Source organism: Sulfurimonas sp. (assembly GCF_041563495.1).
Taxonomy (GTDB): domain Bacteria; phylum Campylobacterota; class Campylobacteria; order Campylobacterales; family Sulfurimonadaceae; genus Sulfurimonas.
Genome location: NZ_JBFFMZ010000003.1, coordinates 1 through 115,343, shown reverse-complemented (window position 1 = coordinate 115,343; position 115,343 = coordinate 1). Strand labels below are relative to the sequence as shown.

Here is a 115,343-nt window from a genome sequence, read left to right as displayed (position 1 = left end):
TATCAAAGCCGCATATGTTTTACTTGCTTATATAGGTTTTTATCTTTTCTTGTCACTTTTGTCAAATATATTTTTACTGCCAATGCCAAGCATTAATTACTATATTATTTACTATATAGTAATCGAGTTTTTTATAGTGAGCATATTATGAAAATTAAATTTATTCTTGCCATATTTATCTCTATCTGGCTGGCTCTTATTGTAAGAGTGTTTTTTTTATCTGTTGAATCAAATACTTACTATAAAAGACTTTCGCATTTAAACACCATAAAGACAGAAAAGATAGCCCCTGTAAGAGGTGAAATTGTAGACAGGAACAATAAACCTGTTGCCATAAACAAACTCGGCTTTAAAGTGCAGCTGCGTCCTCACTTGCGTCTGAAAAAAAACATAGATGCTTTTAATGAAGAGATAGACATAATAATAAATGCTCTTCCAAATTTGGATAGAAATAAACTAATTAGAAATTATATAAAAAAAGACTCCTATTATAACCACAACTATATAGACATCCTCCCTTTTATCTCCTATGAAGAGATTATGCCTGTGTATTCTGTTTTGAGTTTAAGAGAAAGTATAAATATAGTACCCGCACCAAAAAGATACTATCCATATGAAGAAATTGGTGCACATGCCATAGGTTATGTATCGCGTGCAAATAAAAAAGACATAAAAGATGATAAATTATTAGAGCTTATAGGCTATACAGGTAAAACAGGAATTGAAAAATACTACAACGATTATTTACAGGGTGAGGCGGGAGAAAGAGAAATAAAGGTTAATGCCAATAATCAGGAAATAGAAGAGTTGTCACATATAAGTGCCGATGAAGACAGAAAACTGACCCTTAATATCGATATAGAATTTCAAAAATATGTATCCTCACTTTTTGATAAAAAAGCAGGCGCGGTTATTGTAATGGGAGTTGATGGAGCTATCCTCTCTGCGAGTAGTTTTCCCGAGTATAGTCTAAACACTTTTGTCTCGGGCATATCTTATAAAATGTGGAATAAACTTTCTAAAAGCCTTGATAAACCATTTACAAATAAATTGGTAAATGGTCTTTATCCTCCTGGTTCTACTATAAAGACAGGTTTGGGCTTGATTTATATAACAACGGATATTGATAGCTCTTGGAGTGTCGATTGCAGGTCTTCTCTACCTTTAGGCAAACGTATCTTTAGATGCTGGAAGAAACAGGGACATAGGCAAACAGGCATTAAAAAAGCCATTAGAGAAAGCTGCGATGATTATTTCTACAAAGCCAGTCTGCAAGTCGGTATAAAAAAGATGAGTGAAGGATTGACGAGATACGGTCTTGGTAAAAAAACCGGGGTTGATTTGCCAAATGAGTTTATAGGTGTAGTTCCGTCTCGTGCGTGGAAACGAAAAAAATACAATAGACCATGGTATGTGGGAGAGACGGTAAATACTTCTATCGGTCAAGGAAATTTCCTTGTTACGCCAATGCAGATTGCGCAATTTACTGCTCTTATGGCGACATCTAAACTGCCGACACCGCACTTTGCCAAGTTAATCGGTAATAAGCCGTACAATCCTTTGCCAAGAGATGTAATGAATGAAGATGAGTTAAAAAAATTACCTCTTATACAACAAGCTATGTATGAAGTTTGTAACTACCCAAAAGGAACTGCTACTCATTATCTGAGTTCTAAGGTAAAGATAGCAGGAAAAACGGGAACAGCACAAGTTGTAGGTATTTTACAAGATATAAAAGACCGTACTTTAGAGCATGATATGACGTATTATAGCCGTTCTCATGCTTGGTTCACATCTTATGGACCATATAAAAATCCTCAGTATGTCGTCTTGGTAATGGTTGAGCATGGTGGACACGGTGGAGCTGCAGCCGGTGAGATTGTTTCAAAGATATACAATAAGCTCCTAGAACTTAAGTATATCAAGTAGTAGTTTTTCTTTGAAGAAACTTATTGCTACACAACTGCGTTTTGAATAAACAGAGCTAGAATAATCAGTAAAAAGATTGCTCCTGCTTTGTTGTAAAGTTTGTTGGCAAGAATAAAAAGAAGAGCAATAGAAGCAGCTATCATAATAAGCATGTCAAATTTTGTAGCAACTAAATCTACGGTTAAAGGGTTTACAAGAGAAGCCGCCCCTAAGACCATTGAAAAGTTGGCAACGTTTGAACCTATGATATTTCCTATGCTCATCTCAGCGTGACCTTTTTTCACGGCCACAAGTGAAACTACAAGCTCAGGAAGTGATGTTCCGAGTGAAATTAAAAATATACCTATTATCCATTCACTGACTCCAAAGATTCTTGCTATATTTGTACCGCTGTCTATAACAAAATTTGCACCGCCGATTGTTAAAGCAAAACCAACCGCGAGCAACAAAATAGTTTTACCCCAATTAAACTTCTCTTTAATAAGCTCCTCATCTATTTCTTCGCCTAAATCCTCTTTGGACTCGGTAAAAAGAAATACAAGGTATGAAACCATTAACAGTAGGTATAAAAGACCGTCAATCCTGCTTATAACGCCGTCTTGCACCATTATAAAGAATATAACAAGAGGAATGATTACCCAGGCACTGTCTTGGGCAAACAGGTTTCGCTGCGGATGCATTTTTTTACTTATAAAAAATACTGCTCCAAGGACCATGGTGATGTTAAAGATTACACTACCGACAACGTTTGCAACTGCCATATCACTTTTACCTTGCCCTGCAGCCATCATAGAAGCAGCCATTTCAGGTAATGATGTACCGAATGCCACAAGTGTGGCACCGATTACAAAGTGAGATATGTCAAAATGGAGAGCTATTCTTTCTGATTCTCTTATTATAAAGTCTGCTCCAAATATCAGTGCTGACATGGCAGCTATAAAAATTATAAAATCCATTATTATCCTTGCGTTCTTATTATTAAACTTTTTGGTAAGTTAAACTCTTCTATGAGTTTTGCTTCCTCTTCTCGCATCTCTCCGTTGTCAACTTCATGGTCAAAGCCTAACAGATGCAAGAGCCCGTGTATGAAGAGCAGGGCAAGCTCATCATTTTCAGTATGACCGAGCTCTTTTGAGAGTTCTTTTACATGCCAAGATGATACAACAATGCTCCCCAACGGACTCATCGGCATATCTTCATATGGAAAACTTAAAACATCAGTCGGAGCATCTATATCTCTATGCTCTTTGTTTATATCTTTTATTTCATCTTTAGATGTAATTATTAGTTCTATCTCTTTGTCTGTAAGTGTTAATGCGATTTTGTTTAAAAACTGCTCGTCTACATCAAGAGAGGTTCTGTTATCTAGTTCAATCATAAGTGGGATTATATCTAACGAGGCTTATATTTTGTAAAACAGGTGCAAAAAAAGCACCCACTTCACATCTACGAAGGAAATTAACCGGTAATGTTTAAGTTTTTCCCAACACCGGTCTTCTGAGCTGCAACTTCTTTTGACTGTTCATTTGCACTTTCAAGAATTTTTAAAACTTGCTGTTCCTGAACTTCCAAAGCTTTTTTCATCGGGTCTTTTCCAGTTTCAACTGGAGCGCTTGTTGAAGATGACACATCCATAATATCTCCTTTATATGCTAATGTTGTCATTATATACCTAGTTTGTTTTAATCTTTATTAAAAAGATATGTTAAAATTCCCTCATGGATAAACAAACTAAAAAAGCATTGTGTGTTATGAGCGGAGGTATGGATTCAACTCTTAGCGCATACATGATGAAAAATAGCGGTTATGAGATAATAGCCCTGCATTTTAACTACGATCAAAGAACACAGACAAAAGAGTTAGAATGCTTTCATAAAATATGTAAAGAGTTAAATGTAATAGAAAAATATATACTTGATCTGGACTTCTTTAAGCAGATAGGTGCATCAGCTTTGACAGACAAAAGCATAGAAGTTCCAACAGGCGGTATAGAAGAGGGTGTTCCTGTAACGTATGTGCCTTTTAGAAATGGTATTTTTTTAAGTATGGCGGCAGCTATAGCCGAAAAAGAGGGTGCTCGTGTTATTAGCATCGGTGTTGTCGAAGAAGACAGCAGCGGATATCCCGACTGTAGAGAGGCATATATAAAAAGTATGGAGCAATCTATAAACCTAGGTACAAAAGACGAGACAAACATAGAGATAAAAATGCCTCTTGTGCATCTGCAAAAATCTCAAATAGTTCAAAAGGCTCTAGAGCTGAATGTTCCTCTGTCTCTTACTTGGAGCTGTTACAAGAGCGAAAAGAAAGCCTGTGGAGTCTGTGATAGCTGCAGGCTCAGACTAAATGGATTTAAACTTGCCGGAGTAACAGACCCAATTGAATACGAGTGAAATAAGATTTAAAGATTTAAATATCATCCATATCACTAAACCAAATTTAAAAAACAGCTATATAAGCGTTAATGAAGATTCTAAAGTAGTCCTAAAGACATCAAGAGTCTCTCAAAGATATATAGAAGGTTTACTCAATGAAAAAGAGATTTGGATAAGAAAACAGCTTTTTAAAAGGGAACAGAATCCGCCTATAAAGGTAAACTTGGAAGATGAAGTCTTACTCTTTGGAGATATTTACAGCGTAGATGCCGATGAAGCTTCAGAGTTGCGTATTTTACTCAACAGACTAAGAAAACCAACTCAAAAAAACATACTCAGATGCTATGATGGTTATTATAAGACATACGCTCTTTCTTATCTAACCTCGCGAGTAAAACACTATTCAGACATCATGAACTTAGACTATGAAGATATAAAACTAAAGAAAATGCGCGGTAGATGGGGAAGTTGCAGTTCTACCCGAGTTATAACACTCAATACTCAGTTGATGAAACTCAAAAAAGAACAAATTGATTATGTCGTAGTCCATGAACTTGCCCATTTAGTTCATATGAACCATTCAAAAAGCTTTCACTCTTTAGTCGAAAGGTACTTTCCTGATTCACAAAAAATAAGAAAAGAACTAAAAAATACGCAGATGCCTATTTGATTCCGATTGCTTGGAGTTGAGTAACAACTTTTTCAAAGTGGTATTGTTTAGTAGAACGAATAATCTGATAGATATTTCTATTGTATGCTTTTGGCCATTTTTTATGACGCAACTCTTCCGTAATAGAAATTATTTCAACAATATGTTTTCGCTTTACGGCTTTGAGAAGTTTTGATAAATCATTGATTATCTCACCGCTAAACATATCATCTTGAGAATATTTCATATCTGTCGCGTTTTCTATCAGATTTATAAATTTTTCCATTGCTTTGTTATATTTTTGAAGCTGTTTTTGCAATAAGGAAAGTTCTTTTCTTATAAAAGCATACTCAAGTGCCTTGCTCTCTTTAAAAATTGTTTTTGCACCTATATTGGAAGCTGCAACTCTTATGTCATGTGTGTACTGTGCTCCGAGACTAAAATTATTATCCTTTATGTATAGTGCTATCTTTTGAGCAGAATCTTTGTATTGCATAATAAAATCAACGATGAGAGAATTATACATGCATGCATCATTACCCATCCGTCTCAAAGTGCTTTTGTAGTTGAGTTCAGGCACTTCGCAAAGACGATAAGCTTCTGTGTGACAATCACTATTTGAATCTATCTCATCTATGGTCTCTTTTTTATTATCAAGATATTTAAACATTATGTTACAAAGAGATGAAATATCGATAGGTTTTGGTAAATGGTCTTGCATTCCGTTGTCTTTTGCTTTTTGAATCTCTTCAGGCATTACCTCTGCAGTCATAGCTATTATAGGTATAGAATCATATTCACTGTTTTTACGAATCTCTCTTGTAGCTTCATGTCCATCCATTACCGGCATTTGTACATCCATAAGTACCATGTCAAATCTCTCTGTTTTTATCATCTCAACAGCTTCTTGACCATCATTTGCTAAAACAAGTTCCAGCTCTGTTTTAGCTAAAACTCCCTGCATCACACGCTGATTTATCTTGTTATCTTCCGCAAGCAGGATACGTTTTTTTCCTAAAGCTTTTAAATCATCTTTCTTATAACTCTTCTTTTGCTCAAGAACTGTTTCGTTGTCGTAATTATAAAGACGAAGAATCGCATTGAAAACCATTTGCTGATTGAACGGTTTTGTAAGGTAAGTATCTATTTTTGCGCTTCCAAAGTTATTCATATGTGATTGATAGATTCTTTCTTGAACTAAAACAATCTTTGGCGTAGGTTCTTTCGTAAATATCTCAACATTACTCTCTATGTTTGATTTTTCATCTATAAAGACTATATCAAATGTACTGTCTAGTAAAAGCACTTTTGCCTCCTCAATAGAGTTCACATATTGAACAGGCATATGATAATATTCAAGCATATGACTTAAAGAAATTGCAGATTTTACACGCGAATCAATAATTAATACTCGTTTTTTCATAAGTTCTTTTGATGGAAGATGATAAGTTCTGCGCTGGTCATGCTCGCAAACATCCAGAGTTATTCTAACATAGAAAGTAGTACCTTTTGTATATTCGCTTTTTACCCAGATACGTCCGTTCATAAGTTCTACAAGCTGTTTTGTAATCATCAGACCAAGTCCCGTACCCCCATATTTTCTGCTTATTGATTCCTCGGCTTGAGAGTAGTGCTGAAAAAGTCTTTTCATCTGCTCCTCTTTTAAACCGATACCGGTATCACTTACTTTAAACTCAATAGTATTTTTTTTAGCATCATCATTTTTAGATACTTTTAATGTAATGCTTCCCTTGTCTGTAAACTTAACGGCATTGCTTAATAGATTTATCAATACTTGAGAGATGCGAAGCGGATCACCGAAAAAATGTGACCCGACATTGTAGTCTATGTCAAACACCAAATCTAAACCTTTTTCTTGTGCTTTTAATCCAATCATATCAGCAACATGGTCTAAAACCATATTTATATCAAACTCTATATTCTCTAGTTTAAGTTTTCCTGCTTCAATTTTTGAGTAATCCAAGATATCATTGATAATGCTAAGCAGCATCTTCGAAGAACGGTTTATTTTGCCGGTATAATCAAGCTGCTGAGACGATAGTTCATGCTCGTTGAGCATTATTTCGCTAAACCCTATGATTGCATTCATAGGTGTCCTTATCTCATGACTCATGCTTGCAAGAAAAGTGCCTTTTTCTTCAAGTTCAGACTTCATGTCAGCTAATTTTTTATCATACTCAGCTGCCAATAAATCTTTTTCTTTTTTTAGTGTTTTGTAATCTGATACATATTTTTTCAGTAAATTATCCTGTTGCCTTTGTCTCGACATATCATAAATATTTTCACTAAGAGAAGGTGCGGAAATAGGTTTGGAAGTAAAGTTTGTTACTCCAGCTTCGATAAAACCGGATAAATTATCTGTTGTATACTCTTTTGCACTAAGGATTATTTTTTGATTTGGATTTATCTTTAAAATATAATTGCATAGTTCTACACCGACAAAAAAGTCTAAAATCACAACATCTACATAATTACCGTACTGCTCTTTGTAGCTGATATAAATCTTAAGATCGTTTGCTCTGTCTGAGCTTTCTATGACTTCTTTAAAAAAGCTCTGAAGTACATCGCTTGATTTGGTGTCTTTGTCGGTACAGAAGTATAATGAAGAAAGGTTTTTGCTGTATTTTAAAACTGCATCGGTATCAAGCACTATACTCTCCTGTAATCAAGATTGTTATAGTAGTTAGTATAACATATTTAAACACAAGAGAAAACTTTATTCTTTAGCATCCTCAAAATATTCTTCATGATACTTACTAGAAGGTGACCACAGCATCCAGCCACTTGCATTTGCGTCATCAGACGCTCTTATTTGCTCATTTACTTCAAATTTTTTATAATGATTTTTTGTATGTGCATAATCTTTAAAATACTGCAACCATGGTCTTACGCGATTTGAATCTATAATAGGCTTTATATGTTTAATGCTTCTGTATATGACTTCATAAGGATGTTCAGAGGGATATTTAAAGAAAAATGATCCGCTTGCAAATCCCGAAGGATAAAGCATTGGAGATATATAGTCACTGTATTTAGCAAGTGATTCGATTGTTTGACCGATGCCGATATCACCTTTCTCCCAGCAAATATTTCCATATGTATCTACTGAGATAAAAACACCATACTTTTTAAGTCTTTTTTGTGCAAGTTGCAAAAAACCTTCTATAGCCTCTATACGGTTTTCTTGAGTATTTTTTTTTGTGAGTTTAAGTCCAGTCTTTGCAGGAAACCTGATATAGTCAAAGTTTATCTCATCAAAACCGACTTTAGCCGCTTCTTCTGCAATGCCGACAGTATATTTATGGCTTCTTTTGTCAAACGGGTCTACCCATGCCATGTCATCATGGTTTCTCCAGATAGTGCCGTCTTCTTTTTTAATGGCATAATCTTCGTTATTTGAAGCCTGAAGTTCATCTTTAAAAACAACTATTCTGGCAATCATATATATGTTTTTAGATTTCATAACTTCCATGAAGTTCTTTATGTCACCGATTGTTCTTTTTTTGTATGCGCCGTATCTGTTTGCTTGATCAAATGAAGTCCTGAATGAAGTAGAACCGTATTCGTTTTTTACATCAACAACGATTGTATTTATTTTTGTGTTTTCGATGATATCCAAGATTCGCTTTGTAGTTTTAGAGTATATATTTGCACCCCAAAAAGTAAGATACAAAGCTTTGATTTTTATAGGCTCTATACCGATTACTGATGTATTTGCATCAGAACTAAATGAATATGGTCTACATCCATAAGCTTTTACATGATATGTTTTTTCTTCGCTTTTTATCGAGAATGAACCGTTTTCATCTGATTTGACACTTTTTGTTGAGTCGCTGATTGTCGCTTTTTCTATAGGCACTAGAGTGTTTTTATCTACTATAGTGCCACTAAAAGAGGCAAATAGCAGTGATTGAAGCAGCGCAGGTATAATTAAGAGTTTGTTCAAGTATATTCTCATTTTTATAAATTTAAATTAAAAACGGATTATACTTCATCTCTCATTTAGAAAGTAACGCAAGCTTGCATCACTCCACTCTTTGGATAGTTTTAGATAATCATCTATAGAAGCATATACTCTTTTAAAATCCTTATTTTGAGAGCTTAGTTCAGTTATGACTTCTTTGAGTGCTTTTTTACCCTCAGCAATAACATCACTTGGATACTGATGAATATCTATATTTAATTCTTTTAGTTTTGCAAGCGCTTTAATGTTTTGTGCATGAAAATCATAGGTCATATTTGAGTTCATCTCGCTGGATGCAACTTCAATGATAGATTGGTGCTCAAAAGCAAGTTTCTCCCAAGAATGCTTGTTGAAGGTAAGTTCTAAAATAGAACCGGGTTCATGCCATCCTGAGTAGTAAAATGGAGCAACCTTGTAAAATCCCATCTTGATATCAAGCGCAGGTCCAACCCATTCCGTAGCATCTATAACACCGCGTTCGAGTGATGTGTATATCTCTCCCGCAGGGAGTAAAACAGGATTGACTCCCATTTTTGAGAAGACTTCACCGCCAAGTCCGGGCATACGCATCTTAAGACCTTGCATGTCTGCAAGAGAGTTTATTGGTTTTCTGTACCAGCCACCCATCTGAATATTTGTATTTCCGCCCATGAAAGGGTAGAGGTTGTATTTTGCATACTGCTCACGCCAAAGTTCCATTCCTCCGCCAAAGAGCATCCATGAGTTGATCTCCTCTGCTGTAAAACCAAACGGAACACCGCTAAACAATGAAAATGAAGAGTTCTTACCCTTCCAATAGTACGGTCCTGAGTGAAAAGCATCTATCTGTCCGCTGCTAGCCGCATCAAAGACCGCAAGAGCAGGGACTAGAGTGTTTTTTGGGTATAGTTTTATCTCTAAAGAACCGCCGCTTACATCCTTGACTCTTTGCACAAACTTCTCTACTCCAGTTCCCATAATAGGAAAATGAGCAGGCCAGCTTGTAGCAAGCTTTATAACAGTTTTTTTATTTCTGTTAATATTTATGCTTTTTGTATCGCATTCTTGCTTCTTTGGGTGCTTTGAGTAGTCAATGGCTTGACGATTGCTCTCGTTGCATCCGCCAAGGGCGAGTGTTGCAGATGCTGCTGTGGCGGTTGTTAAAAAGTCTCTGCGATTCATGCGATTGCCTTAGCTTCTAATAATCATCATCTTCTTCGCTATCGTATATAGCAAACTTCAGAGCTTCACAAGATGCATAGACTGTTTCTGTTTTTAAAGCGTCAAGGTCAATTTCTTTTTCTTCTATGTAAGTTTTTAATTCTTCTGTAGTATCTAGGTTGAAACATTTTAAAACTGCTTCATCTTCTTGGTGCATCTGTTCGTATTTTTCTAAATAAGTCTCTAAATCTTCACACTCCAAAAGTGAGTTCATGTTTTTTTCAAAGGGTTCGTATTTTTCTTTTACTTCTTCTATAGCATCTTCGTCTGTCTCTCTAAGCAGTCGTTGTATTTCTTCATTTATTTCTTTTATAGTAGTCAATTTTTTCCCTTTTTTTTGTTTTTATACTATTTTTTCGTGCGTAACTATCACACCGTCTCTGTCTGCGTAAACATAATCCCCATTTTTAAAGCCTATGCCGCCAAAAGATAGATGCACGCCTCTTTCACCTTCTGTAACAGGTATGTATTTTCTAGGGCAGGTTCCCAATGCGTATAGAGCTACTGGTATGTCTCTTATCTGAAAAGTATCTCTTATGTAACCGTTTACTATGATTCCTGCGTAGTTGTTTTTGTGTGCAAACTTCATAAGGTTTTCACCTACAACGGCAAAATACTCTTCTCTGGCATCCACAACAACGATTTTCCCTGTTCCATCTTCGTCACGAAGGAGTGTTATCAAGTCTGAATTATTTTTATCTAGTTTTAGTGTTACTACTTCGCCTTGGCACTTATGCAAACCGCCGTAATTTTTGTACTCCGGGTCAAGCACAAACACTTTGTCGCTATGTTCATCACAAATATCTGCTGTAAAAAAGTCCATTTTTCTTCCTAAAAATCTTTATTGCCCGTATTATAACCTTATTTTTACTTAGAGTATGTCAAACTTTTTGCAAAAAAACAAAGGTTTAAAATGTCAGAAGTGTTGGAACTCAATGATTCTAATTATGCGGAGTTTATAGCGAAGACGGATTCGGTTGTATTTATAGACTTTTACTCCACTACATGCGCTCCTTGTCAAACACTCTTGTCATACCTGCCAAAGATAGCAGAGCACTACGAAGAAGAAAAAGTAATCGTAGCAAAAGTAAACACCGAGAAAAATCCAAAACTAACGGCCAAGTTCATGGTAAGAAGTGTCCCTCTGACAGTTGTAATAGGGGAAGACAAGATGGTAAAAAAAGCAGATGTAGGACTACTTGCAATAGACAAATACATAAAGACCATAGACAAAGCCCTCGGCAAAGACGTAGGACTTTTTGCTAGGTTGTTTGGGTGACACCTGAGATAGTTTTGTAAATTATGCCTATTATCTATTACAGAATGTGAGCGATAGAAAGTGGAAACTCATTCACTGGGGTGTAATTTGTAATTTTTTATACAACGCTTATGTAGAGCGAATATGTTTTGTTATGTGTTTCTCATGCATATTTAAAAGTCTGAGGTAACAGAAATTATTACGTGTGGCTCGGAACTCTCAGATTTTTCAAATTTTAAAGAAGGCTGAGTATCTGGCATATGAATCTTTGTTGCCTCAGAAAGACTAATATCCTCAATGTCAAAAATACGAAACATATAACCTTCTGCTTGAATATTCTCATCTTCAGTATAGCAGATAACATCAGCATTTGGTGGGAGTGATTGAAGTTTTGTAATTAGTTCAGTAACTTTCATATGAAATCCTTTTTACAATTATGTACATAACTATTTATTCAAGAAACATTTTATCTTAATTAATTAGAAAATCACAAATTAAATCAACACCGTAAATGTACCTTATGTCGAAGTATATTTTACAATCCCATATAACCAAACTTTTACAAGATTTTCGATATCCTTGCAACAATAATAATAAATAGGCATAAAAACATATGAAAGTAGTAACAGGCGTAGTCGGGAACGACATACATGTTGTAGCAAACAGATTGATAGAGCTCTCTTTAAACGCAAGAGGGTTTGAAGTATTTAACTTAGGCGTAAATACTTACTTGGAAGAGTTCTTTGATGCAGCGGTTGAGACTGGTGCAGATATCCTTCTTATCTCTTCACTTAACGGTGAAGCAGAAGGGTGGGCAAGAGAGGTAAAACTTCTTAAGTCAAAGTACAAGACACTCGATGATTTAGTGATGGTCATAGGCGGAAACTTGGTAGTAGGTACGGCAGATGCAGACACCATAGTTCCAAAGTACAAAAAGTACGGATTTGATTTAGTATTTCACCAAGTAGACTTAAATACAGGTCTTGATACTTTAGAAGAGTTTATAAAAGAGAGAAAAGCTTCATGAGTTTACTACAAGAAGAACGTGAAATAATCCTCTCAAACGAACACGTAGACAACTTTGACTTTGCAGAGGTTGAAGAGTTTGTAAAAAACGCATCTAAAGAGCTTTTTATATCTCACCATTTTGCGCAAAAGAAAAAGATGCTGGTACAGCCCCGCGGTGGATTCCCGACATATAAAAAACAGTTTGCACTAAATGAGTTTTTCGTAAATGCAAATGTAGATGTACTTCCGCTTACAATTGACTCTAATACTAGACTAAACGACTACGCTACTGCTAAGAAAATGCTGCGTCTCAGTGAAGAAAACGAAGTAGATATGCTAAACGGTTATCCGCTTGTAAATCACGGTTACCGAACGACCAGAAAGATGGTTACTCACTTTAACAAGCCTGTCAGTCTTCGTCACGGTACTCCGGATGCAAGACTGCTTATAGAGACTGCCATAGCGTCCGGTATCTTTGAGATAGAGGGTGGACCTATTACCTACCTACTGCCGTACTCAAAGAACTTCCCTCTTGATAAAGCGTTTCTTTACTGGAAGTATGTTGAAAAGGTATGTGCGAACTACTCAAAACTAAACCTGCCTATAAACCGTGAATCTTTTGGACCGCTTACGGCTACACTTGTTCCGCCTGCTATTACCATCGTTATTCAGCTACTGGAGATGCTGCTCTCACTTGAAGAGGGTGTTAAGTCTTTCTCTGTCTCTTTTTCACAGACTGGTTCTATGAACCAAGATATAGTCATGGGTCATGTCATCAAAAAGATGGCTAAACACTACGCAGAGCAGATAAACTGCTCAGATGCAACTATAAACTTAGTATATCACCAGTGGATGGGAGCGTTTCCTACCAACAAAGATTTTGCTGAACAACTAATCAACATGTCAACGGTTATTGCTTCTATGGTAGGAGCTGATAAAATCATCACTAAAACACGTGAAGAAGCTTCTGGTATCCCTACAAAAGAGGCAAATGCAAAAACAGTTGCAAACACTCAGTACACTCTTGGCATCTTAAACGGTCTTCCAAACATCGTAGATGAGGAAGAAGAAGAGATTTTAACTCTTGAAGTACATGCTATCATGGAAGCCGTGTTTAACGACCCTGCGGATACTCTTTGGAGAAAAGTGTTTAACTCCATCAAAAACGGGACTATTGACGTGCCTTTCTCTCCGCATATCATAAACCACAATGAAATGATAACCATACGCGATGCAAACAAAAACATCCGCATCATCAAACGTGGGAATGTGCCTATTCCCGATAGATGCTTTGAGTATGAAAAATCAAAATGTGATTTAACAAAAGATACTACAAGTATTGTTAATGATATTATCCACGATATAGGGATTATGCAATGAGTCAGAATAAACTTTTAATAGATATAGGGAGTACATATTTTAAAGTAGCGACTCCTACAAGTATTGAACAGCATTTTCGTGATTTTAACAAAGATATACATGATGACTTAACTCATAAATGCGGTGATGTCATAAAAGACTTTGATAAAGAAAACGTATATATCTGTTCATCTGCAAACGGTGGGTTAAGCACACTCATCATCGGTCTTACAGAGTCATACTCACTAAAATACGCTAAAAATATCGCTTTTAATTCCGGTATAAATATTATTGAGACAGTTATGTATCAAAATATAGAGGAGTATTCTGTTCCGAGTGATTTAATAGATGTAGTTATTATTGTCGGCGGAATAGACTCAAAAGAAAATATTTTTGGTACATCTCTTTTTAACTACTTAAATTCTCTTAACTACTCAAACATTGTTTATGTTGGAAGTGAAAAAGAGGCAGGTAATTTAGAGGAAAATATAGAAAATCTAATCGTATTGCCAAATATCATAGATAATAAACTCCATATAATCGAAGAACATCTAAAAGAGTATCTTACAAACCTTTATCAGGCTGATATAGAAGGTAAAGAGGATATAAAATCTCTTTATGACATTACTGCTAACCAGATATACTCGACTCCATACATAGTAAATAAAACTCTGCCTCTTATAGATGCAAACTTCTCGGTGGTCGATCCGTTTATCCTAATAGATATCGGCGGGGCTACTACGGATATCCACTACTCAAAAGACTTGGTAGATGAAAACATAGTTACTGAGAACGAGTACGACAGACTTGTATTTAAAAAGCTAGGTGTATATAAATCAAAAGAGTCTCTGATTTTTGCAGCTAAAAACAACGAGTTTACGTATGAGCTTTTAACGCATCTGAAAGTAACTGAAAACATCTTTGAAGAGTCGAGCGAAAAAGCACTGAAAGTTTTAATGCAGTTAGCTATCTTCTTGGTGCTTACAAAGATGAGTCACTACAAACAAGCCTATGTAAACCTAAAACTGCTCTCTATTAACTCAATAGTACTTACGGGCGGTATCACAAAGGTTTTATCATCTGAGGAGATAGAAGACATTATCTCATTCTTTTATAAAAAAATACTAAACTCAGAACACAATCCCGTTACCGTACTAGATGCTAACTACGATATCTGGACTCTTGGAGCAAAAGGAAACTAACATGTCGATAAACTGTATAAGAACGTTAATAGAATATGCGAACAAAACTCATAGTGACAAAACAGCATTGGTTTTTAATGAAAAGAGCATAACTTACTCCGAGCTCTTTACAAAAGTAAATCAGGTAGCTTATTACTTAAACGAACTAGACCTTCCAAAAGACTCAAGAATCGGCATCTACTCAAACAAGGGGATAGAGCAGGTTATTGCAATTTTGGCTATATTATCTACTGATTACATTCTTGTTCCTCTTACAAAGCTTTTAAAACCGGAGCAGGTTGAGTACATAATCAACGATTGTGACACCAAGTGTATCATCACTGACAAACTTAAACTTGAGAGCATAGAAGAGATTGATTTTAACGGTCATATTATTTCATATGAAACGGCTTCCAGGGACATTGCCTCTTTTGAAGAAATCTTCAAATATTACAATAAACCATATGTTTGCGACATAAGCGGACACAGCAATGCTCTTATAACTTACTCTTTTGGAATGAGCGGAACACCAAAAGGAATCGTTATTTCTCACAGAAACCTTATTGACTCTGCTCGTGTTGTGACTCAGTACATAAACCTTCAAGAAGATGATGTGATTTCCGGTCTTCTTATCTTTAACCTTGACTATGGACTAAACCAAATCTTCTGTTCTCTTTACAAAAGAGCGACTTTGGCTATACACAGATTTATACTGCCCGAAGACTTCTTTAACCACCTGATTGACGATAATGTAACAGTTATACCTCTTATGCCTGTCAATATAACTCAGATGTTCGATGAGAATATGAGCAGAATCCCTAATCCTGAACTATTTGACGGTGTAAAAACCATCACTTCATCAGGCGGTAATGTAACTGCCAAGATGATAAACGAGTGCAAAAAGACTTTTAAAAATGCTGCGTTTTACTCGATGCACGGTCTCACGGAAGCCTTCCGTTCAACCTACTTAGACCCGAGTCAGATTGCAATTAGACCTGATTCTATAGGTAAAGCTATTCCTGATGTTGAACTTTATGTTATCAACAAAGATGGAAAAGAGTGCGGAGTACGTGAAGTAGGGGAGTTGATTCATAGAGGCGGTTATATCTACAAAGGTTTCTGGAATGCACCTGAACAAAACGCTGAGAGATTCAAGTCTATTCAAATACTAAAAGATGTCATCAACTTAGAAGGGCAACTTGTAGATGAGATTGTCGTGGCATCTGGGGATTATGTATACAAAGACGAAGAGGGATATTTCTACTTTGTTTCAAGACAGGACAATATGATAAAAACAAGAGGTTTCAGAGTCTCTCCGTATGAGATAGAGTCTGTAGTGTCTAGATGCCTGCCTCAAATAAAACAGTGCGCAGTTTTCTCCATAGAGAATGAGCTTATAGAGGAGGAGATAATCCTTGTCTACTCTGCACCGAGCGAGATGGCACCAAAAGAGATAATCTTTGAGCTTAAAAAACATCTGGCATCTTACATGCTTCCAAGCAGAGTGATTTACAAAAAATCACTTCCGTTAGTTCAAAGTGATAAAAATCAGATTAACAAAGATGAGTTAAAAAGAGAACTTGCAGGAAGTTAATAAAAATATGGCATAATTGATCCCGTATGATGTTTAAATATATTTACAAAGGATTAAATTATGGCAACACGCGGTATATCAATACTTAAAGGTATCGAAGCAAAAGAAGTAACAGAGTTGCTTAATAAAGCATATTGTGATGAGTGGCTTGCATATTACCAATATTTTATAGAGTCTAAAGTGGTCAAGGGTATCATGAAAGATGCAGCAATTGCCGAACTTAATCAACATGCCGCTGATGAACTTCGTCATGCAAACATGGTTGCAGACCGTATTTTACAGCTTGGCGGGACTCCGGCCTTGCATCCAAAAGATTGGATGACTTATTCAAACTGCGGTTATGATGCGCCTGAAGATCCAAATGTTCTTTCAATACTTGAACAGTCAATCAAGGGAGAACAGTGTGCTATTAGCACATACTCTGCTCTTGCTGACATTACAAGAGGTAAAGACATAGTTACATATGATATTGTTTCACAGATTCTTGCGGATGAAGTAGAGCATGAGGAAGATTTACAAGCTCTTTACGATGATATTCATGAATTTATTGCCGAGATTAAGAAAAATATACAATAAAGCTTAATATTAAAAAAGTGTCGGTTGAGTTTGATAAGATGCGGTTCTGCTGAGGATTGACTTATCGACTCCGACTATTAGAGCAAAGTGAAAATTGTTCTCTTTTAGTATAGGGATTATCTCTTTTTGATTCTTGTAGCTATATAGATTCTCATCTTCTGACTGTTGAGAAGAAGATGGAACAAGGCAGATTATCTTTGCCCAAGGTGCGCGGGAATGCAAAAAAGTTATCTCGCTCTCTATAAGACTTGTGTTTTGTTCAAATATAAGCACCTTATCGCTGGTTCCAAACTCTTTAATCTCAAAATTCTTGTTTGTAAATACCGCTTCAAAGTGCTCTATAGGCGTAAATTTTCTCAGTCTAAAGTCTATTTTTAAACTTTTAAACAGATGCAGCAATTCTGCGAGGTACGGTATAAAAAACGGAGAGATAAGTTGTCTCTCGTAAAATACATTATCATATATAAAAGATGTCTCAAAAAGTGTTTGCTCCATAATCTCTATGGGTTCAATAGCTATTTTAGGAAGTGTCTTTATATTTGCAAACATATCTTTTGAGTTTAGAGCAGGGCAAAATAGAACAGTGCTTCTGTCTTCTACTTCCCAAAGAGACTTGAAAACACTTCTTATATCTCCATGAACAACCACAAAATTTGTTTGGGTAATAACCTGAAGAGCAAGCTTTAAAATGATTTCATTGCACTCATAAGCAACTACTTCTTTTTCAATCATCTTAAAACGAAGCAGTCTTTTCACTGCTTCTTCAATGTCATTGACTTTTATCCAAGCGATTTCTTGATCGCTTACTTGTACAGGTTTATCAAAAACTATACCGTATGCACCGTTTGAGACTGCTAAAGCAATATCTTCTTCTTCATAGGCAAAGAATATATCACCTCTTTTTACTTTGTGAGCCTCAAAGACAGTATTTTCAAAACTGTTTACACAAGGCTCGTTTTCAAGCTTACCGTGTGTAAGTGCGAGGAAGTTTTCAAGTCTCATCCAATAGGGGTTCCTGCTTTTTTAGGTTTTTCAGGTCTTACTAGGCATAGACCGTCTTCATCCTTAGCAGCAAGAAGCATTCCCTCAGACATCATTCCCATAAGTTTTGCAGGTTTCAGGTTGGCAACAACGCACACTTGTGTATTTAACAGTGACTCAGCAGAGTAGAATTCTTTGATTCCGGCAACAACTTGACGGTTTTTCCCTTCGCCTAAATCAACTTGAAGTTTCAGAAGTTTTTTACTTTTTGGAACTTCCTCGGCTTCTACTACAACACCGACTTTTAAAGATGTTTCAAAGAACTGTCCGATTTCAATAAGATTGTCTTTTTCAGCTTCTTCTTTTTTTGCTGCCATTTCCTCTTTCATTACATCGTTTGGATTGTCATCAGGCATAGCCTCCGGTGCTTCTTCTATTAGAGGCTCTTCAACACGAGGAAAAAGAGGCGGAACCTTCTTGATATTAAATAATTTCAATAGCTTTTTATCGATAATCATCTCATTGTAGCTGGCATTATCTATAGTGAAGCTAAGTGCATCCGCAACAGTTGCAGATGTTTTAGGCATAACAGGACTAAGCATGATAGATGCTTTTGCTAAGATGTTTGCAACTAAGGCAACAGTGGCGAGTGCTTCATCTTTTTTATCTTCTTTCATCTTAGTCCATGGAGCATGCTCTTCAATAGCTTTATTCCCAATAGTAAACAGCTTCCAAAGCTCTTCAAGATATCTGTGAGTCTGCATATTTTGCATAAACCCATCGAGATTGGATAAAGCTTCATTCATAGCTTCAAGCTCTTTAGTGTGATATTTTTCTACGTCTTTGCTGTCTATCTCAAAATCAGAGTATTTTCCACTCATACCTATGATGCGGTTTAGAAGATTACCTAGGTCATTGCTGAGTTCTGAGTTGATTCTGTCTATAAATGCTCTTTGAGAAAAGTCACCGTCTTGACCGAAAGGAACTTCTCTAAGCATAAAGTATCTGAGATTTTCAACACCGTAAGCATCGGAGACTTCTTTAGGAGATATAACGTTACCCTTAGACTTACTCATCTTCTCACCGTCTCTCGTCCACCAACCATGTACACCTATGTGTTTAGGAAGAGGGAGGTCAAGACTCATAAGAAATGCCGGCCAGTAGATAGCATGAAAACGAAGAATATCTTTACCTACAAGCTGCATTGTCGCAGGCCAGTAGTTCATTTTCGCTTCATCCGTACCGTAGCCTAAAGCCGTAACGTAATTCATAAGAGCATCTAGCCAAACATACATAACATGTTTATCGTCATTCATAGATTCAGGAAGCTTAACACCCCAAGTAAAAGATGTACGAGTGACGGAAAGATCTCTTAATCCTCCTTTTACAAAGTTTATAACTTCATTTGCGCGAGAACGAGGAAGTATGAAATCAGGATTTTCTTCGTAGTGTTTGAGTAGAGCATCTTCATATTTTGAAAGTCTGAAAAAGTAACTCTCTTCTTTTACAGTGCTTGTAGTTCTACCGCAATCAGGGCAGAACTCACCGTCTACAAGCTGAGTCTCAGGAAAAAATGTCTCACAACTTACACAGTAGTGACCTTCATAAAAGTCTTTATAGATATCACCTTTAGCGTACATAACCTCAAAAGCTTTTTGAACACCAAGTTTATGATCAGCATCTGTAGTTCTAATAAACTTGTCATAAGAGATCTCAAACTCATCCCATAGATTTTTAAATGAAGCACTTATCTCATCTGCAAACTGTTGAGTAGGCTTGTTGTTTTTAGCTGCTGATTCTTCTATCTTTTGTCCATGCTCATCAGTGCCCGTTAAAAAGTACGTATCGTTACCTTTTAGTTTCTCATATCTTGTCATAGTGTCAGCTATAAAAGTAGTATATGCGTGCCCAATGTGTGCTTCGCCGTTAACGTAATAGATAGGTGTTGTTATATATTTACTCAAAATGTTTTCTCCATTAAAATTCAAATCCGCCTGTCTCGCCTTTGGACATGCTGTTGTAAACTGATTTTACATAATCAGCTCTAAGTTCGCAAGCTATGTAGTGCTCGCATACACTACAAGATGCTAAGTTTTTCTCTTTTTGACAAGCTTGTACTTTGATTATCATCTCATCAAGATGAAGTTCAAACTTATCTTTTTCTTGACTATGCATTGGCTGCATAAACTTCTTTTACTCTCGCTATTTCATATTTAGAGCCGAAAAAACATGCAGATGTGTCATGTATATGAGCGCATCCAAGCTCCATCAAGTCGACTTTACCGTCAATCGCTTCACCGCCTGCAGTCTTATAAGCAAAGGCAAAAGGAAAGACTTCAAAAAGCTTGCGAAGTTTTCCATCAGGCTTATCACTTGTCCCTGGATATGAAAACAATCCGCCTCCTTTAAGAAGAATCTGGTGAAGGTCAGGAACCATTCCGCCTGAATATCTAAGACGATAACCCTCTTTAAAGAAGCCGTCAACCATCTCTTTATGGTAAGGTGCCCAGTTTTGCTGAGTACCTCCCGGAGCGTTTAGATTGCCTTTTTCTTTTAGGCGTATCTCTTTTACAAATTCAAACTCATCACCTTGAAGCAGGTGCAGTTTTGTTTTGTTATGAGCAAATACCATCTCAACACGAGGACCGAAAACAACATAACATGATGCAACCATTTTATCTGCCGCAAATTCACCTTCATAGATGCCAAATATGGAACCGACACTTAAGTTTACATCCACTAAAGATGAACCGTCAAGTGGGTCATAGGCAATGAAGTACTTTCCAGCTTCATTGAGCAGCATCGCATTTTCTTTTTCTTCGCTTGCAATAGTATGAATAGATGGAACTTGAGAAAACTCTTCTTCGATGATCATGTCACACTGGATGTCTAACTGAAGTTGAGTCTCACCAGAACTGTTTGATTGTTGAGAATAGCCTATATCTTTAACATCTATAGCTTTTTTGATTCTCTTTGCCGTACGCTGAATCGCGTCAAATATATCCGTCATTTATTATACTTCCTTCGCATTTTTAAGTATCCAAGATATTACATCTTCACAGTCATTTAAGTCCAATATATCCACATCACTCGGTACATCATAATCTGCCGTGTTTATAGTCTCATCAATCGCCAAAGCATTCATAAACGGAAAATAATCACTATCGAGTGTCTCTCTGAATATGCTTATGCGCGGCAGTGGCAAGTTTTTTAAACCCTCAACAAGAAGAATATCAAAATCATTAAAGAGTCTGATCATCTCATCTAAATCTTTGTTTTGTTTTGAGAAGTAAGTTGTTCTGGTAGGAGAGGTTACTATAACCTCTGCACCGGTATCGGAAAACTTGTAACTGTCTTTACCCTCAACGTCAAAACGAGCCTTATCGCTTGGATCGTGTTTTATTATTGCAACTCTTTTACCATGTTCGTGTATTAGTTTTCTTGCTACTTTTAATATAAGAGTAGTCTTTCCGCTATTTGATGGACCCGTAAATGCAACTGCTAATCTTTTATTCACTTTATATCTTTATATTTATTTGTCTAAAATTTTAAGTGATTATACAAAATAGTCTTTAAAAGCTTGTTTAATAAGATATAATTCTTTCTCAAATCAGAGGAATAATCATGAAATATATATTAACAATTTTAACTTTTTGGATTCTATTTGTCGGTTGTGCAGACAAAAATGCTTTTAGCAAGTTCAATATGCAGCCAGATCAGGAACTAAGTGCAGCAAACCTGCAGGGAAGTAAGATAAAAATGGGTGAAAAGGTAGAAGGAATCTTCACAGCCATCTACCTGAATAAAGTCTATCCACATAGATATAATATGAACGAATATTTTTATGTTTATCTTTACTTAAAAGATGAAAAAAAGATGTACGATCCAAACACACTCGAAGATATTAAGCTTACTATGAAACTAAACGGCAAACTGCCTGTAAAAATCAAACAATTGGATGCTAAGAACAGATTTTCGCATCTGGCATCTGTTCAAAGCGAGTGGAATAAGTATTTTCTTGTAGCCTTTGAAAAGGTAGACGAGGGCGAAATCAGCCTTGTTCTCGAAACCGATCGGTCATCTTCGGATGCGTTAATTTATCGAAAAGATGAACAATAGAGACATCTTCGCCCATTATTTTTTTATACATAATGTAATTTGCTAAAACTTTTTTCCCATACTCTCTACTTTGAGAGTTAGCCATAAGCTCCATGCTTAAAAATGGTTCATATTTGCCACTGTTAAAAGTGCCTTTTTGAAGATATCTTTTTAAAAAACCCATTCCGCCATTGTAAGCATAAGCCATAAAAAGAGGGTGGTATAGAGATTTTTTCATCCACTCCAGATGCTTTAGTGCATAAGTTATGTTGTTTTTTGGAATAAACATCTCATCGTAACTTTTTACCGGATTTTCTACCTGCTTGCTAATAGCATCTGCAACAAACGGCATAAGCTGCATCAATCCCAATGCATAAGAGCGAGACAGAGCAGATGGTATAAGTTTGCTCTCTTGGCGCATAATTGCATAAACCAAAGCTTTCTCATCTGTTGAAATATTTTTTAAGTATTTATTATAAGGCATTACATAGCCATGCATCTTATGCTTATATGCTTTTTCAAGGATAAGGGTTTGAACAGGAATCATATCTTTTTGTGTGTACTCTTTAGATAGTTCATAAAGCTCATCTTGTGACGAGGCACTGTTTATATCTTCTATTATGTTATTCCACTCAAAAGGATCTTGAATATTTTTGTCTGCATTATCGTCACTGACTTCCACTGCACTGAAGTAGTTGTCAAATTTTTTATTTTGTATCTCATGAGCATATATAGTATATATGTTTATATCTTTGCTACCAAGCAGTTTGTTTAAATAGTTTTGATTCTCCGTAATTTTATACATCCAAAAGTAATTTTTATCTACATCTATTCTCTTTTTTGCTTTTAAAAGAGAGAGGTTAAAGTAACGCAGGGCTTCTGTGTTGTTTAGGTGTTTAAGATGGTTAATAGCCAGATAAAAATTAGTTTTGGAGTTAAGGTTTTCTCCATTTAGTTTTAAAAGAGCTAACTGCAGTTTATCTAGCTTTTCATCATGTACGACTATTTTTACAAGTTGAGATATCTTCCAAGATGACGAGAGCCTGTTAATGAACTCTTCATTCAGATGGATATTGAGATTTTCTCTCCTATGTCTTCTTGTTGTACTTACAAACAGCGATAATATGGTATGTGCTTCATACTTTTCATAAGCTTGTTGAGTATATGGTTCATTCTGAATTTTAAGCAGTTCTTCTTTAGCTTTTGTGCTAATTTTCTTTAATAGTTTTTCTCTTTGTTTCTTTGTAAGAGCAAGGGTTTTATATGGAGAAAAAGCAAGTTCCAAGCAAGTTTCATCTTTTATAGACAGTAAATCTCTTTCTTTCATGCATGAGATTTTTCTTTTTACTTCTATATCATTGGTCTTTTTAGCATAGAGTTTAAATATCTTATTGTTTTTGCCTTTTACTTGAGAATAAGCTTTGTCCGCTTCTTCGGGTGTAATATCTTGTTTTAGATATTGCCATATCATAAAGTTTTTGGCATGACTTGGCGGTTTTGATTCTATATCTTGAAGTGTTATGCTTGCATCTAAAGAGACAAGCATAAAAAAAAGCGGTATAAAAATCTTAATCATAATTAAAAAGAGTGAAGCAGGGCACTCAATAAAACTATAATAACCTGCAATGCAATAATAATCACAAGCGGCGCTAAGTCAAGTCCATTGAAATCTGTTTTCATATATCTTCTTACAAGCTTGTATGCAGGCTGTGTAATTCTATGCAAAAATTGTACTACAGGATTATACGGATCCGGATTTACAAAACTTAAAAGCGCCGTGATTATAATAACCCAGACATAAATATTTATAAGACTCAATACAATAGAACCAAGCCCTTGAATTATTTCCATTAACATACTCATTTAATAATCTCTCCTATATAGTTTTTTAAATATTTATATATTTCAGCAACATCCGGACCATGTTTTGTACCCGTTAGTAAAAAACGCAGTGATTTTAAGAACTCTTCATCTTTAAGACCTGATTCTTTCATGATGTAATTTTTAAAATCATTATATTCCTCAAAATACGGTGCACTTTTAATAGCTTCAATCATTGTTTTAGCCGCTTCACTAAGCTCTTGTGGAATCTCTTTAGCTGCAAAAACAGGCTCTATTTTAGATTTTAGCTCTTTAGTCGTAGATGCTTCTTCCAAGTAAACTTTTGCAAGCTCGCCGATGCTAGCATCTGCAAAGCCCACATATCTTGAAAGCTCTGTTGCATCCATGTTTTTTAGATGCTCCTTGTTTATATCTCTTAGATCCTCAAGGCTAAAGCGAGCAGGGGACTTAGAGAGTGCTTCTAAAGTAAACCACTCTATAGCATCTGTAGTATCAAAGATCCCTTGAGGAGTGTTGTTTCCGATTGATATTAAATAATTTGAAATAGCACTTGGCAGAAAACCTTCCTCTAAAAGCCATTTAACACTAAAAGTGTCATTTAAAATAACAGGTAAGTGAGCATACTCTACTTTTTTCTCATAGCCTAAAGATTTTCTAACATGCTCTTGTTTAGGAGTATCGTCCATATGGTCTTCACCACGAATAACTAAAGATATATCACTTAACATATCATCTACTGCGCATGCAAAATTGTATGTAGGTGTCTTGTTTTGCTTCATGATGACAAAACTATCAATGGTATCAGACTTAAAACTTACTTCACCTTTTATAAGGTCATTTATAACGATTGCTTCATCAGGTCTGCTTAGTCTGATAGTAAAAGGGTTCATATTGTCTATTACAAGCTCATGAGGCAGGTTTCTACAAGCATCATCATAACTATACTCTTTTTTATTATCTCTTGCTTCTTCACGCTTCTTTTCTAACCATTCTTTGGAACAAAAACAGCTAAACGCTTTCTTTTCATGAACCAGTTGCAGAGCCATAGCCGAGTGATATCGAACATTTTCACTTTGATAAATAACCTGAGTATATTCAATACCAAAAAGAGATAGTAATGCTAAGATCTCTTCATCTTTGCCTTCTACATTTTTCTCTTTATCCATATCTTCTATACGAACGATTAAATCTTCGTTTCTCTGTTTTGACACAATATAGTTAAATAAGGCAACTCTTAAATTACCTATGTGCATGTCTCCAGTTGGACTAGATGCAAATCTTAGCATTAACATTCCTAAAATAATATTTTTGTGATTTTAACAAGTTTTTGATTAATTATAAGAAGCATGATGATATAAGCTCTAATAGGGTAAAATACAAACCTTATAAAAGTTTCAAAATCAAAAGGTTTAATAATAATGAGTGAGAGTAAAGATTTTTTACGTACAATAGTTGAAAAAGACTTAAAAGCAGGCAAGTATAAAGAGATTATTACAAGATTTCCTCCTGAGCCAAACGGGTTTCCTCACATTGGACACGCTAAATCTATCGCTATAAATTTCGGTATTGCACGTGATTATCATGGTCACTGTAACCTTAGAATGGATGATACAAACCCGACTACAGAAGACACAAAATATGTTGAGGCTCTCAAAGATGCCGTACATTGGCTTGGATTTGAGTGGGATAACGGTGTACGTTACACATCTGATTATTTTCCAAAACTATACGATTACGCAATAGAGCTTATTAAAATGGGTAAAGCATATGTTGACTCAGTTAACGAAGAGGAGATGCGTGAATATCGAGGTACTGTTACAGAGCCTGGACGTCGCAGTAAGTATGCAGAGCGTTCTGTTGAAGAGAATCTAGACCTTTTAGAAAGAATGAAAAAAGGTGAGTTTAAAGACGGCGAACATGTGCTTCGTGCAAAAATAGACATGTCTGCGGCAAATATGAAAATGCGTGACCCAATTTTATACCGCATCAGACATGCTCATCACTATAGAGCCGGAGACGAATGGGCAATTTACCCTATGTATGACTTTGGTCACTGTCTATCTGATTATATTGAAGGTGTTACTCATTCCATTTGTACATTAGAGTTTGAGAACAACCGTGATATCTATGATTGGGTGCTAGACACACTTGGACTTAAATCACCAAGACCTTATCAGCATGAGTTTGCAAGACTTGGGATTAACTACACTGTTATGAGCAAAAGAAAGCTTTTAGAATTGGTTGAAGGCGGACAAGTCAGCGGCTGGGATGACCCTCGTATGCCTACGATTGCCGGATATAGAAGAAGGGGTTATACTCGTGAGTCTATTTTAAATTTCTGCGATCAAATAGGTATAGCAAAAGCAAACTCAACGGTCGATGTTGCACAACTTGAGTTTTGCATAAGAGATGATTTAAACATGAAAGTGCCGCGTGTTATGTGTGTGCTAGACCCGCTAAAAGTAACGATTGAGAATTATGAGGGTGAAGAAAAACTTGATGCGCCGTACTACCCGGATGATGTACCAAAAGACGGTTCAAGAAAACTACCGTTTTCTAAGGAGATTTACATTGAGCGTGAAGACTTTAACGAAAATCCTCCAAAAGGTTACTTCCGTCTTACACCTGAACAACCTGTACGTCTTAAACACGCTTATATCATTACATGTAAAGAAATCATAAAAGATGCAAACGGCAATATTACGGAGATAATTGCGGAGTATAATCCAGAGTCTAAAAGTGGCTCAGATACCAGCGGCATTAAAGTTAAAAGCGCTATTCAATGGGTAGATGCTGCGAGTGCTAAGAAAGTTGAAGTAAGACTATATGATAGACTCTTCAAAGATGAAGCGCCTGAAGGTTTGGAAGATATAAACCCGGACTCTTTAAAAATTATTAAAAATGCTCTTATTGAGAGTGCTGTAATAACAGACAAACCTGATGAGAGATTCCAGTTTGAAAGACAGGGATATTTTTACGCTGACCCAATTGACTACACTGATGAAAATCCTGTATTTAATAAAATCGTCGGTCTTAAAGACTCTTATGCTAAAAAGAAAAAAACAAAAGAGGAAACACCTACGCCTCAAGTTAAAAAAGTGCAAGTAGACGGTGAAGTAACACCTATGAATGAGAATGAGCAAGCACGCTTTGATAAATATACCGGTGAATTTGGGCTAAACGGCGAAGTGGCTAATACTCTAGCTCGCGATGAGAACCTTTCGTCATTCTACGAAGAGTCTCTCTCTGTGCTTAACAGTCCCGTATCTCTTGCAAACATTGTTGCAAATGAAGTAGCCAGAGAACTAAAGCAGATGCAGGCAGACGAACTTAAATTTAATGCAAATCAAATAGCAGAGCTTATCAAGATGGTTGACGATGGGACTATTTCAAATAAAATTGCCAAACAAGTATTTGAAGATATGGTCAAATCCGGTGAAAATCCAACGCAGATAGTTGAATCTAAAGGACTTTTACAGATAAGTGACCCTGAGAAAATTTCACCTATAATTGATGAGATAATTGAAAAAAATCCGGATAACGTTGCTAAGTTTAAAGCAGGTAACACCAATCTATTAGGCTTCTTTGTAGGCCAAGTCCTAAAAACCACAGGTGGCAAAGCAAATCCAAAAGTGGTAAATGAACTTGTCGCACAAAAGTTAAAATAAAAAACTAACAAAAAAGGCCAGTTAACTTACCGGCCTTTGTTTATTCCATAAACGACTTTATTAGACATAGTTTTTCATTATAATTTCAAGTTATGAATAATAATTCATTTGTAATTAATTTTTATTTCATTACCATGATGTTAGTGAAGGGTTTAATATGTCCAATAATAAAAGCATAAAAGCAATTTTTGTATTAAACTATATAATTTTATTCTCGGGAATTGCATTTAGTCTTTATTCTGCAAGTAATCTATTTATTGATTTACAGGAAGAGTCTACGAAACAAAATCTTCTTACCATCAATAAGCTTGGCGCAAAAGATGTTAACACACATCTGCAATATGTGTCAAATAGTATAATAGCACTTGGTAACAGCTACAAAAAACTTTATAAAGAAGAATACGAATATATTAAGAGCAAACCGATATATCAGCATAAATATTCAAAAAACAATAGAATAACTTTTTATAAAGATACTGCAGGAAGTTCAGATTATGCATTTCAGTCTGAGCATGTTTCTATGATTCTCTCAAACTTGAACCAAGATAAAGAACTAATCAGTAAAGAGTTAAATGTTTTTCATCAAATAACTCCTGCTTTGGAATCGATTCATAACTCTTTTAATTTTTCATGGGTTTACATCACCACAGTAAATGACTTTATGCTTATTTATCCTTATGTTCCATATATAAATGCAAATGATATTTACAAACCAACTCAGCAACACTTTTACAATGCTGCAAACTTCAAAGAGAAGTCTGTAGGTTGGGAAGAACCTTACTACGATCTTGCCGGAGATGGAGTCCTAATAACCGCTTCATATCCTATTTATGATAGCAATAATGAGCTTCTTGGAGTAGCATCTCACGATATAACAGTTGACAAGGTTGCAACATCTATCTTAAAAGAAACGGTTATATATGAAGGAAGTGTCTCTTTCTTGCTTTCAAAAAACGGTAAGCTTATTTCATCGACTGATCTAAAATATATGCAAGAATTGGAGAAAAAAAGCAAACAGGAATATAGAGGCAATTTTTACTATCGTACAATTAAAAGTGCCAATAAAAGCGGATTAAATGGTATTTCTATTTCATCAAACGAATATTTAAACAGATTGGGAGATGAAATTATCTCAAGAATAAAACCTGTTAAATACGTAAATACTCAAATCTGGAATAGTTCGATAAAGTTTTTTGAAGATAAGCTTCTATTTGTTTCACAGATACCATCAACCGGCTGGATGCTGGTATCTTACGTTCCTAAAGCTAGCATTATAAATGAAAGTAGGTCAATTTTTTACCAAACTCTATTGATACTGGCTATATTCATTACTACTCTCTTCATCATCAGCGGTATTTTAACCATGAGACATCTCATAGCGCCGTTAGACATAATAAATAAAGCTTCACAAAAATTCGGTGATGGTTTTAGAGATGTAAAAGTTCAGTATTCAAATATGAATCTTTTAGCAACACTTTTTGAAACTTTTAATACTATGATTGAAAAAGTAAAGTTTAATCAACACCTACTTGAAGAAAAAGTTTATGAAAGAACTACAAAACTGCAAAAAGAAATCAACAGAAGAAAAAAAGTAGAAGAAGAACTTCGTCACATTTCACGTATCGATGCACTAACTGGCATCTGGAACAGGGGTTATTTCTTTGAGATGCTTGAAAGAGAAATAGACCGCTCACAGCGTTTTAATATAGATATGGCTCTTTTAATGATAGATATCGATTATTTTAAAAATATAAATGACACATATGGGCATCATATAGGAGATAAAGCCCTTAAACATGTTGTAAATCAAATAAATTCAAGTATACGTAAAGAGAACATCTTTGGCCGTCTTGGCGGAGAGGAATTCGGTATCATTTTAATCCAGACACTAGAGCAGGGTACACCGGTAAATATTGCAGAGCGAATTCGCAAAAACATAGAGCAAAATCCATTAATAATAGACAACAATTTTATAAAAATTACGATAAGTATCGGTATATCAAATTTAAAAGATAACGACAATGCAAATAGCTTATATATCAATTCTGATAAAGCTCTTTATGCAGCAAAAGAAAATGGTCGTAATTGTATAAAAGAAAGTTAGTATTTTTTGATTTATTTAAAATATTTTGTGTGAGAATTGTTCGTATGAATGGTGACCCCGAGGAGAATCGAACTCCTGTAACATGGATGAAAACCATGGATCCTGACCGCTAGACGACGGGGCCATTCAAGACAGCTTGTTTAACTGAGCCGAAATTATATAGATCCATGTCTTAATAGATCCTTAAACTATAAAAACTCAGTTAAATTTACTATATGTTACTCGTAAAAACCTCTAAGAGCTCTAATAATAACAGCATTTTTAGAGATGCTCTCAGCCTTTGCATTGTCATTTACTAAATCATAAAGATCTAAAGGAAGAGAGATAGAGAATGTTTTAGTCTCAATTTTTCTTTTTTTAGAAATCATAGCAGTAACACTAGTTAAAAGCTCAATGATCTTTTTAGTGTCAATAGGTTTTTGAATAAAACTGTTTACACCAACTTCAATAGATTCAGATATTTTCTCAATATCATTACTTGCTGAAATCACAATAATAATTTGCGTAGGATTAATCTCACGAAGCTTGCGAGATAATTCAATGCCATCCATGCCTGCCATTACAATATCAACAAAAACAACGTCTGGTTTAACTCTGTTATATGTATTTAACGCTTCATCACCATTAAAACAAGAGTAAACATCAGCGAAAAAGTTTTTAAACGTAGAACTTAAAAGCTCGTTTGTTACTTTTTCATCTTCAACTATCATTGCTGTTAATTTTTTAGTCTGCCCAGTTAACTGAACTAAATCAATATTTGCCATATTAATTCCTTTTGTATTTAGTATTGATGTCATTATACAGATATTTCAGTAACAAATGAAGTATTTTTAGAATCTAAAAAAACATAAAAACTCCATAAGCACTTAAAATAGGTATTTCGAGGGCTTTAAAAAATTGTTGTAAAATATTATTTTTGCTCTGTTATCCAGATAACAACTAACTAAATATCATATTTTTTAAATTTCTCAAGCCACTGACTATCTGCTTCTTTGGATTCTTCCTTTTGATTCAATAAAGAATCTATAATACTTATGAGTGTTTTTTCATCCATAAATTCTAATAAATCGGGGTTGATTGATGTAGTATTTTCATCGTCATACGAATTTAGAAGATTTTGTATATCTTCAATAAGCTGTTCTTTTGTTGAATTCATATATTACTCCAGGCGCTATCAAAATTCATAGCTTTAAATTGCATATCATTCATCAGTTTAACAAGTCCTGCTTTTTTCATAATCAGTTTAGCTTTCTTTGGCCATGTCTCTCTGTAGTTAAAAGAATGCGGATGTCCACCAATTTTTGCTATAAACTTATTATTGACATCTTTAGTGAATAGTATTTTTGTTCCATGCTTATCAACCAGGTTATCTAACCAAATCCTAGCTTCTTTAAAAACTTTAACTTTAGAGGTACTTGTTATCCACCTGGTGGCAAAATCATTTAAACATGCGTTATTAGATTTATGTTTTAAAGTTTTATCGTAATTAAGCAATTCAAGCTTTTTTGTTGTTCCTGCGTATAGGGCAGGTCTATAATCTCTTTTTAGACTTTTTGGCCTTTTTTTCCACACCAAATCTTCTTTTGAGCATCTATTTATTTCATTTTGGTCAAAAATAACCATTTTTTTTGATTTAGAATAGGGCAGATACAATCTTGGAAGTTCTTTATCTCCTTTAAACGCACCTAAACTGAGTATGTTTCCGGTTATTTGAGCAACATAACCTCTACCGTATCCAGACTCAAGACCTGCAATGGCTAAAAGAGCGGCAGGCGGAATGTTATATTGTTCAGCCAGCTTTATTGCTTCTTTGGAATTGGCTTTATAAAATTCTTTTACATGTGTATATTTTCTAAAGGTAAATTCGCTTGAATACAAAGTAGTAAAGCACAAAATAAACATTAGACTTATGAGTAACTTTTTAAATAACATATTATTTTGTATTCCTGCTACTTGGAGATATCTTGGTTAACATAATGTAAATTCTCTTGAAATTAACATTCTCTACTCTACTTAATAAGTGGAGACTTTGAAACTGCTGTTTTAATCTCTTCTATATCAAGATCGCCTTCTATGTCAAGTTCTACATTACCGTCTTGACCGGTTATGCTCATATCTTTAATTTTCTTTTTTGATTCATCGCTCATACAGTCACACTTTCCTGTTTGGCATCTCTGAACCATCTCAACTACATTTTTCTTTTCTACTGCACCGCTAAATGTAATCTTTACTCCGTTATGTTGTGCTGTAACATCTGCTTTTTTCATAATTTATTCCATATATATCATTAATATTAATTAGTATCTTCAGTTAAATAGGCACAGCGTAAGCCGAGTTTTGTTTTGATAGCATTAATCTACTACACTATTTACATAGTATCTCTAGCGAAACAGTAGCATTATAAGACGCTGACCACCTGTTTCTTGCTGCCATGTTGGGTTTACAAGCTCTCTATGTTGCCATAAAGACTGGTGGTCTCTTACACCACCCTTTCACCGTTACTGCATTGCTGCAGCAGTCTACTCTCTGTTGCACTTTCCCTCGTATTGCTACGGCCATTAGTTAAATGGAACACTGTCTTATAGCAGCTCGGACTTTCCTCTTGCGATTAAGCAAGTCACTATCTGCTGTACCTGTGAAATAGTACTAAACTCTTCCTTTAAATCAGTTTTTTCAATACAAGAACATTTGTTCATTAAGTTATCTGTAAACATGAACAATTGTTCTTATTGCAGTAAGCTTATATTAACAATCGTTCATATATAATACTTTTAAAGTTAACATACGTTCACTAAACTAAAAAGGTTGAAAATGCCCGAAAATACGACATCTTATAAAAGAACAGGAACAAAACAAAAGATACTAAAAGTATCAACCACCCTATTTTCTGAGCTTGGATATAAAGGTACAAGTGTAAGAAAAATAGCTAAAGAAGTAGGAATTAGAGAGAGTGCTATATACAATCACTACAAGAGTAAAGAAGAAATTTTTCTAGAAGTTGCAAAGGGTATTTTCAGTTCACCCTTTTCCAAAAATGAACCTGATATAAAAGAATCTGCACTTAAGGGAAAAGCTTTTTTACAAAATTTTACAATGCAGTATAAGCTTCTTACTTTTGATAAGAGCAACGAGAATATGTTTAGACTGCTAATGATAGAGCTTTTTCAAAATAAAGAGCTTAGAGAGCAGTTTATGAGTGAATTTCACGATAAGAATGTAAAGATGCTCTCAGAAGCATTCTTTATAATGATGCAAAACTCACTTATTCGTTCTCAAGATCCTATGATGATTTCTTATGAATTTTTATCTACCCTATTCTATATGAGGCTGCAAATAACACTTATGAGGTTTGATAATGATTCAACAACGGCTCTATCTACTCAATTTGAAAAGCATGTTGAATTTTTTTGGGAAAGTATTCGAATCTAATACTAATTAATATTAGATATAAATATAAAAAAAAGGCAACTAATAACAAGTTGCCTTTTAAGATTGCTAGTTAAGCCATAGCTTCTTTAGCGTATTTTTCACCAAGTTCGTAAGCTTTTTTATTGACTTCATGAACTTTTGCAGGTACTTTTGAAAGCATAGTATCGATAAGAGTATTTTTATCAATAGCATTCATCATAGTATTTGCAATTGCTAATGCTACAACCGATTGAGTAATAACGTTACCTACTTCTTCTTTTGCAATAGTAATAATAGGAATCTCATAGATCTTCCATTTTTTTCTATCTTCATCGGTTGGATGAACAAGATTTGGATCAACAACTATTGTCCCGCCCTCTTGTACACCATCTTTAAATAGAATATAGCTTTTCTGAGCAACTGAAAGCATAAAACCTATTTCACCGTCATTTGCATACGGATAGTAGATTTCTTCATCATCAAGCTGAATATCAACAACAGTAGGTCCACCACGAACTTGTGATGTATATGTTGCAGTTTTTAGTCCATGACCGCCAGTTTTAATTTTTGCAGCTGCAAAAATCTCACCAGCAAGAAGAACACCTTGTCCACCAACGCCTGTAAATCTCATTAATGTTTTACTCATTGTGTCTCCTTATATTTTTTTTGCAAAGTCATCTTGAGTGATTACTTTTCTTTCACCCTGATGTACTTTTTGAATTTCTGCATACATGTCACAATACTCATCTGCCTCAGTATCTTGATGTAAAATACCTGTTGGTAATAAGTTTAATTGCTCTTCAGGAGTCATCGCATCGTATTTTTTCTTAGGAGTAGTAATACTATCTATCCACTCTAAGTTTTCCATTGCTGAAAGCATTTTATTTTTTCTACCAAGGTTAATATGACAGTTAGAAAGAACTTCCATCATAGAGAAACCTTTATGTTCTATAGCTTTAATTATTGCTTTTTCTAATTTTTTAGGATCAAGCATTGACTCACGAGCAACAAATGAAGCTCCAGCAGCCATTGCTAATTTACACGTATCAAATGTTGGATCAATGTTACCCGCTTTTTGAGAAACTGTCCACATACCTTTTGGTGTAGTTGGAGAAGTTTGTGAATTAGTTAAACCATAGATAAAGTTGTTAATAATAATCATTGTTAAATCAATGTTTCTTCTACAACCGTGAATAGTATGATTACCACCGATAGCAAGTGCATCACCGTCACCTGCAACACAGATAACATGCTTGCTTGGGTTCGCTAATTTAATACCCGTTGCATAAGCTATTGTTCTACCGTGAGTAGTATGAACAGTGTTAAAATCAACATAAGATGAAAATCTTCCTGAACAACCAATACCAGAAACAACACAAATGTCATCTTGGTTTAGTCCCATTTTATCAATTGCTCTGACGAACGCTTTAAGAATTACACCATCGCCACAACCCCAACACCATAGTGTCGGCATTTTTTCAAGTCTTAAATATTTATCATAATTAAATGCCATCTTATAACTCCTTTACTTTACTTACAATCTCATGTGGAGAAAGTGGTCTACCGTTAACTTTAAACAGACCGTCAATATCAAGTCTTGCAGCTGCACGTTGAACTTCACTATGGTATTGACCAATATTAAGCTCTACAACTAAAACTTTTTCAATCTTATCAGTATGCTCTTTAATTTTTTCTGCAGGAGAAGGCCAAATAGTGATTGGTCTAAATAGACCGGCTTTGATACCCTCTTTTCTTAAATGTCTAATAGATTCTTTAGCTGCCAGTGAAACAGAACCATAAGCAACGATCATTACTTCAGCATCATCCATCATAAATTCTTCATAAGACTCAACTTCATCTTTATGAAGCTCTACTTTGTCTTCTAATCTTTGGATTAGTTTTCTACAAGTTTCAATTTCCTCAGTCGGGTAACCGTTTTTATCATGGTGAAGACCTGTAAAGTGATATCTGTAACCTTCATACATTGGATTAAGAACCGCCGGCTCATCATGCTCAACACCATATGGAAAATACTCTTCAGCAGGTCCGTCAAATCTTTTTCTCGGTACGATACCAGCTTCAACATCTTCAGCAGTCGGGATATCAGCTTTACCGTGCATGTGACCGATAGTCTCATCCAGTAACACGATTACCGGCTGCATAAATCTATCTGCAATATTAAATGCTCTTACAACTTCTGTATAACACTCAGCCAGTGAACCTGCACATAATGTGATTGATTTATAATCACCGTGTGAAGGGTTTTTAGATTGAAGGATATCACCTTGAGATACACGAGTAGGAAGACCAGTTGATGGTCCACCACGCATAACATTTACACATACTAAAGGTACTTCTGCCATTTGAGCAAGACCTAATTGTTCAGCCTTAAGCGACATACCAGGACCTGAAGTCGCAGTTAATGCACGCTGACCAACCATAGCTGCACCGATAACTGCACAGATACCACCTATTTCATCTTCCATTTGAATCGCTACACCGCCTTTTTTTGGTAAAAGGTCAGAGATAACATGCATAACTTCACTTGATGGTGTTAATGGATAGCCACCAAAAAACATACAGCCTGCATCAACAGCCGCTCTAGCAGCTAGTTCATTACCTGTAGATATTACTTCTCTAGTTGCCATTATTTAACTCCTTGTTCACTAAGTGACATATAATTATTCGCTATAACAGCTGCCTGACGCTCTTTAGATTCGTCAGTAAGTTTAGCAAAACTAAACCCAGCTGCTTTATATTCTTGTTTATCTGCTACATAAATAGCAAAGTCTGGACATGTAAGTTCACACTCATTACACCCTATACAAGCTTCAGGATGCTGTATTGAAATCATCGCACCCAACGTCGAAGTTGATTCATATTTCATACCAAGTACACCGGCTGGACATACAGATACACAAATATCACATGCTTTACAGTTACTAGTATTAACCCATACAGGTTGATTACCAGGGTTTTCAGTTCTAAAAGTTCCCATTTATTCTCCTATTATTAAAGTACAAATTTAATTTATACATTACTCTTTATCAGCAAAGAGTAGCTAAGTTTCTATAACTTTATTCTAAATTGTGCTGGTTGCGCTCCGTAATATAACTTTTTGTTACATTACGAGGCTCACACAAGAGAAAATTACTTAGCTAAAACCTCTGCAACAGCTTTACCGATTTCAGCCGGTGAAACAACTACTTTTACACCAGCAGCTTCAAGTGCTTCCATCTTCTCTTTTGCAGTACCGGCTCCGCCACTGATAATAGCACCGGCATGACCCATTCTTTTACCTGCAGGAGCAGTTTGTCCAGCAATAAAAGCAACAACAGGTTTAGTAATATGCTCTTTAATATATGCTGCTGCCTGAATTTCAAGGTCTCCACCGATCTCACCGATCATAACGATTGCTTCAGTCTCTGGGTCCGCTTCAAACATTGGAAGAAGTTGTTTGTATGAAAGGCCGATAATAGGGTCTCCACCAATACCTACCGCCGTAGTAATACCAAAACCTTCATTGCATACTTGATTTGCACCTTCGTATGTCAATGTACCAGATTTTGAGATAAGACCAACATTACCTTTTTTGAAAATCATACCTGGCATGATTCCGATTTTACACTCTTCGGCAGTGATGATACCAGGACAGTTTGGCCCGATCGTCATCATACCGTGCTTAACGGCATGGGCTTTTGCCTTTTGCATATCACGAACAGGTGCACCTTCTGTAATGATTACAGCAAGTTCTATCCCAGCTTCAGCAGCTTCCATTACGGCATCCGCAACAAAAACAGGCGGAACGAAAATCATAGATACAGTAGCACCGGTTGCTTCAACTGCTTCTGAAACAGTATTGAAAACAGGCTGACCTAAGTGCTCTTGACCACCTTTGTTCGGTGTAACACCGCCAACAATTTTTGAACCGTAAGCTAAACACTGCTCTGCATGAAAAGTTCCCTCTTTACCGGTGAAACCTTGAACGATTATTTTTGTATCTTTATTTACTAAAATTGACATAAATTATTCTCCTTTCGCCGCAGCAACTGCTTTTGCAGCACCATCACCCAAGTCATTACCAACAATGATATTAGGAATGTTTGCATTTTTAAGAATTTCTGCCGCTTCTGGAGCATTTGTACCATCTAAACGAACAATAACAGGAACATTAACATCAGTTATTTTTGTTGCTTCTAAAATACCGTTAGCAATACGGTCACAACGAACGATTCCACCAAAAATATTTACAAAAATTGCCTTAACATTTGGATTTTTAAGAATGATCTCAAAACCTTTAGCAACAGTTTCAGCATTTGCACTACCACCAACATCCAAGAAGTTAGCAGGAGTTCCACCCATATAATTAATGGTATCCATAGTACCCATCGCAAGACCTGCACCGTTTACCATACAACCTATTTCTCCATCAAGAGAAATATATGAAAGACCATATTGAGAAGCTTCACGCTCATCAGCGTCTTCTTCAGAGATATCTCTCATATCTTCGATGTCTTGGTGACGTCCAAGTGCTGAATCATCAAATCCCATCTTTCCATCAAGTGCTAAAAATTCACCTGATCCAGTCTTGATTAAAGGGTTGATTTCAATCATCTCTGCATCGTTTTCTAAATAAAGATTATAAAGTGCGGAAGCGAATTTGATAAATTTACTCTGCTCTGCTTTATCAGTAATACCAAGACCAAAGACTAATTCACGACCATGAAAACCTTGAAAGCCTATAGCCGGGTCAACTGCAACTTTAATGATTTTTTCAGGTGACTCTTCAGCAACCTTTTCAATCTCCATACCACCTTCAGTTGAAGCCATAATAACAGGCATCTCTTTGGCACGGTCTAAAACAACACCAAGGTAAAGCTCATCTACAATATCAGCACCCTCTTCTATGTAAACTTTTTGTACAAGTTTACCTTCTGGTCCTGTTTGGTGAGTAACAAGCTGCATTCCAAGAATTTCATTTGCTAATTCTTTAACTTCATCTTTACTTCTAGCAAGCTTGACACCCCCGCCTAGACCGCGTCCACCTGCGTGAATTTGAGCTTTTACCACCCAAACATTTCCACCAAGTTCTTCTGCATTACGAGCAGCTTGTTCTGGTGTATTTGCGATAATACCGCGAGGTGTTGGAACACCATATTTGGCAAAAATTTGTTTTGCCTGATATTCATGTATATTCATTTATTCTCCTTATTTTAAAATGGAAGTTATTTAACTTCGTATTGTGCACGGCCAATTTTATATAAGTCCGCACCGTGTGTGTCATTAACTACAGTTACCGGAAAGTCAACTACTTCAAGTTTTCTTACCGCCTCAGGACCAAGTTCCTCATAAGCGATAACTTCTGCACTCTTAATCTGCTTGCCTAAAAGTGCACCTGCACCACCGGTAGCACCGAAGTAAACAGCCTTGTATTCTTCACAAGCTTCTGTAACATCTTTATTTCTTTTACCCTTACCTATCATTCCTTTTAAACCCTCAGCAATAAGCCTTGGAGAATAAGAGTCCATGCGATAAGATGTAGTAGGACCGGCACTTCCTATCGGATCACCCGGTTTTGGCGGAGTCGGTCCGACAAAATATATTACTGCACCTTTTATATCAAAAGGAAGTTCTTTGCCTTCATCAAGCAGATCAACCAATCTTTTGTGTGCTGCGTCTCTTGCAGTATAAATAGTACCGCTTAAATATACAATATCACCACTGTGTAACTCTGAAACAGTTTCATCACTTAGTGGAGTTGTCAAATGATATGTTTTACTCATCGTTTTCCTTTATATAGTGATATGTGTATGACGTGAACTATGGCACTGAACATTCACTGAAACAGGTAAAGATGCAATATGACAAGGATTTGCCTCTATGTGAACCGCTAAGACAGTCTCTGTTCCGCCCATACCCATAGTACCAATACCAAGTTTGTTAAGCTCTAATTTTATAGTATCTTCTAATTCAGCCATTTCAGGATCTTCATTTACAGAGCCTATGTTACGAAACAACGCATGTTTTGAGCTGATTACAGCTTTCTCAAACGTTCCACCGATTCCAACACCTACAGTAAGAGGAGGACAAGGGTTTGGTCCGGCATCTGAGATACACTCTCTAACATAATCGATTACACCCTGCTTTCCGGCAGCCGGGGGAAAGACTCTTGCACGAGATACATTCTCGCTACCACCGCCCTTTGCAGCATATTCTATATCTATCTTGTCACCTTCAACTATATCAAGGTGGATAATTGCAGGCAGGTTGTATCCGACAGTGTCTTTTAAATTAGCACGAGAAAAAGGCTCACATGTAGAAGCTCTTAAGTAACCCTCAATATACCCTTTTTCAGTGCCTTCATTGATAGCATCTTTTAAAAGACCGCCAACAACTTTCACATCAGCACCGATTTTTACAAAGAAAACGGCGAGTCCAGTATCTTGACAAAGAGGACGAGCTTCACTGCTTGCAATATCAGCATTTTTTAAAAGCTGTTTTAAAACTTCTTTACTTACGGGGCTTTTTTCATTCTCGTAGGCTTCTTTCATAGCATTTAAAGCATCTTCTGGTAAATTTGAAGCAGAATATACGATTATATCTCTAACATTTTTTACTATTTCTTCATACGCTATTTCACGCATTCGCAATCCCTCTTTTAATAAATATATATACTAAAGTATTTTGAAACATAGTTTAGCATGCTTTTTACAATACTGTATATTATAGATATTTATTTTTTAACATATGAGAAAGTGTGTAAATATTACACACTTAAGAATTGTCTTTTTAGTCAAAAGGTGTAGATTCTACTCAAAAAAATTATTTTCTTTCAAGATGTCTATTCCATCTTGAATTGAATCAACAGAGATTTTAAACTTAGCCTTTGTATCTTCGTCTAAATCGAGTTCTATTATTTTTTCAACTCCATTAGCACCAAGAACAACAGGAACGCCAACTGTTATATCCTTATAGCCATATTCACCATCAAGCATAACTGAAGACGGCATAACAATTCTACTGTCATCAAGCATAGCTTCAACCATAACTGAAATAGCACGACCTGGAGCATAATAGGCAGAAGTTCCAAGATACTTGACTATTTCAGCTCCACCATCTTTTGTTCTTGCAATAATATCTTCCATGTCTTTTTTACTTACTATCTGATCCAAAGGAACACCGCCAACAGCAGAAATTTCAGGAAGGGGAATCATATTCTGACCGTGATCACCAATCAGCATTGCTCTTGTTTGACCTGATCCATATCCGACTTTTTGATTTATTTGGTATGCCATTCTGGCACCATCCAGTGCTCCTGCCATACCAATGATTCTGTTTCTGTTCCAACCTGTCATTTTATGAATAACGTAAGTCATTATATCAAGCGGATTAGATACACAAAGTATTATCGCATTTGGAGAGTATTTCATAACATTGCCAACTACATCTTTCATGATTTTTGCATTAATCATCAACAAATCAGCCCTGGTCATATCGCTTTTACGAGGCACACCTGCTGTTATAACAACAATATCGCAATCTTTTAAATCACTTGCATCTTTTGCTGCTGTTACAATAGTACCCTTTGGAGCGTAACTTGTTGATTGACCTATATCTAAAGCTTTTCCAATTGCAACATCGGTATTTATATCATACAAAATAACTTCGTGACAAGTACCCTTTATTGCTAAACTATATGCTGCCGTTGCACCGACAAATCCGGCTCCGACTATTCCTACTTTTCTACCTACCATACATACTTCCTTTTATTTTATTTTTTAACTTCTATACCGAATGTAAATCCGCTATTCACTTTTTCTATAAGTTCGGGCAAAATATCTTCATATTCGCCTACTATTCCAAAATCGGCATTGGAAAATATTGTCTCTTTTGCATGAGAGTTGATTGCTATAATAGTTTCTGATTCTTTCATCCCTGCGATATGCTGAACCGCTCCGCTGATACCTACCGCAATGTAGACTTTAGGCCGTACAGTCTTACCAGTTTGTCCGATCTGTCTTGCATATTCAGCCAAGCCTTCATCAACCACGGGACGGCTTACAGCCCACTCAGCATTAACACCTTGTTTTTTAAGTGCCTCTGCCAAATCTTTGACTAGATTCATATCATCACTGACTGCACCTCTGCCGCCAGTCACTATAATATCAGCTTCAAACAAGTTTTGTAATCCACCCTCACCTCTTACCGTCTCAATAATCTCTGTTACAAAATCATCATCACTCAATACCGGAGTAAAATTTGTAACACTGCCCTCTCTTGTAGCATCCGGAGTCGGAACTGCAAATGTACCTGCGCGTGCAGTTGAAATCTGAGGACATACAAAACCCAAAATAGTTGCAAGTTTTGACTCACCGTAAGTCGGTCTTCTTGATTCCAGTATAGGAGCAAATATTTTTTTATTCTTTCTATCGATGTGTTCACCGATTTCAAGAGCCGTACAATCAGCAGTAACCCCGCCATGAGTCTTAACACCTATTCTAGGGGCAAGTTCACGGCCTGCTGTTGTTGCCGCAAAAAGCGCTATCTCCGGATTTTTATCTTTAATTACCTGTGCAAAGATAGATGCAAAAGGCAGTATTCTATACTCTTCTAACCTCTCATCATTTACAACAATTACTTCATCACTTCCGCACGATATCAACTCTTTAGCTAAATCATCGATATCTTTACCGATTAAAAGAGTTATAACTTTAGTGTCATTTCCAAGAGAAGAAGCAAGACTTCGCGCAGGAGTCAAAAGTTCTAATGATGGTCTGGATATTTTCCCATTTACAACTTCCGCCCATGTTAGTATTCCTGAAGCTCCGTTTCTAAAGTCTACTTCTTCGTAGCCCTCAGGTCTTTTTTTAGCTTTAGCTTCTTTTTTCTCTTTTACATCAACACTGTTTTTACCTGATTTCATATTTTCTATCAAGCTAGCCACTAACTCAGCTTCGTTGTGACCTTCACTCATTTTTATCTGTGCACGTTCACTTACAATATTTGCAACTTTTGCAACAATTGTAGGGGAGCCGCTAAGTCCGATGTTTTTATCGCTTAAGTTAATATCGTCAATATTTAATACCGTAACCTCTGTATTTCTGGCTTTTACTGCACCACTAAGAGCCGGTCGTCTCGGACTTATACCTGTAGGAGTAAAAGAGAGAGTACAAGGAAGAGGCAAACTCATCATCTGATAACCGCCTTCAATTATTCTTTTAGCTTCTATATGTTTATCTTTAAGAGAAGCAACTTCTATAAATGTAGCTTGTGGTATTGACAAGTTTTCAGCTACTTGAGATGGTACATGAGCGGTATCTCCGTCACTTGTCTGACGACCTGCCACGATTATGAAGTCTTCATTTAATCCTTTTCCAAAACCCAGATGCTTGAGCATAGTAGAAATAGCCAGACCTGTTGCATAGGTGTCTGATCCGCCCAATCTTCTGTCACTTAAAAGATATGCCTCATCATAGCCCATAGAGATTGCTTTTTTCAGAGAGGTTTCAAAAGACGGTGGTCCCATTGAGCAGACTATAAGTTTCGCATCCGGATTATCAATCTTCATTTGAAGCCCGGCTTCAAGCGCATATCCGCAATCTACATTGATAATAGATTTTGCTTTGGTTCTATCCATCAGACCGTCGTCACCCATTCTCATCTCGGACGGCAGTGGAACTTGTTTCATTAAACTGATTATTGTTAAAGCCATATTATATTTCCCCCAAATCTACATCATGTTATAGTCTGGACCGTCACCGCCATAAGGCGTAGTCCAAGTAATTCCACTGTTTGGTGATTTAATATCACAAGTTTTACAGTGAACGCAGTTTTCAGCATGCAACCTAAGTGATTTCTCACCACTTTTTTTATCTATGTGCAGTTCATAGACTTCAGCAGGACACATAGAAGCTTCTGCCAAGCCGAATTCATTTATATTTGATGATTTAAATTGCTCTTCATTGTTTACAACTAGATGCGGTACTTGATTTTCATCATGCATTGCTTTTGAGTAATAGACAGTCGTTACCTTGTCAAAAGTGAGTTTTTTATCGTAATCTAACTTGCCTGCGAATCTATCTTTAAATGGTTCTGCAGAAAACGCTCTTATTGTTTTGGTTGTAAGATAGTCGGCTTCAACTTTTGGAACCATTAAGCAGGCACCGCCGGTTATAAGCTGTAGACTCATTTTAAGACCACCGATTAGCATTCCATCTTGCATAACAGCTCTCATATTTCTGACCGGATATAACTCTTTATAAATAGAACTTCCATTGACCAATTCTTCATACTTGGACAATGAAGCTTTACTTGTATCACCGTTAACCAGAGCCTCAGATGCTGCAGTCGCTGCACAAATACCGGATCTAACAGCTAAATGAACACCTTTTAATCTCGGTGTACTTAGAAAACCTGCACTGTCACCGACAATCATCATATTATCTGCATAATATTTCACCACGGAATTCCAGCCGCCTTCAGGCAGTGTTTTTGCACCGGCTTCTATTACATGACCGCCTTCGAGTATTTTTGATATATACGGATGAGTTTTCCATACCTGCATAGCGGCATGAACATCAAAAGACGGATCTTGATAGTCAAGCCCGACAACAAGCCCTAGAGCTACTCTGTTTTCACTCAGTCCATAAATAAAACCACCGCCAAACTCTTCTTTGTCTCTTAAAGGATAACCAAATGTATGCTTAACCGAACCGGCTTCAACCCTGCCATCCGGAACTTTCCATATCTCTTTTACCCCAAGAGAATATACTTGCGGGTTTTTGCCTGCGTCTAGATTTAACTTCTCGACAACCGTTTTAACGGCAGAACCCCTAGTCCCTTCAGCAAAAACCGTTATGGCAGCTTCTACTGTTGTACCTTCTTGAAAGTTTTTTTGCTTAACACCGTGATGGTCAACGCCTGTATCTTTGGTTTTTACACCGATGACTTTATTGTCGCTGTCATAAACTACAGAATCAACAGAGAATCCTGTGTAAATTTCTACACCTCTTTCCTCTGCCAATGTAGCCAAATATTTACAGACTTGACTTAGAGATGCAACATAATTTCCATAATTTGACATATACGGAGGATGAAAGGGAAGCACTGTTTCACTTCCGTTATCATTAAGCTTTAAAGTAACATCATCTCCTACTTTTGAATCAAATGGGATTCCATCAAACTCTCCGGTTGTGAGAAGATGCTTGAACACTTCAGGTCTAATAACAGCCCCTGAGAGGATATGCGAGCCGATAGAACTGCCCTTTTCTATTAGCATTATCTTTTTATTTTCACCTCTTTGCTTTAGTTTATCTGCTAAAGCAATTGCTGTTGAAAGACCGGCAGGTCCTCCTCCTACAATAAGTACATCTGTTGAAATATTATCCATTTAGCACTCCATTAATTTAATTAATTTTAATAATCACCTTAAGTAATAATATAAGGTAACAGATTAAAAGTAAACTTAAGTCTCACTCTTCAGTATAAATTAAAATAGATTTTATGATGTTACATATCGAAACTGATGAAAATGATTTTAAAGTTACATAATGAAACAGGTACAAGAGGTGATGTCTGTGGGATAGAGCTACTAAAAGTAACTCTATATATTATTTGGCATAAAAGTCGTTTTCATAAAGTGCATCAATGAGTTCTTTTACACTTCCTATAGATTTAGCAAATTTTCTGTCTTGGTCATCGTTTAAGTTAGCTTCAATGACTTTTTCAACACCGCGAGCTCCTATCATAACAGGAACACCGCTTACAACATTGCTATATCCATACTCACCATCAAGCATAACAGCACACGGATAAATCTGCTTCATATCAGTAAGTACAGCTTCTACCATAAGAGCTGTCGCTTTAGCCGGTGCATAGTAGGCACTACCATCTTTAAGCAATCCAACTATTTCAGCCCCACCCTTTTTAGTTTTTTCAACTATTTCATTTATTTCATCCCAAGTTAATAAGTCAGTCAACGGAACACCGGCAACAGTAGAAAACCTTGGTAATGGAACCATATCATCACCGTGTCCTCCCATTACAGAACATCTAATCTGCCCTGCACCGTAACCTAGTTTTTCATACACGAAGTGAGCCATTCTAGCACTATCTAAGATGCCAGCCATACCAAGGACTCTACTTCTGTCCCAACCAGTCTCTTTTAGAGCAACATAGACCATAGCATCTAGCGGATTTGACACAGGAATAATAACAGCATTCGGTGATGAAGTTTTAATAACACTAACGACATCTTTCATAATCTTAGCATTTTTAATCAGTAAATCATCTCTACTCATACCAGGAAGTCTTGGACTACCTGCTGTAATTACAACAACATCACAATCTCTTACATCTTCTAGTGTTTCTGCAACAGTAATAACAGTGTGTTTTCTTGCAGCTTGTGCAGCTTGCGATAAATCTAGCGCTTTACCTTTTGCTTTGTCAACATCATTAGCTCTTAAAATAACTTCATGACAAGACCCACTCATCGCCAAAGAATATGCTACTGACGAGCCGACATTACCTACGCCTACAATTCCTACTCTTTTACCTTTCATGGTACCCCTTTGATTATGTTATTTTTATAGTAAACAATTAAAGATTGTATTATATCTTTAATCTTTAAATGTTTGCTATGAGAGAGTTGAAAAATTCAACTCTCCATAGTAATTTTTAACTATATTGCGTCAATAATAGCGTTTAAAGTTGCAGACGGTCTCATCGCAGCTTCTGCTTTTGCATCATCTGGATGGAAGTAACCACCGATATCCTTTGGACTTCCTTCAGAAGCTAAAAGCTCAGCGATAATTTTATCTTCATTTTCAGTTAAAGCTTTTGCAACTGGAGCAAATTTAGCAGCTAACGCAGCATTATCGCCTTCAGCTAATGCTTTAGCCCAGTATTGAGCTACATAAAAGTGAGAAGCTTTATTGTCCGGCTCTCCACATTTACGTGATGGCTCTTTAGAGTTATCTAGGTAAGCGTCATTTGCAAAGTCAAGCCCAGCTGTAACAGCTTCTAGCTCAGCAGAATTATGTTTTCTAGCTAAAAATCTTAAAGACTCTGCAAGTGCTAAGAATTCACCCAATGAATCCCATCTTAAGTGACCCTCTTTTAAGAATTGTTCAACATGTTTAGGAGCAGATCCACCAGCACCAGTTTCATACAATCCACCACCAGCTAATAATGGTACGATAGAAAGCATTTTTGCAGATGTTCCAAGCTCTAAGATTGGGTACATATCTGTTAAGTGGTCACGTAAAACATTACCTGTTACAGCAATTGTATTTTTACCTTCTCTTACTCTAGCATTAGTAAATCTAGTAGCAGATGTAACATCCATAATTTGGATATCTAAACCATCTGTATTAAGATCTTTAAGATAAGTATTTACTTTCTTAATCATCTCTGCATCGTGTGCTCTGTTTTCATCTAACCAGAAGATAACAGGAACTTGTTCGATTTGACCACGTTCTACTGCTAATCTAACCCAGTCTTTGATTGGGATATCTTTAGCTCTTGACATTCTCCAAATATCACCAGCTTCACATTCAAAGCTCATTAATACTGTACCGTCTTCTGCCGTTACTGTAACAGTTCCGGCTTCAGCTAATTCAAATGTAGTCGGGTGTGAACCATACTCTTCAGCTTTTTGAGCCATAAGACCAACATTAGCCATAGAACCCATAGTTGCTACATCGTACTGACCGTTTTTAACACAATCAGCTACCATTTCTGCATGAAACATAGCATAAGTACTATCAGGGATTACAGCAACACACTCTACTGCATCACCGTTTCTATCCCACTGCTTACCACCTTCACGTACAACTACAGGCATAGAAGCATCGATAATAACATCGTTTGAAGCATTAAAGTTTGTAGTACCTTTATCTGAATCAACCATAGCTATTTTTGGACTATCAGAATCAACTACCGCTTTAAATGCAGCTTTTATTTCAGCTTCTTGTGCATGTCCTGCAATTTTTTTCTCAATATCAGAAATACCAAGGTTAGCATTTACCTTTAACTCTTTAAATGTAGTTGCATATTTTTCAAATACCGGTGCAAAAAATACTTCTAATGCATGACCAAACATAATTGGGTCAGAAATTTTCATCATTGTTGCTTTTAGGTGAATTGACCATAAAACACCGTTTGCTTTTGCATCATCAATTGTTTTTTGAATAAACGCTCTTAATTTAGATGCTGACATAAATGTACCATCTAAAATCTCTTTATCAAGAGCATCTATTGTTGCTAATTCTTTACCGTTTAAAGCAATAGTAACTTTTTGCGCTTTATCCATAGTAACAGATTTTTCATTACCGTAAAAATCACCATCTCCGGCCATATGTGCAACATAAGCTTTTGAGTTTTCAGAAAATGCCTTTAATCTATGTGGATTTTTTTGAGCAAATCTCTTAACAGGTTTTGCAGCACGTCTATCAGAGTTACCTTCACGAAGAACAGGGTTAACAGCAGAGCCAAGACAAGTATTATATTTTGCTCTAATTGCTTCTTCTTCAGCATTTGCAGGGTTTTCAGGAAAGTCAGGTATATCATACCCTTGTCCTTGAAGCTCAGCTATACAATCTTTAAGTTGACCAATAGAAGCAGACACATTAGGAAGTTTAATGATGTTTCCATCTTCTTGTAAAACAACTTCACCTAGTTTTGATAATTCATCTTCAGCTAAACCCATTGCAGCCAAAGTTCTACCTGCTAGTGAAATATCACTAGTAACTACATCTACACCTGCTGCTTTAGTAAAAGCATTTACAATCGGTAGTAATGAATAAGTTGCTAAAGCTGGTGCTTCATCGATTTTAGACCAAATAATTTTTGACATCTTCTGTCCTTAGGTTAATATTTGTCAATGTGATAGTTTGATAACTCCACAAAAACTTTCAGGACAATCATAACACTAAGATAAATAATATATAATCATCATCACTGAATAAAGAAGGTATATTAAGAATTAGTTTCGTTTGGTAACACGCTTTATGTTGCTTAAATGTGTAGAATAGTTACATGAAAAATCATGACCTCCACTCTTAGATTTCATAAAATACAAATAATTTGTCTTTGCAGGAAATACTGCTGCCCTAATTGCTTCAAAGCTTACGTTGCATACAGGAATCCTTGGTACACCCCTGTTTTTGTAGGTATTGTATAGTGTATTATCTTCTCTTATTCTTTTAGAAGTGATTTTCTGATGCGAATATTTTCCATAATTTAGAGTGCCGTCCATTTGCAATTTCATGCCTTTATTAATTCTATTGTAGATTACTGAACTAACTAGCGGCATCTCTTCAATATTAGCCGATTCTTTCTGAATAACAGATGCAATTGCTACAAAATGAAACCATTTTTTTTCATTATATGTTCCAAAAAGTTTTATTGACAACTCTTTCATCTGCTTATATGAATGTGATAAGAGGATTTTAATAAGTTCTTTTTCCGTTATGCCTACCGGAAGCCTGTAAGTATTTGGAACAAAGGCACCTTCTTCTTGTTTAGTTTGTAAATAATATTCATTCTGAAGCTTTTCCCTGTTGAGATTTAATTTTACAGAGAGCTGATCCAGAAATATATATGTTGTTTCGCCAGGTATTAGTGTTACATTTTGAAGCGCTGCTTTAGCATGAGTCAATTTATATAAGAAGTCAGCTCTAGTACAATTAGTAGCGCCAATATCTATCCAACCTTTTTGAGGAGAACCCATAACTCTTAATATCAATGAATCTAATTTGCTTACATTGTAATTTTTCTCACGTAATTGTGTTATAATCTGGTTTATAGAACCCTTTGCTACAAATAGCACTCTATGGGTTTGCATTGGCTGATTTAGGTAATATATGAATGATAAAATAATTATTAGTGCTATTCTAAAACTCCATTTTACTATTGTTAGTGCTTTATCATTCATTTTTTTTACACTTTCTCTTTTATTTATATTATTGCAAAACGGCTTATATATACAAAATATATCACTGCCAAACATACAAGTCCAGAAATTATACATTAAATGGAATGAAAAATTAAACATTAGCATCCAAGAAATCAAAATAGTTAAAAACTCCAAAAGAACAAAAAACAGATTTAGCATTAAAGAAGTAGACAAGTTCTTTAATGCTCTGCTTCTTTTTGATAATTGGTTTGAAAAAATCGAGATAAATAAAATAAGCTTCAATGATATTAAAGGCTCTTTCAAATACATAGACGGTAAAGACGGCTTTTTAGTAGCCTCATCAAAAAACTTCTCTTTTAAAAGCTCTCTTTTCTTTGAATCGCACCTTTTCAACGTTAAAATAGAAGAATTTTATGACTATAAACGCAATATAAAGATCAATGGAAATATAATATTTGACGGATATAGAAATTTAGAACTGATTTCATCTCTAAATATAAATATAAATAATGATGTAAAACTAAACGCTTATTTAGTCTCAAATAGCACTAAGGCATCTTACAAAATAGATTCCAATGAAAAAATAAAAAGTCTTAAACACACTATAGAAATGTTTGGTATGCCAAAAGAAGTCAAATATTGGGCTTATGATGCTATTAAAACATCAGATGTAGAGCTTACAAGTGTTCATGGCTGGTTGGAGTACAATAATCTCTCTGATGCGTATAAAAACATATATGTAAAAGCTGTTGCAAACAATCTTTCATATACCTATAATAAAAAACTTGAACCAGTTACCACAAACAATACTAAGTTAGAATTTAAAAACGGCGTTCTTTTTATCAGACCTAAAGACGCTTATCAATATGGTTTCAATCTAAATAAAAGCTGGCTAAAGATTGATTTTACAAAAAAAGAGGAATTGTTAACCCTATTTTTACTTTTTAATGGAAAAGTCACCAAAGATTTGATCTATCTTTTAAATACATACCAGATTAAACTTCCATTTTTGCAAAATAGCGGAAATGTAGATACTAACTTAAAAATAGAAGTCGGTCTGCGAAACATTGACGTAAGGGCAAAAGGAGACTTCTTTACTAAAAAAGCAAACTTTAACTACCTTGGGCTTGATTTGGACATATATAATGCGCATGTATTTTTAGATAACTATGATGTTTCAATAAAAAATATGCACTCAAAATATAAAGACATCGCAACAGCAGATGTTGATGTAGAGTTCAATGCAAAAAAAAGTGAAGGGACAATAGACTTTAGAGTACAACAAGTTGATTTTAAAGATATAGGATTAAGGCTTAAAAAAAGTGATACACCGCTAAATATTAGTTATAAAATTTCAAACGCACAAGACACCATTAATGCCGAGCGTTCTACATGGCTGTTTAAAGATAAAGATGTCAATGTTGAAAAAGTAACGATACCTTTTGATTTAAAAACACTTGAAGCGCAAATACCTACTACTTCCATTGACATAGATAATATTGCATCAGCTTATGTTTCAGGAACATTTGCACTCAAGCCTATAAGAGCAGACCTTGATGTGGATATCTTAAACTTTATGCTTCATGATGTAAGAATGGATCAATCAAGTGCATCGCTTAAAGTAAACTACAGTGAAAAGTTTATTCTAACTTCAAATGACAAAATAAGACTTAATGCCAACAATCTTGATTATATACTCGATCATATAGCTATAGAGATGCAAGAAGATGAATTTAGAATCTTAAACAGTGATATAGAAATCAAGGATTTTGCGAATGCCAAGCTTAGTGCTAAATACTTCTTTAATGATAGCAACGGAACGATTAAACTGAAAAAATTAAAGTTTAAAAATAAAGATTTTGGCGATATTTTCTCTTCCGACGATGCAATAAATCTGGATGTTGAATCAAATCAAAAGAAAACTGAGATAAAAGCTAAGGATTACAATGCTCAATTGACTTTAAAAGATAAAGAGTGGATACTAAAATTTAATTCCATTGCAGATATAGCAAAAAAATCAAAACTTTTACAAGACAACAACATAACAAATGGTGATTTTACCTTATATAAAAACCAAAACAATACAAATATACAATTTTTATCAAACATCAAATATCCATACAAAATATTGACTTCACAAAACACTCCGACAGACAACTATGTACTTAAAGGAGAGATAAAGAACACAAGTAAAGATATCTCACTTAATATAAACGGTTCCGTTGACGTAGATATAGGCAAAGAAATAAGGATCTCTGCAAATAACACAGGAATAAGTATAGATGAAGTATTAAACTATTTTAATGATAGGAATTCCAGTGCAGCTGGCGCTAAAAATGTTATTTTTAACGCTAATAACTGCTATTTATACATAAGCAAAAACAGACATGTTGTCTCAGATAATATAAATTTACAATATTTTAACAACATTGTAAGTGCTCAATTAAAATATAAAGAAGGCAGCGCCGGTTTTGAGCTAAAAGATGGTAAGTTTTATCTTTACGGTGATAATTTTAGTGATAAATTTATGGATAACCTGTTTGCACTTTCAAAGTTTAAAGGAGGAAATCTTTCCTTTTCTATGACAGGTACAACTCAAGAATACAGTGGTCTTATGTACATAAAAGACACAACAGTCATTGATTATAAAGTTTTAAATAATATATTGGCTTTTGTAAACACAATACCATCATTAGTTACATTCTCTGTTCCAGGGTACAGTAAAAATGGACTTGAAGTTAGCAGTGCATATATGAATTTTCACACAAAAGATGATATTTTTAATATTACAGACATATCTCTTGATTCAAAAGAGATGGATATTTTGGGAAGAGGAACTGCAAGTTATAAAAACAATAGTATTGATGTTGAGTTAAACTTAAAAACAGACTTAGGTAGTAGCGTATCAAAAATACCTGTAGTTGGTTATATACTACTTGGCGAAGACTCGATATCTACTTCAATGAAAATAAGCGGTAAGTTAAATGACCCAAAAGTCCAAAGTTTAATTGCAAAAGATATTGCTGTAGCACCGCTGAATATTATAAAAAGAACACTTCTCCTGCCGTTTCATCTATTTGAAGATGACAAAGACAAGAAAAAAGATTAGTTACGACTTACTCGTTTCTCAAAACAGTTAAAATATCTACTTCACTTGCTTTTTTTGCAGGATAATATGATGAAGCAATAACAATAACGAATGCTCCCGTAACAATAAGCATAAAGTCTTTCATGCTTAAATCCAATGGGAGTGTAGTCGTAGGATAAACATCCTTCGGAAGTGAGACAATATCAAAAGTGCTTAAAACCCATAAACCGCTCATACCAAAAACGATTCCAGCTAAAATTCCACTTACCCCGATTACTATTCCAAGATACAAAAATACTTTTTTAATCTCACTGGTTGTAGCTCCAAGAGAGAGTAAAAGAGCTATTTCACTTCTTCTATTCATGACAGTCATCAAAAGTGAAGATATTATATTAATCGCTGCGATTAATATAATAAGCATTAAAACAATAAACAGAGATGCTTTTTCCAACTCAAGAGCGGCAAAAAAGTTAACATTATCTTCCCACCACCCTTTTACGGTAACACTAATAGGAAGTATCTTTTTTATTTTTAATATATCTTTATGAGGGTTATTTGAAAAGATATGTATTCCATCATATTGATTGGAAGGAATAGAAAGTATTGACTGCATTGAAGATAGAGTTGTATAACTGTATGCTTTGTCATAAGCACTAAGTCCTGAATCAAAAACACTTCTTACATTAAAGCGTTTTATCTTCGGAGTAATTGAGAGTCCACCAGGTTCTACATGAGTGAAGATATACATTAACTTGTCATCAACATATAGATTGAACTCATCTTTTAAACTTTTTCCTATTAATATATCAAATTTTGAAAATTTATTATTTTGTATTGCTTTGTCTAAAACACTGTTTACTTTCGCTTCATCCTCAAAATTTACACCGAAGATGTAACCGCCTTCTAGCTTTGTACCGCTTCTAGCCATAACCGATGATTGGACATAAGGGCTAAAATGAAGTTCAGGAAACTTTGCTTCTAAATCCAAAAGAAGATCTTCATTGACTGCACCGTAGAATTTTGGTATGACAGTTAAAGGATAGTTCATTATTGTAAGTTTTTTCTGAAATTCTTTATCAAAACCATTCATAAGAGCCATAGCTATCAAAAGTACCATAACACCGAGAGTGATACCTAAAAAAGCAAGTAAGGCTGAAAGGAATATAAATGGCTGCTCATTGTCAAAGCGTAAAAAACGCTTTACTAGATAGGGAACTATTGATGTTTTCAAGAAGCAAAGATACCTTTTTTAGGACCGCTTTTTCCGCAGCACTGTTTGTATTTTTTTCCACTACCGCAAGGACAAGGCTCATTTCTAGCTACTTTTTTTACAGATGCTTCATCATCTTCTATCATATGATTAAATTGTCTGGCTGCTTCATCAAATTTTCTTTGTAGCTCAAGCTGCTCGGCTACTTTTGCAGCTTCTTCTTCAGGAGATTCCATTTTAAATTGGATGATTTGAAGAGTTTTAATAGTGTTAAATTTAATATCTTTTATAAGTTCAGTAAAAAGGTTAAAACTCTCTTTTTTATACTCGACTAACGGATCTTTTTGATTATATGCACGAAGTCTGATACCTGTTTTCATATTATCCATAGCGTACAAGTGCTCTCTCCAAGCACTATCTAGCTCTTTTAGATAAAGTTCTCTTTCTATTTCATGCTGAACGTCCTCGTCTAAAACATTCATTTTATCACTGTATGATTTTTTGATTGCTTCAGTAAGAGCTTCATGTAATTCTTCAAACTCAAAGGAGGAGTAATCTTCCATATTTAGATCAAGATTTATCTCTTCTTTTATCATTTCAGATAATTTTTTGAGATTAAAATCTTCTTTTGCTCCACCATCAAAAATATCGCTGTTATTTAAAATATTATATACATATTCAATTCTAATTTCATCGATTTTCGATCCTATGTCGTATTCAGTATCAAGAAGTTGATTTCTGAATTTATAAACGATTTTTCTCTGCTCATTTGCCACATCATCATACTCAACGATCTGCTTTCTACCTTCGTAGTGCATATTCTCAACTTTCATTTGAGCTTTTTCTACTGCACGAGTCACCATTTTAGATTCAATATATTCACCGTCTTCAACGCCAAGTCTCTCCATAATAGACTTGATTTTATCAGAACCGAAAATACGCAGCAGATTATCTTCTAGAGATAGATAAAACTGTGTTGTACCTGCATCACCCTGGCGACCACTCCTACCGCGAAGCTGATTATCAATACGACGATTCTCATGTCTTTCAGTACCGATAATATAAAGACCGCCAAGAGCTTTAACTTCATCACTTACTTTAATATCAACACCACGACCAGCCATATTTGTAGCAATCGTGACTGCCCCTTTGGCACCGGCATGTTTAATTATTTCACCTTCTTGTGCGTGATTCTTAGCGTTTAAGACAGTATGAGCAATTTTTTCTTTTTTAAGAACCTCATGTAAGACTTCAGATTTCTCAATTGAAGCTGTACCTATTAAAACAGGTTGTCCAGTTTTAGAGAGTTCTTTAACTGTATTTATAACTGCTTCAAACTTTTCTGCTTCTGTCTTATATATTAGATCGTTTAAATCTTTTCTTGTAATAGGAATATTTGTAGGAATAGATACAACGTCAAGTGAATAAATCTGAGAGAACTCTGTTGCTTCAGTTTCTGCCGTACCGGTCATTCCTGCTAATTTATCATACATTCTAAAGTAATTTTGAAATGTAATGTCTGCCAAGGTCTGTGTTTCTTCTTTAATCTCAACTCTTTCTTTTGCTTCAAGTGCTTGGTGAAGACCTTCACTAAAACGACGACCTTCACTCAGTCTACCCGTAAACTCATCAACAATTACGACTTCACCGTCATTTACAACATAATCAACATCTTTTTCAAAAAGATAGTTTGCTTTAAGTGCTTGATCTAGTGCATGAGGAAGAGAAGAGTTTTCTACACTGTAAAGATTTTCAACTCCAAAAAGTTCTTCTGCTTTAGTAATACCCTCTTCTGTAACAAGGATTATCTTATCTTTTTCATCTACCGTAAAATGCTCATCTTTAACCAACTTCATAGCTATACCGTCAGCGACCAAATAATCATCAAGTGCTCTGTTGGTCGGGCCGGAGATAATAAGCGGTGTTCTAGCTTCATCAATCAAAATACTGTCAACTTCATCCACAATAACAAAATTATGATTTCTTTGAGCCATCTGATCTTTAGAATAACTCATATTGTCTCTTAAATAGTCAAATCCAAACTCATTATTTGTACCATAGGTTATATCACAATTATATGCATCAATTTTTTCTTGCGGTTCATTATTACTTTCTAAAACTGTTCCGACTGAGAACCCTAAGAAATTATATAGAGCGCCCATTTCTGTTGCATCTCTGGATGCAAGGTAGTCATTCACTGTTACTAGATGTACACCTTTGCCTGTCATGGCATTAAGAACAATGGCAAGTGTTGCAACAAGTGTTTTACCCTCACCTGTCTTCATCTCAGCTATTCTACCTTCATGCAGAGCCATACCGCCTATCAGCTGAACATCAAAGTGCCTCATGTTTAAAACTCTTTTACTAGCTTCTCTAGTTATAGCAAATGAATCTTCTAAAACATCGGTTAAAGTTTTTTCTTCATTTAAAACACTCTTTCTTAACTCTGCAAACGCCTCTTTTAATTCATCATCACTTAGAACTTCATACTTAGACTCTAAATCATTGATTTTTCTAACTCTTTTAGCATATTTTTTTAATTCACGATCATTTGAAGTACCAAAAATCTTACCCATTAATGCCTGTAGCATTCTCAACCTTGTTATAGACTACTATATAGTTTACTATATAATAGTCACTGAAATTGCACTAATTTTAGCATAGTAATAGTAATAATTTGCATAAATTTAAAATGATTTCATTTTTAAACTCATATTAGATAATATGTAAACAGTCACTTCGATATAATTTCTCAAATAAGGAACTTCATGAAACATGCACTGACACTATTATTATCTTATACCCTGAGTTTTGCTTCATTCGATGCAATAAATACATTTCAGGCTGATTTCACACAAAGCGTAACAGACGATAAAGACAAATCTTTAGTATATGAAGGTCATGTGGTCGCTTCTAAGCCCCAAAATGCTGTATGGAACTACACTAAGCCCATAAAAAAAGATGTTTATATAAACAGATATAACGTAACGGTTGTTGAACCTGAAATTGAACAAGTGATCGTTAGAAGAATAGAATCTAATTTTGATTTTTTCAATATGATACAAAATGCAAAAAAAATTGAAAAAGATGTGTACGAAGCTCGTTACAAAGAATCAAAGTTTACGATAACTACAAAAAACAGACTTATAGAGAGCATTTCATATATAGATGAGTTTGAGAACAAAGTAAAGATACTGTTTGAAAATCAAAAACAAAATGAAGATGTAAATGTAGAACTTTTTATTCCTAAATACCCTTTGGAATTCGATATTGTAAGAGATTAAAGTTAATCTTTTTTTTAATATAAAATAAAAAAAGTGATGTAGTTACAAGACGCACTCCGAGGAAGCATACTTTAGTATGTGACGAAGAGAGCAACGCAATAAATGCGTTGCTACTTTAATTTTTAAGCTAGTTTGTAGTCTTTGATTAGGTTGAAGTTAAGATATTTATAAATCTCATTCTCTTTACCAACAATTTTCTGAGTCTTAGCTAGATACTCTTCTTTTGTCGGAAGACGACCAAGCATAGCTGCAACTGCTGCAAGTTCTGCAGAACCCAAGTATACCTGTGCACCTTTACCTAAACGGTTATCGAAGTTACGAGTCGATGTTGAGAACACAACTGCATTATCGGCAACACGCGCTTGGTTACCCATGCAAAGTGAACATCCAGGAATTTCAGTACGAGCACCTGCCGCACCAAACACAGCATAGTAACCGTCTTCAGTAAGTTGTTTTTCATCCATCTTAGTAGGAGGACAAACCCATAGTCTAGTAGGAACAGTGCCCTCACCTCTTAAAACTTCACCAAGAGCACGGTAGTGACCGATATTTGTCATACATGAACCAACGAATACTTCATCAATCTTGTGTGGACGATCAGATGCTAAAATCTCAGTAAGAGTAGCAACATCATCTGGATCGTTAGGACAAGCTAAGATAGGCTCTGTAATTTCATTAAGATCGATATTGATTACCGCTGCATACTCTGCATCAGCATCCGGTTTCATAAGTGACGGATTAGCCAACCAGTCATTCATCTTATCAATTCTTCTTTGAAGTGTACGCTTGTCTTCATAACCGGCTTCAATCATAGACTCTAAAAGAACAACGTTTGATTTAAGGTATTCGATTACAGGTTCGTTGTTTAAAAGAACCGTACAAGCGGCAGCTGAACGCTCAGCAGATGCATCTGAAAGCTCAAACGCTTGCTCAGCTTTAAGATCAGGCAGACCTTCAATCTCTAAAATACGTCCTGCAAAGATATTTTTCTTACCTTTTTTCTCAACCGTAAGAAGACCTTCTTTAATCGCTTTGTGAGGAATAGCATTTACAAGGTCACGAAGAGTGATACCAGGTTGCATCTCACCAGAGAAACGAACTAGAACTGATTCCGGCATCGTAAGAGGCATAGAACCTGTAACACCAGCGAATGCAACGATACCTGAACCACCAGGGAAAGAGATACCTATAGGGAAACGTGTGTGACTATCAGCACCTGTACCTACAGTATCTGGAAGAACCATTCTGTTTAACCATGAGTGAATAACTCCATCACCAGGACGAAGAGCAACACCTGAACGGTTAGAGATAAAATCAGGAAGCGTGTGATGCATAGTTACATCAGACGGCTTTGGATATGCCGCTGTGTGACAAAATGATTGCATTACCAAATCAGCTGAGAAGCCTAGTGCTGCAAGCTCTTTGATCTCATCACGAGTCATTGGACCGGTTGTATCTTGGGAACCGACAGTTGAAGTTTCAGGCTCTACATACATACCAGGTTTAACACCTTCAAGACCACATGCCTTACCTACCATTTTTTGTGCTAATGTATAACCTTTACCGTTATCAGCAGGTTGCTCAGCAGTTAAAAAGACATCTGTTGCACCCATACCTAAAACTCCACGAGCTTTAGAAGTCAGACCGCGACCGATGATTAATGGAATACGGCCACCTGCACGAACTTCATCAGTAATAGTGTTAGGATTAAGTTTAAATGTAGCTATACACTCACCGTTTTTATGAGCTTCACCTTTATACGGATAAATAGTAACAACGTCACCAGTCTCCATTTGTGAAACATCAAGTTCTAACGGTAACGCACCTGAATCTTCACAAGTTGCAAAGAAGATCGGAGCAATAATATTACCCAGTACAACACCGCCTGTACGCTTGTTTGGAACACCTGGAATGTCTTCACCCATGTGCCATTGAACTGAGTTAACACCAGATTTACGGCTTGAACCTGTACCAACAACATCACCAACGTAAGCAATAGGATTACCCATCTCTTTTAATTTGTTAATAGTATTGATAGGATCATCCATCTTAGCAACTAGCATAGAGTTAGCGTGAAGAGGAATATCCGAACGAGTAAATGCCTCAGATGCCGGAGAAAGGTCATCTGTATTTGTCTCGCCAGGAACTTTATATACTGTAACAGTGATTTCACTCGCCAATTCAGGTTTAGAAGTAAACCACTCAGCATTTGCCCATGAAGTCATAACTTCAGTAGCGTGAGTGTTACCTGCTTTGTGTAATTCTTCTACATCATTAAATGCATCGTATACAAGCAGAGTATGTTTAAGAGCTTCTTTTGCCTCTTCGACAACTTCACTGATTGATGATGATAAACAATCAACTATAGGCTTAACATTGTAACCGCCAAGCATCATACCCAGCATTTTAACTGCGTGAGCAGGAGAAATTGCGTCAACAGTTACTTTCTCAGATGCTACATCATTTAAAAATGCTGCTTTAACGTATGCTGCATCGTCAACACCCGGAGATACACGATTTGTAAGAAGGTCTAATAACTCATCCGTACAGTTACTTTTAATCAATTCAATTACTTCTGCCGTCTGCTCAGCTGAAAGTGGAAGCGCTGGTACACCGAGAGTCTCTCTCTCAGCTACATGTGCTTTATAGTCTTCTAAAAATGCCATAGTCATTCCTGTATTTTAATTTAAAAAGATTATAACCTAATATATAAACTCAAAATAAACAGTGTTACTATAATACACATATTTATTGTCTAATTTTCAGATAATGTTTACTTTTGTAACATCTTTTGTGCTGGCATATAATTATCAACTATTCATCCAATGAGATTTTTTGTTATACTCTTTTCTTTATACTCTGCTATAAGGATATTATTATGAAAACATTTAGGACAGAGAGTGATTCATTTGGTGAGCTGCAAATACCATCTGACATGTATTATGGAGCACAATCTGCTCGTTCATTGATTAACTTCCCCATTGGTATAGAAACAATGCCAAAGCCTCTAATACGAGCTTTAGGCATTGTTAAACGCTCCGCCGCACAAGTAAATATGAGCTTCGATGTACTAGATGCAACTATAGGCAAAGCAATTATGCAAGCTGCAGATGAAGTCATAGACGGCAAGTTTAATGATCATTTTCCTCTATCGGTATGGCAGACAGGTTCCGGTACACAAAGTAACATGAATACAAATGAGGTAATATCCAATCGTGCCATAGAAATACTTGGCGGTACAATCGGCTCAAAAATGCCGGTTCACCCAAACGATCATTGTAATATGGGGCAATCATCAAATGATGTATTTCCAACAGCTATGCATATAGCTTCAGCTCAGGAAATAGTACATAAATTACTGCCCTCTTTAAAACATATGTATGAAGAGCTTGATAAAAAATCCCATGACTTCAACCACTTAGTAAAGATAGGAAGAACTCACACACAAGATGCAACTCCAATAACTCTAGGTCAGGAGTTCTCAGGCTATGCAGCACAGATGCACAACTCTATTCGCAGAGCAGAAGCCGTACTGCCTGCGCTATATAAGTTAGCACAAGGCGGGACTGCCGTTGGAACAGGAATGAACTCTATAAAAGGTTTTGACAAGTCATTTGCATCTGAAGTGGCAAATGTTACAAAACTGCCATTTATAACCGCAGAAAACAAATTTGAAGCATTAGCCGCTCATGATGCCCTAGTTGAAGCCAGCGGAGCGCTTAACACGATAGCCGTCAGTCTTATGAAAATAGCAAATGACATTCGTTTTTTGGCATCAGGACCAAGATGCGGGATTGGGGAAATAAGTCTTCCTGAGAATGAACCGGGTTCATCTATTATGCCGGGCAAAGTAAATCCAACACAGAGTGAAGCTCTAACAATGATATCTGCACAGGTAATGGGTAACCATACAACCATATCTATAGCAGGTTCCAACGGGCATTTTGAGTTAAATGTATTTAAACCTGTCATGATTTACAATCTGTTACAGTCTATTCGTTTATTAAGTGATGGATGCCAAAGCTTTACGGACAGATGCATAGTGGGTATTACTGCAAATGAAGAGCGTATAGCAAAACTAAGAGATGAATCGCTCATGCTTGTAACGGCTCTGAATCCTCATATCGGATACGATAATGCCACAAAAATAGCAAAAAAAGCTCACAAAGACGGTTCAACCTTACTTGAAGCAGCTCTCGCTCTTGAGCTTTTAACAGAAGATGATTTTAAAAAGTGGGTAGACCCACAGAAGATGATAGGTCCAAAGGAGTTATAGATTTCTTTTCTTTAACTCTGCATCTACAAATTCTCTCTCATAACCTCTGTAGTTTGCTTTGAGCCAGAGCATATATGAATCAGTAAGGTCACTGTATTGCATCCCTTTGTACTGCCCAAAACCGACTCTTGGCTGAGATGTTTTTTCTATGATGTTTTCTTCACAATAAGCATCTATATTTATGCTTTTTAGTAAAAAAACAAATTCATTAAATTCCAATTTTTTGTAAATAGTGAATTTGTATGTATTAAAGTCAAAAAGACCGTTTCTAACAGCTACAAAGGCTTCTAAAGCCTTTATTTCAGGTACTGTTAGTTGTTCCAGATTTTTTATGTGTACAGTGTAAGAGTTGGCATGTTTTGTAAAAACTAAGTGTGCTCTAGCCATTATAATATTTCACGGACACCTTTAGAGTTTGGAGAGGATAAAACACCTTCTCCTTCTAACTGCTCTATTACCCTTGCAGAGCGGTTATAACCTATTTGCAGTTTTCTCTGCAGATAAGATATAGAAGTCTTTCTATCAGTTAAAATAACATTTCTTGCTTCTTCATAAAGCGGATCCAGCTCTTCGTATGATTCATTTGAAGAGCTGCTGCTTTCACTCTCTTCAATAAGAAAACTCTTATCGTAATTAGGTTCTCTTTGTGATTTTATAAAATCAACGATTTTTTCTATTTCACTCTCCGTACTCCATGGAGCATGAAGGCGAACAAGTCCGGTAGATCCAGGAGGAGTAAAGAGCATATCACCTTTGCCTAAAAGAGACTCTGCACCTTGCTGGTCAAGGATGATTTTAGAATCTATTCTTTGCCCTACTCTGTACGATATGCGAGATGGCAGATTTGCTTTAATGAGACCTGTTACGACATCCACAGACGGTCTTTGAGTTGCTACAACAAGATGTATACCGGATGCTCTTGCCATTTGTGCAAGTCTTGCGATAGAGTGTTCAACATCTTTTCCGCTTGTCATCATCAAGTCGGCAAGCTCATCTATAATTACAACAATATAAGGAAAATGTTCACCACCCTCTTTCTTTACTTTTTCATTGTAGCTTTCAATATTTTTTGTTCTGGTATCACTCATAAGCTCATAACGGCGTTCCATCTCTGAGACCATGTTATTTAATGCGACTATAGCCTGTTTAGCTTTGGTTATAACAGGAGTAAGCAGATGCGGGATATCATTGTATATAGAAAATTCCAGCATCTTAGGGTCAATCATAAGAAGTCTAAGCTGATCAGGCGAGTTTTTATATAAAAGAGAGAGTATCATCGCATTGATACCGACACTTTTACCGCTTCCCGTAGTCCCTGCTATAAGAAGATGAGGAAGTTTTTTAAGGTCTGTAATAAACGGTTTACCCACTATATCTTTACCAAGGACTATAGTCAATGGTGATGATGACTCTTTAAATAACTTGGAGTCAAGCAATTCTCTTAAGTAAATAGTATCGACCGTTTCATTAGGTATCTCTATACCGACAACATCTTTTCCTGGAATAGGCGCTTGAATACGTATGGTTTCTGCACTCAAAGCCATCGCCAAATCATCTTGAAGATTTAAAATCTTTGATACTTTGACATTTGCCGCAGGCTTAAACTCAAAAGTAGATACGACAGGACCGGCATAAGTTCTTACAACGTCGCCGTCTATTTTAAAGTGAGCCAGCTTTTCTATAAGATAGCGGATTTTATCATCTACTTCACTCTCATCTACAGTATGTCCCGTTTTATCAGGTTTTTGTAAAAAGTTTATACTAGGTAGTGTGAAGTTTTTAGGCTTTTCTACCATTCCTTTTTCTATAGTCTCCAAAAGTTTGGTATTTTCTTCAAGTTCGTCAACTATTAAAGCATTCTTTTGCTCTTTAACTTTTGAAGCTATGTCAAGTATTGTATGTGACTCTTTTTCTTCTTTGATGTTAACAGATAAGTTTTCATCTGTGCTGTGTGAAGTTTGCGGAGTCGATTCCACTTCCCAAACATCTTCTTCTTGAACTTTTAAAAATTCAGTGTCATCGTTTTTTCTTAAGTACGAAGGCTCATCATATGTTGTATCAATATTTTCTTTAATATATTCGAAACCATCATTTTTGTCAAAATCGACTTTAGCCTTTTGCTTAGGCATGGTATTTTTAATCATACCCGTAAAAGCAGACGTAAGTTCATGCATATTTTTGTCCAAAAGCATAACCATAGACACAGAGGTGATAATAAACCAAAAAACCCAAAGCCCGAACAGTCCGATATATGGAACTAAAAAATCAACAAAATCTGCACCAAGCTTTCCTCTAAGTTTATCATCTATAATAATAGCCTGTGCCAAAAGAGTGGATGCAAAAAGTAAAAATGAAGCTAGACTGATTTCAAGTTTACGAAGAGTAAATGAGCTGTTTTTATATAAAAAGTACAAAGGTATTAAAAAAGATATAAGATAAGCGTAAGATACATAACCGAAATATTTATGATTATACGATGCAAAAACAGCTCCGTAACTTCCTATAAGACCGCTGTCACCAAAAATAGTTGCAAAACCAAGATAGATTAAAACTCCAAATGTTACGATAAATAAGGTCTCTTTCAAATCACTTTGCCTTTAAAATATAATTAACTGTTTTATTATTGAAGTATAGCCAAAAATGTTCCACTAAGGAATTTTTTTGGCAATTTGCAATCCAAAGTTCATAAAAAAAGTTTTATAAATAGTTTACAAGACTTAATTTCGAAATTTTTCCAACAGTAGAAAGCAGCGATTCGTAGTTAAGAGACAACTTAGTTAAAGTAAGTGAAGCTTCCGCCAAATCTGTATCTATTACCGATGATCTAAGAGTCATCGTACTTATTTCCAAAAGCTCTACTCTCTCTTTAGACATAGTCAAAGCATTTGACTGAGCACCGACCATGGAATGTGAACGGATTACATGGTCTTGAAGAGCGTCCAGCTTATCTATTGCATTTTCAATACCCAGATTTCTCACAGTACCACTTGAAGCATCGGGATAAACCTTATGGTCTTCAACGGCAGTAATCATCTCGTTTATTTCTTTAAAAAAGTCAGTTTTAGGGTCTACTATGGTTACTGCATTGTTTGTATTAAAGGACATAACAGATGCTGAGGCTCCAACAGTAAAATCATTACTGTTTACATCATACAATGAAATTGAAGCATTTGTGTCACTTGCTCCTATCTCTTGGAATTGAATTTTTCCATCATAGCTTAAAAATGTTTGTCCATTAAAATCAGATGCTTTAATAGCAGCATCATAATCAGTATCAACATTTGTGGTTGCCGGATAATTGTCCGTGACAACCATATTTACAACATCCATAAGTTGTTGATAAGTCATATCATCGGCTGCAACTGCCGCTCTTGGAGAGCCCATATCAAAGATATCATATGTACCGGCACTTGCTATTGGAGTAGTCACGGTAAAAGTAGATCCTGCACTCGCAAGATCTATCTGAACATTATAAGCAGCTCCCGTTACATTCGTTCCGGAGAGTTGAAGCTGTGTACCGTCAAGAGAACCGACATTTGGAAGCTGCGATATATCAGCAACTTCAGACAGCTTAGTAGAAGGAGATGCAAAGGAGTTGTCTGCACTTAGTATTTGAGAGAAGTTAGATGATAGCTTAGAACCGTCTTTTGTAAACTGCGTTCTATCGTATACTAAACCTTCAATATTTGTAGCAGCTCCTGTAGCAGATGTAAGTCCTGATTTTATAAACTCTTTTACATACAAACCCGGTGTTCCGCCTCCAGCCAATGTAAGCATAATATCTGAAAATTCATTTTCCCCACCGTCTAAAAGATCCACATCGGTTACATCAGCAACATCTGCACCTGCCGTATCAAAATCTACGGCACCGACCATATGAAAATCAAGCTTACTGGATCCTTTGATTTTATCTTCTACTACTATTTGCCCTGATTTATTGATAGTAACATTAACTACAGTTAAATTCGGGGTATTGCCATACGCATTCCCGATTTGAATCAAAAGTTCATTAACTTTATCATCATCTTTTAAATCTATTTTTGTTTTAATTGCTGTACCATTACTTGAAGTACCTCTAACATAAAAATGATGCTTAGCAGTTACTGTATCGACTACGCCGTCCGTATCACCCATCAAATCTCTGATAGTATTATCCGCAGTTATCGGAGCAGGTATAGTCCCATAATCTTCTCCTGATGTAAAATCATATTTTGTAGTCATATCACTTTGGACAACATTAGTTGTTATTTTTCTTTTAGTAAGGACTTCTTCACCAAAAAACAGCTGATCCCCGGATATATTGTATGCCTGTTGAGACCTTGAACCCAAAAAAGAGTTTAAAGACCCGTCATTGCCGTTATATGTTCCATCAGGAGAAATTGGTCTAATATCGACTGCTGTTCCTGAAAAAAGAAATTGTCCGTTAATAGATGTATTTGCCAGATTTTTAAGATGCTCTTCAACGATTCTAAGTTCATTTGCTATTGCATCTAAAGAGGTGTCACTATGTGAACCACCTGCAGCTTGCACGAGCAGAACCCTCATTCTATCCATCGTCGTACCAAATTCATTTAATACAACATCCGTTTGATTTGAAACTTTGTAACCGCTTTCTGTACTTTTTTTAACCTGTCCCAAGGTAGAAAGTTCATTGTCAAGTCTCATAGTTTCAGCAAATGTTCTAGCGTCATCCTTTGCATATTGTATTTTAAGTCCAGACGCTATCTGTTTGTTTACATCAAAAAGCCTGTCACTCAATTTAGAGTTATTTGATCCATACATAGTCTTATAATACATACTAGATGTTATTCTCATAACGCACCTCCGTTTGCTGTTACAGCATTATATCTTTTATATACTAGCAATAAAAGTTCCATGCCGTCATATCGTCTCAATATTATTTACTTTTAAGTAATAAGTCACTATCATTCCACATAAGTTGCCAGAGTGGTGGAACGGTATACACGGCGGATTCAAAATCCGCTGCCTTCGGGCTTAGGGGTTCAAATCCCCTCTCTGGTACCACTTATTATTATAATATGTTAGAATATACAAAAAGTATTAATATGTTAACTAAACTTATCTCTTTTATCCTCTTACTGTCCTCGTTACTTTTTGCCGACACTACTCTAAAAAGCACTTACTATGTACAATCAGATGACATTTATATATCTGCTATGATAAAAAATGCTCCAAGAAACAAACTGCTTTATAAAATTGAACCCGGTAAATACACAAAAAGAGTAAAATCAAAAGAGTTGATTAAAACATTAAAAGAGCACGGTTACAGAGAAATATCTCCCAGCAGCAGATATGTAAAGTTTGTGAAGAAAAGCCCTATTGATACATCAAAAATAGCATTATATATTAAAAACTACTACTTAAATCATTATAATGAAATGGATATAAAAGAGATTAAAGTTGAACCAAGAGGTTATATAACATCTTTGCCAAAAAAATACACTGTTGAAATTCAAAGAAAAAATTACCTATCAAGAAGTGGTGTCGTTAATATTAAAACTTATCAAAACAAAAAAATATTTTTCAACTATGACATTGTCGCAAATATTCGTATTAATTTATCAAGAAAAAAAATTAAAAGAGATGTCGAACTTACAAATCTAAACACTATAAAAAAGAATATAATTTTTGATAGATTTATGGCGAAACCTGTGCAAAATATAGATTCAAATGCTCTTCAAGCCAAACATCATATAAAAAAAGATAAAATCATAACGACAAGAGATGTCGAAACTCTTAATGTTGTAAAAAAAGATTCTTTTATAAATGTTGTTTTGGACAACAAAAATATGTCTATCACCTTTAGTGCAAAAGCCCTGCAAAGTGGAAAACCAGGTGATATAATAACAATTGAAAAATCAAACGGAAAAAGACTCAAAGTAAGAGTCAGTGGCAAAAACAAGGCGGAAATAAGATGATAAAAAAAATAATAATTGCCACAAGCGGAGCAAGCGGTGTCAATCTGGGAATAAAAACTCTAAAACTGCTTCCAAAAGAGATAGATAAGCATTTCATTATGACAAAAAACTCTAAAACCGTCTTAGATAAAGAAACAAATCTCACAACACATGACAACGAAGACATATCGGCAAGCATCGCTTCTGGATCATTTGGTACAGATGCAATGATAATTGCACCGTGCAGCATGAATACATTGGCTAAAATTGCTTGTGGCATCTCTGACAACCTTGTGACTAGATGTGCCAGTGTAATGATAAAAGAACAAAAAAAGCTTATACTTGCTCCAAGAGAGATGCCGTTTTCAGCCATAGCATTGGAGAACATGCAAAAATTAGCAACACTTGGAGTAATAATCGCTCCTCCTGTAATGGCTTACTATTCAGAACAACAGACTCTTGATGAGATGGAAAACTTTATCATCGGTAAGTGGTTTGACTTACTTGGAATAGAGAATAATTTATATAAAAGATGGGAATAAAATTGATCAGAATTCAAAGTGGAAAGTGCCATTGGTTAGCACTTCTGAAAATTCAATGTAGGGAGGCACTAAATGCCGACTCGTAAAAAGATTGCACTCTACCCCGGTACTTTTGACCCTATTACAAATGGTCATTATGACATTATAGAAAGAGCTTTAGGACTTTTTGATGAACTAATAATCGCAGTTGCTATCTCACAGGATAAAAAGCCTATGTTCACGCTTGATGAACGTATAGAAATGACTAAAAAAGCCACAGAACATTTGGATAATGTAACCGTTCTAGGATTTGACAACTTAACGGTTGAACTTGCAAAAACCCATGGAGCAACCATCCTTATTCGTGGTCTTAGAGCTGTGAGCGATTTTGAGTATGAACTACAACTTGGATATCTAAACAACTCTCTGGATGACTCCATAGAAACTGTTTATTTAATGCCAAAACTAAAACATGCTTTTATAAGCTCTTCGAGTGTAAGAAATCTACTAAAATTCAATGCTAAGACACAACATCTGATACCTGCAGAAGTACAAAAGATTATAGGGAGTATGAATTCATGTACATTACAATAGAAGGTATTGATACGGCAGGTAAAAGCACACAGATACAAAAGCTCCAAGAAAATTTTCCAGATGCCATCATTACCAAAGAACCTGGAGCCACGGCTATTGGCAAAGAGATAAGAGAGATGGTTCTTAGTGCCAAAGCACAAAGTAAAAAAGCCGAATTTCTACTATTTTTGGCAGACCGTGCCGAACATATAAAAGAAGTCATTGAACCAAACTTGGACAAGATGGTTATCTCTGACAGAAGTGTTGTAAGCGGCGTAGCTTACGCTTTGATCCAAGGTGAGATAAGTGAAACGGCAATCTTGCACTTAAACAGATTTGCTACAAACGGGATTTATCCCCAAAAAGTTTTTTTACTTAAACTTACAAAAGAAGAACTTGAGTTTAGACTCTCTCAGAAAAAACTAGACGGCATCGAGTTAAGAGGTTCAGAGTACCTCCTAGGCATACAAGAAGCTCTCATAAAAGCTACAGAACTCCTAGGTTTAGAACTTGTGACCATAGATGCTACAAAGAACATTGAAGAGATAACTAAAGAGATAGTTGAAAATATTTAGTAAATATTTTACTTAACTTGTTACTCTATCTCCGTTTTGCAAGTCATCTAATATTTGACAAAATGGATCATGAATATCATTACACGGTTCTGTTCCTATAAACGTGTCATTGTCTGTTTTGTTAAAAGCCTCTCCTGCAAAATTCCAATTAATATGATCCCAAAATTCTTCCAAATATTTTGGACGTAAATTTCTAAAATCAATATAATAGGCATGTTCCCATACATCACATACAAAGATCGGCACAAGATGTGAGCTTAGAGGAGTATGGGCATTTTCAGTTTTTTTAAGCATCAACTGTCCCTTTGGTTCTCTAACAAGCCAAACCCAACCTGAACCAAACAAAGTTGTCCCCGCTTTAATAAACTCTTCTTTTAAAGCTTCCAATGAACCAAAATCATTGTTTATCTTTGTCAAAAGTTTTCCGCTGGGGTCTTTTTTTACAGGACTAAGACTATTCCAATAAAAAGTGTGATTAAAAACTTGAGCTGCATTATTAAACATTGCTCCTTCTGAATCACGTATTATTGACGATAAAGAGAGTTCATCATATTTTGTATCTTTTATAAGTTCATTTAACTTATTTACATAAGTAGCATGATGCTTATAATAATGATATTTTATTGTCTCCTCCGAGATAAAAGGTTCAAGTGCATTATCTGCAAACGGTAGTTTTGGTAATTCAATCATAACGTATCCTTTTCTAGTCTAAAATATATCACTCTCAAACAATTATAAGATTTTTCTATTAAACTTTATTTAACAAAAACATCTACTTTTTACATAAAATAATAAATAGTAACTATAAGTAAATATTCAACTACATTTGTTTACAAAAACAACAGCTTCGATAAACCTTATATAAGTAAAAAATGGTATCCTTTCATATTAATATTTATCACTTAACTAAGGATACAAATGATCAAGTCACTAAGAGGTATGAACGACATATTAAGTGAAGATTATGAGAGATTTACTCACTTCATTGACACTGCTACGGAGATAGCAAAAAAGTATGGTTATCATTTTATAGAAACACCTCTGCTAGAAGAAACTGCTCTTTTTAAGCGCTCAGTCGGTGAGAGTAGTGATATTGTCGGCAAAGAGATGTATCAGTTTATCGACAAAGGTGATAATGACGTTTGTTTACGTCCTGAAGGAACTGCCGGTGTCGTACGTGCTTTTATACAAAAAAAGCTTGACAAAGCAGGAGGTGTTCACAGATTTTTTTACCACGGTCCTATGTTTCGTTATGAGAGACCTCAAAAAGGAAGACTAAGAGAGTTTCATCAGTTTGGTGTTGAGAGCTTTGGAGTAGAGAGTGTCTATGAAGATGCAACTATGATTATGATGGTCAGTGATATTCTAAAAAAACTCGGCATCGGCTACAGACTTCAGCTAAATTCACTCGGTGACAACAACTGCATGCCTGATTATAGAAACAAACTTGTTAAATTTGTACAAGAATGCGGCGAGGGCATCTGTGAAGATTGTGTTAGAAGATTAGACACAAACCCAATCAGGGTTCTTGATTGTAAAAACGGCTCTTGTCAAACTCTTTACGAAGGTGCACCAAAACTAATTAACTCTCTATGCCAAAACTGTGATGATGATTTTGAATCTCTTAAAAAGATTTTAGATAACAACGGAGTAGCATATGAGATAGACACTAATCTTGTTCGCGGACTGGACTACTATTCTAAAACTGCCTTTGAGTTTGTAAGCGATAATATAGGCTCACAAAGTGCAATTGCCGGTGGTGGGAGATATGACAGACTTGTAGAGTTTTTAGATGGAAAACCCACTCCTGCCGTTGGCTTTGCTATGGGAATAGAAAGACTTATGGAGCTAATTGTAATGCCTGATATAACAAGAGATGGCTATTATATCGGTGCAATGGATGATGAAGCTATTGACTTAGTCATCAAGCTTACACAAGATAAAAGAAAAACTGACAAGACTACAGTTGACTATAAAGCAAAAAATTTACAAAAGCATCTAAAAGCAGCGGATAAAGTAAATGCAAAATTTTGCTGCGTAATAGGTTCAAATGAAATAAAAAACGGCACTATTTGGGTGAAAAACCTGGAAGAAAAAACTGAAGAAGTTATTGATATGAAGGAATTCTAAATGAATCTACTACATTCAATATGGGCTTTATTTATAGACTTTATTGAATTTTTCTTACTGGCTATTGTAACAATAACAGCACTTTTGTACGTGTATGACAAATACGTGCAAAGAAAACATGCATTACTTATAAACTATCCTGTAATCGGTCGTTTTAGATATTTTTTTGAAGCTTTAAGAGAGCCTCTTCGCCAATATTTTGCAGAAGAGACATTTTATGATTCAAAAGATAAAGTTGACTGGGTATATACAGCGGCAAAAGACAGACCAAACTATAAATCATTTTCTGTTTCTCAGCCATTTTCCGGTTCAAGGTTTATCATAAAACATGCTACAAATGTTTTAAACGAGGATGAAGTTGATGATGACACATCAATTATCTTTGGTAAAGATAGAGAAATACCATTTATTTCGCAAACTCCTATTATACGTTCTGCTATGAGTGACGGAGCAATTTCTCCTGAAGCTGTTAGAGCATTTTCTATTGCCGGAGTTAAAACAGACTTAACTATAAATACAGGAGAAGGTTCCTTAACTTCAAACCATCTTTTTACCCATAAACCGGATTTAAATAATGCCGGTTACCTTGAGATTGTAAAAAGCACTCCGTTTGCAGAGTTTCTTTTTAAAGTCGGTGATCTTTTTTTTAATAGACTAGTAGCTTTAAAATGGTACAGAACAGCTTTACTGCATAAAAAAACACAAAACACTTATATATATGATACCACTTCGCACGTCCTGTTTCGTGTCAATTGGAACGCTCCTTTAGAATCATTTCCCAAAGAGGTTCCAAATGACATACCAAACACTATTTTTCAAATGAGTTCAGGACTCTACGGTGTTCGAGATGAAAATGGCAAGTTTGATGAGTTGAAATATAAAAAAGTAATGAAATTTTGCCGTATGACTGAGATAAAAATTGCACAAGGGGCAAAACAGACAGGTGGGAAACTCGCCGCTGCAAAAGTTACTGCCGATATATCATATTACAGAGGTGTTCCTGAAGGGCAGAATGTATTTTCTCCAAACAGATTTCCGTTTGCAGACACTACTTCTCACCTTTTGGACTTTGTTGAGAAATTACAAAACCTTTCTAAGAAACCAGTCGGTTTTAAAATAGTTATCTCAGATGCTAAAGCTGTTGATGATATGGCGCAAGAGATAGCAAAAAGAAAATCAGAAGGTAGAAGCATACCGGACTTTATAACCATAGACAGCGGTGAAGGTGGAAGTGCTACGGCACCTCTTGAGTTAATGGAATCAGTAGGATTAACAACGAACAATGCCTTATATGTGCTGGATGCAATGCTGAAAAAACATGAAATCCGTCAAGATATAAAAATCATAGCAAGCGGTAAAATTCTAACTCCAGATGATGCGATAATAACTTTGTGCATGGGCGCGGACGCCGTTGGTATTGCCAGAGGTTTTATGATGAGCGGCGGTTGTATACGTGCCAGAATGTGTTCGGGTTTTGGCTCTCACGTCTGCCCTGTCGGACTGGCGACTCAAGATGAAAAGAAAAGAGCTTCTTACTTGGTTATCAAAGAGGGTAAAGAAATAGGAAACTATCATACAAACCTTATTAAAGGTATGAAAGTTGTTTGTGCAGTCATGGGTGTGAAGAATATAAATGACGTTAACAAATCACACTTAACTTTTAAAAATCAAAACGGTGAAATATATTTTGATATAGATAAATATTTTCACCATAAACTACATATATAGAGAGAATTAAAAAATGAATGATTTTGGTTTAGAAATATGGTCTAATAAAAATTTTGTAATTGAAGACGGTTTAATAAAGTTAAACTATAAAAGCATGCCTTCTCTTTTGGAAATCACCGAGAAAATTCGTCAAAACAATGTTAAAGGACCTATGCTACTTAGATTTCCACATCTTATAAAAAGACAAATACGAACTCTTTATTCTTACTTTGACAAAGCAATACAAAAAAACAATTATCAGGGTAGTTTTAATGCTGTCTTTCCCTTAAAAGTAAATCAATTTCCGCATGCCATAGAAGCTGTAACATCACAAGGTGCAGAATTTGGTTATGGCTTGGAAGCAGGAAGTAAAGCAGAATTGATATTGGCTATGGGAAAAACTCCCAATGGAGCAAATATCACTGTCAACGGCTTTAAAGATAAAGAGATGATTACACTGGGCTTTATAGCCGCTCAAAGTGGACATAATATAACAATCACAATAGAAGGTTTAGGTGAACTAGAGACCATTATCGAAGTGGCTAATGAGTGTAATCTAAAAATACCAAATATCGGCATAAGAGTGAGACTTCACAGTGCGGGCAGTGGCATCTGGGCAAAAAGTGGAGGAATGGATGCAAAATTTGGACTGACTTCAACAGAGATTATTGAAGCTATAACACTTCTTACTCAAGAAAATATGTTAGATAATCTGACAATGATTCACTTTCATATAGGTTCTCAGATGTCTGATATTGCACCCCTAAAACGAGCTCTTCGTGAAGCAGGAAACATATATGCAGAACTGAGAAAAATGGGAGCAAAAGAGTTAAACAGCATAAATATCGGTGGCGGCTTGGCAGTGGAATATGACCAACATACATACTCAACTTCGAGAAACTACTCTATTGATGAGTTTTCAAGTTCTGTTGTATTTTTACTTGGTGAGATTATGAATGCAAAAAGTGTTAAGCATCCAAACATTTTCACAGAATCAGGAAGATTTATAGTGGCATCTCATGCTGTATTAATCACACCTGTTTTAGAACTTTTTTCACACGATTATCAAGAGAAGCTATTAAACTTTAAACCCGTAAATCCTCCTATCTTAGAAGAATTAAGAGAACTCAACAATCTTCTTAGCAACCAAAATTGTATAGAATACCTGCATGATGCACTAGATCACATGGAATCACTGTTAACTCTTTTTGATTTAGGTTATATAGACTTGCAAGATAGATCCAATGCTGAGATTTTAGTTCACAACATTATTAAAAAAGCTCTCTATTTAAAATCTGCAAATCCTACTGATGAACTAGAACAGTTGCAGGTAAAACTGCAAGAAAGGTATCTTATAAATGCATCTATATTTCAAAGTTTACCTGACTATTGGGGGTTGAATCAACATTTTCCGGTTATGCCCTTACATCATCTAAATACGACACCTCTAAGAGCCGCATCTCTTTGGGATATTACATGTGACAGTGATGGAGAGATAGGATTCAATCCTGATAAACCACTCTATCTCCATGATGTGAACCTTGATGAAGAAGATTACTTTTTGGGCTTTTTCAATGTGGGTGCATATCAGGAAACTTTAGGAATGAATCATAATCTTTTTACACATCCAAATGAATACACAGTAAAAATTGATGATGAAGGTTATAATATTATTAATGAGGTAGAATCAAAAAGCATCTTAAATATCTTAGAATCTATCGGCTATGATAAAGTAGAAATTTTAGAAAAGCTTAAAAATGACTTGATAATGAGTGATTTTATTACAGAAAAAGAAAAAGATGATACACTTGCAAAACTTGAAACTTTTGTAGAGCAAAATGGCTATCTACGAACAACAAACTAGGGGTAATTATGGGACTATTTGCAGATATTAAAGAAGACTTTTCTAATGCTTATAAAAATGACCCTGCCCTGAATTCAAGAATTGATTTTCTTTTCAATTATCCTGGTGTTTGGGCTATTGCATGGTATAGATTAGCTCACAAATTACATAAAGCAAACTTCAAAAGATTAGCAAGAATTATTATGGGATTTACTCAAATAACAACGCATATAGATATACACCCTGCTGCGACAATCGGTAAAAGAGTATTTATAGATCATGGGACAGGTGTTGTTATAGGTGAGACAAGTGTAATAGAAGATGATGTACTAATTTATCAGGGGGTAACTCTTGGCGGTGTATCTTTAACTCACGGAAAACGTCACCCAACAATAAAACAAGGTGCGGTTATAGGTGCCGGTGCTAAGGTTCTTGGTAATATTACAATCGGAGAGTACGCTAAAATCGGTGCTAACTCAGTTGTTGTAAAAGAAGTTCCTGATTGCTCAACTGCTATAGGAATTCCTGCACATGTCATTGAAAAAGGAAGATGTAAAGATCCATTTATGCATAATATGCTTCCTGACATTAACAAAGAGATGTTTGAATACCTGTTAAAAAGGGTTGCCGTACTAGAGCATATACTGGTAGAAGACAACAAAGATCTACTAGAGCAAGATTTAGAACTAGAGACTATCTACGAATCTTTTATCAAAGCTATGAAAAGTTAAAAAAAATCACAAAAATACTTATATATAATATTATTTTAGTATAATACGCGCAATATTTTATTGGAGAATTGTTATAAATTTTTTGAGATTTACTCAAATACAATATAACAATCACCAAGCTAAAGGAATGCACTTATGCTAACTAACCGCGTTAACACACTTTCTGAATCAATCACGATCGCTATTACTACTCTGGCACAAGAGCTAAAAGCTCAAGGAAAAGATATACTTAGTTTTTCTGCCGGTGAACCTGACTTTGGAACACCTCAGGTTATTAATGATGCTGCTATTAAAGCAATCAACGAAGGCTTTAGTAAATATACTGCTGTTGATGGAATAATTGAGCTAAGAACCGCTATAGCTGCAAAACTAAAAAAAGACAATGGTCTAACTTATGCTCCAAACCAGATAATTGCAAACAATGGTGCTAAACATTCACTGTTTAATCTTTTTTCAGCAACTATCGAAAACGGTGCTGAAGTAATCATTCCTTCTCCTTACTGGGTTACTTATCCTGAATTGGTAAACTATTGTGGCGGTAAAGTTGTTGAGATAGAAACGAGTGATGAGACTTCATTTAAAATTACTCCAGAGCAATTAAAAGCTGCAATTACGCCTAAAACTAGAATACTGATTTTAACAACTCCTTCTAACCCTACAGGCTCTATATACTCAAAAGAAGAGCTAATTGAACTTGGAAAAGTTTTAGAAGGAACTGATATTATTGTTGCGAGTGACGAGATGTATGAAAAACTAACTTATGAAGGCACATTCACTTCATGTGCTGCAGTTAGTGATGATATGTTTAAAAGAACTGTTACTATTAATGGACTTAGCAAATCAGTAGCAATGACCGGCTGGAGATTTGGCTATATGGCAGCAGCAGATACTGAACTTATAAAAGCTACAAAAAAACTGCAAAGTCAAAGTACTTCAAATATCAATTCAATCACTCAAAAAGCTGCTATTGCAGGTCTTGACGGCAGCGCAGACGCTGATATAGCAATGATGAGAGAAGCCTTTATAGAGCGTAGAGACGAAGCTGTAAAACTTATTAATGAGATAGACGGACTTAGTGTTGTAAAACCTGACGGAGCTTTTTACCTCTTCGTAAATATAAAAGAAGTAAGTTCCGATTCGCTTACATTCGCAAAAGAATTATTGGATAAAAAACTTGTTGCCGTAGTTCCTGGCGTTGCTTTTGGCAGTGAAGGTTACTTTAGAATGAGCTTCGCTACAGATATCAATACTATTCGCACAGGTATTGCCAGAATCGCAGAATTTGTAGCTGAGCTAAAAAAATAAATTTAAGTTTAAAGTAGGTCTACCCTACTTTAAAGCTTTTAATGCCTCAATAACTTCATCTAAGTTTTCAAGAGGAAGATGGACTTTCCACTCAGGAGCGTCTACATTCCCGGATAATGAAATACCTATGCTAGCTACGGTACCACTATCTTTTCCATACGGTTCTACTAACTTAGCAATCGAAATAACACCTTTTTTCGTTCCGCTTAATGCAATTGTCTTTGACATTATATATTCCTTTATAAGTTATTTTAATAGTCTAGCTATTTTAACCTGAAGCTTCAACCATAATTTATGATCCATTAAAGGAAAACCAGCAAAAGTCAAGCCGCTCTCAGTGATACTTTTAGTAATACCGCTTCTTGCTGCAAATGTAGAAAAGGGTGCTATCTCTAAGTGTCCTGCAAATGCAGCCTGTCCACCAACAACGACATTTCGTCCCAGTTTAGTTGAACCTGCACTTCCTGATTGTGCTACAAATACTGAATATTCACCTATCTCACAGTTGTGTCCTATTTGGACAAGGTTGTCTATGCGGACACCTTTTTTTATAAGAGTAGTCCCAAATACTGCACGGTCAACACTAACATTACTTCCAATTTCAACATCATCTTCTATAACAACATTTCCATTTTGGTAGATTTTTTTATGTTCGCCAAGCTTATTTGTGGCAAAACCAAAACCGTCTGCACCTATAGCCGTGTTTGAGTGAATAATACAATCACTTCCAATGACGCAATCTCTATATACGGTTACACTTGGATAAATTATAGTGTTATCACCAATCACAGCCTCGGCACCTATGTAAACGTGTGCCAAAATTGTACAGTTTTTACCTATTTTCGCACCATTAGCAATTTCTGCTTTAGGAGAGACTTTTGTGCCCTCTCCTATTTGTGCTTTTGGCAAATCATCATTCTCAATCACAGGGGCGAAATATTTTGATAGAATTGCCATGGACCAATAAGAGTTTTCTACGACTAAAGCAACACAACCCTCAGGTAAATGTTCTACAAAAGAAGCCGGAACTATTACAGCAGCGGCATTTGTAGTTTGTATATCTTTGATATATTTTGAGTTAGCCACAAAAGAGACTTCACTTGAAGTCGCATCTTTAAGAGCATTCATGCCGCTTATTTCTATATCAGCACCGCTAAATTCAGTCTCGAGTATGATTGCTATAGAGCTTAACGTCATTAACTTATCTCTCAAGTGCAACAGCACCGCTTCTAACAACCTCTTTAGGATTATATCTCTTAATAATTTTTAAAAAGTTTTCTATGCGTTTTGGCTCATCTGAGACCATAGCAATAATCACATTCTCTCCAACATTAACAATCTTACCGTTGTAAGCTTCACAAAGAGTACTGATATCCGTAATATTTTCAGTTACCGGAAACTTCATCAATGCCATTTCTTTTTCAACTAAATCAGCATGCTCATAAACTCTTAAAACCGGTATAAGTTTATGAAGCTGTTTAGTAATCTGTTCTATCACTCTAACTGAACCTGAAGTCACTATGGTGAGTCTTGAATATTTGCTATCAGGGATAGGAGCAACAGTCAATGATGTTATATTATACCCACGACCAGAGAAAAGATCTGTAATGCGAGACAAAACACTCGCTTCATTAACTACAATAACTGAAATAACTCTTCTTTCACTAATCTCAGTCATTACTTCTCCTTTTTCTCTAATAACATCATATTAAATAGGCTTCCGCCTGCAGGTACCATCGGCATAACATTTTCCATTCTCTCTACTATTACTTCAATAAAAGCAACAACATCTTTCTCAACTGCATCTTTCAAGGCAGCATCAAACTCTTCTTTAGTATTGACTCTGTAACCTATTCCGCCAAAAGCTTCTGCAAGCTTTACAAAATCAGGTTGAACAGAAAGGTCTGTCTCACTATGACGTTTGTCATAAAAAAGTGTTTGCCATTGGCGGACCATACCTAAGAAATTATTATTTAAAATAATATTAATGACAGGCAGTTTTTTCTCAACTGCCGTCATCAATTCCTGACAGTTCATTAAAATCGAACCGTCTCCCGTAAAGTTAATACTCGTTTTTTCAGGAGATGCAGCTTTTACACCCATCGCAGCCGGAAAGCCAAATCCCATAGTACCAAGTCCGCCTGAGCTGATAAATTGTCTCGGACGAGAAAATGGATAGAACTGTGCTGACCACATCTGGTGTTGTCCAACATCTGTAGAGATATTTGCATCATCTCCCAATAACTCGCCAACTCTTTGTATTACCCATTGTGGCTTAAGTCTGTCTGTGTCTTCATGATAAGCCAATGGATGAAGTTCATCAAAGTTCTTAACGGTCTCTCTCCAAGACTCATATTTTTCAGGTCTAATATGTGATGTAAGCTCTAACATCTCATTTACAACATTTTTAACATCACCAACTATCGGATAATCTGCATTTACAAGTTTTGATATAGATGCAGGATCAATATCTACATGAATGACTCCTGCATTTTTTGCAAATTCCGAAAGTTTACCGGTTACACGGTCATCAAATCTAGCACCGAGAGCAATAACCAAGTCTGTTTCACTCATAGCCATATTAGCCGCATAAGAGCCGTGCATACCAAGCATAGATATTAGTAATTCATCATCATGACTGAGCGTACCTCTTGCCATGAAAGTCTCAACAGCAGGAATTCCAGTTGTCTTAACAAGCTCTCTGACTTCATATGCGGCATTTGCATTAATAATACCACCACCAAGATAAAATAGCGGTCTTCTAGCCGAGGCAATTGCATCCATCGCTTTTTTAATCTGGCGAGGATTTCCCTTGATATGAGGTTTATATGTCTCTAGTTCTACTTCAATTGAATAATCAAACTCTGCAATCTCAGCTGTAACATCTTTTGGAATATCTACATGTACAGGACCTGGACGACCGGAAGCTGCAATATAAAATGCTTCTTTAAGTACACGAGGCAAGTCACTTGCATTTGTAACTAAGTAGTTATGCTTAGTACATGAACGACTTATTCCTACAGCATCTATCTCTTGAAACGCATCCGTTCCAATAAGGCTCATCGGGACTTGTCCGCTGATAACAACTAAAGGAATTGAATCCATATAAGCATCGGCTAAACCTGTCACTGCATTTGTAAATCCTGGACCGCTCGTAATCATTGCAACACCAACTTTGCCGCTAGCCTTAGAATAACCCTCTGCAGCATGAACCGCAGCTTGTTCGTGTCTTGTCAAAATATGTTGAAAATTATCTTGTTTATAAATCTCGTCGTAGACATTCATAATCGCTCCACCAGGGTAGCCGAAAACTGTATCAACTCCCTCCGCGATTAAAGCTTCAATGACCATCTGTGCGCCACTAATTTGCATGAAAAGTCTCCTATAATAAAAAATTCGCTTATTATATTGAAAAGGAGCTATATTTGAGGTTAAAGGCAGTTAGAAATTTGTCACTTAAAGCTAATCTAAGATAGACTTAACTATCATCGAAGCTCTCCACATGTTAACAGAACCCTTGGTTTGAAGGTCAAGGTTAAGTTTTGATTTTGGATATTGCTTTTTAAATATATGAAAAAAATTAACTATCTGATCCTGCAATCCAAAATATAATATATAATTTTTTATTCCATTTTCTATGACTGCCTGCTCTTTTTGCTGTTCTACCGCATCCTCAAGCTGAGCCATATAACACCATCCGTAAATATTTGCCAATGCATTATTTTTGGAATTGATTTTCATATATTTTGATAAAACACTGTTTAGTGACTTTATATCTCCGTTAAGTGCATATTCATTAGCTTGAATAAGGTCATTATTCCATTCCTGTTGAAGCCTCTTTCCATCTTCTGAATCCTGCAGTTCATCATCTGTGGACAAAAGGTTGTATGCGGAGGCAAAGTCACCCTCTTCTACAGCATTGAAAAATTTCTGTTTATTCTCAATTTCCCTCATCAACTCTCTAACTTCATCAGTAAAATCTGTAAAATCAACTAATACTCTAAGAATTTTTATAGCTGAGTGAGTATCTCCATTTTGAAGTAGTTTTTGACTCTTAATATATAAGGAATCAGCATAATTCATCAAAACTTCATAATCAGAGAACTCCTTTAAGAAAGGATGCTGTTTAATCAATTCAAAGGCGATTCTAAAATCTTTTTGACCAACGGCAATTCTAAAACGCTTATAAACTTCACTTTTTGTCAAAAGTTCTTGTATGAGTCTTGTCTTCTGTGTTATCCCTCTATATGGTGCTAGTATATCACGGGCTACATCAGCACCTTTTGGGTCTATCGCATATTTTTGAGCTGCGGCAAATGCTTTTTTCCATCCGGCTTCGAGACTCTTATAAACTTTTGAATCTTGATACATGGGATGCTTAAGTGCCAGAGAGTATGCAAGTGCAAGTTTTCCCTGCTTAGCGAGCTGTGCAAACCTGTCAAACTCTTCATATTCAAGCATAACTTTTTGCATAATGGCATTTTTTGACGGTATATTTTTAAAGTGTTTAAAAAGATTTATGGCTGTTTGCTTATCACCTGCCGCTAAAGATGCTTTTGCTTTTTTCATGGTTGTTTCCCATAAAGTTATAACAAGCTGATATATTTTTGTATATGCTAAGAGAGGGTTCTGCTCAACATGTCTCTGTATAGCCTCATAGTCTTTAGTCTGTAAAAGCTCTTTTATATGATCTTGCCCTTCATAAATATGATAAAAAAGCAAATCACCGTTTTGTGTTCCGACAATAAGTTCATCTTTATTTTTATCAAAATTAAGAGCGGTAATAGATGAGTTTAGTTTTATATATTTTTTGGAAAGAATCTTATAACTTTGTAACTCATAAACCAATATATATCCAAGTTGTGTTCCTAAAAACAGGAAGTTGCCGTCAAGGCTTGTTGTAACATGCAATACATCATCATGTATACCTTCAAGTCTCGCAATTACTTTGCCTTTGTAATAGTCCCAAATAATGGCATTATTTTTTTTATCAACACTAAAAAGTCTATGGTTATTTAAAAAATGCACCTTCATTACGGGATCTGAATGTGCTGCCAGCCTGTGTTTTCGTGTCATCATTGTTATATTAAAAATTTGAATTTTCTTATCATAACTGGCAGTCGCCACCCATTGTCCATTTTGGCTAAAAGCTATATCGTTTACAGTATCTACATGAACAGGAAGAGTAAAGGCTATTCTTTTAGTCTTGATATCAATTGCATATGATTTACCGTCATCACCGCAGGAAAACATATATCTGTTAGTGGGGTCTATAGCTACACAGCTGACTTCACCGTGATGCCTATCTACCGTAGTGAGTATTTTTTTTGTTTTTGCATCATAAAGTCTGGCCTCACGACAATTGGAATCTAGGACTGCAAAATGATTCCCGTCACTGCTAAAATCAATTACTTGATTTTTGTATCGTAAATGAGAGATATTTCCCTTGAAGCCACTAATAGTATCAAGGGTATTTATATTCAAAAATCTCACCACTGTTTTAGAATCAACGACTAAAAGTGTACCGTCATCAAGAATCTTAATTTTTATTATGGCATCTGTAAAATTAATATCTTTTTCTCTTTTCATAGTTAATAATCTCTTAAATAACCTTCGTTTTTCAGTACATCCTTAATCTCTTGCTGATGCTCTTCACCTTTAGTCTCCATATGAACGGTAACATTGGCATCTCCGTAATCAAGGGAGATAGAAGTTCTATCATAAGCGATATGTACGATGTTTGCATTTAAGTCTTTAAGTATCTCTGTAAATCTCATAAGTGAGCCCGGTTTGTCTACCAAGGTAACTGTCACCTTCATTTTTCTGCCTGATTTTAAAAGACCTTTTTCAATAATAACAGAAAGAAGAGTTACATCCATATTTCCGCCACTAAGAACAAGAGCTACTTTTTTACCCTTTAAATGTTCCAGCTTGTTATGAAGCATTGCAGCTACAGATGCAGCTCCTGCACCTTCAACAACGAGTTTTTGTTTTTCTAGTAAGGATAATATGGCACTTGCTATCTCTTCGTCATCGACACTAATAATATCATCTACATTTTCAAGAGCATACTTCAGTGTTATCTCTGAAGTATCACGAACAGCTATACCATCGGCAATAGTTCTTACACTTAAACTGTCTACCGGTTTTTTAAGTTCATATGAGTTCTTAAAAGCAGGAGCACCTTTTGCGCTTACACCAATTACTTCTATGTTGGGGTTTATACTTTTAATAGCGGTAGACATACCAGCGATAAGACCACCGCCACCTACAGGAATCACAATAGCATCTAAATCATTACAAGAGTCTATAATATCAAGAGCCAAAGTACCCTGACCGGCCATAACTTCCTCATCTTCAAACGGATGAACAAAAGTCAAAGAGTTCTTTTCTCCATATGAAAGTGCATAAGCGTACGCCTCATCATAGTTTGCCCCAGCCAATATAACCTCTGCTCCGTAATACTTAACACCGTCTATTTTTGTCAACGGAGTTGATTCAGGCATTACGATTACTGCACGTATATTAAATTTTGAAGCAGAAAGAGCTACGCCTTGAGCATGATTTCCTGCACTGGCAGCAATAACGCCACATCCTTTTTGAGCTTCCGTAAGTGACGCTATTTTGTTGTAAGCACCTCTTATTTTAAAGGCACCTGTTACCTGTAAATTCTCTTTTTTAAGATATACCCTACTTGATGATATCTCGCTCAAATATGGTGCATATGAAAAAGGTGTCTCTACAATAACATCTTTTATGCGCTCTCTTGCCTCGTAAATCTTATTTATATCTAACAATACTACTCGCCTTTCAATGCTTTGTGTTCTATCATAGTACACTTATTTTGAACCGCTTTCATTCCGGCATCTTTAGCTTTTTGTGCAGCTGCGTTATTTACTATCTCTTTTTGAGCCCAGAAGACTTTCACATCTCCTCTTGCTATACAAGCTTCTGCGACTGCATCTAGAGCTTTGGATGCTCTAAATATATCTACCATATCAACTGCAAACGGGATTTCTGCAAGTGTTCTATATACTTTCTCACCCAAAATAGTATCTTCTTTTGGATATACCGGAACTATCTTAAAACCTTCCTCTTGAAGGTATTTGGCAACTCTGTGACTCGGTTTTTCTGCATCTGGAGATAAGCCCAAAACAGCTATAGTCTTTACTTCGTTAAAAATCTCTTCTATCTCTTGTCTATTTGAATTAACTAAAGGAAATTCGCATTCCATATCATGTCCTTTATAATAGTTCTTAATATGTTAAAATAGTTACATATTTTTAAGGCGATTATATCGAAAATTAATAAAGCTTTTTATAAATGTCAATAACGAAAGCATAAACCTGCTTTAGTAATTAATCTCTTTTTTAAATTCTTCGTATAATACTTTTTCACTTTTTTCTTTTATATTTTCTATATATTTTTCACTAATACTCAAACCGACCAAAGAATCTTTCAGTATATCGCTTTTGAGTATATCATCTTTTATCGTTTTCCTTTTAACTTCACTAAGAATCATAAAATCATCGCCTTCTACTCTAAAAACCACACTATTATCATATAATTCATCAATAACGCCAGCAAACTCAGCCAGTAGCTTATCACCTTCTGACCAACCAAATTTTTGATTATACTCACTGAAATTATGTAATTTAACACTGTATAAATATACTGAATTTGAATGTATATGGTATCTTAATATAAGTGAAAGATAATCGATTATAAAGAGGTTTGTAAGTCTGTCTTTATAAAAATAGGAAAATCTCTGCTCTTCTAAGGATGATTGTGGAAGCTGTGATATATCAGCGTTGACATCCACTTTTGCCAGTGCCTTTAAAGAAGCTTTTACTACTTCAGGATGAAAATGTTGAGCACTTAACTCTTTAAGTTCCTCCAAGGCTACTTTGACACTTTTCTTCGGCTTGTAAACTCTATCCGTGGTCATGGCATCAAAGGCATCTGCAACTATCATAATCCTGCTAAGAGGCATTATGGCATTTGCTTTTAAGCCTCTTGGATAACCGCTGCCGTCATATTTTTCATGATGCTCTCTCATAATCTCTGCAATAACGCTGTATTGGTCTATTTTTCGCAGCATCTCATAACCGCTTGATAAATGCTCTTTAATAAGCTCATACTCTACATTGTTTAACCTACTTGGCTTTAACAAGACACTGTCTGGTGTTGAGATTTTACCTATATCATGAAGCCAAGCCGCTTTTTTTAGGATATCGATCTCTTTTTGGCCGTACTCCATCTCTGTAGCTATTAACTCACAATAGTGTGCAACTCTTTTTGTATGTCCTGCCGTATAAGAGTCCCTTGACTCTATCATATCAATCATAGAATGGATTATCTGTTCTTGATTTTTTATTTTTTCTTCTTCAAGAACTACTATCTTTTCTTGTTCTGTTCTATCTCTAAAAACCGTAACCGAACCGACTATTTTATTATTTACATATAAGGGAGTCGCAGAGATTGAAACAGGCAGGAAAGTTCCGTCTTTTTTTATGAGATGCTCATTAGAGTTTTTATACACTCCACCGTCTTGCATTGATTTATGGATTGAACATTCACTTGATTTTATTGGTTTATTATTAATATCTTTATAATGAATATATTGATGTATCTCTTTACCCATTAATTCATGAGACTCAAAACCAAGCATATTAAGTCCTTGGTTGTTTATAAAAGTCACCATATTGTTTAAATCTAAAGTGTAAATACCGTCACCTATGCTTTGTGCTATATCTGTAAACTTTTTTTCGCTCTGCAACAGCTTATGATTTTGTTCAAATATTTCCAAATAAAGTGTAATCTTATTTAGAAGCTGCCTATCATCTATGGGTTTAGTCAAATAATCAACAGCACCTATCTCAAAGCCCTCTTTTACAAACTCTTCACTTTTAAAGATTGCCGTTATAAAAATAATGGGAATATTTTTTGTTCTCTTATTTGATTTAATCAGCTTTGCAACCTCAAAGCCATTAATCTCCGGCATCTGAACATCGAGCAATATAAGGTCTATTTCCTCTTTAATCAATACATCAAGCGCTATTTTTGCACTTAAAGCTTCTATGATATTAACATTTCGTGCATTTTCAAAAAGTGCGCTTAGAGTAAAAAGATTATTTTGATTATCATCCACACTAAGGATATTATAACTGTTTATCAATCTAGTCTGCATACCAAATTTCTCCCTGCACCTTTGGCATCATATAGTGCCATATCTGCTCTTTGAGTTATACTGTCAATATTGTCTCCGTTTTTATAACCTGTCAATCCAAAACTGCAAGTAATTTTATTTACTTCAGCAAAGTGTTCTTCTTCTATCTTAACTCTTAAGTTATTTGCAATGATTTGAGCTTTATTTGAGTTTACATGCGGAAGGACAAGAACAAACTCTTCTCCACCCCATCTTGCAAATATATCACTTTCTCTTATATGCGTTTTAATAACCTTTGTTATCTGCACCAACACGGCATCACCGACAAGATGCCCGTAAGTATCATTTACATCTTTAAAAAAATCTATATCAATTAACACAAACGAAAAAGTATTTGTTGAGTTTTTAGAAGCTTTTATTTGCTGAAGTAAAAGTTCATTTAATTTAGTTCTATTATATATATTTGTTAAGCTGTCATAAGAAGCATCATGCTTATTATGTTTTGACTCCGCATCAAATGATGTTATGTTTGTCAAAGTAATAAGGTAGTCATTACCGAAAATTTTAGCTTTTATATTAAAAGAGTTTAACTCTAAACTTTTAACGTCCTGTATCAAGACCAACACATCTTCTTCTTTGAGTTTTTCCAATAAAACATCCACCCAAAGTTCTTCATCTTCTATAAGTCCAAGATGAAAATACCCATCTTCATGTACAAAAGTATGACAGATGCAAATGTATTTATTTCTAAACTCATCAATGTTTTTAAGATTAAAAAATCCACTTACGGCTTTGTTGATTCTTAATACCTTCTTACCGTCGGATATAACAACCAGATTATCCTGCATATCCAAAATATCCTGTGTAAACTTCTTCTCTACTTCCAAAACTCTTTTACTCTCAAGCAAATCAAGATGAAATTTGATTCTTGCAAAGAGTTCTTGTTCATTATACGGTTTACTGAGATAATCTACACCTCCGGCTTGATAACATTTGGAGACTGTATCATTATCTTTTTTAGCCGTCAAAAAAATGGTTGGAATATGTTTTGTCTTCTTATTTTTTAAGATAAGCTTGGCTGTTTCATATCCGTCAAGTTCCGGCATCATTATATCAAGCAGTATAATATCTATCTCTTGAGACAACAACACGTTCAAGGCTTCTTTACCAGACTTTGCACTAACAACTGTATAGTTGTCTTTTTGATGAGCCTCAAACAGAGCTTCTAGTGTAAAAAGATTTGTTTCTATATCATCAACACATAAAATTCTTTTCATTAAGCCACTTTCTTATATATTTTGCTGCCGTCTTCACTTTGTTTAAATCTATTGTCAAAACTAACAGGTAATATTTCATTTGGACCTAAAAACAAGTGTCCACCGAATTTCAATGAATCATAAAATATTTTGAAGACACTCTGTTTTAGTTTATCGTCAAAGTATATCATTACATTTTTACATTCAATCATATCAAACTCATTAAATACACTGTCTCTTTGCAGATTATGGACAAAAAACAGCACATTGTGTTTTAGATTTTCTTTAACTTTTACAAATCTTTTATTTATTTCAAAGTACTCTTCTAACGGTAATTTAAAGTGAAGCTGTTCATATGCTTTCTTAGCCTTGTTGAAACTCTCAAGAGAGTAAATGGCATTTTTTGCTTCCTCAATAATGACAGGATTAAAATCAGTTGCATAAATCAGACTTTTTTCTAAAAGACCCAATTCGTTTAAAATTATTGCCATCGAATAAACCTCTTCTCCACTGCTGCATCCGGCACTCCATATTTTTATATTATAACAGTGCTTATGCTCTTTGTTAATGACATCAATCATTTTTTTGGAATCTTCTACTCTTCTAAAAAATTCTGTTACATTTATGGATAAATCCATAAAAAGAGATTTGAATGCAGATTTATTGAATAAAACCAAAATTACAAATGATTTAATATTTTTGATTCTATGCTTAATCATAAACTGCTCAACTCTTCTTTTTACAGAATCAAGTTGATATAGTCTAAAATCATACTCATATCTGACATATATCTCATCCAGCAAGTACTTTATCCATTCATCATGCGTATCAAAATGCAGACTCATGCATCTGATGTAAGAAGCTATGTCTTTTGTATCAAAAATGAAGTCATAAAATTTAGCTTTTTTTGCTTGGGTAGGGATTGAATCTGCCTCACATGAATCAGGGTCTTGTACTATTATAACCGAATTGTTTTTTCTAAGATTTTGCAGAGAATCAACCCCGTCATTGGAATGCCCGCAGCTTAGAATAACCAAAAGATTATCTTTATATTCATTGCTTAAAGAGTTAAAACTAACAGAAATAGAAGGTCTTGCTGCATTTACAAAAGATTCTTCATCCAAATAGATTTGTGAATTTTTTACTTTCATATGCTTGTTTTTTTCTGCTAGATATATATGCCCTTTTTCGACTTTCATACCATTAGCTGCATAGCAAATATCACTCTTTACATAGTTAGATAAAATCTCGTCAAAAACACCGTTCATTTTTGGATTGATATGCTGAATTATAAAAATCGCAAACTCTTTAGTGTCGATATTTGATAGTATTTCTATAAATTTTTCACTGCTGTTAGCACTTCCGCCGATAGCTATGACGTTAATATTTGGATTTTTACACTCTCTATCTTTTAATTCAGATATAAACAGCCCTTTAAAGCCTATGTAATTTAGATATTTAGAAAGTCTGCTTTTATTTACTACTATGTTTACGTTTTTTTTCAAAATTTCTATATGTTTATATAAAAGCTCTATCAAACCGGTGGGGATATTGTATATGTAAGTAAAATGTATAGTATATAAGTAAAAATCCTCATTTAAAAGTTCTTGTAATTCAATGATTTCATTATCACTGACACTACTGGAAATAGCTATTTTACATTCTCTTTCTAATCTTATAAACTTCAGCAATTTATATCATCCCTCATTATTTAGTCCAAGCCTTTAACATTGATATCAGAGCATTCTGATCTATTGGTTTGGCTAAGTAGTCATTAGCACCTGCCTCATAACACTCTCTTTTGTCTTCTTTCATGGTTTTTGCAGTTACCGCAATGATTGGAATATGTTTAAACCTATCATCTGATTTTATTTTCTTAATTGATTTCAACCCATCCATAACAGGCATCATTATGTCCATCAAAATCACATCCATATTTGCCTCTTCACGTTCTAGTAAATCAAAGGCATCCTTACCGTTTAGTGCGCTGTAAGTATCAGCACCTAACTCCTGAATAACCGAAGAGAGTGTAAAAATATTTCTACTGTCATCATCAACTATTAAAATATTTTTATCTCTTAAAAGTTCTGAATCAAAGATCTCTGATTCATCATCTTCTATTATTAATTCCTCAGATTCAACTTCAAGAGGAGCTTTAACTATGACATTCTCTTTTTTAATCGGAAGAATAATTCTAAAGAGAGAGCCTTCTCCCTCTTTAGATTCTACTTCTATTTTACCTCTCATTAAATCTATAAATGTTTTACTTATGGAAAGACCCAATCCCGTCCCGCCATACTCTCTACTTATACTTCCATCAACTTGCTTGAATGCTTCAAATATCAGATTAAGTTTAGCTTCCGGTATTCCTATTCCGCTATCAGACACTTCTATGAACATGTCATTATTGTTTTTAAATATTGACATATTGACTCCGCCTGATTTTGTAAATTTAAAAGCATTTGAAAGCAGGTTTTTTATAATTTGAAAAAGTTTTGTTCTATCAACAACGAAACTGCTCTTAAAACTGTCTTTTATCTCAAAACCTATTTTTTTATCTTTAGCTATTTCTGTAAAAAGGTCTTCCATCTCTTTACATATTGTCTCTGTATGAACTTCAGCATCATTTAACTCCATATTTCCTGATTCTATCTTGCTTAAATCCAAAATATCATTTATGAGAAGAAGTAAATCATTGCCGGCTTTGTATATAACAGAAGTTTTAGATACGTCACTTTCACTGAGTGTCTCGTTTGTGTTTTGTGTAAGGAGTTTCGAGAGAAGTATTATTGAATTGAGCGGTGTACGAAGTTCATGAGACATATTCGCTAAAAATTCGCTTTTATATCTGCTTGCTTTTTCTAAATCTTCGGCTCTCTTATTCAGGTCTTCCTTAGCCTGAATCAACTCATTGTTTTTAATCTTCATCTCTTTAGCTTGAAGAGTAAGCTGTTGTTGCTGTTCTTCCATCTGAACATTTGATTCTTGTAACTCTTCACTCTGAACTTGAAGTTCTTCATAGGCTCTTTTAGAGTCTTCAAGAAGAACTTTTATCTGCGTATTTTGAGTTGCCGCAAAAAGAGAAGTAGCAAAGATTGCAGCCGATTTTAATAAATAATCCTGCTGTACTTCACTAAAGGTGTCCAAACTCATAATCTCCACTACACCAAAGAGTTCACCCTCGTGAACAAGAGGATATGTAAAGACTTCTTTAGGTTTTAAAATAGTTGTTCCTGTTTGTATCTCATAAAGTTCATCTTTAATGTTTTTAAGTAAAATAGGTTCTTTTTCAAGTCCAACCTGACCTACTATTCCTTCACCAAGATTAAATACTTTTGATATATCTTCTCTTATATTCATTGAAAAAGATGCGATTAGACCTAACTCTTGTTTTTCCCTATCAAAGACATAAACGACTCCTGCAGCTGCACTTACATATCTACAAGCTATTGTTATTGCTTGTTTTGACAATTCCAAGGTGTCACTTATTCCCGTAAGCTTATCACTGAACTCTCCAATACCGTCACTGAAATAGATGTCATTTTTATTTTTAATCGCATTAGACTCAAGCATCTCCGTCATTTTTTCTAACGCGATACCAAGCTCATCATTTTTTGATTTTACTTCTATGGTATGGGAAAAATCCTCTCTTGAAATAGCATTTGCATGTTGCAAAATAGTCTTGAGATAGCTTATCATTTTCAACATTGCTATACCCAGTCTATCATCTTCTCCAACAATTTTATAATCTATATTTATTTCACCCTTGGCAATTGACTCCGCAACCTTTGTTACTGATTCCAGATAAGAGATCATATCTATAAGAGCTAAGCCCAGCTTGTCATCACTACTTTTTGCTATGACTTTGGTATCATAGTTTCCTGTAGATAATATCTCCGCAAGATTTGAAATTTCTTTCAATCTTTTTGTCATATTTATAATTGCAAGACCAAGTTTATCATTTTTACCAAGAAGTTCTATATCTTTTGAAAAATTACCGTCAGCTACTGAATTTGCTTGATTTATAGTTGTTTCTATTGCATCAATAACTCTTCTTGTTGAATGTACAATATCACCTACTTCATCATCATATTTATATACTATTTCCTCTTTTCTTATTTCACCGTTTGAAAGCGCTTTTAATTTAGAAGAGATCATACTTAAAGGAGTTGTTATCTTCGATAGATAGTGCCTGATGACAAAAAAACTAAGAACAATCACAAAAAAGATAACTAACATAAATATAATTTTGAAGTAATCAAGTTGAGCTAAGGCAATATCAGTATCAACACTGGATATAATGTACCAATGGTTATCGCTGTTTTCTTTTAAAGGATGCACAACATGATATGAATATATCTTATCATTATGCATAAAAGTGCCTTTTGACTTATCTTTCATAAATTTTTTTAGATTAAAATGTTCATTATTAAAGTTTGGTTTGCCGCTAAGCTGAGCTCCCCACATCTTGTCTTCATCTTTATTAAAAAGATAGTTACCATTCTTATCAATTAGAAAATAAGAAGCCCCCTTATCTGCATTCTCTGCTAAAGCTCTTTGTATTATATCAATAACATTATGAGCGTAAATATTTACTACGAATATTCCAAGTTTATCGCCGTTATCGTCTATTATAGGAGTTGAGTAACGAACAACCGGTATATATGGCTTTTCAATTCTTTTATGTTCAATATTTAGATTCATATCAGATATAAAAAACTTATTTTTTTCCAACTTTTTCGGGATTTCTGCGTAATCTCTTCCTCTTTTGTTCTGAAGTTCAGAATCTTTTATCAAAACAGCGGCATCTTTATCTTCATCATATACAACTTTTATTAACTCATTTCCATTGAGGTCTAAAATCCTAATCTGATAGTAATCTTTTTGCGCACTTAAAAAATCCAACAATGCATCTGAAAAGATATGCTTCCACATATGAGATTTTGACTCTACCGACATTGATTCCCAAATCATGTATCTTTTAAGAGCATAAAACTCTTTTATGTATAAGGCATCTTTTGTAACATGTTTTAACTGCCCTTCAATCTCCGTAGATAAGATGTTTGTTCCATGTTCACTAAGTTCATAGGCATTCTTAAGATAACCGTCTGAAGCAGTTTTAAAGCCATATAAACCTACAAAACCGATACCTATGGTCAAAACGACTATGAAAATAGCAAAAATCTTATTTTTTATTGAAACGGCTATATTCATTGTAATCTCATTGCACTTATATCAATAAGTGATATTTTTCTTAAATTCCATGTCATCAACTGTTCAACATCTGCAGGCGACTTATTAATATAAGTGGTAGCAGCCGGTGTAATATAATCTTTTAGACCTATGTAGGCCTTGATAGTTTGAAGTTCGGCTATTATCATCTGTGTTATTGTAAAGACATCTCTAGGTTTTATATTTTTTTTCCTAAAAACTGAAAAATCAACTATATCGATTCCTACACTGTGTTGAAGCTTATTTATTTTATTTAGAACATTCATTGCAACTTCAAATGAATCTGAGGGCGTTGCTTTAACATTTCTTTTATCAGGAATGGTAGTGTCTTTTATTTTTAGATATCTCAAGATTGTATTAAGGTCTTCATATACACGCATTGTTTCACCAAATACATACGATGGAGTAAATGCAGCTCTGTTTAGTTCATCAAATGAAGCTGTAATACGATTAAGCAAATTAAATACATCTAAAGGAGTCTTATTTTTATATTTTTTTACTTTTAACTCTTCATTTTTAATGCCTACTCTATATTTAAAAATCTTTATTTCTGTCAAAATTCTCTGTGTCTGCTCATAAACCAAATCGGGATTAAGATTAAGAACTGGTGTCATATTTACGGGCTCTATAATAGGAAGATTATGTGCAGTTCTTAAAATATTTATTTTTAGTGCTATTTCATAGGTCATTTGCCACACATTACGTGGTTTTAATGCTATTTTATGAGTGTATCTTTTAATTATTCCTTCATGATCATGTTTAATACCATAATATTTTAACAAAATGTGAGTTTCTTCAGAAATGAGCATAGCCTGAGCATAAACTTCATTAGGCGTAATTGCTTTAGCCCAGAGGCCTAATGTCAATAAAAGTAGTAAGATAATCTGTCTCATAAATGTCCTTGATTGGTTATCATACACATATATAAATTAACAATTAATAAAAATACTCAAAAAGAATCGTTTATTTTACAAAATCTTCTCTTGACCTATGCGGTAGAGCGCAAAATCATATTTTAACGGGTCATCTGCATCGAAAGTTTTTAGCATCTGTGTAAGTTCTATGGCAGCTTGCAAATCATATGTTTTTCTCTGCAAAAGCCCGAGTCTTTTAGAGACATTAAAGGTGTGGGTATCCAGAGGCATAATAAGGTCTTTTTTATCTACACCGCTCCATAGTCCCATGTCTATATTATCTTCTCTTACCATCCATCTAAGAAACATCATCCATCGCTTCAGGGCTCCCGAACCCTTTGTTTTGGTAGTTACTTTTGATGTTAAAAAATTATAACCTTGTGAATTATGCGGATACAAAGAAATGAGCATCTCTATAAGGGCATTTATCCCATCAATAACGTCGGAGTTTGTGCTATATGCTTTGGTAAATACTTCTTCAAGAGTTGTAATCTCGTTTAATCGTTTTAAAGATATAAATAGAGCTACGACATCTTCACTTTTTTGAAATCTGTAGTAGTGGTTTTTTAAAGCTTCTCTTATCTCATCATCACTCTTTTGCAAAAGTGAAAAGTCGAGTGAATCCAAAAATTTTACTATCTGCGTTACATTACCGTATGCAAACAGTGCACAGATGAGTGATATGGTCGGGTCTTTGTAGCGATGTGCCACTAAAATAGGGTCTAATCTATCAACGGAGACTTCACCTGCCTTATCACGCTTTTTTGCCTCTTCGTCAAGTCTCTTTTTAATGTAAATGATAGAGTTTTTTCCTTTCACTTGAACCTGCTATATTGAGCTGTTTTCTGTATTTTGCAATGGTTCGTCTGACCATTTTTACTTTAAATTTATCCTGGATTAAATCGAGTAGTTTCATATCGCTAAGCGGTTTTTCTTTGCTTTCTTGTTTAACCAGACCAATAAGGAACTCTTTAATAGCCGCATTTGAGACATCTTCATCTATGGCTGTTGTAAAGAACTCTTTCATGGCAAGGACACCTCTGTCGCAAGCTATATACTTGTTTGCAATTGCACGTGAGATAGTTGATGGGTTATGTCCAAACTCATCAGCCAGAGTCTTTAGCGTAAGAGGCATGATCTGTCCGCCCGTAAAGAACTCATACTGATACTCGACTATCATAAGACCTACTTTATAGAGTGTTGCGCGTCTCATATCAAGTGCATCTACCAAGCTCTTTGCTTCTTTAATCTTTTGCGTTATAAAATCATGTTCTACGGCGTAATTGGTGTCTATGTGTATAGTCGGATAATAGGCATCGTTTAGTTTTATCTCAATTGAATCTTCATCATTGAAAAATATCATAAGGTCAGGTACAACCTGAGCGGACTCTTCTTGATACTCAATTGAAGGAGGGTTTTTGAACGTTCCTAAAACACGCATTACTTCACTAAAGTGTTCTCTTGAAGAAAACTCGTGTATATCCTGTATGTTGGCTATTACCTCTAAACACAAAGGGTAAGCTTCATCACTTATATCCGAGCTGTCCAACTGAAACAAAAATGATTCTGCCAAATCTTTTGCGGCTATTCCGACCGGTTCTACATGTGCAAATCTAAGACGAATTTTCTCAAACTCATCCAATGAAATAGAGTTTTTAGCGCAAAAAGAGTCACTATCGCCTTCGTAATAGCCATTTTCATCAAGATTTTCTACGATAAACTGTGCTATTTCTTGAGAGATTGGCGTGGGAAACAGCGGCTTTCCTATCTGTTCATCCAAGACTTCATAAAGAGATTTCGTTTGAATAGTCAAGGCTTCTATCTGCTCGGTGCGAGAGTTACTTACCTGTCCGTTTATTATCTTTTTTGGGATTCTTTTCTCAAAATCCTCTTCATATCCGGATTCAACTTCGATGACAGGGTTTGACTCTACAAAAGGAGCCATCGCTTCACCAAGGTCACCAAGGCTTGAATGCAAAATAGGCAGCCAGTTACGTAGAGTGTTTGAAAGTTTGTGTTTCGTCTCTACGCTGGTATTTTGTCTTAATGCTGCCATAATCCACCTAAGCCCTAAAGCTTAAATTCCTCACCTAGATAGTGAGTACGGACATCGGCATTTTGTCCTATCTCGTCACTTGTTCCGTATGCTAAAAGAGCCCCTGCTTTGATAACATAGGCTCTGTCACAAACAGCCAAAGTCTCACGAACATTGTGGTCTGTAATAAGTACACCGATATCATAAGAGACAAGCTGATGAATAACTTTTTGTATATCCATGACCGCGATAGGGTCGACCCCTGCAAACGGCTCATCCAAAAGCAGGAATTTTGGTTTGTTGACTAAGGCTCTTGCTATCTCTACACGTCTTCTCTCTCCACCGCTCAGACTGATACCCTTACGGTAGCGAATCGGCTCAATGTTAAACATATCAAGAAGTTCCAAGATCCTCGCTTCTTGAGCTTCTTTGCCTTCTATTGCAACTTGGGCTGCAACCATCAGGTTATCTTCTACTGTTAAATCTTTAAATATTGAAGCTTCCTGGGGCAGATACCCTATTCCTTTTTTTGCTCTTTGATGAAGCGGCATTTTTGAGAGGTTTTCACCATCAAAAAAGACTTCACCGTCACTTGCTTCGACAAGCCCGCATATCATATAAAAAGTCGTTGTCTTTCCTGCACCGTTTGGTCCAAGAAGTCCAACGACTTCTCCGCTGCTCACTTCAAGGCTCATACCTTTTACTATTTCTAAATCTTTGATTTTTTTCTTTAACTCAACTGCTTTAAGCGTGTGCATAATCTACCTCATAATTTCTACTATTATCATCTAGTTTTTTTATTGTGATCGTCAATGTTTTTATACCGGCAGAATTTAAGATATCTACCAGTTTATCATCTCCCCACTCTACTAAGTGAAGTCCGTCCTTGTCTAACTCTTCAAGCATCCCCAAAGATATAAAATGTTCTATACCGTGATTGTAAATATCATAGTGAAAAATCTTATCTCCATAACATTGCTGCAGAGAAAAGGTTGGAGAAGTAACATCATCTTCTATACACAGATGCTTCGCTAGAGCTTTGACAAAAGTCGTCTTTCCTGCCGCCAAATCTCCTCTTAAAATAATGACTCCATTTGGAAATTTTTCGCAAATTTCCTCTGCCAATGTATGAATCTCATCTAGTTTTAGTTGATAATTTATCATAATTTGTTTGAAATCTCTATGATTTGCTTTAGTTTTTCTTTGGCTTTTGAGCTTTTTATCACTTCACGTGCAATTTCAAGTCCGTCTTGAATATCTCGGGCCATTCCATCAACCATAAGTGCAGATGCGGCGTTGATAAGCACTATGTCCCTTTGTGCATCTGTAGCATTTGAATTGAAAATATTGTATAAAATACCTGCATTAAAAGATGCATCTCCGCCTACTATAGCTTTTAGAGGAACTCTTTTGATTCCATACTCCTGCGGGTCTATTTCAAACTCATGAACAACACCGTCATGAAGCCTTGATGCATAAGTGACATCAGAAATGCTTATCTCATCCATACCCTCTTTTGAACTTACCACCATAGTCGATTTTGCACCGTTAATCTTTAAAGCTTCTGCCATCTTAGGTACAAATGATTTATCAAATACTCCAAGCAGAGACTTCTCTACTCCGGCAGGATTTGTCAAAGGTCCAAGTATGTTAAATATAGTCTTATCAGGTATACTTTTTCTTACAGGCATAATAAACTTCATTGCAGGATGATGATTCTGTGCGAACATAAAAGTAAAGCCTGACTCTTCTAAAAGTCTTGCACTATTTTCTATACTCAAATCAAGTCTTACTCCAAGTTTCTCAAACATGTCGGCACTGCCTGATTTTGAAGTGACTGAACGACTGCCGTGTTTTGCAACGAAACTACCGGATGCCGCTACAAGGATTGCAACCGTTGATGAGATATTAAAACTTCCTATCTTGTCTCCGCCTGTTCCTACTATGTCTATAGCTTTATGACGGATATCATCAGATATCGGCAAAGGTATGGCATTGCTTCTCATAACATCAGCCGCCGCCGCGATCGCTTCTACAGAAGTATGCTCATCAAGTTTCATACTTAGTAAAAACTCTCGCATCTGAGTATCATCCATCTCATGGTTAAAAAGTGAAGTAAACTTCTCTTTAGCTTCGTTATAAGTCATGAAACCTCCTTTATATACTCATCTTGTAAGGATTTTGGTGTTGATTTGGTTGTAGGAATCTGCAAGACTTCGTATTTTTTCGTCTCATTAAGATAGTTGATGGTAATAATACTTCCTACCTCAACGTTTTTACTTGCTTTTGCTACTGCGTCGTTTATCAAAACAACATTATTGCTTATCATATCCTGTGCAACAGAGCGTCTTTTAGTTATATTTACTGAATTTAAAAATTTATCAATTCTCATTTTTTAACACTTTATGATTTTTTATTTAAAGTATTGTAGAGTATTAAAACTGAGAGGAATGTAAGAGTTGGAACAATTTTTGCATTAAATACGGCTTAGTATTGAAAAAAACACTTATTTATTGTTTTAGTCTTTGACATCATCAGTTTCGTTCAACGGCAAAACTATCGTAAACATACTGCCTGCATCGATGTTTTGTACACGTATATCACCGCCGAGATGTTCTGTTATTATTATTTTTGATATATAAAGACCAAGTCCTGTGCCGTTTCTTTCATTTTTGGTTGAGAAATAAGGTTCAAATATACTGGAAATGATTTCTTCTTTAATACCGCCCGCATTATCTTTAATATAAACCTCAATGCGCTCATTATTTATATTCCAGCCAATATTTAAAGTCTTATTTATTTCGCTATCTAACATCTCAATAAATGCGTCATATGAGTTGTTAAAAATATTTAACATAGCCTGCATAAGTTCATTTTTTAATACATCTATATAAATATCTTGATTTATATTCTCTTGTATGATTTTTATACGAGCATTATCATATTGTTTTTGTACTAAATTAATAACCCTATTGATGAGGCTGTTAAGAGAGAGGCGTTCTTTTACTTTGCCTTCTTTAAAAAAGTTTCTAAAATCATCGATTGTATTTGACAAAAAATCAATTTGCTTATTTACCTCTTCAAGCTGTGTTTTTAAATCTTCCTTGTCTAACTCATCCAATACCAAATCAAACATAATGGAGTTTGAGATCATACCTATAGCGGTTATAGGCTGCCTCCACTGATGAGCTATCATCTCAATCATTTCTCCCATAGTTGCCTGTTTTGATTGTGCTATTAGCATCTTCTCATGATGTTTCAGTTTATTGACCGAACTCTCAATACTGGCTTCCAAATCTTCATTTAACATCTCTAAACGCTCAACTCCGCTGCAAGACGCTATTGCTATATTGATTTTATTTTGAAACCCGCCGAACATAACAGCATATTCTTCCACTGATTCATCACTCTCTTTATATACAAATTCCAGGTATCCATACCTTAGAGGCAAAATAATTATACGAAATTCTTTATAATCTTCTATGATATAGCTTTGGTCTTTTACATTTTCTCTGTTAAATCTAAAATCACTATTAACACCAAGCTTTAAAATAGGCTCATTATCCGCATTATTGGAGTAATAATAAGACCCAAGCGCATTTGTTTTATGAGAAAAAGTACACAAAATCTCAAAAACCATACTGTTAAATTCGAGTGAATTTCCAATAGAATCTAAACATTCATATGCAATGGAGAGTTGTTTTAGGTTCATAGTTATATACTATCTACTTGCTGTACTATTCTATATCCTACACCATGTACACTTTGAATAAACTCGCTTGGAAGTTTTTGTCTTAATCTATACATTGATTTTCTAATATTTTGCGGATTTACATCTTTTGAATACATATAAAGATGATTTACTATCTCATCAATCGAAACACTTAAATTTAATTTTGAAATCAGTTTTTCAACTATCAGGTTTTCATATGCACTTAAAATTACTGGAGAACTTTTTAGATACAAAACTTTTTCTTCTTTATTATAAATAATATCGCTAGATAGGTTTATAATATTTAACAATCCATTTTGCCTGTATATATCCATACATACTAAAGAAAGTTCATCTAAAAATACATCTAACGCCACTGGTTTCGGTATAAAACGGCGAACACCGAGGTTTATGAACTCTAACAGATAATCTACTTCTTTATGTGCTGATAAAACAATAACATCCTGCGAGGGATTTATCTCTTTTATTATTCTTATCAACTCGACGCCGTCAATATTAGGCATTGCAATATCACTCAATACAATATTGTATGCCTCATTTTGTTCATATTTTTCTTTATATAAGGCAAGAGCCTCTTTACCGTCATACGCAGAGCCGACACTTGCAAATAATGAACTTAATATTTTTTTTAAACTATCATGTACAACTACATGATCTTCAGCTATCAATATACTCATATTCTTGGTATATTGTTTTAATTTTGATATCTGATATTTATATTTTTCTATGTCAAATTCCAAATTATTCATGTAATGATTATATCATAAAAGTTTTGCCGAGTTAAAATCTTAAATGTTGTCAGCAATGTTAAGAAGAGAGTGTTGAATACAACAGCATTTTCTCAATATCGAGTTCTTCGTTTATCTGTTTTTCAAGTTCTTCTACTTTGTTGTTGTCGTGTTTATTTTTTATCAACTTATGAATGCTTTCAAAAAAACTGTTTAAATCAAATGGTTTTAATATAAACATATCGACACCCTGTTCTATTAACTCTAAAAGATATTTTGGGCTATCATATGCTGATGATATAGCAACAATCTGCTTCTTATTAATAGCCTTGATTTGCCTCATCATCTCTATACCGTCCATAATAGGCATCTCAATATCCGTTAAGACAATATCGTATTTTGATTCATTGTACAGTTTTAATCCCTCTTGACCGTTTGCGGCAACATCAACACTTTTAAATATTTTTTTTAATGCTCTTGTCACTTCGTCTCGTATTGTAGGTTCATCTTCCACATATAGTATAGTCATTGTTTTAGAGTATTCTCTAATTTGTTTTATTATCTCTACTTCCATAACCGTATCTCCTTTTTATATATACATATATTAATTGCAGACCTATCTTTTTAACTGACATTTTCTACTCCTTAAGCATGTATATCATTGCTTCTGTATTATCAATAATATCTTTTACAGACAACTCTCTATCTATATTTTCTACTAAAAAGTCCAAATTCAAACTTAGTTCTCTTCCTTTATTGCATTTATAATTTTTTCCAAAACTTTTTAAGCTGTTACTGACTTGGTCATTGATATCTACATTTGCCATCAATATGTACCTGTTTGTATCAAAAAGATATATATTAACTTTTTCCTTTTTTATATACTCATTAAACTCTTGTTTAACATTTACAGAGAGTTTGCTATTGATAAAATTCATCTGTTTTGCGCCATACTCTTTTATATATTCTTGTATATTTTTAAGACCAAAGCAAAAAACACTGTAACTATTATCATCATTATAGACAGTGTGTAATTTTTCAATAAAATCTTTTCTTGTTTTAAATACTTTCATACCATTAATACTAGATTTTTCCAAATTATTAATTACAAAATCAATATTTACAAAATTTAACAAATATTGATTTTTTCCTTCATCTGTTTTAAGTACATCAATCTTATATGCCTTGTATATTTTTGAACCTATGTGCATAATTTCGTACACTCTATCTAAACCAATAATACGTTTTACTATATCTTGATTTTTAAGAAGCTTCATCTCTTTATCTCTAAATATACGACCTATTTTAAACTCATCTATATCACCGTCAGAATCTTTTAAAAAATTTTCTTTAAAAACTTCATTTACATATTTTAATCTATTTTCATCAATGATTGCAATTGGGTTATTCATACCACTAAATACATTATCTTTTATTTTCTGATTAAGTAATATATTTTCCTTTTTGTCTTTAAAAATTTTTATAGCAGTTTTAGCGAGTAGTTCTAAAAAACTGTTCAGATCAATAGGCTTAAGAATAAATTTGTTTACACCTATATCAATCAGCCTAGTCATATATTTTAGTTCACTGTGAGCAGACGTAACTATAATTACTTGATTTTCATTTATTTTTTTTATCTTGTGTGACATCTCTATACCATTCATCATTGGCATTGATATATCTGTAATTACGATATCATGATGAGCTTCTTCATACTTTGCCAACCCATCTTTACCGTTTATTTCTATGTCAATATTCTTAAATATTTTTTCTAAAATCCTATGAAGCTGCTTTGAAATATTTTCATCATCTTCAACATACAAAACCTTTAACCCGAGACAAAGCTTACGAAGCTTAAGAACAGTATCTTTATCCATTAACAACTCCTTGTATATTTAGTGTAAATTCAGCGCCATTTTCTACATTATTCGCATATATACTGCAGTTTTTTAAAGTTCATCATTTATCTATTGGCTCACTTTTTAGTGGTAATGTGATTTTAAATGTAGCTCCATTGTCTATATTTTCTACGCTTAAATCACCTTTTAAATGCTCGCAAATAATTATTTTACAAACATATAATCCCAAACCGGTTCCATTTTTTTGTTTTTTTGTAGAAAAATACGGGTCAAATATTTTCTCTATTACATCACTTTTAATACCGCCTGCATTATCCGCAATTGTTATATAAACATTTTCTTCATCTTTATGACAAGCAACCTTTAGGTGTTTATTTTGTACATCTGGAGAAAAAGCTTCTTTCGCATTTGAAATTATATTTATAAGTGCTTGTATTAATTCACTTTTAAATGTATTGAGCGTGGTATTTGGACTGTTATCTTCAAACGTCAAGTCTATTTGGGCCTTGCTGAATTGTTTTTCCAAAATTGATATACTATTTTCTATGACATCACTTAAAATAAACTCTTCTTCTTTTTTGCTCTCTTTAAAAAAGTTTCTAAAATCATCAATGGTATCTGAGAGATATTTAACTTGTTTATTTATCCCTTCTAAATCTTCTTTTAAAATCTCCGTATCAAGTTCATCAAGTAACATATTTAAAATAACGTTATTTGATATCATACCTATAGTGGTAACAGGTTGTCTCCATTGATGGGCTATCATCTCTATCATTTCGCCCATAACAACATTTTTGGACCTAACTAATAAAAGTTTTTCATGTTCAGAAATCTTTTTAACCGATTCTTCAACTTTTATCTCAAGTTCTTTATTGAAGTTTTCTAATTGTTCTACCCCTATACAAGCACTGATTGCAAAATTAATCTTTTGTTGAAATTTACTTATTAGAGATAATAAATATTCCATATCACTTTCTTTATCTTTATATACAAAAGTTAAATAACCTATTTTTAAGGGTAATATTACTACACCGTATTGATTATCTTTATAACTAAAACATTTCTTTTCTTTTAGTTTTGTTCTATCAAAATCGGCTTTGTAAACTTCACCTATATTAATAAGGACATTGTCACTTTCTTGATTCGTACAGTAACAAGCGTATATAGCTTTCGTTTGACGGTAATATGTAATCATGATTTCAGAGATCATACTCTCAAGTTCAAAAGAATTTCCAATTGAATTTAAACATTCAAACTCTATATCTCTTAAATTACTATGCATATGATTTCTCACTTATTTTTTCAGCTGGATGGCCTAAATAGTATCCTTGCATTGCATCTACATCTAACTTCATTAACTCCATATATATCTCTTCTGAACTAACATATTCTGCGATTACTTTTATGTTAAATCTGTGTGCAAATTTAATCATAGTCTCAACAAAGAAATACATTTTTTCATCCGTTAAGATATCTTTAACGATTGAGCCGTCAAGTTTTATAAAATCAGGGTTAATATTAAATATATATGAAAAATTTGAATATCCGCTTCCAAAATCATCTATAGCTACCAAAACACCTAACCTTTTGAATCTTTTTAAAAAACTATTAACAACATCCATATCATCTATAATATCACTTTCAACAATCTCAAAGATCAATTTACTGCCCAAATTATTTTTAACAATCACATCTTCTAAAGTATCTAAAAAATCATTGTTTCTCATATCTTGATATGAAAAATTCAACGAAAAAGTTCCCTTTGTTTTAATCGCATAGTCTATTGCTTTTAGTATGACTACTTTTGACATTTCATTGTAATAATTATGATCTTTGGCAATTTGTAAAAATGAAATTGGCGTTATATATTTATTTTCGTGTAAAGTGTCTCTAATTCTCATCAACACTTCATGCCTAACTTCACCACTTTTATCAACAATCGGTTGAAAAAATGGAACCAGCAAATCATCATCTAAACTTGTCTGAAGTAGTTTTTTTACTTTCATGATATCCATAGCTACTTGAGAACTGTCAGGAATATCTTTAATCATTGCATATTTTAAGAAATTTTTCTTTGCATATTCAAGAGTCTTATATAAATTATCTAAAATTCTTCCTTTACCTTTACCTATTGCCATGGTAAGCTGCAAATCAATATTTTTCATTTCAATCATGTTTATTTTTTGCTGCTCAATTGATTTGCACATTTTTATAGCTTCTATCTCTAGTTCGCTACAGCTCATATTAATTTCATTTTTAAGAAGCAAAAAATTGTCTCCAGAAACTCTAAAGGCTGTATAATCATACTTTCTTGATTCATCTTTTAAAATAGTCGCAAATTGAAGTAAAAAATCATTCCCATGCTCATAAGAATATCCTTCGTTTATTAACTTAAATCCATTTATATTTATTAATAAAGCAAACTTTTCAGTATTTTCACTTAGTGTGTCTATCAGGTGAGAGTAGTTAAAAAGATTTGTTATGTGATCAATATCTTTGAAATCATTTGTCGTTGTGCTGTTATTTTTTAATTTATCTCTCATTATTTTATTATGATATTTAATTGTCTTATCAGCATATATATTCTGTACTGTGTCATAAATTTGTTTAAACATTTTCTCAGTGTCTATTGGCTTTAAGATATATCCGGAAATGCCATTTTCTACCAAACTTAAAATCTGTTCAATATTTTGATTAGCTGTAATTACAATAATTGCCTGATTTAAATTATTTTCCCTTATTATACTGGTTAGTGTATCGCCATCCATATTTGGCATACTAAGGTCAGTAATCACTAAATCATAATCCTTATTCTCATATTTATACAGTGCTTCGGCACCATCACAAGCCAAATCTAAATCATCAAATATCCTACTAAGCATTCTACCGACTTGCTGTCTTACAGTTTCTTCATCCTCAACATACAAAACACTCATAGTTTTACCAAACTTACGAATCTTATTTATAATCTCTAAATTCAAAATATTCTCCATATAAGTACTACACTATGCATTGTAAATAAAATTTGTCGTTTAGTTGTCCTATTTAGTCATATTGTATAAATTAAAATGATTTTTCAACAACAATAACATAAAGCAACCTATTATAATTTATTCTTTAATTGTTTTTTTTAATTAACATTATATAATTTTATTTAAGAAAAAACATCCTAGAATTTAGACAAATAATGGTTGTACATTAATACACTAGGAGTTGTTATGGCATTGAGCAAAGATGATGATGGTGCGGGTAAAATCGAACTTGACAGTGTAAAATGCATTTTAAGTACGACGGACCTCAAAGGAAACATTCAATATAGCAATCGCTATTTTAGTGAAGTAAGCGGCTACTCAAAAGAAGAACTTCACGGCTCCCCACACAATATTATTCGTCATCCTGACATGCCAAAGGTTATGTTTAAACTGATGTGGGATAGGCTTAAAAAGAATGAAAACATCACAATGATTGTCAAAAATAAAGCAAAAGACGGGCGTCACTACTGGGTAAAAACATTTTTTGAGACAAAATATCATCCCATAAGCAGAGAACCTTACGGATATTTATCAATTCGTCATGCAGCTCCAAAAAAAGCGATAAGAGAAATAAAACCTCTTTATAAAAGATTGCGTAGTATAGAAGCCAGATATGGAATACATGCTTCACAAGACTACCTGATTAAGTATCTGATGAAAGAGGATAAGACATACGACGAATATCTTAAAGAGATAACTCAAGAAAAAAATATAATCATTGACTTTTTTACGAGGCAAACCCACTAGTAAAACAATCTTTTTTCACTACTATCTGTTTTTGTTTCTCTTTTCGCTTTGTATCTTTTTCAACAAATATCTTCTTACGCGTCTTTGGATCTAGTTCTGTATAATACATTACTGCTGAGTATGTACTTGGAGTAGGAGTAAAGACTTGAGCCTGCTCAGGGTTCATCTTAAGTTCATCTGTAGTAAATCTTTTTAACTCATGCATATCTTTTTCTTCACATCCAGGGTGTGCGGCAATAAGATAGTAAGTAAGAAATTGATTTTTACCCTCTTCTTTATTCAGTCTGTCATACATCTTTTTAAAATCTACAAGTGTTTCCTTACCTGGTTTACCCATAAGTTCAAGTACGTGTTGTTGTGTATGTTCAGGGGCAACTTTCAACTGACCGGATATATGGTGTTTAACCATCTCTTTAAGGTAAGAATATCCATGTTTTTTATCTGCTGTAATAAGGTCATACCTGACTCCGGATGCTATAAACGCTTTTCTTACACCTTCTACTTCTCTGACTTTTCTAAGAAGGTTTATATTTCTTCCGTGATCTACGTGCATCACCTTACAGAGTCTATCAGCATCTACACAGCGGATATCATCACAAGTACCTTTTTTAAGTTTTTTACCACACTCATATCCGTACATGTTGGCAGTTGGTCCTCCAACGTCAGATATAATGCCTTTGTAGTCTTTGTACTTGTTAAACTCTCTGGCTTCATTTAAAATATTATCTTCACTGCGAGTTCTGATAGTACGACCCTGATGCACGCCTATTGCACAGAAATTACATTCTCCCCAGCATCCATGATGGGTCATAATGGAAAATTTAATAGTCTCAAGACATTTTACTTTACCCATTTTTGCATAGTAAGGGTGAAGTTCTCTTGTAAAAGGCAGGTTCGAGTTGGCATCCATCTCCTGTTCATCCAAGTAGTCACATGGAGGGTTTTGGATTAAAAAGCGATTATCAACTCTCTGACAAAGTCCTTTTGCACTTATTGGATCATTATTATCGTAAAAATCATCAAACAGGTCTATATACTTCTCCTTATCATCTAAACACTCTTGATGAGATGGAAGCTGTATATATTCATAATTTGGCTCTTTAGATATATAACACAGACCTCTTATATCACCGTAGTCATTACCCTCATCTATAGCCTTTGTAAGCTGTTCCAGTGCTATTTCACCCATTCCGTATATTAGGATATCTGCTTTTGAGTCAAAAAGAATCGGTTTTTTCAGTTTGTTTTGCCAGTAATCATAATGGCTCACTCGTCTAAGACTGGCTTCAATGCCTCCTAAAACCAAAGGAACCGTATCTTTAAAATATCTGCGTATAAGATTGCAGTAAACACTCAAGGCGCGGTCAGGTCTTTTATCGTTTTTCCCACCTGGAGTATAATCATCGGTATTTCTAAACTTTTTTGTTGCTGTATAGTTTGACACCATGCTGTCAACACTGCCACCGCTTACTCCCCAATATAGTCGAGGTTCGCCTAAACGAGAAATATCATCTGCACTCTTTATATCAGGCTGACCTATCATACCTACTCTGTAACCAAGACGTTCAAGCATCCGACCGACCATTGCCACACCGATAAACGGAGAATCTATATACGCATCTCCGCTAACTAAAATTACATCACACTGATCCCAGCCCAATAAATCCATCTCTGCCCTAGTTGTTGGCAAAAAATCTTTTTCACTGAATGTTATAGTATTTTGTTTTGGTTGTTTGTTTTTATTTCTTCTACTCAAAATTTAACCTTTTATCTGTATAATAATACTAAATACTTCCAAAATAAGAGATTATGTATGAATTACCCCTATGATAATTTAGAAAATTTCACGCTTCCAAAACTGTTTGAAAGGTCAGTAAGCCTGTATGGAGAGGAACCTGCTTTAGCTAAAGTAGGAGAAGATGCTATCAACTACAATCAACTGAATGATAAAGTTCTCCAAACGGTTGAACTACTTCAAAAGAGTGGAATTTCTAAAGGCGACAAAGTTGCTCTGCTTAGTGAAAATATGCCCAACTGGGCAGTTGCATACTTCTCGGTAACTTACTTCGGCGGGGTTATCGTTCCGATTCTTCCTGATTTTCATCCTTCTGATGTAGTTCATATTATTAAGCACTCAGAAGCTAAAGCCGTATTTGTATCAGATAAATTTTTATCGACTATTGAAGATGCAAATGATCTGGATATGCAAATTGTAATAAATCTGGAAAAACTTGAGATTATTGAGAATATCAGTAATAAAAGCTATTTATCTCAGCTGAAGCAAAGCCTTGCTTCTTTAGAAAAAGTGCCAAATTTTTCTACTAAAATAACCAAACCAAAAGAAGATGATTTAGCGGCAATAATCTACACTTCCGGAACAACTGGACATTCAAAAGGCGTAATGCTCTCACACAAGAACCTTGTCACAAATGCTCTTTCATCGTTTTCAAAAATATCAATACTTAAGAGCGATGTATTTTTATCTATACTTCCTCTGGCTCATACACTAGAGTGTACAGTCGGTCTCATAGTACCGATACTTCACGGCAGCAGTGTTTACTACATAGATAAGGCACCTACTCCGAGTGTTCTTTTAAAAGCATTTAATGTTGTTAAACCTACTATGATGCTAAGCGTTCCTCTTATTATAGAAAAAATCTATAAAAACAAAGTATTAGCTAAATTTAACAGCTCTTTCATTTTAAAATATCTATATAAAATACCTTTCTTTAGAAAAATATTAAATCGTGCTGCCGGCAAAAAACTTATAGAAACTTTTGGCGGAAGAGTCAGGTTCTTTGGTATTGGAGGAGCGGCCCTCTCCCCATTTGTGGAGCAGTTTCTAATGGAAGCTGAATTTCCTTATATCATAGGCTACGGCCTGACTGAGACTTCTCCTCTTATTGCAGGAGGTTCTGTTATAGACGGCATAGTTAAAGTAAGATCTACAGGAACGCCTTTTTATGGAGTTACCGTAAAGATAAAAGACAAAGACGCTGTTACGGGAGAGGGAGAGATTATAGTAAAATCTCCCAGTGTAATGTTGGGATACTACAAAGATGAGGAAAAGACAAAAGAAGTCATGGAAGACGGATGGTTTTTAACCGGAGATTTGGGCTACATGGATGAAGACGGCTTTTTATTTATCAGTGGACGCAGTAAAAATGTCATCATAGGTTCAGGCGGTGAAAATATATATCCTGAACAGATAGAAGCTATTATAAACCAAAATGAAGCTGTTCTTGATTCTCTTGTAATGGAACAAGATTCAAAATTAATAGCAAGAGTACACTTAGACTATGAAATGATAGATAAGATGTTTAAGGCAAATAAAGTTTCAGATGCTAAAATAAAAGAAGAAATAACAAACTTCTTAGAAGAGTTAAGAGTTGAAGTCAATTCGCAAGTTTCATCTTTTTCTAAAGTAAATAAATTTGTTGAACAGATAGAGCCTTTTATAAAGACGCCGACTAAAAAAATAAAACGATACTTATATGTTGAATAGGAGCTGGTAGTGTTTGAAAAAATTATAAAAATTATAATCTGGATTATTATTGCACTTATTGTAATATTACTACTTGCATATGGAGTATCTAAATCTAGTTTTACCAATCTAAAAAAATATGATCAAAAAGACACCACTATACGTAACTCACTTGTGACATCTGCTGCAAAAGAGCAACTGGCAAAAGAAAGATATTACACTACAACAGTAAAAATCAAAGATGGAAATATGGCTAATTTAGGCGATTTTACTCTTAATATTTCCGGAGACAGACAACTGACTATAAATATATCTCTCAAGTATAAAGAAAACAAAGGTAATGACTGGCTAAGCGGTAAAAATGTAGAACAGGAGATTCTTGATAAAGGTGATGCGTTACGAAGCGCTGTCGTTAGTACAATCTCAAATAGTGAAAATGCTTCTGTTGCTAATACAAAAATGAAAAAAGAACTGGTTAAGAGTATGAACGACTACCTCTCCGACGGAGAGATAGAAGAAGTTTATTTTAATAGATTTATAATTCAGTAATTAAAATTGTGGCTGTAAGAAGGGAATTACCTGTTTCTTACGGCTAAGAACTCCGTCTAGCCATACTTGCGAATCTTCTAACTTACAGTTAAACGCACTCTCGATTTTACTCTCATCATCACTGACTACTAGAAGCTGTGAACCTTCTTTCATAATATCTGTTAGTAAGATGATTACACTGTGAAGATTGCCCTCTTCTTTTAGCTTTTTCATATCGGCAAAGAGGTCATCCTTCATCCCGTCAAATACACTTAAATCGACTACTTCAAGTTGTCCTACACCAAGTTTTTCACTACCCATCGCAAACTCTTTATAGTCACGTGTAGTCAACTCGCGGGCAGTTGCGCCTTGTACGGCTGATTTGACAATAAACATTTCCATGCCAAGAGCTTTATAATCTTCGATACCAGCAATTTGAGCTAATTCTTTAACTGCTTTTGTATCTATCTTAGTACATGTAGGAGATTTAAAAATTACAGTATCACTCAAAATTGCACATAACATCATACCGGCTATATTTTTTGGAATCTCAACACCATGGTAATCATACGCTTCTTTGATAACAGTGTTTGAGCATCCTATAGGCCTGATCCAACACTCTAATGGTGTAGAAGTAGTCAGGTCACCGAGTTTATGATGATCGTAAATACCTAAAATAGTAGCATCCATAATATCCGCAGGAGCCTGACCCAAATCAGAAAAATCAACTATGTAAACATTTTCACCTGCATAAGAAGTCTTAAGTTCAGGCACTTGTGCACCGAATTTATTTAGTATGAACTCAGTCTCAGGAGAAATTTCACCTTGACGTGTCGGTACACAGTCTTCACCAAGTTGATTTTTAAGATATGAAAGAGAGATAGCTCCAACTATAGAATCAGAATCAGGATTTGTGTGTCCAAAAACATATGTTGACATTTAATGACCTTTGTAAATTTTTTCGTATTATACTGTAGTTTTTAAAACTATAATTTAGATTTTAAATCTTTCATCTTAATTTCATATTCATCTAACATTCGATTTATGGCTTCTATCTCAAATGAATCAATTTTTTCTATAAATTCTTTAGAATACTCAAGCATATATTTTATATTGTATTGAGAGGATAGTTCCAATAATGCTTTTACAAAGTTTTCTATAGCGTTTATATCATTTGTTTTGTTTGCTTGTAAATAGCTCTCTTTTAACTTACCTTCTACTGCATCTAAAAAGTTTTTTAAATCTTCTAAGTTATCAATAATGATTTCATCTTGCTTTTTTGGTATTAAAGCAGCTTCTTTAAAACTTAAAAATTTTGATATTTCTTTAAAAAGCTCACTTTTTGAAATTGGTTTTCTTAAATACCCATCAAACCTTTCACCCTCTAATTTTTTAAGTTCATCTTCCATTATAGATGCCGTAAGAGCTATAATAGGGATTCTGCTGAATTCCTTTACAAGCCTTGTTGCAGTATATCCGTCCATTACAGGCATCCTTATATCCATAAGAACTAAATCAATATGTTCAGCTTTAATAATGTCTATAGCCACCTTACCGTTTGTCGCTTCAAGTATTTTTATATTTGTCCCAACGAAACTCTCTTTGACTAAACCTCTATTTTCATTGACATCATCAACCACCAATATTACTGCACTTTCAAACTCAATTGAAGAATAATCTATACTTGATTTAGAAAAACACTCATCATCATTAAGAGATGCAATATCTATATTCTTTAGACTGACTATGAAAGCAGCTCCTTTACCTAATTCACTTTCAACATTTAATGAACCGCCCATCAATATTGACAGCTTTTTAGAAATAGCTAGTCCAAGTCCTGTTCCACCGTATTTTTTTACATCTTGATTTTGTGACTGTTCAAATATGTTGAATATTTTATTATGCTCAGACTTATCTATCCCTATACCGCTGTCTTCAACTCTTATCGTCAGATCAACTTTACTAGAGTGATCATAAACATCATTAATAACGACTACCACTTTTACATACCCGTTTTGTGTAAACTTTATTGCATTTCCTATAAGATTTATCAGTATCTCGTTTAATCTCATTTTATCAACCAATATAGCTTTTGGCATCTCGTTGTCAATCTCTAAAGTAAGCTTTAAACCTTTTTGTTCAGCTTGCAAACTAAAGATATTAATAGTATCTTCACATAAGTTTTGTAAACTCACTCTACTTTTTGTTAACTCCAGTTTTCCCGACTCTATTTTTGATAAGTCCAAAATATCATTTATTAAAAATAGTAAGGTTTGCCCTGATGAACGGATAGTTTTTACAAATGATTTTAACTTTTTATCTTCTACTTTTTTGTCTAACAACTCTGCAAAACCCAAAATAGCATTCATAGGTGTTCGTATCTCATGACTCATATTTGATAAAAAATCGGTTTTTGCTTTATTTGCATTTACTGCGATATCTTTGGCCTCTTTTAATTTTTTGTTTAGTTGAAACAATTCTTCTTGTGCCAACTTTCTTTTATGAATCTCAACAGATAACTTTCTATTCCAATATAACGTTCCCGATATAAAAAATACAAATATAGCAGCAATCTGCCAGACAAGTGTATAGTCAATTTTTTCTACATATTTTTGATATGTCCACTTCATCAAAATATCATGCTTTTTTTTCTTATCAATATTTTGTAATACTATATTTATTATCCCAACTAAAGGTTTATACTCTTTTCTAACTCCAAATCCTACCTCTGTAGATATCGTTGTCTTACCGACTATTGCGATATTATGCAATCCCATCTCGGAAATCTCATAACTGCTCAATGCCGAAGTACATAACAAAGCATCATACTTTCCTGTTGAGACGGCACTTAAACCCTCTTTTATATTATTTACTTCAAAAAAATCAATATCTTTATACTCTTGTTTTAATTTTGGCACATATCCATAGTCTTTGATCAATGCAATTTTTTTATTTGCAATTATGTTTAAATCTTCAATATATCTGGTGTCTTTATTCATTACAATTACAATCGAGTTGGCTATAAATGGTTTTGTATATTCTAAATCCAACTTGGAATCGGTTGTCTCAACTATCATAGATACGTTGGAGTTTTTTATATTGCTGATAGCATCTGACCATGTTGGATATGGAATATATTTAAACTCTATGCCTGTTTGTTCTTCTATCTCTTTAACATACTCTGCCGCTATTCCTATATGTTGCTTATTTTTACTAACAGCTTCAAAAGGGAGCCAATCCGGATCGCCTGTATATTTGACAACAGAATGTTTTTTTATCCAATCTCTTTGTTTTTTAGAAAAGTTTAATTGTGAATCCTTTTGGTCAAAATTAAAGTTTTTTTTCCATTTGCTTTTTAATTTCTGATGTTCTTGAGGGGTAATGCTTTTTATGCTCTTTTGAATGATGCTAAAAAGAACCTTGTTCTCTTTGTTTATGGCTACACTCACTGAGGTGGTAAAATCTTTTAGTTTAGAGACTATCTTTAAATTATTCAACAGATATTTATTCATGATGTATGTTGAAACAGCCAAATTACCCACATATGCATCGGCTTTTCCAAAAGAAACTGCTTCCATTGACTCTTCATTTGAGTTAGTTAAATGGAGCTTTATATCTGGATATTTTGATTGTAACCACTCGTGAATGTATGAGCCTCTGTTTATTGAAACACTTTTCTTTGTAAGGTCTCCTATAGTTTTTATATCATTATTATTTGAGAGTGTAATTATCACCATAGGAACACTTAAATAATTTTTTGAGAAACTAAGATATTTTTTTCTCTCATCAGTCTCGACTGCGCAAGTAAGTCCATCATATTTTTTGGCTTTCATATCATTCAAGACATTCGACCAAACTCCAGGATATATTTTAAATTTTAATCCACTTTTTTTTGATATAAGTTTTATATATTCTGATGATAGACCTGTATGATTGCCGTTACTGTCTACAAAATCAAAAGGCGGCCATTTATAGTCAGCCCCTAACTTTACAACAGGATTATTTTTTATCCATCTAAGCTCATCCTGCGTAAATTTAAGTTCTGATGAGAGTAATGAAGTTGTAATAAGAACAAAAAATGATAAATGTAATAAAAGAGATTTCACTCTATGCTTCTATTATGTCTTTAAAGTCGTCTAAATTATTTTCAAAAAGTTCTACCAAGTACGGGTCAAACTGCGTTCCCTTATGCTCTACAATATACTTTGCTGCATCATCAAAACTCCAAGAGTCTTTATATATCCTTTTATGAGTCAAGGCGTCTAAAACGTCAGCAAGAGCAACTATTCTTCCGTAAATGTGGATCTCTTCGCCCTTAAGTCCCTGAGGATAACCTTTTCCGTTGTATTTTTCATGATGCTGATGAGAAATAATAGCTCCGGCTTGAATAAGTTTTCTTTTTGAATTTTTCAATAGATTGTAGGCATTTGTAGTATGCTCTTTCATTGCACAGAACTCTTCTTCAGTTAACTTACCAGGTTTATGTAAAATATCTCTGTCTATAGTGATTTTACCAATGTCATGAAGAGCAGAAGCGTCTTTAATGACTAAAGCTTCATCATCGTCTATTGCATTGTGCAGTTTAGCTAAAAATTCTGATATATGAGCAACTCTTTTAATGTGTCTTCCCGTCTCATCTGAAGATGATTCCATTACTTCAGTAAGTAGATAAATTATCTCTTTTTGGGTTGCTTCGAGCTCTGATAATAATCTGGTTTCGTTATGTTTTATTTTTACATTTAGATCTAGGTTATTTTGTTCAAGCACTTTTTTTGCTCTGTAAAGCTCAAGATGCGTAGAGACTCTGGATATTAATTCTGAAGGATGAAACGGTTTGGTTATATAATCTACCGCACCAAGGCGAAAGCCTTCTGTTATAGAGTCTATATCAGCTTTAGCGGTCAAAAATATTATAGGGATATTTTTTGTTACTTGAGATTTTTTTAAAGTTTTTATAACATCAAAACCGTTAAGGTCAGGCATCATGATATCCAGCAGAATCAAATCAAAACTCTTACTTTTAACAATTTCCAATGCCTGTTTGCCGTTTAAGGCAAATGAGAAATTATAATTACTCTCTTTTAGAATATTCATAGCAACTTTGATATTGTCGCTTACGTCATCTACAATCAAGATATTATATGATAAATCCATAAAATACTCCCCAAAAATGCGTTTAAATAAATTATATCATATCAGGCTATTGAACTCTATCAACCTGAACAACTCTGTTATTATCCATAATGATTTTTACACGATCCCCTGATTTAAAACGATTTCCTTTGATTACTACAACGATATCTTCATCATAATCCATTCTAATGGTAAGTTCTTCTCCGTTTGCTTTTGCAATCTCACTTCCTGCGTAATAACCGGCGATACCTCCGCCTAAAGTTGCAAGGACTCTACCGCTGCTTCTTCCGACTAAAGAGCCCAATACGGTACCAATAATTGCACCAAAAAACTTACCGCTTCCCTCATCCGTTATAACTACCGGTCTGGATTCAAGAACGGTGCCTATTTCATACCTTTTTATCTGATTATAATTCCTGCCCTCATATTCAGGTCCTTTATTAGTCGCACATCCGGAAAATACAATAGCACTTGCAAGTAATATGTAAATAATCTGTTTCATATTTTCAATCCTTATAAACATGTAATGTTCAATGATACACGTATTTAACTAAAACAAATGTAAAAAAATATTGTTTAGTCAATAAACTCAACAACCTCGTCATAATCCAATCTTACTTGTGTAGATTGCTCATTTAGCCTGTATCCAAACGGAATCATCATAGAGAGCCTATACTTTTTTTTATCGATATTTAAAATCTCCTCGACCTGATTTTTGTCAAAACCTTCTATCGGACAAGAATCTATACCTCTAACCGCCGCAGCATTCATCATATTTGCTCCTGCAAATGCAGTCTGCTTGGCTGTCCAGGCATATATATTCTCATCACTGCTTAGAGTCTCTGCAAGATGATCCGAATATAGTTTTAGGTAAAACTCTAGGTTTTCTTGCGGCATATCACGTCTAGCAAATCTTTTTTCAACAATTCCGGATTCAGGCTTTACAGACTCAATCCCTGCTAAAATAATTACCAGATGCGAACAAGTGGTTATTTGCGCCTGATTCCAGCAGGCAGGTCTCAGTTTTGCTTTTAAATCTTCGTTTGTAACAACCAAAAATTTCCACGCTTCCATCCCGAACGACGATGGAGCTCTTCTTCCGGCATCAAGTATAAATCTTATATCTTCATCAGATATCTTTTTACTCTCATCAAACACTTTACACGCATGTCTAAATCCCAATGACTCTTCAAATGTTTTT

At 34.8% G+C, this 115,343-nt stretch carries 100 protein-coding genes, 2 tRNA genes and 1 other RNA gene; 29 read left to right on the top strand and 74 right to left on the bottom strand.

Annotation, left to right across the window (positions count from 1 at the left end; translation table 11 throughout):
- Positions 1-147 precede the first annotated feature (147 nt).
- Entirely contained in the window at positions 148-1,929 is a 1,782-nt protein-coding gene (gene mrdA, locus ABYK18_RS04045) for a penicillin-binding protein 2 (RefSeq protein WP_373035361.1), read from the top strand.
- A 26-nt stretch (positions 1,930-1,955) separates the two neighbouring features.
- Here the strand turns inward: mrdA and ABYK18_RS04040 are convergent, their stop codons facing one another.
- The 3 genes from ABYK18_RS04040 to ABYK18_RS04030 form a co-directional block, all read right to left on the bottom strand.
- Positions 1,956-2,885 carry a calcium/sodium antiporter gene (locus tag ABYK18_RS04040; RefSeq protein ID WP_373035360.1) on the bottom strand — a complete coding sequence of 310 codons (930 nt, stop codon included), beginning with the start codon at positions 2,883-2,885 and terminating at the stop codon, positions 1,956-1,958.
- A 2-nt stretch (positions 2,886-2,887) separates the two neighbouring features.
- Positions 2,888-3,307 (bottom strand): rRNA maturation RNase YbeY, encoded by a 420-nt coding sequence (gene ybeY, locus ABYK18_RS04035; RefSeq protein ID WP_373035359.1) that lies wholly within the window; start codon positions 3,305-3,307, stop codon positions 2,888-2,890.
- Between the two features lie 80 nt (positions 3,308-3,387).
- Positions 3,388-3,564, bottom strand: coding sequence for a hypothetical protein (locus ABYK18_RS04030; protein WP_373035358.1), 177 nt, complete (start codon positions 3,562-3,564; stop codon positions 3,388-3,390).
- 83 nt (positions 3,565-3,647) lie between these two features.
- Between ABYK18_RS04030 and queC the strand changes: the two genes are divergently transcribed.
- Positions 3,648-4,322: a 7-cyano-7-deazaguanine synthase QueC gene (gene queC / locus ABYK18_RS04025; RefSeq protein WP_373035357.1), complete on the top strand. Its 675-nt coding sequence runs from the start codon at positions 3,648-3,650 to the stop codon at positions 4,320-4,322.
- Positions 4,309-4,974, top strand: coding sequence for a M48 family metallopeptidase (locus ABYK18_RS04020; RefSeq protein ID WP_373035356.1), 666 nt, complete (start codon positions 4,309-4,311; stop codon positions 4,972-4,974). Before queC ends, ABYK18_RS04020 begins: the two co-directional genes overlap by 14 nt.
- On the opposite strand, the gene ABYK18_RS04015 is transcribed toward ABYK18_RS04020, so the two are convergent.
- The 5 genes from ABYK18_RS04015 to rraA form a co-directional block, all read right to left on the bottom strand.
- On the bottom strand, positions 4,967-7,624 hold the full coding sequence (locus tag ABYK18_RS04015; protein ID WP_373035355.1) for a response regulator: 2,658 nt from the start codon (positions 7,622-7,624) through the stop codon (positions 4,967-4,969). The two genes, ABYK18_RS04020 and ABYK18_RS04015, sit on opposite strands and share 8 nt — an antisense overlap.
- Positions 7,625-7,690: 66 nt before the next feature.
- Positions 7,691-8,920, bottom strand: a complete 1,230-nt coding sequence (locus ABYK18_RS04010) for a putative glycoside hydrolase (RefSeq protein ID WP_373035354.1) — start codon at positions 8,918-8,920, stop codon at positions 7,691-7,693.
- Between the two features lie 45 nt (positions 8,921-8,965).
- Positions 8,966-10,099 (bottom strand): TRAP transporter substrate-binding protein, encoded by a 1,134-nt coding sequence (locus tag ABYK18_RS04005; RefSeq protein WP_373035353.1) that lies wholly within the window; start codon positions 10,097-10,099, stop codon positions 8,966-8,968.
- Positions 10,100-10,115: 16 nt separating this feature from the next.
- Positions 10,116-10,460, bottom strand: coding sequence for a hypothetical protein (locus ABYK18_RS04000; protein ID WP_373035352.1), 345 nt, complete (start codon positions 10,458-10,460; stop codon positions 10,116-10,118).
- Between the two features lie 21 nt (positions 10,461-10,481).
- Positions 10,482-10,961: a ribonuclease E activity regulator RraA gene (gene rraA / locus ABYK18_RS03995; RefSeq protein WP_373035351.1), complete on the bottom strand. Its 480-nt coding sequence runs from the start codon at positions 10,959-10,961 to the stop codon at positions 10,482-10,484.
- 90 nt (positions 10,962-11,051) lie between these two features.
- Between rraA and ABYK18_RS03990 the strand changes: the two genes are divergently transcribed.
- Positions 11,052-11,417 carry a thioredoxin family protein gene (locus ABYK18_RS03990; RefSeq protein ID WP_373035350.1) on the top strand — a complete coding sequence of 122 codons (366 nt, stop codon included), beginning with the start codon at positions 11,052-11,054 and terminating at the stop codon, positions 11,415-11,417.
- Positions 11,418-11,569: 152 nt separating this feature from the next.
- Here the strand turns inward: ABYK18_RS03990 and ABYK18_RS03985 are convergent, their stop codons facing one another.
- Entirely contained in the window at positions 11,570-11,812 is a 243-nt protein-coding gene (locus ABYK18_RS03985) for a hypothetical protein (RefSeq protein WP_373035349.1), read from the bottom strand.
- Positions 11,813-12,009: 197 nt separating this feature from the next.
- On the opposite strand from ABYK18_RS03985, the gene glmS reads away from it, so the two are divergent.
- Genes glmS through ABYK18_RS03960 form a run of 5 tightly spaced genes read left to right on the top strand, consistent with a single transcriptional unit; the run spans position 12,010 to position 17,114 of the window.
- Positions 12,010-12,423, top strand: a complete 414-nt coding sequence (glmS, locus tag ABYK18_RS03980; protein ID WP_373035348.1) for a methylaspartate mutase subunit S — start codon at positions 12,010-12,012, stop codon at positions 12,421-12,423.
- On the top strand, positions 12,420-13,784 hold the full coding sequence (locus ABYK18_RS03975; protein WP_373035347.1) for a methylaspartate mutase: 1,365 nt from the start codon (positions 12,420-12,422) through the stop codon (positions 13,782-13,784). The genes glmS and ABYK18_RS03975 overlap by 4 nt, the downstream gene beginning before the upstream one ends.
- Positions 13,781-14,965: a glutamate mutase L gene (locus tag ABYK18_RS03970; RefSeq protein ID WP_373035346.1), complete on the top strand. Its 1,185-nt coding sequence runs from the start codon at positions 13,781-13,783 to the stop codon at positions 14,963-14,965. Before ABYK18_RS03975 ends, ABYK18_RS03970 begins: the two co-directional genes overlap by 4 nt.
- Position 14,966: 1 nt before the next feature.
- Positions 14,967-16,538 (top strand): AMP-binding protein, encoded by a 1,572-nt coding sequence (locus ABYK18_RS03965; RefSeq protein WP_373035345.1) that lies wholly within the window; start codon positions 14,967-14,969, stop codon positions 16,536-16,538.
- A gap of 60 nt (positions 16,539-16,598) precedes the next feature.
- A complete protein-coding gene (locus ABYK18_RS03960; RefSeq protein WP_373035344.1) occupies positions 16,599-17,114 on the top strand; it encodes a ferritin-like domain-containing protein in 516 nt (171 codons plus the stop codon).
- Between the two features lie 9 nt (positions 17,115-17,123).
- On the opposite strand, the gene ABYK18_RS03955 is transcribed toward ABYK18_RS03960, so the two are convergent.
- The 5 genes from ABYK18_RS03955 to mobB are packed head-to-tail and all read right to left on the bottom strand — an operon-like array spanning position 17,124 to position 21,612.
- The gene (locus ABYK18_RS03955) at positions 17,124-18,116 is read right to left on the bottom strand and encodes a hypothetical protein (RefSeq protein WP_373035343.1); all 993 of its coding nucleotides are present in this window, start codon (positions 18,114-18,116) and stop codon (positions 17,124-17,126) included.
- Positions 18,113-20,059, bottom strand: coding sequence for a methionine--tRNA ligase (gene metG, locus ABYK18_RS03950; protein WP_373035342.1), 1,947 nt, complete (start codon positions 20,057-20,059; stop codon positions 18,113-18,115). The genes ABYK18_RS03955 and metG overlap by 4 nt, the downstream gene beginning before the upstream one ends.
- A 13-nt stretch (positions 20,060-20,072) precedes the next feature.
- The gene (locus ABYK18_RS03945; protein WP_373035341.1) at positions 20,073-20,279 is read right to left on the bottom strand and encodes a hypothetical protein; all 207 of its coding nucleotides are present in this window, start codon (positions 20,277-20,279) and stop codon (positions 20,073-20,075) included.
- The gene (locus ABYK18_RS03940) at positions 20,263-21,105 is read right to left on the bottom strand and encodes a class 1 fructose-bisphosphatase (RefSeq protein WP_373035340.1); all 843 of its coding nucleotides are present in this window, start codon (positions 21,103-21,105) and stop codon (positions 20,263-20,265) included. Before ABYK18_RS03940 ends, ABYK18_RS03945 begins: the two co-directional genes overlap by 17 nt.
- Positions 21,106-21,108: 3 nt before the next feature.
- Positions 21,109-21,612, bottom strand: coding sequence for a molybdopterin-guanine dinucleotide biosynthesis protein B (gene mobB / locus ABYK18_RS03935; protein WP_373035339.1), 504 nt, complete (start codon positions 21,610-21,612; stop codon positions 21,109-21,111).
- Positions 21,613-21,719: 107 nt separating this feature from the next.
- Here mobB and ABYK18_RS03930 point away from each other — a divergent pair, with 107 nt between their 5' ends.
- Positions 21,720-22,214, top strand: a complete 495-nt coding sequence (locus ABYK18_RS03930; protein ID WP_373035338.1) for a hypothetical protein — start codon at positions 21,720-21,722, stop codon at positions 22,212-22,214.
- On the opposite strand, the gene ABYK18_RS03925 is transcribed toward ABYK18_RS03930, so the two are convergent.
- From ABYK18_RS03925 to gltX, 3 genes are read right to left on the bottom strand one after another with little or no spacing between them, the layout of a single operon-like run.
- A complete protein-coding gene (locus ABYK18_RS03925) occupies positions 22,147-23,769 on the bottom strand; it encodes a lytic transglycosylase domain-containing protein (protein WP_373035337.1) in 1,623 nt (540 codons plus the stop codon). The genes ABYK18_RS03930 and ABYK18_RS03925 overlap by 68 nt on opposite strands.
- 2 nt (positions 23,770-23,771) lie before the next feature.
- Positions 23,772-24,056 (bottom strand): YggT family protein, encoded by a 285-nt coding sequence (locus ABYK18_RS03920; protein WP_373035336.1) that lies wholly within the window; start codon positions 24,054-24,056, stop codon positions 23,772-23,774.
- Positions 24,053-25,321, bottom strand: coding sequence for a glutamate--tRNA ligase (gltX, locus tag ABYK18_RS03915; protein ID WP_373035335.1), 1,269 nt, complete (start codon positions 25,319-25,321; stop codon positions 24,053-24,055). The genes ABYK18_RS03920 and gltX overlap by 4 nt, the downstream gene beginning before the upstream one ends.
- A gap of 132 nt (positions 25,322-25,453) precedes the next feature.
- On the opposite strand from gltX, the gene ABYK18_RS03910 reads away from it, so the two are divergent.
- Positions 25,454-27,703 carry a glutamine--tRNA ligase/YqeY domain fusion protein gene (locus ABYK18_RS03910; protein WP_373035333.1) on the top strand — a complete coding sequence of 750 codons (2,250 nt, stop codon included), beginning with the start codon at positions 25,454-25,456 and terminating at the stop codon, positions 27,701-27,703.
- Between the two features lie 157 nt (positions 27,704-27,860).
- Positions 27,861-29,807, top strand: a complete 1,947-nt coding sequence (locus ABYK18_RS03905; RefSeq protein WP_373035332.1) for a diguanylate cyclase — start codon at positions 27,861-27,863, stop codon at positions 29,805-29,807.
- 49 nt (positions 29,808-29,856) lie between these two features.
- On the opposite strand, the gene ABYK18_RS03900 is transcribed toward ABYK18_RS03905, so the two are convergent.
- The 6 genes from ABYK18_RS03900 to rnpB all read right to left on the bottom strand — a co-directional run bounded on the left by ABYK18_RS03900 (position 29,857) and on the right by rnpB (position 32,443).
- Positions 29,857-29,931, bottom strand: a tRNA-Glu gene (locus ABYK18_RS03900).
- Positions 29,932-30,025: 94 nt separating this feature from the next.
- A complete protein-coding gene (locus tag ABYK18_RS03895; protein WP_373035330.1) occupies positions 30,026-30,571 on the bottom strand; it encodes a response regulator transcription factor in 546 nt (181 codons plus the stop codon).
- 179 nt (positions 30,572-30,750) lie between these two features.
- Positions 30,751-30,963 (bottom strand): hypothetical protein, encoded by a 213-nt coding sequence (locus ABYK18_RS03890; RefSeq protein ID WP_373035329.1) that lies wholly within the window; start codon positions 30,961-30,963, stop codon positions 30,751-30,753.
- Positions 30,960-31,739 carry a glucosaminidase domain-containing protein gene (locus ABYK18_RS03885; RefSeq protein ID WP_373035328.1) on the bottom strand — a complete coding sequence of 260 codons (780 nt, stop codon included), beginning with the start codon at positions 31,737-31,739 and terminating at the stop codon, positions 30,960-30,962. Before ABYK18_RS03885 ends, ABYK18_RS03890 begins: the two co-directional genes overlap by 4 nt.
- A 77-nt stretch (positions 31,740-31,816) precedes the next feature.
- The gene (locus ABYK18_RS03880; protein WP_373035327.1) at positions 31,817-32,074 is read right to left on the bottom strand and encodes a hypothetical protein; all 258 of its coding nucleotides are present in this window, start codon (positions 32,072-32,074) and stop codon (positions 31,817-31,819) included.
- 44 nt (positions 32,075-32,118) lie between these two features.
- Positions 32,119-32,443, bottom strand: an RNA gene (gene rnpB, locus ABYK18_RS03875) — RNase P RNA component class A.
- A 175-nt stretch (positions 32,444-32,618) separates the two neighbouring features.
- On the opposite strand from rnpB, the gene ABYK18_RS03870 reads away from it, so the two are divergent.
- Positions 32,619-33,236: a TetR/AcrR family transcriptional regulator gene (locus ABYK18_RS03870; protein WP_373035326.1), complete on the top strand. Its 618-nt coding sequence runs from the start codon at positions 32,619-32,621 to the stop codon at positions 33,234-33,236.
- A gap of 70 nt (positions 33,237-33,306) precedes the next feature.
- Here the strand turns inward: ABYK18_RS03870 and ABYK18_RS03865 are convergent, their stop codons facing one another.
- The 14 genes from ABYK18_RS03865 to mltG all read right to left on the bottom strand — a co-directional run bounded on the left by ABYK18_RS03865 (position 33,307) and on the right by mltG (position 49,149).
- Positions 33,307-33,861 carry a 2-oxoacid:acceptor oxidoreductase family protein gene (locus ABYK18_RS03865; RefSeq protein WP_373035325.1) on the bottom strand — a complete coding sequence of 185 codons (555 nt, stop codon included), beginning with the start codon at positions 33,859-33,861 and terminating at the stop codon, positions 33,307-33,309.
- A 9-nt stretch (positions 33,862-33,870) separates the two neighbouring features.
- Positions 33,871-34,728, bottom strand: coding sequence for a 2-oxoglutarate ferredoxin oxidoreductase subunit beta (locus ABYK18_RS03860; RefSeq protein WP_373035324.1), 858 nt, complete (start codon positions 34,726-34,728; stop codon positions 33,871-33,873).
- A gap of 1 nt (position 34,729) precedes the next feature.
- Positions 34,730-35,863, bottom strand: a complete 1,134-nt coding sequence (locus ABYK18_RS03855; RefSeq protein ID WP_373035323.1) for a 2-oxoglutarate synthase subunit alpha — start codon at positions 35,861-35,863, stop codon at positions 34,730-34,732.
- Complete coding sequence (locus ABYK18_RS03850; protein WP_373035322.1) at positions 35,863-36,213, bottom strand: 4Fe-4S dicluster domain-containing protein; 351 nt, start codon at positions 36,211-36,213, stop codon at positions 35,863-35,865. Before ABYK18_RS03850 ends, ABYK18_RS03855 begins: the two co-directional genes overlap by 1 nt.
- A gap of 152 nt (positions 36,214-36,365) precedes the next feature.
- Complete coding sequence (gene sucD / locus ABYK18_RS03845) at positions 36,366-37,238, bottom strand: succinate--CoA ligase subunit alpha (protein WP_373035320.1); 873 nt, start codon at positions 37,236-37,238, stop codon at positions 36,366-36,368.
- Positions 37,239-37,241: 3 nt separating this feature from the next.
- Positions 37,242-38,414, bottom strand: coding sequence for an ADP-forming succinate--CoA ligase subunit beta (sucC, locus tag ABYK18_RS03840; RefSeq protein ID WP_373035319.1), 1,173 nt, complete (start codon positions 38,412-38,414; stop codon positions 37,242-37,244).
- A gap of 26 nt (positions 38,415-38,440) precedes the next feature.
- The gene (locus ABYK18_RS03835; RefSeq protein ID WP_373035317.1) at positions 38,441-38,998 is read right to left on the bottom strand and encodes a Fe-S-containing hydro-lyase; all 558 of its coding nucleotides are present in this window, start codon (positions 38,996-38,998) and stop codon (positions 38,441-38,443) included.
- A 9-nt stretch (positions 38,999-39,007) separates the two neighbouring features.
- Complete coding sequence (locus tag ABYK18_RS03830) at positions 39,008-39,859, bottom strand: fumarate hydratase (protein WP_373035316.1); 852 nt, start codon at positions 39,857-39,859, stop codon at positions 39,008-39,010.
- A 165-nt stretch (positions 39,860-40,024) separates the two neighbouring features.
- The gene (locus tag ABYK18_RS03825) at positions 40,025-40,969 is read right to left on the bottom strand and encodes a malate dehydrogenase (protein ID WP_373035315.1); all 945 of its coding nucleotides are present in this window, start codon (positions 40,967-40,969) and stop codon (positions 40,025-40,027) included.
- Between the two features lie 17 nt (positions 40,970-40,986).
- Positions 40,987-42,927, bottom strand: a complete 1,941-nt coding sequence (locus ABYK18_RS03820; protein WP_373035314.1) for an FAD-binding protein — start codon at positions 42,925-42,927, stop codon at positions 40,987-40,989.
- Positions 42,928-42,945: 18 nt separating this feature from the next.
- Positions 42,946-44,604: a 4Fe-4S dicluster domain-containing protein gene (locus ABYK18_RS03815; RefSeq protein ID WP_373035313.1), complete on the bottom strand. Its 1,659-nt coding sequence runs from the start codon at positions 44,602-44,604 to the stop codon at positions 42,946-42,948.
- Positions 44,605-44,824: 220 nt separating this feature from the next.
- Positions 44,825-45,775 carry a malate dehydrogenase gene (locus tag ABYK18_RS03810; protein ID WP_373035312.1) on the bottom strand — a complete coding sequence of 317 codons (951 nt, stop codon included), beginning with the start codon at positions 45,773-45,775 and terminating at the stop codon, positions 44,825-44,827.
- 119 nt (positions 45,776-45,894) lie between these two features.
- Complete coding sequence (locus ABYK18_RS03805; protein ID WP_373035311.1) at positions 45,895-48,069, bottom strand: NADP-dependent isocitrate dehydrogenase; 2,175 nt, start codon at positions 48,067-48,069, stop codon at positions 45,895-45,897.
- Positions 48,070-48,198: 129 nt separating this feature from the next.
- Positions 48,199-49,149 (bottom strand): endolytic transglycosylase MltG, encoded by a 951-nt coding sequence (gene mltG, locus ABYK18_RS03800; RefSeq protein WP_373035310.1) that lies wholly within the window; start codon positions 49,147-49,149, stop codon positions 48,199-48,201.
- Between mltG and ABYK18_RS03795 the strand changes: the two genes are divergently transcribed.
- Positions 49,079-52,240, top strand: a complete 3,162-nt coding sequence (locus ABYK18_RS03795; RefSeq protein WP_373035309.1) for an AsmA-like C-terminal domain-containing protein — start codon at positions 49,079-49,081, stop codon at positions 52,238-52,240. The genes mltG and ABYK18_RS03795 overlap by 71 nt on opposite strands.
- 7 nt (positions 52,241-52,247) lie before the next feature.
- On the opposite strand, the gene ABYK18_RS03790 is transcribed toward ABYK18_RS03795, so the two are convergent.
- A complete protein-coding gene (locus tag ABYK18_RS03790) occupies positions 52,248-53,450 on the bottom strand; it encodes an FtsX-like permease family protein (RefSeq protein ID WP_373035308.1) in 1,203 nt (400 codons plus the stop codon).
- Positions 53,447-56,020, bottom strand: coding sequence for a preprotein translocase subunit SecA (gene secA / locus ABYK18_RS03785; RefSeq protein WP_373035307.1), 2,574 nt, complete (start codon positions 56,018-56,020; stop codon positions 53,447-53,449). The genes ABYK18_RS03790 and secA overlap by 4 nt, the downstream gene beginning before the upstream one ends.
- A 177-nt stretch (positions 56,021-56,197) precedes the next feature.
- On the opposite strand from secA, the gene lolA reads away from it, so the two are divergent.
- The gene (lolA, locus tag ABYK18_RS03780) at positions 56,198-56,713 is read left to right on the top strand and encodes a LolA-like outer membrane lipoprotein chaperone (RefSeq protein WP_373035306.1); all 516 of its coding nucleotides are present in this window, start codon (positions 56,198-56,200) and stop codon (positions 56,711-56,713) included.
- A gap of 122 nt (positions 56,714-56,835) precedes the next feature.
- Here the strand turns inward: lolA and acnB are convergent, their stop codons facing one another.
- A complete protein-coding gene (gene acnB / locus ABYK18_RS03775) occupies positions 56,836-59,379 on the bottom strand; it encodes a bifunctional aconitate hydratase 2/2-methylisocitrate dehydratase (protein ID WP_373035305.1) in 2,544 nt (847 codons plus the stop codon).
- Positions 59,380-59,591: 212 nt separating this feature from the next.
- On the opposite strand from acnB, the gene fumC reads away from it, so the two are divergent.
- The gene (fumC, locus tag ABYK18_RS03770) at positions 59,592-60,989 is read left to right on the top strand and encodes a class II fumarate hydratase (protein WP_373035304.1); all 1,398 of its coding nucleotides are present in this window, start codon (positions 59,592-59,594) and stop codon (positions 60,987-60,989) included.
- Here fumC and ABYK18_RS03765 read toward each other — a convergent pair.
- The 3 genes from ABYK18_RS03765 to ABYK18_RS03755 form a co-directional block, all read right to left on the bottom strand.
- Complete coding sequence (locus ABYK18_RS03765; RefSeq protein ID WP_373035303.1) at positions 60,984-61,376, bottom strand: hypothetical protein; 393 nt, start codon at positions 61,374-61,376, stop codon at positions 60,984-60,986. The genes fumC and ABYK18_RS03765 overlap by 6 nt on opposite strands.
- The gene (locus ABYK18_RS03760; RefSeq protein WP_373035302.1) at positions 61,376-63,574 is read right to left on the bottom strand and encodes a DNA translocase FtsK; all 2,199 of its coding nucleotides are present in this window, start codon (positions 63,572-63,574) and stop codon (positions 61,376-61,378) included. Before ABYK18_RS03760 ends, ABYK18_RS03765 begins: the two co-directional genes overlap by 1 nt.
- Positions 63,575-63,686: 112 nt before the next feature.
- Entirely contained in the window at positions 63,687-65,804 is a 2,118-nt protein-coding gene (locus ABYK18_RS03755; RefSeq protein WP_373035301.1) for a flagellar biosynthesis protein FlgL, read from the bottom strand.
- A 126-nt stretch (positions 65,805-65,930) separates the two neighbouring features.
- Between ABYK18_RS03755 and ABYK18_RS03750 the strand changes: the two genes are divergently transcribed.
- From ABYK18_RS03750 to tmk, 5 genes are all read left to right on the top strand, one after another.
- Positions 65,931-66,014, top strand: a tRNA-Leu gene (locus ABYK18_RS03750).
- 41 nt (positions 66,015-66,055) lie between these two features.
- Positions 66,056-66,928, top strand: coding sequence for a flagellar basal body P-ring formation chaperone FlgA (gene flgA, locus ABYK18_RS03745; RefSeq protein ID WP_373035300.1), 873 nt, complete (start codon positions 66,056-66,058; stop codon positions 66,926-66,928).
- Complete coding sequence (locus tag ABYK18_RS03740; protein ID WP_373035299.1) at positions 66,925-67,449, top strand: UbiX family flavin prenyltransferase; 525 nt, start codon at positions 66,925-66,927, stop codon at positions 67,447-67,449. Before flgA ends, ABYK18_RS03740 begins: the two co-directional genes overlap by 4 nt.
- Before the next feature lie 72 nt (positions 67,450-67,521).
- Positions 67,522-68,022 carry a pantetheine-phosphate adenylyltransferase gene (gene coaD, locus ABYK18_RS03735; protein ID WP_373035297.1) on the top strand — a complete coding sequence of 167 codons (501 nt, stop codon included), beginning with the start codon at positions 67,522-67,524 and terminating at the stop codon, positions 68,020-68,022.
- Positions 68,007-68,576: a dTMP kinase gene (tmk, locus tag ABYK18_RS03730; RefSeq protein WP_373035295.1), complete on the top strand. Its 570-nt coding sequence runs from the start codon at positions 68,007-68,009 to the stop codon at positions 68,574-68,576. Before coaD ends, tmk begins: the two co-directional genes overlap by 16 nt.
- 12 nt (positions 68,577-68,588) lie before the next feature.
- Here the strand turns inward: tmk and ABYK18_RS03725 are convergent, their stop codons facing one another.
- Positions 68,589-69,266 (bottom strand): superoxide dismutase, encoded by a 678-nt coding sequence (locus ABYK18_RS03725; protein WP_373035294.1) that lies wholly within the window; start codon positions 69,264-69,266, stop codon positions 68,589-68,591.
- Between the two features lie 228 nt (positions 69,267-69,494).
- Here ABYK18_RS03725 and hisS point away from each other — a divergent pair, with 228 nt between their 5' ends.
- From hisS to ABYK18_RS03700, 5 genes are all read left to right on the top strand, one after another.
- A complete protein-coding gene (gene hisS / locus ABYK18_RS03720; RefSeq protein ID WP_373035293.1) occupies positions 69,495-70,706 on the top strand; it encodes a histidine--tRNA ligase in 1,212 nt (403 codons plus the stop codon).
- A complete protein-coding gene (locus ABYK18_RS03715; protein ID WP_373035292.1) occupies positions 70,707-72,434 on the top strand; it encodes a glutamate synthase-related protein in 1,728 nt (575 codons plus the stop codon). It abuts the gene before it with no gap.
- 13 nt (positions 72,435-72,447) lie between these two features.
- Complete coding sequence (gene speA, locus ABYK18_RS03710) at positions 72,448-74,277, top strand: biosynthetic arginine decarboxylase (protein ID WP_373035291.1); 1,830 nt, start codon at positions 72,448-72,450, stop codon at positions 74,275-74,277.
- Between the two features lie 8 nt (positions 74,278-74,285).
- A complete protein-coding gene (gene cysE / locus ABYK18_RS03705) occupies positions 74,286-74,987 on the top strand; it encodes a serine O-acetyltransferase (RefSeq protein ID WP_373035290.1) in 702 nt (233 codons plus the stop codon).
- Positions 74,988-75,122: 135 nt separating this feature from the next.
- Positions 75,123-76,292, top strand: a complete 1,170-nt coding sequence (locus ABYK18_RS03700; RefSeq protein ID WP_373035289.1) for a pyridoxal phosphate-dependent aminotransferase — start codon at positions 75,123-75,125, stop codon at positions 76,290-76,292.
- A gap of 24 nt (positions 76,293-76,316) precedes the next feature.
- On the opposite strand, the gene ABYK18_RS03695 is transcribed toward ABYK18_RS03700, so the two are convergent.
- The 24 genes from ABYK18_RS03695 to ABYK18_RS03580 all read right to left on the bottom strand — a co-directional run bounded on the left by ABYK18_RS03695 (position 76,317) and on the right by ABYK18_RS03580 (position 104,199).
- The gene (locus ABYK18_RS03695) at positions 76,317-76,520 is read right to left on the bottom strand and encodes a hypothetical protein (protein WP_373035288.1); all 204 of its coding nucleotides are present in this window, start codon (positions 76,518-76,520) and stop codon (positions 76,317-76,319) included.
- An 18-nt stretch (positions 76,521-76,538) separates the two neighbouring features.
- Positions 76,539-77,489 (bottom strand): UDP-3-O-(3-hydroxymyristoyl)glucosamine N-acyltransferase, encoded by a 951-nt coding sequence (gene lpxD / locus ABYK18_RS03690; RefSeq protein ID WP_373035287.1) that lies wholly within the window; start codon positions 77,487-77,489, stop codon positions 76,539-76,541.
- A 4-nt stretch (positions 77,490-77,493) separates the two neighbouring features.
- On the bottom strand, positions 77,494-77,970 hold the full coding sequence (gene ilvN / locus ABYK18_RS03685) for an acetolactate synthase small subunit (protein ID WP_373035286.1): 477 nt from the start codon (positions 77,968-77,970) through the stop codon (positions 77,494-77,496).
- Entirely contained in the window at positions 77,970-79,664 is a 1,695-nt protein-coding gene (locus ABYK18_RS03680) for an acetolactate synthase large subunit (RefSeq protein ID WP_373035285.1), read from the bottom strand. The genes ilvN and ABYK18_RS03680 overlap by 1 nt, the downstream gene beginning before the upstream one ends.
- Before the next feature lie 90 nt (positions 79,665-79,754).
- Positions 79,755-81,881, bottom strand: a complete 2,127-nt coding sequence (locus ABYK18_RS03675; RefSeq protein ID WP_373035284.1) for a WD40 repeat domain-containing protein — start codon at positions 81,879-81,881, stop codon at positions 79,755-79,757.
- Positions 81,882-81,883: 2 nt separating this feature from the next.
- On the bottom strand, positions 81,884-83,089 hold the full coding sequence (gene ilvA, locus ABYK18_RS03670) for a threonine ammonia-lyase (RefSeq protein ID WP_373035283.1): 1,206 nt from the start codon (positions 83,087-83,089) through the stop codon (positions 81,884-81,886).
- Between the two features lie 2 nt (positions 83,090-83,091).
- A complete protein-coding gene (locus tag ABYK18_RS03665) occupies positions 83,092-83,526 on the bottom strand; it encodes a CoA-binding protein (RefSeq protein WP_373035282.1) in 435 nt (144 codons plus the stop codon).
- A gap of 117 nt (positions 83,527-83,643) precedes the next feature.
- Complete coding sequence (locus tag ABYK18_RS03660; protein WP_373035281.1) at positions 83,644-85,482, bottom strand: HD domain-containing phosphohydrolase; 1,839 nt, start codon at positions 85,480-85,482, stop codon at positions 83,644-83,646.
- Positions 85,467-86,738, bottom strand: a complete 1,272-nt coding sequence (locus ABYK18_RS03655) for a diguanylate cyclase (protein ID WP_373035280.1) — start codon at positions 86,736-86,738, stop codon at positions 85,467-85,469. Before ABYK18_RS03655 ends, ABYK18_RS03660 begins: the two co-directional genes overlap by 16 nt.
- The gene (locus tag ABYK18_RS03650; RefSeq protein ID WP_373035279.1) at positions 86,738-88,408 is read right to left on the bottom strand and encodes a CheR family methyltransferase; all 1,671 of its coding nucleotides are present in this window, start codon (positions 88,406-88,408) and stop codon (positions 86,738-86,740) included. The genes ABYK18_RS03655 and ABYK18_RS03650 overlap by 1 nt, the downstream gene beginning before the upstream one ends.
- Before the next feature lie 16 nt (positions 88,409-88,424).
- Positions 88,425-91,931 (bottom strand): ATP-binding protein, encoded by a 3,507-nt coding sequence (locus ABYK18_RS03645; protein ID WP_373035278.1) that lies wholly within the window; start codon positions 91,929-91,931, stop codon positions 88,425-88,427.
- Positions 91,928-92,842 carry a hypothetical protein gene (locus tag ABYK18_RS03640; protein WP_373035277.1) on the bottom strand — a complete coding sequence of 305 codons (915 nt, stop codon included), beginning with the start codon at positions 92,840-92,842 and terminating at the stop codon, positions 91,928-91,930. The genes ABYK18_RS03645 and ABYK18_RS03640 overlap by 4 nt, the downstream gene beginning before the upstream one ends.
- A 75-nt stretch (positions 92,843-92,917) precedes the next feature.
- The gene (locus ABYK18_RS03635; protein ID WP_373035275.1) at positions 92,918-93,682 is read right to left on the bottom strand and encodes a TIGR02757 family protein; all 765 of its coding nucleotides are present in this window, start codon (positions 93,680-93,682) and stop codon (positions 92,918-92,920) included.
- Positions 93,651-94,919, bottom strand: coding sequence for an RNA polymerase factor sigma-54 (locus ABYK18_RS03630; protein WP_373035273.1), 1,269 nt, complete (start codon positions 94,917-94,919; stop codon positions 93,651-93,653). The genes ABYK18_RS03635 and ABYK18_RS03630 overlap by 32 nt, the downstream gene beginning before the upstream one ends.
- A 14-nt stretch (positions 94,920-94,933) precedes the next feature.
- Positions 94,934-95,656: an LPS export ABC transporter ATP-binding protein gene (gene lptB / locus ABYK18_RS03625; protein WP_373035272.1), complete on the bottom strand. Its 723-nt coding sequence runs from the start codon at positions 95,654-95,656 to the stop codon at positions 94,934-94,936.
- Positions 95,643-96,062, bottom strand: a complete 420-nt coding sequence (tsaE, locus tag ABYK18_RS03620) for a tRNA (adenosine(37)-N6)-threonylcarbamoyltransferase complex ATPase subunit type 1 TsaE (RefSeq protein WP_373035270.1) — start codon at positions 96,060-96,062, stop codon at positions 95,643-95,645. The genes lptB and tsaE overlap by 14 nt, the downstream gene beginning before the upstream one ends.
- Positions 96,059-97,045 (bottom strand): anthranilate phosphoribosyltransferase, encoded by a 987-nt coding sequence (trpD, locus tag ABYK18_RS03615; RefSeq protein ID WP_373035269.1) that lies wholly within the window; start codon positions 97,043-97,045, stop codon positions 96,059-96,061. Before trpD ends, tsaE begins: the two co-directional genes overlap by 4 nt.
- Positions 97,042-97,290, bottom strand: a complete 249-nt coding sequence (locus tag ABYK18_RS03610) for an RNA-binding S4 domain-containing protein (RefSeq protein ID WP_373035268.1) — start codon at positions 97,288-97,290, stop codon at positions 97,042-97,044. Before ABYK18_RS03610 ends, trpD begins: the two co-directional genes overlap by 4 nt.
- Before the next feature lie 126 nt (positions 97,291-97,416).
- Positions 97,417-98,610: a sensor histidine kinase gene (locus tag ABYK18_RS03605; RefSeq protein WP_373035267.1), complete on the bottom strand. Its 1,194-nt coding sequence runs from the start codon at positions 98,608-98,610 to the stop codon at positions 97,417-97,419.
- A 2-nt stretch (positions 98,611-98,612) separates the two neighbouring features.
- Entirely contained in the window at positions 98,613-99,380 is a 768-nt protein-coding gene (locus ABYK18_RS03600; protein ID WP_373035266.1) for a response regulator transcription factor, read from the bottom strand.
- 58 nt (positions 99,381-99,438) lie between these two features.
- Positions 99,439-99,933 (bottom strand): response regulator, encoded by a 495-nt coding sequence (locus tag ABYK18_RS03595; protein ID WP_373035265.1) that lies wholly within the window; start codon positions 99,931-99,933, stop codon positions 99,439-99,441.
- A gap of 64 nt (positions 99,934-99,997) precedes the next feature.
- Positions 99,998-101,236, bottom strand: coding sequence for a response regulator transcription factor (locus tag ABYK18_RS03590; protein WP_373035264.1), 1,239 nt, complete (start codon positions 101,234-101,236; stop codon positions 99,998-100,000).
- An 82-nt stretch (positions 101,237-101,318) separates the two neighbouring features.
- Positions 101,319-102,500, bottom strand: a complete 1,182-nt coding sequence (locus ABYK18_RS03585; protein WP_373035263.1) for a sensor histidine kinase — start codon at positions 102,498-102,500, stop codon at positions 101,319-101,321.
- Positions 102,493-104,199 carry an EAL domain-containing protein gene (locus tag ABYK18_RS03580; protein WP_373035262.1) on the bottom strand — a complete coding sequence of 569 codons (1,707 nt, stop codon included), beginning with the start codon at positions 104,197-104,199 and terminating at the stop codon, positions 102,493-102,495. Before ABYK18_RS03580 ends, ABYK18_RS03585 begins: the two co-directional genes overlap by 8 nt.
- 237 nt (positions 104,200-104,436) lie before the next feature.
- On the opposite strand from ABYK18_RS03580, the gene ABYK18_RS03575 reads away from it, so the two are divergent.
- Complete coding sequence (locus ABYK18_RS03575) at positions 104,437-104,997, top strand: PAS domain-containing protein (RefSeq protein ID WP_373035261.1); 561 nt, start codon at positions 104,437-104,439, stop codon at positions 104,995-104,997.
- Here ABYK18_RS03575 and ABYK18_RS03570 read toward each other — a convergent pair.
- The gene (locus ABYK18_RS03570) at positions 104,978-106,711 is read right to left on the bottom strand and encodes a YgiQ family radical SAM protein (RefSeq protein ID WP_373035539.1); all 1,734 of its coding nucleotides are present in this window, start codon (positions 106,709-106,711) and stop codon (positions 104,978-104,980) included. The genes ABYK18_RS03575 and ABYK18_RS03570 overlap by 20 nt on opposite strands.
- 99 nt (positions 106,712-106,810) lie before the next feature.
- Between ABYK18_RS03570 and ABYK18_RS03565 the strand changes: the two genes are divergently transcribed.
- Entirely contained in the window at positions 106,811-108,502 is a 1,692-nt protein-coding gene (locus ABYK18_RS03565; protein WP_373035260.1) for an AMP-binding protein, read from the top strand.
- Between the two features lie 9 nt (positions 108,503-108,511).
- The gene (gene fliL / locus ABYK18_RS03560; RefSeq protein WP_373035259.1) at positions 108,512-109,030 is read left to right on the top strand and encodes a flagellar basal body-associated protein FliL; all 519 of its coding nucleotides are present in this window, start codon (positions 108,512-108,514) and stop codon (positions 109,028-109,030) included.
- On the opposite strand, the gene ABYK18_RS03555 is transcribed toward fliL, so the two are convergent.
- The 5 genes from ABYK18_RS03555 to ABYK18_RS03535 form a co-directional block, all read right to left on the bottom strand.
- Positions 109,031-109,948 (bottom strand): manganese-dependent inorganic pyrophosphatase, encoded by a 918-nt coding sequence (locus ABYK18_RS03555; protein WP_373035258.1) that lies wholly within the window; start codon positions 109,946-109,948, stop codon positions 109,031-109,033.
- A gap of 47 nt (positions 109,949-109,995) precedes the next feature.
- Positions 109,996-113,115, bottom strand: a complete 3,120-nt coding sequence (locus ABYK18_RS03550; RefSeq protein ID WP_373035257.1) for a transporter substrate-binding domain-containing protein — start codon at positions 113,113-113,115, stop codon at positions 109,996-109,998.
- A gap of 1 nt (position 113,116) precedes the next feature.
- Entirely contained in the window at positions 113,117-114,163 is a 1,047-nt protein-coding gene (locus tag ABYK18_RS03545) for a response regulator (RefSeq protein ID WP_373035256.1), read from the bottom strand.
- A gap of 46 nt (positions 114,164-114,209) precedes the next feature.
- On the bottom strand, positions 114,210-114,644 hold the full coding sequence (locus tag ABYK18_RS03540) for a glycine zipper 2TM domain-containing protein (protein ID WP_373035255.1): 435 nt from the start codon (positions 114,642-114,644) through the stop codon (positions 114,210-114,212).
- A gap of 74 nt (positions 114,645-114,718) precedes the next feature.
- The coding region (locus ABYK18_RS03535) for an NAD(P)H-dependent oxidoreductase (protein WP_373035254.1) at positions 114,719-115,343 on the bottom strand (625 nt) is incomplete at its 5' end.

What these genes read in the sequence shown, in the direction of transcription:
- mrdA (WP_373035361.1), top strand. Translation starts at nt 148, where the DNA reads ATGAAAATTAAATTTATTCTTGCCATATTTATCTCTATCTGGCTGGCT.
- ABYK18_RS04040 (WP_373035360.1), bottom strand. Translation starts at nt 2,885, where the DNA reads ATGGATTTTATAATTTTTATAGCTGCCATGTCAGCACTGATATTTGGA.
- ybeY (WP_373035359.1), bottom strand. Translation starts at nt 3,307, where the DNA reads ATGATTGAACTAGATAACAGAACCTCTCTTGATGTAGACGAGCAGTTT.
- ABYK18_RS04030 (WP_373035358.1), bottom strand. Translation starts at nt 3,564, where the DNA reads ATGGATGTGTCATCTTCAACAAGCGCTCCAGTTGAAACTGGAAAAGAC.
- queC (WP_373035357.1), top strand. Translation starts at nt 3,648, where the DNA reads ATGGATAAACAAACTAAAAAAGCATTGTGTGTTATGAGCGGAGGTATG.
- ABYK18_RS04005 (WP_373035353.1), bottom strand. Translation starts at nt 10,099, where the DNA reads ATGAATCGCAGAGACTTTTTAACAACCGCCACAGCAGCATCTGCAACA.
- rraA (WP_373035351.1), bottom strand. Translation starts at nt 10,961, where the DNA reads ATGGACTTTTTTACAGCAGATATTTGTGATGAACATAGCGACAAAGTG.
- ABYK18_RS03990 (WP_373035350.1), top strand. Translation starts at nt 11,052, where the DNA reads ATGTCAGAAGTGTTGGAACTCAATGATTCTAATTATGCGGAGTTTATA.
- ABYK18_RS03985 (WP_373035349.1), bottom strand. Translation starts at nt 11,812, where the DNA reads ATGAAAGTTACTGAACTAATTACAAAACTTCAATCACTCCCACCAAAT.
- glmS (WP_373035348.1), top strand. Translation starts at nt 12,010, where the DNA reads ATGAAAGTAGTAACAGGCGTAGTCGGGAACGACATACATGTTGTAGCA.
- ABYK18_RS03975 (WP_373035347.1), top strand. Translation starts at nt 12,420, where the DNA reads ATGAGTTTACTACAAGAAGAACGTGAAATAATCCTCTCAAACGAACAC.
- ABYK18_RS03970 (WP_373035346.1), top strand. Translation starts at nt 13,781, where the DNA reads ATGAGTCAGAATAAACTTTTAATAGATATAGGGAGTACATATTTTAAA.
- ABYK18_RS03965 (WP_373035345.1), top strand. Translation starts at nt 14,967, where the DNA reads ATGTCGATAAACTGTATAAGAACGTTAATAGAATATGCGAACAAAACT.
- ABYK18_RS03960 (WP_373035344.1), top strand. Translation starts at nt 16,599, where the DNA reads ATGGCAACACGCGGTATATCAATACTTAAAGGTATCGAAGCAAAAGAA.
- ABYK18_RS03955 (WP_373035343.1), bottom strand. Translation starts at nt 18,116, where the DNA reads ATGAGACTTGAAAACTTCCTCGCACTTACACACGGTAAGCTTGAAAAC.
- ABYK18_RS03945 (WP_373035341.1), bottom strand. Translation starts at nt 20,279, where the DNA reads ATGCAGCCAATGCATAGTCAAGAAAAAGATAAGTTTGAACTTCATCTT.
- ABYK18_RS03940 (WP_373035340.1), bottom strand. Translation starts at nt 21,105, where the DNA reads ATGACGGATATATTTGACGCGATTCAGCGTACGGCAAAGAGAATCAAA.
- ABYK18_RS03930 (WP_373035338.1), top strand. Translation starts at nt 21,720, where the DNA reads ATGAAATATATATTAACAATTTTAACTTTTTGGATTCTATTTGTCGGT.
- ABYK18_RS03925 (WP_373035337.1), bottom strand. Translation starts at nt 23,769, where the DNA reads ATGATTAAGATTTTTATACCGCTTTTTTTTATGCTTGTCTCTTTAGAT.
- ABYK18_RS03920 (WP_373035336.1), bottom strand. Translation starts at nt 24,056, where the DNA reads ATGAGTATGTTAATGGAAATAATTCAAGGGCTTGGTTCTATTGTATTG.
- gltX (WP_373035335.1), bottom strand. Translation starts at nt 25,321, where the DNA reads ATGCTAAGATTTGCATCTAGTCCAACTGGAGACATGCACATAGGTAAT.
- ABYK18_RS03910 (WP_373035333.1), top strand. Translation starts at nt 25,454, where the DNA reads ATGAGTGAGAGTAAAGATTTTTTACGTACAATAGTTGAAAAAGACTTA.
- ABYK18_RS03905 (WP_373035332.1), top strand. Translation starts at nt 27,861, where the DNA reads ATGTCCAATAATAAAAGCATAAAAGCAATTTTTGTATTAAACTATATA.
- ABYK18_RS03895 (WP_373035330.1), bottom strand. Translation starts at nt 30,571, where the DNA reads ATGGCAAATATTGATTTAGTTCAGTTAACTGGGCAGACTAAAAAATTA.
- ABYK18_RS03890 (WP_373035329.1), bottom strand. Translation starts at nt 30,963, where the DNA reads ATGAATTCAACAAAAGAACAGCTTATTGAAGATATACAAAATCTTCTA.
- ABYK18_RS03885 (WP_373035328.1), bottom strand. Translation starts at nt 31,739, where the DNA reads ATGTTATTTAAAAAGTTACTCATAAGTCTAATGTTTATTTTGTGCTTT.
- ABYK18_RS03880 (WP_373035327.1), bottom strand. Translation starts at nt 32,074, where the DNA reads ATGAAAAAAGCAGATGTTACAGCACAACATAACGGAGTAAAGATTACA.
- ABYK18_RS03870 (WP_373035326.1), top strand. Translation starts at nt 32,619, where the DNA reads ATGCCCGAAAATACGACATCTTATAAAAGAACAGGAACAAAACAAAAG.
- ABYK18_RS03865 (WP_373035325.1), bottom strand. Translation starts at nt 33,861, where the DNA reads ATGAGTAAAACATTAATGAGATTTACAGGCGTTGGTGGACAAGGTGTT.
- ABYK18_RS03860 (WP_373035324.1), bottom strand. Translation starts at nt 34,728, where the DNA reads ATGGCATTTAATTATGATAAATATTTAAGACTTGAAAAAATGCCGACA.
- ABYK18_RS03855 (WP_373035323.1), bottom strand. Translation starts at nt 35,863, where the DNA reads ATGGCAACTAGAGAAGTAATATCTACAGGTAATGAACTAGCTGCTAGA.
- ABYK18_RS03850 (WP_373035322.1), bottom strand. Translation starts at nt 36,213, where the DNA reads ATGGGAACTTTTAGAACTGAAAACCCTGGTAATCAACCTGTATGGGTT.
- sucD (WP_373035320.1), bottom strand. Translation starts at nt 37,238, where the DNA reads ATGTCAATTTTAGTAAATAAAGATACAAAAATAATCGTTCAAGGTTTC.
- sucC (WP_373035319.1), bottom strand. Translation starts at nt 38,414, where the DNA reads ATGAATATACATGAATATCAGGCAAAACAAATTTTTGCCAAATATGGT.
- ABYK18_RS03835 (WP_373035317.1), bottom strand. Translation starts at nt 38,998, where the DNA reads ATGAGTAAAACATATCATTTGACAACTCCACTAAGTGATGAAACTGTT.
- ABYK18_RS03830 (WP_373035316.1), bottom strand. Translation starts at nt 39,859, where the DNA reads ATGCGTGAAATAGCGTATGAAGAAATAGTAAAAAATGTTAGAGATATA.
- ABYK18_RS03825 (WP_373035315.1), bottom strand. Translation starts at nt 40,969, where the DNA reads ATGGTAGGTAGAAAAGTAGGAATAGTCGGAGCCGGATTTGTCGGTGCA.
- ABYK18_RS03820 (WP_373035314.1), bottom strand. Translation starts at nt 42,927, where the DNA reads ATGGCTTTAACAATAATCAGTTTAATGAAACAAGTTCCACTGCCGTCC.
- ABYK18_RS03815 (WP_373035313.1), bottom strand. Translation starts at nt 44,604, where the DNA reads ATGGATAATATTTCAACAGATGTACTTATTGTAGGAGGAGGACCTGCC.
- ABYK18_RS03810 (WP_373035312.1), bottom strand. Translation starts at nt 45,775, where the DNA reads ATGAAAGGTAAAAGAGTAGGAATTGTAGGCGTAGGTAATGTCGGCTCG.
- ABYK18_RS03805 (WP_373035311.1), bottom strand. Translation starts at nt 48,069, where the DNA reads ATGTCAAAAATTATTTGGTCTAAAATCGATGAAGCACCAGCTTTAGCA.
- ABYK18_RS03795 (WP_373035309.1), top strand. Translation starts at nt 49,079, where the DNA reads ATGAATGATAAAATAATTATTAGTGCTATTCTAAAACTCCATTTTACT.
- mltG (WP_373035310.1), bottom strand. Translation starts at nt 49,149, where the DNA reads ATGAATGATAAAGCACTAACAATAGTAAAATGGAGTTTTAGAATAGCA.
- secA (WP_373035307.1), bottom strand. Translation starts at nt 56,020, where the DNA reads ATGCTACAGGCATTAATGGGTAAGATTTTTGGTACTTCAAATGATCGT.
- lolA (WP_373035306.1), top strand. Translation starts at nt 56,198, where the DNA reads ATGAAACATGCACTGACACTATTATTATCTTATACCCTGAGTTTTGCT.
- acnB (WP_373035305.1), bottom strand. Translation starts at nt 59,379, where the DNA reads ATGGCATTTTTAGAAGACTATAAAGCACATGTAGCTGAGAGAGAGACT.
- fumC (WP_373035304.1), top strand. Translation starts at nt 59,592, where the DNA reads ATGAAAACATTTAGGACAGAGAGTGATTCATTTGGTGAGCTGCAAATA.
- ABYK18_RS03765 (WP_373035303.1), bottom strand. Translation starts at nt 61,376, where the DNA reads ATGGCTAGAGCACACTTAGTTTTTACAAAACATGCCAACTCTTACACT.
- ABYK18_RS03755 (WP_373035301.1), bottom strand. Translation starts at nt 65,804, where the DNA reads ATGAGAATAACATCTAGTATGTATTATAAGACTATGTATGGATCAAAT.
- flgA (WP_373035300.1), top strand. Translation starts at nt 66,056, where the DNA reads ATGTTAACTAAACTTATCTCTTTTATCCTCTTACTGTCCTCGTTACTT.
- ABYK18_RS03740 (WP_373035299.1), top strand. Translation starts at nt 66,925, where the DNA reads ATGATAAAAAAAATAATAATTGCCACAAGCGGAGCAAGCGGTGTCAAT.
- coaD (WP_373035297.1), top strand. Translation starts at nt 67,522, where the DNA reads ATGCCGACTCGTAAAAAGATTGCACTCTACCCCGGTACTTTTGACCCT.
- tmk (WP_373035295.1), top strand. Translation starts at nt 68,007, where the DNA reads ATGTACATTACAATAGAAGGTATTGATACGGCAGGTAAAAGCACACAG.
- ABYK18_RS03725 (WP_373035294.1), bottom strand. Translation starts at nt 69,266, where the DNA reads ATGATTGAATTACCAAAACTACCGTTTGCAGATAATGCACTTGAACCT.
- hisS (WP_373035293.1), top strand. Translation starts at nt 69,495, where the DNA reads ATGATCAAGTCACTAAGAGGTATGAACGACATATTAAGTGAAGATTAT.
- ABYK18_RS03715 (WP_373035292.1), top strand. Translation starts at nt 70,707, where the DNA reads ATGAATCTACTACATTCAATATGGGCTTTATTTATAGACTTTATTGAA.
- speA (WP_373035291.1), top strand. Translation starts at nt 72,448, where the DNA reads ATGAATGATTTTGGTTTAGAAATATGGTCTAATAAAAATTTTGTAATT.
- cysE (WP_373035290.1), top strand. Translation starts at nt 74,286, where the DNA reads ATGGGACTATTTGCAGATATTAAAGAAGACTTTTCTAATGCTTATAAA.
- ABYK18_RS03700 (WP_373035289.1), top strand. Translation starts at nt 75,123, where the DNA reads ATGCTAACTAACCGCGTTAACACACTTTCTGAATCAATCACGATCGCT.
- ABYK18_RS03695 (WP_373035288.1), bottom strand. Translation starts at nt 76,520, where the DNA reads ATGTCAAAGACAATTGCATTAAGCGGAACGAAAAAAGGTGTTATTTCG.
- lpxD (WP_373035287.1), bottom strand. Translation starts at nt 77,489, where the DNA reads ATGACGTTAAGCTCTATAGCAATCATACTCGAGACTGAATTTAGCGGT.
- ilvN (WP_373035286.1), bottom strand. Translation starts at nt 77,970, where the DNA reads ATGACTGAGATTAGTGAAAGAAGAGTTATTTCAGTTATTGTAGTTAAT.
- ABYK18_RS03680 (WP_373035285.1), bottom strand. Translation starts at nt 79,664, where the DNA reads ATGCAAATTAGTGGCGCACAGATGGTCATTGAAGCTTTAATCGCGGAG.
- ABYK18_RS03675 (WP_373035284.1), bottom strand. Translation starts at nt 81,881, where the DNA reads ATGAAAAGAGAAAAAGATATTAATTTTACAGATGCCATAATAAAAATT.
- ABYK18_RS03665 (WP_373035282.1), bottom strand. Translation starts at nt 83,526, where the DNA reads ATGGAATGCGAATTTCCTTTAGTTAATTCAAATAGACAAGAGATAGAA.
- ABYK18_RS03660 (WP_373035281.1), bottom strand. Translation starts at nt 85,482, where the DNA reads ATGCAGACTAGATTGATAAACAGTTATAATATCCTTAGTGTGGATGAT.
- ABYK18_RS03655 (WP_373035280.1), bottom strand. Translation starts at nt 86,738, where the DNA reads ATGAAAAGAATTTTATGTGTTGATGATATAGAAACAAATCTTTTTACA.
- ABYK18_RS03645 (WP_373035278.1), bottom strand. Translation starts at nt 91,931, where the DNA reads ATGAATATAGCCGTTTCAATAAAAAATAAGATTTTTGCTATTTTCATA.
- ABYK18_RS03640 (WP_373035277.1), bottom strand. Translation starts at nt 92,842, where the DNA reads ATGAGACAGATTATCTTACTACTTTTATTGACATTAGGCCTCTGGGCT.
- ABYK18_RS03630 (WP_373035273.1), bottom strand. Translation starts at nt 94,919, where the DNA reads ATGGCAGCATTAAGACAAAATACCAGCGTAGAGACGAAACACAAACTT.
- lptB (WP_373035272.1), bottom strand. Translation starts at nt 95,656, where the DNA reads ATGCACACGCTTAAAGCAGTTGAGTTAAAGAAAAAAATCAAAGATTTA.
- tsaE (WP_373035270.1), bottom strand. Translation starts at nt 96,062, where the DNA reads ATGATAAATTATCAACTAAAACTAGATGAGATTCATACATTGGCAGAG.
- trpD (WP_373035269.1), bottom strand. Translation starts at nt 97,045, where the DNA reads ATGACTTATAACGAAGCTAAAGAGAAGTTTACTTCACTTTTTAACCAT.
- ABYK18_RS03610 (WP_373035268.1), bottom strand. Translation starts at nt 97,290, where the DNA reads ATGAGAATTGATAAATTTTTAAATTCAGTAAATATAACTAAAAGACGC.
- ABYK18_RS03605 (WP_373035267.1), bottom strand. Translation starts at nt 98,610, where the DNA reads ATGAACCTAAAACAACTCTCCATTGCATATGAATGTTTAGATTCTATT.
- ABYK18_RS03600 (WP_373035266.1), bottom strand. Translation starts at nt 99,380, where the DNA reads ATGAATAATTTGGAATTTGACATAGAAAAATATAAATATCAGATATCA.
- ABYK18_RS03595 (WP_373035265.1), bottom strand. Translation starts at nt 99,933, where the DNA reads ATGGAAGTAGAGATAATAAAACAAATTAGAGAATACTCTAAAACAATG.
- ABYK18_RS03590 (WP_373035264.1), bottom strand. Translation starts at nt 101,236, where the DNA reads ATGGATAAAGATACTGTTCTTAAGCTTCGTAAGCTTTGTCTCGGGTTA.
- ABYK18_RS03585 (WP_373035263.1), bottom strand. Translation starts at nt 102,500, where the DNA reads ATGCATAGTAATTTAAGAGATATAGAGTTTGAATGTTTAAATTCAATT.
- ABYK18_RS03575 (WP_373035261.1), top strand. Translation starts at nt 104,437, where the DNA reads ATGGCATTGAGCAAAGATGATGATGGTGCGGGTAAAATCGAACTTGAC.
- ABYK18_RS03565 (WP_373035260.1), top strand. Translation starts at nt 106,811, where the DNA reads ATGAATTACCCCTATGATAATTTAGAAAATTTCACGCTTCCAAAACTG.
- ABYK18_RS03555 (WP_373035258.1), bottom strand. Translation starts at nt 109,948, where the DNA reads ATGTCAACATATGTTTTTGGACACACAAATCCTGATTCTGATTCTATA.
- ABYK18_RS03545 (WP_373035256.1), bottom strand. Translation starts at nt 114,163, where the DNA reads ATGGATTTATCATATAATATCTTGATTGTAGATGACGTAAGCGACAAT.
- ABYK18_RS03540 (WP_373035255.1), bottom strand. Translation starts at nt 114,644, where the DNA reads ATGAAACAGATTATTTACATATTACTTGCAAGTGCTATTGTATTTTCC.